The sequence below is a fragment of the Desulfomonile tiedjei DSM 6799 genome (genome assembly GCF_000266945.1).
Classification (GTDB): Bacteria; Desulfobacterota; Desulfomonilia; order Desulfomonilales; family Desulfomonilaceae; genus Desulfomonile; species Desulfomonile tiedjei.
Map to the genome: position 1 here is coordinate 1,153,430 of NC_018025.1, position 115,343 is coordinate 1,268,772.

The 115,343-nt window shown below is 50.5% G+C and carries 77 protein-coding genes, 1 tRNA gene and 1 riboswitch (1 of these 79 cut by a window edge); of the genes, 42 read left to right on the forward strand and 36 right to left on the reverse strand.

Annotated elements, in window-relative coordinates; all coding sequences use genetic code 11:
• Window positions 1-236: 236 nt before the first annotated feature.
• Window positions 237-1,532: an IS110 family RNA-guided transposase gene (locus DESTI_RS04895; protein ID WP_014808525.1), complete on the forward strand. Its 1,296-nt coding sequence runs from the start codon at window positions 237-239 to the stop codon at window positions 1,530-1,532.
• Between the two features lie 343 nt (window positions 1,533-1,875).
• On the opposite strand, the gene DESTI_RS04900 is transcribed toward DESTI_RS04895, so the two are convergent.
• The 9 genes from DESTI_RS04900 to DESTI_RS04945 all read right to left on the reverse strand — a co-directional run bounded on the left by DESTI_RS04900 (window position 1,876) and on the right by DESTI_RS04945 (window position 14,427).
• Window positions 1,876-2,586, reverse strand: a complete 711-nt coding sequence (locus tag DESTI_RS04900) for a PilZ domain-containing protein (protein WP_014808852.1) — start codon at window positions 2,584-2,586, stop codon at window positions 1,876-1,878.
• A 283-nt stretch (window positions 2,587-2,869) separates the two neighbouring features.
• Window positions 2,870-3,670: a methyltetrahydrofolate--corrinoid methyltransferase gene (locus DESTI_RS04905; protein WP_014808853.1), complete on the reverse strand. Its 801-nt coding sequence runs from the start codon at window positions 3,668-3,670 to the stop codon at window positions 2,870-2,872.
• 26 nt (window positions 3,671-3,696) lie between these two features.
• Window positions 3,697-4,323, reverse strand: a complete 627-nt coding sequence (locus tag DESTI_RS04910) for a cobalamin B12-binding domain-containing protein (protein ID WP_014808854.1) — start codon at window positions 4,321-4,323, stop codon at window positions 3,697-3,699.
• A gap of 17 nt (window positions 4,324-4,340) precedes the next feature.
• Window positions 4,341-5,708 (reverse strand): uroporphyrinogen decarboxylase family protein, encoded by a 1,368-nt coding sequence (locus tag DESTI_RS04915; RefSeq protein WP_014808855.1) that lies wholly within the window; start codon window positions 5,706-5,708, stop codon window positions 4,341-4,343.
• An 88-nt stretch (window positions 5,709-5,796) separates the two neighbouring features.
• Complete coding sequence (locus DESTI_RS04920) at window positions 5,797-7,017, reverse strand: MFS transporter (protein WP_014808856.1); 1,221 nt, start codon at window positions 7,015-7,017, stop codon at window positions 5,797-5,799.
• Window positions 7,018-7,023: 6 nt separating this feature from the next.
• On the reverse strand, window positions 7,024-8,220 hold the full coding sequence (locus DESTI_RS04925; RefSeq protein WP_014808857.1) for an MFS transporter: 1,197 nt from the start codon (window positions 8,218-8,220) through the stop codon (window positions 7,024-7,026).
• A 661-nt stretch (window positions 8,221-8,881) separates the two neighbouring features.
• Complete coding sequence (locus tag DESTI_RS28455) at window positions 8,882-11,458, reverse strand: PAS domain S-box protein (RefSeq protein WP_014808859.1); 2,577 nt, start codon at window positions 11,456-11,458, stop codon at window positions 8,882-8,884.
• A 756-nt stretch (window positions 11,459-12,214) separates the two neighbouring features.
• Window positions 12,215-13,282, reverse strand: a complete 1,068-nt coding sequence (gene trpD, locus DESTI_RS04940; protein ID WP_014808860.1) for an anthranilate phosphoribosyltransferase — start codon at window positions 13,280-13,282, stop codon at window positions 12,215-12,217.
• Between the two features lie 176 nt (window positions 13,283-13,458).
• Complete coding sequence (locus DESTI_RS04945) at window positions 13,459-14,427, reverse strand: alcohol dehydrogenase catalytic domain-containing protein (protein ID WP_014808861.1); 969 nt, start codon at window positions 14,425-14,427, stop codon at window positions 13,459-13,461.
• A 223-nt stretch (window positions 14,428-14,650) separates the two neighbouring features.
• Window positions 14,651-14,842: riboswitch (cobalamin riboswitch) on the reverse strand.
• Window positions 14,843-15,266: 424 nt separating this feature from the next.
• Here DESTI_RS04945 and DESTI_RS04955 point away from each other — a divergent pair.
• The 6 genes from DESTI_RS04955 to DESTI_RS04990 all read left to right on the forward strand — a co-directional run bounded on the left by DESTI_RS04955 (window position 15,267) and on the right by DESTI_RS04990 (window position 23,680).
• Window positions 15,267-16,418: a tyrosine-type recombinase/integrase gene (locus tag DESTI_RS04955; protein WP_014808863.1), complete on the forward strand. Its 1,152-nt coding sequence runs from the start codon at window positions 15,267-15,269 to the stop codon at window positions 16,416-16,418.
• Window positions 16,408-17,496: a hypothetical protein gene (locus DESTI_RS04960; protein WP_014808864.1), complete on the forward strand. Its 1,089-nt coding sequence runs from the start codon at window positions 16,408-16,410 to the stop codon at window positions 17,494-17,496. Before DESTI_RS04955 ends, DESTI_RS04960 begins: the two co-directional genes overlap by 11 nt.
• A gap of 776 nt (window positions 17,497-18,272) precedes the next feature.
• The gene (locus DESTI_RS04970) at window positions 18,273-20,726 is read left to right on the forward strand and encodes a phage/plasmid primase, P4 family (protein ID WP_014808867.1); all 2,454 of its coding nucleotides are present in this window, start codon (window positions 18,273-18,275) and stop codon (window positions 20,724-20,726) included.
• A gap of 1,825 nt (window positions 20,727-22,551) precedes the next feature.
• Window positions 22,552-23,025, forward strand: a complete 474-nt coding sequence (locus DESTI_RS04980; RefSeq protein WP_014808870.1) for a hypothetical protein — start codon at window positions 22,552-22,554, stop codon at window positions 23,023-23,025.
• Window positions 23,022-23,276, forward strand: a complete 255-nt coding sequence (locus tag DESTI_RS04985; protein ID WP_014808871.1) for a hypothetical protein — start codon at window positions 23,022-23,024, stop codon at window positions 23,274-23,276. Before DESTI_RS04980 ends, DESTI_RS04985 begins: the two co-directional genes overlap by 4 nt.
• A gap of 155 nt (window positions 23,277-23,431) precedes the next feature.
• Window positions 23,432-23,680, forward strand: coding sequence for a hypothetical protein (locus tag DESTI_RS04990; RefSeq protein ID WP_014808872.1), 249 nt, complete (start codon window positions 23,432-23,434; stop codon window positions 23,678-23,680).
• Between the two features lie 384 nt (window positions 23,681-24,064).
• On the opposite strand, the gene DESTI_RS04995 is transcribed toward DESTI_RS04990, so the two are convergent.
• A complete protein-coding gene (locus DESTI_RS04995) occupies window positions 24,065-24,646 on the reverse strand; it encodes a hypothetical protein (protein ID WP_014808873.1) in 582 nt (193 codons plus the stop codon).
• A gap of 306 nt (window positions 24,647-24,952) precedes the next feature.
• Here DESTI_RS04995 and DESTI_RS05000 point away from each other — a divergent pair, with 306 nt between their 5' ends.
• The 4 genes from DESTI_RS05000 (at window position 24,953) to DESTI_RS05010 (ending at window position 26,995) form a co-directional block, all read left to right on the forward strand.
• Complete coding sequence (locus DESTI_RS05000) at window positions 24,953-25,639, forward strand: recombinase family protein (RefSeq protein WP_014808874.1); 687 nt, start codon at window positions 24,953-24,955, stop codon at window positions 25,637-25,639.
• Between the two features lie 118 nt (window positions 25,640-25,757).
• Window positions 25,758-26,315, forward strand: a complete 558-nt coding sequence (locus DESTI_RS05005; RefSeq protein WP_014808876.1) for a hypothetical protein — start codon at window positions 25,758-25,760, stop codon at window positions 26,313-26,315.
• Window positions 26,308-26,472, forward strand: coding sequence for a hypothetical protein (locus DESTI_RS30615; RefSeq protein ID WP_157212099.1), 165 nt, complete (start codon window positions 26,308-26,310; stop codon window positions 26,470-26,472). The genes DESTI_RS05005 and DESTI_RS30615 overlap by 8 nt, the downstream gene beginning before the upstream one ends.
• Window positions 26,459-26,995, forward strand: a complete 537-nt coding sequence (locus tag DESTI_RS05010; protein ID WP_014808877.1) for an ERCC4 domain-containing protein — start codon at window positions 26,459-26,461, stop codon at window positions 26,993-26,995. Before DESTI_RS30615 ends, DESTI_RS05010 begins: the two co-directional genes overlap by 14 nt.
• A gap of 60 nt (window positions 26,996-27,055) precedes the next feature.
• Here the strand turns inward: DESTI_RS05010 and DESTI_RS05015 are convergent.
• Window positions 27,056-27,131: transfer RNA gene (locus DESTI_RS05015), tRNA-Arg, on the reverse strand.
• A 107-nt stretch (window positions 27,132-27,238) separates the two neighbouring features.
• Here DESTI_RS05015 and DESTI_RS05020 point away from each other — a divergent pair.
• On the forward strand, window positions 27,239-27,580 hold the full coding sequence (locus DESTI_RS05020; protein ID WP_014808878.1) for a P-II family nitrogen regulator: 342 nt from the start codon (window positions 27,239-27,241) through the stop codon (window positions 27,578-27,580).
• Between the two features lie 10 nt (window positions 27,581-27,590).
• Here DESTI_RS05020 and DESTI_RS05025 read toward each other — a convergent pair whose 3' ends face one another.
• The 4 genes from DESTI_RS05025 to DESTI_RS05040 all read right to left on the reverse strand — a co-directional run bounded on the left by DESTI_RS05025 (window position 27,591) and on the right by DESTI_RS05040 (window position 31,550).
• Window positions 27,591-27,929, reverse strand: a complete 339-nt coding sequence (locus DESTI_RS05025; protein ID WP_014808879.1) for a hypothetical protein — start codon at window positions 27,927-27,929, stop codon at window positions 27,591-27,593.
• Window positions 27,930-28,169: 240 nt separating this feature from the next.
• Window positions 28,170-28,847, reverse strand: a complete 678-nt coding sequence (locus DESTI_RS05030) for a response regulator transcription factor (protein WP_014808880.1) — start codon at window positions 28,845-28,847, stop codon at window positions 28,170-28,172.
• 183 nt (window positions 28,848-29,030) lie between these two features.
• Window positions 29,031-30,791, reverse strand: coding sequence for a hypothetical protein (locus DESTI_RS05035; RefSeq protein ID WP_014808881.1), 1,761 nt, complete (start codon window positions 30,789-30,791; stop codon window positions 29,031-29,033).
• Window positions 30,792-31,178: 387 nt separating this feature from the next.
• Window positions 31,179-31,550 (reverse strand): HMA2 domain-containing protein, encoded by a 372-nt coding sequence (locus tag DESTI_RS05040; protein ID WP_014808882.1) that lies wholly within the window; start codon window positions 31,548-31,550, stop codon window positions 31,179-31,181.
• Between the two features lie 326 nt (window positions 31,551-31,876).
• On the opposite strand from DESTI_RS05040, the gene DESTI_RS05045 reads away from it, so the two are divergent.
• From DESTI_RS05045 to metK, 3 genes are all read left to right on the forward strand, one after another.
• Window positions 31,877-32,134 carry a DUF5132 domain-containing protein gene (locus tag DESTI_RS05045; protein WP_014808883.1) on the forward strand — a complete coding sequence of 86 codons (258 nt, stop codon included), beginning with the start codon at window positions 31,877-31,879 and terminating at the stop codon, window positions 32,132-32,134.
• A gap of 715 nt (window positions 32,135-32,849) precedes the next feature.
• Entirely contained in the window at window positions 32,850-35,837 is a 2,988-nt protein-coding gene (locus DESTI_RS05055; RefSeq protein WP_014808884.1) for a cation-translocating P-type ATPase, read from the forward strand.
• Window positions 35,834-37,003 (forward strand): methionine adenosyltransferase, encoded by a 1,170-nt coding sequence (gene metK, locus DESTI_RS05060; protein ID WP_014808885.1) that lies wholly within the window; start codon window positions 35,834-35,836, stop codon window positions 37,001-37,003. The genes DESTI_RS05055 and metK overlap by 4 nt, the downstream gene beginning before the upstream one ends.
• A 698-nt stretch (window positions 37,004-37,701) precedes the next feature.
• On the opposite strand, the gene DESTI_RS05065 is transcribed toward metK, so the two are convergent.
• The 3 genes from DESTI_RS05065 to DESTI_RS05075 form a co-directional block, all read right to left on the reverse strand.
• Complete coding sequence (locus DESTI_RS05065; protein ID WP_014808886.1) at window positions 37,702-42,762, reverse strand: tetratricopeptide repeat protein; 5,061 nt, start codon at window positions 42,760-42,762, stop codon at window positions 37,702-37,704.
• Window positions 42,759-43,577: a prolipoprotein diacylglyceryl transferase gene (gene lgt, locus DESTI_RS05070; RefSeq protein WP_169316404.1), complete on the reverse strand. Its 819-nt coding sequence runs from the start codon at window positions 43,575-43,577 to the stop codon at window positions 42,759-42,761. Before lgt ends, DESTI_RS05065 begins: the two co-directional genes overlap by 4 nt.
• A 119-nt stretch (window positions 43,578-43,696) precedes the next feature.
• Window positions 43,697-44,518: an RNA methyltransferase gene (locus tag DESTI_RS05075; RefSeq protein WP_014808888.1), complete on the reverse strand. Its 822-nt coding sequence runs from the start codon at window positions 44,516-44,518 to the stop codon at window positions 43,697-43,699.
• Between the two features lie 688 nt (window positions 44,519-45,206).
• On the opposite strand from DESTI_RS05075, the gene DESTI_RS05080 reads away from it, so the two are divergent.
• The 6 genes from DESTI_RS05080 to hgcB all read left to right on the forward strand — a co-directional run bounded on the left by DESTI_RS05080 (window position 45,207) and on the right by hgcB (window position 49,709).
• A complete protein-coding gene (locus DESTI_RS05080; RefSeq protein ID WP_014808889.1) occupies window positions 45,207-45,446 on the forward strand; it encodes a type II toxin-antitoxin system HicB family antitoxin in 240 nt (79 codons plus the stop codon).
• Window positions 45,447-45,451: 5 nt separating this feature from the next.
• Window positions 45,452-45,670: a type II toxin-antitoxin system HicA family toxin gene (locus tag DESTI_RS31705; protein ID WP_353743187.1), complete on the forward strand. Its 219-nt coding sequence runs from the start codon at window positions 45,452-45,454 to the stop codon at window positions 45,668-45,670.
• A gap of 222 nt (window positions 45,671-45,892) precedes the next feature.
• Entirely contained in the window at window positions 45,893-46,894 is a 1,002-nt protein-coding gene (locus DESTI_RS05090) for a methyltransferase (protein WP_014808891.1), read from the forward strand.
• Window positions 46,895-46,899: 5 nt separating this feature from the next.
• A complete protein-coding gene (locus DESTI_RS05095) occupies window positions 46,900-47,985 on the forward strand; it encodes a hypothetical protein (protein WP_041286788.1) in 1,086 nt (361 codons plus the stop codon).
• Window positions 47,986-48,209: 224 nt separating this feature from the next.
• On the forward strand, window positions 48,210-49,361 hold the full coding sequence (gene hgcA, locus DESTI_RS05100; protein ID WP_252989023.1) for a mercury methylation corrinoid protein HgcA: 1,152 nt from the start codon (window positions 48,210-48,212) through the stop codon (window positions 49,359-49,361).
• Window positions 49,362-49,373: 12 nt separating this feature from the next.
• Window positions 49,374-49,709: a mercury methylation ferredoxin HgcB gene (gene hgcB, locus DESTI_RS05105; protein WP_014808894.1), complete on the forward strand. Its 336-nt coding sequence runs from the start codon at window positions 49,374-49,376 to the stop codon at window positions 49,707-49,709.
• 60 nt (window positions 49,710-49,769) lie between these two features.
• On the opposite strand, the gene DESTI_RS05110 is transcribed toward hgcB, so the two are convergent.
• The 4 genes from DESTI_RS05110 to DESTI_RS05125 are packed head-to-tail and all read right to left on the reverse strand — an operon-like array spanning window position 49,770 to window position 54,017.
• Complete coding sequence (locus DESTI_RS05110) at window positions 49,770-50,318, reverse strand: DsbA family oxidoreductase (protein WP_083846624.1); 549 nt, start codon at window positions 50,316-50,318, stop codon at window positions 49,770-49,772.
• A gap of 41 nt (window positions 50,319-50,359) precedes the next feature.
• Complete coding sequence (locus DESTI_RS05115) at window positions 50,360-51,343, reverse strand: glycosyltransferase family 2 protein (protein WP_014808896.1); 984 nt, start codon at window positions 51,341-51,343, stop codon at window positions 50,360-50,362.
• A complete protein-coding gene (locus DESTI_RS05120) occupies window positions 51,340-52,779 on the reverse strand; it encodes a B12-binding domain-containing radical SAM protein (RefSeq protein ID WP_014808897.1) in 1,440 nt (479 codons plus the stop codon). The genes DESTI_RS05115 and DESTI_RS05120 overlap by 4 nt, the downstream gene beginning before the upstream one ends.
• The gene (locus DESTI_RS05125; RefSeq protein ID WP_014808898.1) at window positions 52,776-54,017 is read right to left on the reverse strand and encodes a glycosyltransferase family 2 protein; all 1,242 of its coding nucleotides are present in this window, start codon (window positions 54,015-54,017) and stop codon (window positions 52,776-52,778) included. Before DESTI_RS05125 ends, DESTI_RS05120 begins: the two co-directional genes overlap by 4 nt.
• Window positions 54,018-54,771: 754 nt before the next feature.
• On the opposite strand from DESTI_RS05125, the gene DESTI_RS05130 reads away from it, so the two are divergent.
• The 13 genes from DESTI_RS05130 (at window position 54,772) to DESTI_RS05185 (ending at window position 72,073) form a co-directional block, all read left to right on the forward strand.
• Complete coding sequence (locus DESTI_RS05130) at window positions 54,772-59,421, forward strand: ankyrin repeat domain-containing protein (protein WP_014808899.1); 4,650 nt, start codon at window positions 54,772-54,774, stop codon at window positions 59,419-59,421.
• Between the two features lie 738 nt (window positions 59,422-60,159).
• Window positions 60,160-60,825: a TetR/AcrR family transcriptional regulator gene (locus tag DESTI_RS28460; protein WP_014808900.1), complete on the forward strand. Its 666-nt coding sequence runs from the start codon at window positions 60,160-60,162 to the stop codon at window positions 60,823-60,825.
• Between the two features lie 123 nt (window positions 60,826-60,948).
• Window positions 60,949-62,094, forward strand: coding sequence for an efflux RND transporter periplasmic adaptor subunit (locus DESTI_RS05140; protein WP_014808901.1), 1,146 nt, complete (start codon window positions 60,949-60,951; stop codon window positions 62,092-62,094).
• A complete protein-coding gene (locus tag DESTI_RS05145) occupies window positions 62,091-65,261 on the forward strand; it encodes an efflux RND transporter permease subunit (protein WP_014808902.1) in 3,171 nt (1,056 codons plus the stop codon). Before DESTI_RS05140 ends, DESTI_RS05145 begins: the two co-directional genes overlap by 4 nt.
• A 356-nt stretch (window positions 65,262-65,617) precedes the next feature.
• Window positions 65,618-66,163, forward strand: a complete 546-nt coding sequence (locus DESTI_RS28465) for a YceD family protein (RefSeq protein ID WP_014808903.1) — start codon at window positions 65,618-65,620, stop codon at window positions 66,161-66,163.
• Between the two features lie 166 nt (window positions 66,164-66,329).
• On the forward strand, window positions 66,330-66,506 hold the full coding sequence (rpmF, locus tag DESTI_RS29730) for a 50S ribosomal protein L32 (RefSeq protein WP_014808904.1): 177 nt from the start codon (window positions 66,330-66,332) through the stop codon (window positions 66,504-66,506).
• Between the two features lie 15 nt (window positions 66,507-66,521).
• Window positions 66,522-67,484, forward strand: coding sequence for an ACP S-malonyltransferase (fabD, locus tag DESTI_RS05155; protein ID WP_014808905.1), 963 nt, complete (start codon window positions 66,522-66,524; stop codon window positions 67,482-67,484).
• Window positions 67,481-68,239 (forward strand): 3-oxoacyl-[acyl-carrier-protein] reductase, encoded by a 759-nt coding sequence (fabG, locus tag DESTI_RS05160; protein ID WP_014808906.1) that lies wholly within the window; start codon window positions 67,481-67,483, stop codon window positions 68,237-68,239. Before fabD ends, fabG begins: the two co-directional genes overlap by 4 nt.
• 96 nt (window positions 68,240-68,335) lie before the next feature.
• On the forward strand, window positions 68,336-68,578 hold the full coding sequence (acpP, locus tag DESTI_RS05165) for an acyl carrier protein (protein WP_014808907.1): 243 nt from the start codon (window positions 68,336-68,338) through the stop codon (window positions 68,576-68,578).
• A 38-nt stretch (window positions 68,579-68,616) separates the two neighbouring features.
• A complete protein-coding gene (gene fabF / locus DESTI_RS05170; protein WP_014808908.1) occupies window positions 68,617-69,858 on the forward strand; it encodes a beta-ketoacyl-ACP synthase II in 1,242 nt (413 codons plus the stop codon).
• Window positions 69,855-70,292: a ribose 5-phosphate isomerase B gene (gene rpiB / locus DESTI_RS05175; protein ID WP_014808909.1), complete on the forward strand. Its 438-nt coding sequence runs from the start codon at window positions 69,855-69,857 to the stop codon at window positions 70,290-70,292. Before fabF ends, rpiB begins: the two co-directional genes overlap by 4 nt.
• Before the next feature lie 67 nt (window positions 70,293-70,359).
• Entirely contained in the window at window positions 70,360-71,622 is a 1,263-nt protein-coding gene (gene glyA, locus DESTI_RS05180) for a serine hydroxymethyltransferase (protein ID WP_014808910.1), read from the forward strand.
• Window positions 71,615-72,073, forward strand: coding sequence for a hypothetical protein (locus DESTI_RS05185; RefSeq protein WP_014808911.1), 459 nt, complete (start codon window positions 71,615-71,617; stop codon window positions 72,071-72,073). Before glyA ends, DESTI_RS05185 begins: the two co-directional genes overlap by 8 nt.
• Before the next feature lie 1,155 nt (window positions 72,074-73,228).
• On the opposite strand, the gene DESTI_RS05190 is transcribed toward DESTI_RS05185, so the two are convergent.
• Complete coding sequence (locus DESTI_RS05190; RefSeq protein WP_014808914.1) at window positions 73,229-73,489, reverse strand: hypothetical protein; 261 nt, start codon at window positions 73,487-73,489, stop codon at window positions 73,229-73,231.
• Between the two features lie 384 nt (window positions 73,490-73,873).
• Between DESTI_RS05190 and DESTI_RS05195 the strand changes: the two genes are divergently transcribed.
• Window positions 73,874-75,313, forward strand: coding sequence for an IS1182 family transposase (locus tag DESTI_RS05195; protein WP_014808019.1), 1,440 nt, complete (start codon window positions 73,874-73,876; stop codon window positions 75,311-75,313).
• A gap of 313 nt (window positions 75,314-75,626) precedes the next feature.
• Here DESTI_RS05195 and DESTI_RS05200 read toward each other — a convergent pair whose 3' ends face one another.
• The 5 genes from DESTI_RS05200 to DESTI_RS05220 form a co-directional block, all read right to left on the reverse strand.
• A complete protein-coding gene (locus DESTI_RS05200) occupies window positions 75,627-77,051 on the reverse strand; it encodes a DUF1615 family protein (RefSeq protein WP_014808915.1) in 1,425 nt (474 codons plus the stop codon).
• Between the two features lie 83 nt (window positions 77,052-77,134).
• Window positions 77,135-79,174 (reverse strand): DUF2314 domain-containing protein, encoded by a 2,040-nt coding sequence (locus tag DESTI_RS05205; protein ID WP_014808916.1) that lies wholly within the window; start codon window positions 79,172-79,174, stop codon window positions 77,135-77,137.
• 738 nt (window positions 79,175-79,912) lie between these two features.
• A complete protein-coding gene (locus tag DESTI_RS05210) occupies window positions 79,913-80,746 on the reverse strand; it encodes a TerC family protein (protein WP_014808917.1) in 834 nt (277 codons plus the stop codon).
• A 13-nt stretch (window positions 80,747-80,759) separates the two neighbouring features.
• A complete protein-coding gene (locus DESTI_RS05215; RefSeq protein WP_014808918.1) occupies window positions 80,760-81,131 on the reverse strand; it encodes a hypothetical protein in 372 nt (123 codons plus the stop codon).
• A 264-nt stretch (window positions 81,132-81,395) separates the two neighbouring features.
• Window positions 81,396-83,291, reverse strand: a complete 1,896-nt coding sequence (locus DESTI_RS05220; RefSeq protein ID WP_014808919.1) for a SulP family inorganic anion transporter — start codon at window positions 83,289-83,291, stop codon at window positions 81,396-81,398.
• Window positions 83,292-83,859: 568 nt separating this feature from the next.
• Here DESTI_RS05220 and DESTI_RS05225 point away from each other — a divergent pair.
• A complete protein-coding gene (locus tag DESTI_RS05225) occupies window positions 83,860-84,336 on the forward strand; it encodes a response regulator (RefSeq protein ID WP_014808920.1) in 477 nt (158 codons plus the stop codon).
• A gap of 11 nt (window positions 84,337-84,347) precedes the next feature.
• On the opposite strand, the gene DESTI_RS28470 is transcribed toward DESTI_RS05225, so the two are convergent.
• On the reverse strand, window positions 84,348-86,144 hold the full coding sequence (locus DESTI_RS28470; RefSeq protein ID WP_014808921.1) for a transporter substrate-binding domain-containing protein: 1,797 nt from the start codon (window positions 86,142-86,144) through the stop codon (window positions 84,348-84,350).
• 736 nt (window positions 86,145-86,880) lie between these two features.
• Between DESTI_RS28470 and DESTI_RS05235 the strand changes: the two genes are divergently transcribed.
• The 4 genes from DESTI_RS05235 (at window position 86,881) to DESTI_RS05250 (ending at window position 104,839) form a co-directional block, all read left to right on the forward strand.
• The gene (locus tag DESTI_RS05235; protein WP_041285978.1) at window positions 86,881-87,123 is read left to right on the forward strand and encodes a hypothetical protein; all 243 of its coding nucleotides are present in this window, start codon (window positions 86,881-86,883) and stop codon (window positions 87,121-87,123) included.
• 210 nt (window positions 87,124-87,333) lie between these two features.
• Entirely contained in the window at window positions 87,334-101,895 is a 14,562-nt protein-coding gene (locus tag DESTI_RS05240) for a putative Ig domain-containing protein (protein ID WP_014808923.1), read from the forward strand.
• A 314-nt stretch (window positions 101,896-102,209) separates the two neighbouring features.
• Window positions 102,210-103,127, forward strand: a complete 918-nt coding sequence (locus DESTI_RS05245) for an efflux RND transporter periplasmic adaptor subunit (RefSeq protein WP_014808924.1) — start codon at window positions 102,210-102,212, stop codon at window positions 103,125-103,127.
• Window positions 103,128-103,489: 362 nt separating this feature from the next.
• Window positions 103,490-104,839: a pyridoxal phosphate-dependent decarboxylase family protein gene (locus DESTI_RS05250; RefSeq protein ID WP_014808925.1), complete on the forward strand. Its 1,350-nt coding sequence runs from the start codon at window positions 103,490-103,492 to the stop codon at window positions 104,837-104,839.
• Between the two features lie 280 nt (window positions 104,840-105,119).
• On the opposite strand, the gene DESTI_RS05255 is transcribed toward DESTI_RS05250, so the two are convergent.
• From DESTI_RS05255 to DESTI_RS05275, 5 genes are all read right to left on the reverse strand, one after another.
• A complete protein-coding gene (locus DESTI_RS05255; RefSeq protein WP_014808926.1) occupies window positions 105,120-106,031 on the reverse strand; it encodes a selenium metabolism-associated LysR family transcriptional regulator in 912 nt (303 codons plus the stop codon).
• Window positions 106,032-106,183: 152 nt separating this feature from the next.
• A complete protein-coding gene (locus tag DESTI_RS28475; protein ID WP_014808927.1) occupies window positions 106,184-107,938 on the reverse strand; it encodes a sigma-54-dependent transcriptional regulator in 1,755 nt (584 codons plus the stop codon).
• A 9-nt stretch (window positions 107,939-107,947) separates the two neighbouring features.
• Window positions 107,948-108,397, reverse strand: a complete 450-nt coding sequence (locus tag DESTI_RS05265) for a response regulator (protein WP_014808928.1) — start codon at window positions 108,395-108,397, stop codon at window positions 107,948-107,950.
• Window position 108,398: 1 nt separating this feature from the next.
• Window positions 108,399-109,880 carry a sensor histidine kinase gene (locus DESTI_RS28480; RefSeq protein ID WP_014808929.1) on the reverse strand — a complete coding sequence of 494 codons (1,482 nt, stop codon included), beginning with the start codon at window positions 109,878-109,880 and terminating at the stop codon, window positions 108,399-108,401.
• Window positions 109,881-109,889: 9 nt separating this feature from the next.
• Window positions 109,890-110,933, reverse strand: coding sequence for an ABC transporter substrate-binding protein (locus tag DESTI_RS05275; protein ID WP_014808930.1), 1,044 nt, complete (start codon window positions 110,931-110,933; stop codon window positions 109,890-109,892).
• Window positions 110,934-111,298: 365 nt separating this feature from the next.
• Between DESTI_RS05275 and DESTI_RS05280 the strand changes: the two genes are divergently transcribed.
• Both DESTI_RS05280 and DESTI_RS30620 read left to right on the forward strand, forming a co-directional pair.
• Window positions 111,299-112,234, forward strand: a complete 936-nt coding sequence (locus tag DESTI_RS05280; protein WP_014808931.1) for a carbohydrate kinase family protein — start codon at window positions 111,299-111,301, stop codon at window positions 112,232-112,234.
• A gap of 280 nt (window positions 112,235-112,514) precedes the next feature.
• On the forward strand, window positions 112,515-112,853 hold the full coding sequence (locus tag DESTI_RS30620) for a hypothetical protein (RefSeq protein WP_014808932.1): 339 nt from the start codon (window positions 112,515-112,517) through the stop codon (window positions 112,851-112,853).
• A 61-nt stretch (window positions 112,854-112,914) separates the two neighbouring features.
• Here the strand turns inward: DESTI_RS30620 and DESTI_RS05290 are convergent, their stop codons facing one another.
• Window positions 112,915-113,550 carry an acyloxyacyl hydrolase gene (locus tag DESTI_RS05290; RefSeq protein ID WP_041285981.1) on the reverse strand — a complete coding sequence of 212 codons (636 nt, stop codon included), beginning with the start codon at window positions 113,548-113,550 and terminating at the stop codon, window positions 112,915-112,917.
• Window positions 113,551-114,256: 706 nt separating this feature from the next.
• Window positions 114,257-115,343, reverse strand: partial view of a translation elongation factor 4 gene (gene lepA, locus DESTI_RS05295; protein WP_014808934.1) — the 3' portion only. It continues 713 nt past the right edge of the window; only the last 1,087 of its 1,800 coding nucleotides appear in the window; its start codon lies off the right edge, out of view; its stop codon occupies window positions 114,257-114,259.

A 115,343-nucleotide genomic window follows, 5' to 3' on the forward strand; every position in this document is an offset into this window, starting at 1 on the left:
TCCCTGCCGGTCCATTTTATGGATATCATTGATCATATTGAAGACGTGCCGGCACGGAGGCACGGCACCTACCAGTACCCCTGTCCTCAATCGGACATTAGTTTTGGCATTTCCTATAATACCAACTCCCATGGCGAAGAGCGCCACAACGAAGGATGAAAGTCCCTTGAACTGAGATGAGAGCATGGCTACCTGCCTAGTATGAGATGAAATCAAACAACACTAGGAGGCGTGTCATGCCCTCAAGAAACCAGAATAACACTACCATATCAGTCGTGCACGAGATATCGTGCGGATTGGACGTCCACAAAAATTCCGTGTCAGCGTGTCTGTTGTATTCAGACAGTTCCGGTACAGAGCAATCCGAAATGCGTGAGTTCCAAACATTCACAGATGACCTTATCAAACTCAAGGAATGGCTCCTGGAACGAGAGTGTCCTGTAATTGCGATGGAGAGTACAGGACCATATTGGACTCCTGTTCATAACGTCCTTGAAGATTCCGTCAAGGTTATCTTGGTGAATGCCCGACACATGAGAAATGTTCCAGGCCATAAGACCGACATCAGCGACAGCAGATGGCTAGCCGGACTCTTGCGTCACGGCCTGCTCAAGGCCGCCTTTATTCCTCCGAAACATCAAAGACAGTGGCGTGATTTGACCCGAATGAGAAGAAACTACAAAGAAGACCTCGGGGATTTCCAACGCCGCGTTCACAAGCTCTTTCAACAGTCAAACATTAAAATCGATTCCGTGGTATCCGACCTGTTCGGCGCAACGGGCCGCAACCTCATGAAACTCTTAATCTCAGGCGACAATTCCCCTACGATTTCCGAGGTTGAAAATTGTCTGAGAGGATCGCTGCAAGACAAGGCAGCGGAGCTCCATCGCTCTGTCCAAGGCTTCTTCGAGGCCCATCACCGGTTCCTGTTGTCTCTTTTGCTCAACACGATCGAAAACCTAGAGACCCAAATCTCTATCCTTGAATCCCGTATCAAGGAAGTAATGAGAGACGCTCAGGAAGCGATCCGGCGGCTCGAAGAGATTCCCGGTGTAGGCGCGGTTTCCTCCCATGCCATATTGGCCGAGATAGGCCCAACCCTGACTGAGTTCCCCACCGCCCATGCCCTCGCTTCCTGGTGTGGCCTCTCTCCCGGAAACAACCAAAGCGGTGGCAAGCGATTCAGTGGCAAGAGCCCTGTCAAAAAGAACCACCTAAAAACCATCATGGTTGAAGTAGCCTGGCCGGCAATCAAGGCACGAGGATCCTACTACCGGGCCAAATATTACGCCCTGAAAGCGCGCTTGGGGGCCAAAAAGGCCATAATCGCAGTAGCCCACAAAATCCTTAAAACCATTTACCATGTACTCAAATACGGAGTACATTTCAAAGATCTCGGAGAGACTTACCTGCTCGAAAGAAACCGAGAGGCCAAGATAAAATACCTTACCTGGCAAGCGTCTCTCATTGGGTACGAACTCGTACCCCTGGATCAACCGGCAGCAACAGCCCAAGCACCTATATTCACTTAGAAGCGCATCAAAGTCGAAACGCAAACTGAAGCCGTGAGCTCGAATACCAACATGACCAATCGCCGGCTGGCACAACAAACTGTCGGCTCCTTTCGGAGACCACGCATGGGAATCTTCTTAAACTTGCCGGCTTTCTCGAATGGAGATCAACCATGAACATAAGAAAACCTCAAACCCTTGCTGTGTAGCTCGGGACTTTCATGGGAATTGCTTTCAAAGCCGTAAAAGTTCTTGGGAAGGGTCTGCCCAGCCAGACCCTGGGTCACAAGAAGGGTTTCCCAGATTTTATCTCTTTGAATGCAAATCAGCATAGAAGTTGCCGTTATGCTTGCCATCCTATCTGTCAGTAATCAGTTTCGTTCAATAGCGAGTTCTTAATTAATGTTCTCAAGTTGGCGAGATCGTCCTCGGAAATTTCTTCTATGGAAAAACCCGAAACGCAGTCACCTTCTACTTGAATGTCGCTCCAACGACACTCGGCCCTGAGCAGGAACGGATCAACACCGAGGGATTGTTCAGGCGTGATCACGAAGGTCTTCAACTCCCCGGGTGAGCAGCTAATGCCCAAAATGCCGATGCCTTTTTCGGTAATATCCCGTATAGTTCCCTTATTTCCCGGACGTGAGGCATCGAATACGTCCACCTGAAAATCCAGATAATACCGCTCGAGCTCACGCACATTCAGCGGAGAAACACTGCCCGATTTGATGTCCAGGTCACCGAATAATTCGTCGGGTCTCAGGGCTCGCATGTTCATAAGTTTTTGGAGAAGAATGTAAAGTGCGTCATGGGAAAGGTCGTACTTTCTTGTCAGTTCAGCATCCGATAGACCGGCTCTAAAATCCTTGATAAACTCTTTCACCTTGACGCGTTTCCTGGGGCTTGCAGCCTTTCCCCCTGTGGGATCGGCAATCAGACCGAGTTCGGCAAGCTCTTGCATGAGATGCTTGAGTCCTTGTGGTGAAAGCCTATACTTCTTCATCAACTCCGATTCGTTCATCCCCGACTTGATGTCCCGGACGGCATCACGCGCGCTTATGTCTCTACCAGACAAGGTCACCTCACGTCATCATGTACTCTCTGTCCTAAAAATACTTTAATTCCAAGGATACCACAAATATATCGATAAACAAGAATAATCATCCGTCCTAAGTAACCATTCAGTTCTTGGTGGGTAAAATCCCCCCCGCCCCCCTTTACAAAAGGGGGGTAAAGAAGCAACGTACAATTCCCTCCTTAATAAAGGGGGGTTAGGAGGGTTTATAAAGTCGGAGGGTGCGTGATCGCAGGAGAAGATCTTCTCTATCCCGCATAACAGTGGATCGATTTGATTGAGTTTACACTTTCAACTTGCCGCTATTGTATGCACCTATATAGTTCATACAAAAACGATCCTTGTTTACCAGAGCCTCCGAAGCGTAAATAAGGGCTATCAGTTGGGCATCCAGAGGATCGGTAATCACTGCATCGAGCCCGTTCGCAACGCTCATTACCACAAAAGCCCGGTTGAGATGACGCCGCTCGGGAAGTCCGTAAGACACGTTGCTCAATCCGCTCACGAAGTGTAACCCGGGAAATCTGCGTGATAATTCCCGCATGACCTCCAACGTGTCGACAACCGTCTCGGGGCTCGTTGCAAGAGTGCGCACGAGGGGGTCCAGATAAATGTCCTCAACAGGAACACCGTCCTTTATGAGGCGGTTGATGAGCGAATCGCCGACTTCCAAAGCCATTTCCTTGGTAGACGGTAATCCGCGGTCATCATTGCACAGAGCAACAATTCCGGCATTATACTGTTTTATCAGCGGCAACACACTCCTATAACGATTCGTTTCGCCGCTGATGGAATTGATCAAAGGTTTTCCTTTGTGTTCCGCAAGTCCTGCCGCCAGTGCCTCTGAATTGGCGCTGTCGATGCACAACGGAAGCTCGGTCGCCTCCTGGACGATCTTCACCATCCATCTCATGGTCTCCGGCTCTTCAGATGCCGGAACGGTGCCGCAGTTGACGTCCAGAGCATGGGCACCCGCCTGCTCTTGTGCCCTCGCGACCTCCTGAATGTGGGAAACATCTTTCCCTTTTATTGCCGCGTCTATGCTTTTGCGAGTGGCGTTTATTTTTTCACCTATGATGAACATTTTTTCCTCACTGGACCAGGAGACCGTTAACTGTAGATTTCCTTGCAGATGCGAACACCTGCCACCGCATCCAGGGCGTAGTAGTCTGCACCTGCATATTCCCGGACCTGCTCGTTAACGGGTGTTCCGCCGACGATTATCTTCACCTTGTCCCTCAGTCCGGCAGCGCTCACAGCATCCACTACTTCTTTCATGACAGGATACGTGAAATTCAGAAGCGCACTTAATCCTAAGGCTTTCGCGCCGGAATTCTTTACTGCTTCCACAAATTTCTCCGTCGGAACATCCACACCGAGATCGATAACGTCAAAACCGGAACCCTTCAACAGGGTAATAACAATATTCTTCCCTATATCGTGAATGTCTCCTTTGACGGTTCCAATGATGACTTTTTCGCCGGACCCCCCTGAGGTTTGAATTCCGGCAAGGAGAGGATCAAGCTTCTTCATCACCTGCTTGAGGATCTCTGCCGAATAAATAAGCTGACTTATGAAGTACTTTTGTTCTGAAAAGAGTTCTCCGACTTTGATCATTCCGTCATTGCATTCCTGTATGATCTCCAGAGGGTTGACTCCTTCGGCTATTTGCTTGTCAATAAGCTCATATACCTTCTTTTCTTCCAGATTGGCCAATGCCTGAGCAAGATCTCCCATTGTTGTTGTCTCCTATCTTAAAGAGTCCACTGCCACATGAAGGTGTGGGCCATGGATTCGAGTTGTTCCCAGTTTTTCTTGATGAGGTTTTCATCTCCCTGGATTGTTCCCAATTCCGCTTTCTTGGTTTCCCAGGGAGTGAGAACTCTGCGGGGCTTCAGCGCTTCAAGCTTACCGGCAGGTGGAGCAGTTTTGGGTTTCGCCTTGACAGTCTTGTCGTGCCATCCATATTCCATGACTGCTTCGACCATTGCTCGGAAATTCTCCGGCTTTGCATCGTAAGGGAACGAACATCCTCCGCTTATGATGTATCCTCCTCCCTGTCCTACAGTCTGGCACAGCTCTCGCACATGTTCCCGCACTTGATCGGGTGTCCCCAGGATCAACATGGAATCCTGAACACCTCCGGCAATGCACTGATAACCTCCCAGATCCTTCTTTGCCTGATATATGTCTCCCTGATTGTCAATATCGCAGAGAACTCTGCCTTTCGGCATTTCGCGCATGTGGTGCCAAAACTTTCCCCAGTCCCCTTCAAGGTAGGCTCGAATGTTGTATCCGGCGTCGATAATGATCTCCATCACCTTCTTAAAGGAAGGCCAATAGAAGGTGTCAAACTGATCGGGAGACATGAAGATCGCTTTGTGAAGTGGTACGAAAATGGGATATCGCTTCAGCGGATCTGCCATAGAAAGCGCCAGATGAGCCATTTCCTGAACGAGCACATCACATGCGGCCAGTACTTTGTCAGGCTGCCGGAACATATCCATAAACGTGCCTGTCATGCCTCTCATTGCATCCGCAAGGGCATCAAAAGGTGTAAGGAAGAATCCCGACATAGGTTGTGGCATTCCGCATTGCTGTTCCAGGACCATGCCGCGAGTGCGCATGACACCGCCAAACATGACCTGAGCCATTCCTGCCTTCAGCATTGCCACGTACGAACGGCCGGTGCCCTTGTTTCCGAGCTCTCCGAGGATCCTGGGTAAGAGTATGTCTATCATGAACCCCGGGGGGTCATTGATGAGATCGTCATACTCGTCTTCCTTCATGTAGTCTGTTTCTACGAACTGAAACTGAGTATCTGGCGCAAGATCTCTTCCGGGAAGCCGGTACGTCTTGACGTCGAGAGCATCAAACAACGGTCCGTACACCCGATTGTCTCTGAGCACATCCACTTCCGGAAAATCCTGGCAGAATTTTACTTCCGCTTGCAGCCATTTTTCAGGGTCGTAAATGGTTTCTTGCTTCGTGTTTCCGGAATAGACTTCTGCAAAGTAGTTGCTCCCGGAAGCAATGGGGATGCGATCGTGGGGTTCCAGGGCAATTGCAGCGTGGTATCGCCCCAATCTTTCTTCAAAAAGCTTCTTCATCTCTTCGGACATCTGTGTCCTCCTCAAAGATATTCTTAGTTTTATGTGAGCAGCATGTTCTCGCCTGGTGTTAATGCCGTCCCTCCTTGAGAAGGGTTGTCTATGCAATCCTCATCGCTTCATCCTGTCGTACGGGCAGCATTAGCAGAATCCCCACAAGAGGACCGGCGGCCATCATCCACCAAACGATCGAAAAACTCTGAGTAACGTCAATGGACCATCCCAAAATGAACGGCCCGATCATGGAGGCAAATTGGAACACAAAATTCGATGTTCCATTGGCAGTTGCAGCCCATTCTCTTCCCGCGAATTGGGAAATGAGAACTGTGAGCTGAGGGTTTGCAATATAGGATGTGAATCCCAGAATAAAGCCTGTCACGGATAAGAGACCAAGGGTGTCCTGATATCCGAAAACTACGCAGAGAGGTGCGGACACCAAGTACGCACCTACCACCAGCCACTTTCTCTGCCCCGTCCAGTCGGAAACAAACCCGGACAAAAGCGGAGCGATAATTCCACCCACTCCATACGACATCATCACGTAGCCTGCTTCAGCAACTGAAAAGCCCAGCTTCTTAATATGTGCATTGGCCCATGTTGCAGTCCCGAGTTCCAACCACATGAGACAGAAACCCGATAATGCAGTGAGAATGAGTCCTCTGCTCCTTGCTATGACTTTGAACCCGCCCAGAAGAGTCTTTTCCTGGGATTTTATGAGACCGCTCGATCGCATAAGCAGCAGAACCAAGATGCCTGCGGTAAGTGTGAGAAATCCCACAGACTTGAAAGCACCTTGCCAACCCACGAGAGCATTCAATGAGGGAACGAACAGGTTTGTCATTAAGATGCCACCCGATGGAGCGGCCAGGAATACCCCGAAAGCTCTTCCTCGTTCATTGGGAGGGAACCATTCCATGAGCGCGAGTGAACAAGAGGCGTACACTGCACCAGCTCCGAGACCTGCAATCACCCTGAGAATGAAACCTGTTTCATACGAATTCATGAACCCCATCGAACTGGTGGAAATGCCTTCGAGGATAAGACTGACCCCCAGGATAACCCTTACTCCGAAGCGGTCAGAAAGCACTCCGGCAGGTATCTGGGTGACTATGTATCCCATGTAAAAAGCACTCATGTATGCACCGGCCTGACTCATGCTGATGCCCAGTACAGGAACTACAACGGGAATGAGTGGAGGCCAGGTAAATCGCGTGATGAATGTGAAGAGAAAACAGCAAACGCACAATCCGAGAATTACCCACCTGTACGGCATTGCAGGTGAAAGCTCGGCACTATCAATATGTTGCACTACGTTTGTCATGTGCTGCTAGTCTCTTCTGTTTTCGGGGTTTACGGGAAGCATGCAGAGTATACCTACCACCGGGCCTGCAGCCATGATCCACCACACGGTAGAGAAGACTCCAGTCACGTCGATAGCCCATCCCATAATGATAGGGCCGATTGTGGGAGCCAGTTGGAACAGGACGTTCGAGCTTCCATTGGCAAGCGCAGCAAATTGCTTACCCGCAAATTCCGAAACAAAAATAGTGAGATGGGGATTGGCGAAGTAGGAACAGAATCCGAACAAAAATCCCGTAACGCACAGCATCGTCAGGTCGGTTTGATAGCCGAATATGACTGTCATCGGTGCAATCACGGCAAGAGAACCCAGGTAGATCCACTTCCTGTGGCCGATCTTATCCGAGAGCCAACCCGATATGGCTGGAGAAATCAAACCTCCTATACCGTAAAACATCATCACCGATCCTGATGCGGCAAGGGTGTGACCGAGTTTCTTGATGTGAGCAATGGCCCATGTAGCGGTGCCGAGTTCCACCCACATAAGGCAAAAGCCTGAGAGTGCCGTCAAGAGGATGTCTCTGTTTCCGAAGACGACTTTAAAACCTGCAAACATGTTCGCTGAAGTCGTTGTGGTCTCGGAGGATCGAACGAGAAAGAAAATGACAACACCAATGAGGATTGTGGCCACACCGACTGTTTGAAAAGCACCTTGCCAGCCAATCCAGGAGTTTAATGGAGGGACAATGACGCTTGATAGAAGAATCCCGCCGGAGGGGCCGGCTAACATGATCCCGAAAGCAATTCCTCTTTCCTTCGGCTGAAACCATTCCATCAACGAACGGGCGCATGCTCCATATACTGCTCCAGCTCCGAGGCCGGTGATGAAGCGGAGTGCGAAACCAGCATCATAGGTGGTGATGTAGCCCATCCCGAAAGTGGTAAGACCTTCGATGATGAGGCTGGCAGCGAGTATGAAGCGGACTCCAAAACGGTCCGCCAGGAGTCCGGCAGGAATCTGGGTAATAATGTACCCGAAATAAAAGGCCCCCATGAAAGCTCCAGCCTGAGCCATTTTCATGTTCAGAACCGGAACGACTACAGGGATCAACGGAGGCCAGGTGAATCGCACGATAAACGTGAACAAGAAACATGCAAACATCATGGCGAGAATAACCCACCGATAGGGAACCGACTCAACAGATTGTGTAGCTGAACTTTGCACGGCATCCTCCATTGCGTTTGCAGGTACCTGAACCCATGAACCGATTCAGATCCTGCGTTTTGGACAAACGTGTACGGCTAACCGGTTACCGAAATGTACAGGAGACCGGCTATGTTAATGGCAGCAAGTCTTTTTCAGTTCGTGCACGGAACTATGCTGCATTCAATCTGTGGGGATCTCATGAATGTCGATCGAAGCACCTGCAATCACGGAAAGCAAAAGGAGTGCCATCGAAAACCTGGAAGGCTAGAATAACTATTGCACCATTAAACCGGGAAGTTAGGACGGGAGGTTAGACAAGGAACCGCAAGCCGTTGATGGGGTTTCCTGGAGAGCCAATGTGCTGTACCCGCACATTCCGGCAAGCTCGAAGCTGACAAGTTGAAATCAGATGTGATTACCGCGTGCCGAAGTAGCCCATGTACAATTTTGAATGGGCTACTTCGGCACATTCTGTTTTCTGCACTCTCGAAATAGGAGATCTTTGGACAAGAAAGGGCTCTGTCCGATTCAAATCCCCCCAGCCCCCCTTTACGAAAGGGGGGTAAGAGGCAATATCTTAATTCCCCCTTTATTAAAGGGGGTTAGGGGGATTTTTCGACTAACATCTGGCCTGAGGTCCGGTCATTTGTTTTGGCAATGACTATATTTCCGATAGCTATCAGAGCTGCAGAGTTTTCATCTGTCGTCGTAAGGTGTACCGCGATACTCCCAGCAAACGCGACGCTTCCTGCTTGTTCCCGCCGGATCTTGACAGGGCTTCCAGGACAAGGTTTCGGCGAATGTCGGTCACCACTTCTACAAGGGACGGCATCGGAGGAAAATGGATCGTCCAGGACCGCAGCGATTTTTCGGGAGCTTCGCAATTGAGGAAATCGAATTTCAGCTCTCGTCCCTCTGAGACTATGACAGCTCGCTCGAGAACATTTCGGAGTTCTCGAACATTCCCCGGCCACTTGTATGCACAAAGCTTGACCATATCGTCATGGGTAATTGCAGGCGTTCCCGGCAACTGAAGCTCCTGGGCCAAATGAGAGATGATGCGACTGACCAGGTTGGGAATATCGTCTATACGTTCCTTCAGAGAAGGCACTCGTATGGAAAGCACATTGAGTCGATAATAGAGATCGTGGCGAAAGCGGCCCTTTGCCACTTCTTCTTCCAGGTGGCGATTCGTGGCTGCAATGAGTCGCGCACTGACGATTACGGATTTTTCGCCGCCCACACGGGTGAATGAACGGGTGTCGAGAAACGTGAGCAGTTTTGCCTGAAGATGCAGGGGCAGCTCTCCTATTTCATTCAAGAGCAGGGTTCCGCCTTCCGCAAGTTCAAGGAGACCTCGTTTTCTCCGTTTTGCTCCGGTGAATGCACCTGCCTCGTGACCGAAGAGTTCCGATTCAGCCAGTTCCGGCGGAATTGCAGCACAGTTTATGGCATAGAACGGGCCGCTTGCGCGGCGGGAATTATCGTGGATAAAGCGAGCCAGATGGTCTTTGCCTGCTCCACTTTCACCGGTAAGCAGGATGATGATGTCAGTTTTTGCAGCCATACGAGCTTCGGCAAGAGTCCACCGCATAGCTGACGAAGGTCCTTCTTCCACGGTGACGGTTTTCACGGGACCCGTCTTCGTTCTCTCGGTAATATTTCGCGAAATGCCGCAAATTCCCACGATGCTGCCGTGCTCATTGCGCATGGGAGCCCTGATATCGAGGAATGTCATGGGGATTCCTCTGACAGGTCTGGTATGCTCCGCCTCGATTATCTCTCCCGCCAAGACACGGAGATCCAATTGGTTCAGATGATCCGCGGGTTCAGGGCCGAACAAGTTCTCGTCTGTACTCTTCATAATCACGGAGGCCGGTAATTCCAGGAGGTTCTCCATGGATGGATTGACCAGAGTGTACCTGAGATTTCTATCTTTGATGAAGACACAGTCCTTGGCAGTCTCGAAAATGGCTCGGAAGCGCTCTTCACTTTCCTTCAGAGCTTCTTGCGTGCGTGCCCGTTCGGCAATTTCGCTTTTCAGCCTTTCATTGGCTTCGGCAAGTTCCGCTGTACGATCCAGAACCCGCTGCTCCAGCTCGTCGTTCGCCTTCTGCAATGCCTCCTCAGCTTTTTTCCGATCGGAAATGTCAACGATAATTGCTACCGACTGCACTCGATTATCAGGGTGTGGGATGCCGGCAATGGAAACGTCTCCCCAGAACATGGAACCATCCTTACGGAAATAACGTTTCTCGAGTCGGTATGAGTCCAATTCCCTACGAAAAAGCGACGCTGCCTTATCTCTGGAAACGTCGAAAAATTCAGGGACCGTTATATCCAGATGGGTCAATTCCAGAGCTTCACTCCTGCTGTATCCGAACATCCGTTCGAATGCGGGATTGACTTCAACGAATTTTCCCTGGTGATCGGTGGATGCAATGGCTTGTGCTGCTTTGTTATACAAAGCGCTGATGAGTGCATCCCTCTCTTTGAGAGCTTCCTGGGCTTTCTTTGCTTCCGTTATATCCGATATGATGCCTACGGCGGCTCCAATCTGGCGATCCAGACCTCGCACAGGGCTGACGCTCAGGTCGCCCCAGAAGGAAGTGCCGTCCTTGCGAACGTACAGTTTTTCCATGCGGTAAAAATCGAGATCTCCTCTGATCAGTGCAGTAAGTTTCTCTTCCGATATGGTGAGAAAATCGGGGTGAGTTACATCCAGGTGCGACATTCCAAGCGCTTCTTCGGCTGTGTACCCGAACATTCTCTCCCACGCCGGATTCACCTGGGCATAGTGACCCTTATCATCGGTAAGCACAATTGCCTGAGCAGCATTATCAAGAGTAGCTCGAAAGCGGGCTTCCAGCTCATGCAAAGCCTCTTCCAATCGGCTGGTGTGCGTGACATCCCGAGCAATGGTTACCTGAGCTTTTCTCCCATCCAGCCAATCTATATCAAGCTCTTGGACTGCAAATTTCCGGCCGGCTTTCGTGATCCGATATTCGGAATCACCTTCCAATGGGGGAACAAGTGACTCAGGTTTCTTCCACAGACTACCCGGCGCAGAAGACGAGTATTCGTGTGCGATGCTTTCCGATTCTGCCAAAATCTTTTCTGCCCGAGAATTTGCGAACAGAAGCTGCTTGTTTTCCGCATCAACTACCCACACGGCAGCGTCGAGATTTTCCAGGAGAAGTATGAAGGACGGGGAGACCGGATCGGAAAATTCTGATTTTGAGGCGAGTACTTTCATTTTCTTTCTTTTCAGTTGCGACAACGTATTGCAAAAGGGTGCGACTTTCGGAACCAATCAGCCGCTTTTTCAGTATATCGAAAAGTGCTATGGCTTCAAAGTGTCCATGATTTCATTTGAGATGAAGTTGAAGTGAAGTATAAACGGGGGAGGCACATCTTGTGCGCTGACTTAGAGTGTTTTCGCTTTGTTATTCAGGGGAATCCGCGAGAAGCGGGAAAAATAGGCCGACGATTTATCGCCGATTAAGGAAAAAACTCATGATTTTAGAGCTATGTAGGGACGGCTGACACACAAATTCGGCAATGAATTACCGGGCTATTGTCTTTAGTCCCTGAGGGACAAAGAACTGCAGCAAAATTAGCACCTATGATTGGGTGGGCGAACTGAAGCTTAAACGGCAAGAAGGGTGACGCAAATCGCTTCGTTTGAGCAAACGGATATGAGCCCAAGAGGTCTCCTCGTTATAGTACTTTACGCAGGACTACTTTATCCGGTCAATTTGAGGAGCGGCTCGGCATCCCGCCATGGCATTTTCTCATACGGATTTGCTTTCAAAGCAGTAAAATCCGGGGACCTTTTTATAAGAAAGGTCTCCAAATCCTTCAAAAAACTTTTAGCACTCACCCAATTCCGTAGTTTTTCTATGAAAAACCACGGAATTGGGTGAATATTAAAAGTTCTTGGGAAGGGACTGGGAAACACTTCTTACAAGAAGGGTTTCCCAGATCTTCTCTCTTTGAAAGCATATTGGTCTCAGGCCGTTCCCTGGAATTCCCTGAGTTGCTGGAGTTTCTCAAGTGCCTTTCCCGAAGCCAGAGCTTGCCTCGCCATATCCGTGCCTTGCCGATAGCTTTCTGCGTAGCCTGAGATGTACAGGGCAGCTCCGGCATTCATGCAGAAGAACAGGGCTTCGGGTTCGTCGTACGCCTGAGACAGCACATGAAGAATGGCTTTTGCATTGGCCTCGGCGGTCTTGCGACTGGCAATCTTCTCAAAGGGAATTGTTTTGATGCCGAAATCCTCAGGGGTGACTTCATAGGTCTCCACGCGACCGTCCTTCAGTTCGACCACCCTTGTGGGGCCACAGGGGGAGTATTCATCCATGCCGAGACCGACGTCCATGCCTTCGGCAGTGCCGAAGGGCGATACCGCTGCGGGCATACCGATTTCCTTAAGTACCGCGATGAGCTGGTCGCAGACGTGGGGTGCATACGCTCCGATGACTATGGCGTTGTTCTGCTCACACGGACGGGTGATCGGGCCGATAATGTTGAACGCGGACGTAAATCGCATGGACCTGATCAATCGTGCCCAACCTGACTTCAGAAATGCTTCTCCGGGCAGGTAGCAGATGCCGTACTTGTCGAGACAGTCCTGTGCCTGGGACAATGGAGCATTCAGATCGATGCCCAGGATTTCGAGAATGTCCGATGCTCCGGCAACTCCGGTGACCAGACGGGCTCCTTTCTTAGCTATGGGCAACCCGCAGGCTGAAGCAATGAAAGTGGCCGGAGTAGACCCGTTGACCGTCTTCAATGAATCAGAGCCGGTGCCCACGATATCGCAGATGACGCCGCTCCGGGTAGTGTAGACCTTGGCTGTGTCGTGGCGATCGAGCGCATCCCAGGCACCTCCCAGTTCCTCGATGGTGGGGCCGCGGGAAATGTGGGCCATGAGGAATGCCCCCTGTTGAAGTTCCGGTTGTTCATTAAGAATGATCTGTCGGTACGCTTCACGGGCTTCGTCTCGGCTGAGTGTACGTCCCAGAGCAACGGCCGACGTCAGCCGTCCGAATTCCCGCAATTGCAGTTCGGTCGCCATGGTGTCTCCTTTCACAGTAGTAAAACCGGCATGACGGCAAGGAATGGCAGGACTCTCGAAAGCCCCCACATCCCAGGTCATACGGACTTTCAGTCCAGATAGTTCTCGTTAAAGCCGAAGCACTGACCTGCGGAGCCAGGTCAGTGCAGTAAGCACATCTTGAATGCAAAATGGCATCATTCGATTCGAACCAAAATCTTGAGCGCCTGACCGTCAGCGATTCGAGGGAGATGGCCGGTCACTTCTTCAAGGGTGATCTCCCCTTCTACTAAAAGCTCGATGTCCCGATCATGCTGCCTGATAATGTCGAGTGCTTCATGAAACTGTGCTCGCGTGCAACCGTACGCTCCAGTGACACGAAGTTGTCGATAGTGGATTTCGTTGACAACGTCGGAAGTGATGGTGTCCTCATGAGGCAATCCGCTGAACAGGCAGAAGCTTCCTCCCGCGCGGGTCGAACGAAGTCCCGAGAAAAGGGTGTCCGTGGCAGCACAGACATTGATCGCAGCATCAAAACCCTTGGCGGAAGGTTGGGTGCCGGCTGGGATGCCGAGGCGATCCAAATAGACCTGGCTCTGTTCAAGCCTCGCCGGTTCTTTTTCCACGACGAAAGCCCGCGCGGAAAAAGACCGAGCTGCGAGTCCCATCAAAAGACCCACAGGCCCGGCCCCGAAGACCAGTATCCGATCACCGGGCCGGGTCTGGATTTGATGCAGCGCATTGAGACAACACGCCAACGGTTCGGCCAAGCAGGCGAGCCGCAATGAGACGCCGGCAGGTACGGGAATCAGCGATTCCTTCGGCACAACCATGGCCTGCGCGAGTCCGCCGTCCCGGTTGAACCCCATAATGTGGATGTCGGGACAGAGGTTTTCCGATCCCTGGATGCAGAAACTGCAACTACCGCAGGTCGCACCGGGCCAGACGACCACTTCACGCCCGGAGGTCAGATCGATTCCAGAGACCTCATGACCCAACACCCGCGGCAAGACGAGGTCTCGTTGGCCCTTCTGCCACATCTTGGCGTCCGTGCGGCATAGTGCGCAGTAACGCACGCGGACCACGGTTTCTTCAGGAGAGGGCTCGGGCAGTGTCACCTCATCGAGCCTCAGTTCACCCACCTGGTGAAGTCGAAGTGCTTTCACATCAGAACCTTTCTAAGCAGGCGCTTTGGTCTGTAAGGCGATTCGAGACGATAGGTTTCTCCTATAGCAGATGTCAGAATTATTGCCGATTGCGAAAAGAGCTCGAAAATCGGTAGGTGCCGTGCCTCCGTGCCGGCACATATCTCTGCATTTGTCGCTGTGAACCATCACAGAAAATAAAAAGCCCTGCCGCGTTTCAGCAGCAGGGCGTTCCTTTACCATCGGTTACCCTCGTCGGAGCGCTCGTCTTCCGGCTTCCGGGTCTCTCTCCACGTGCCCTTCCCATTCGGCTGAAGCCGGACAGTGGTTTTGCACGTTTCGTCTCCGGTTACGGCGGCGGGACCGCCACGGTTTTTACCGTGTTCCGTTGGCGCCTCGACGTATGTTCTTAAAGATTCTCAGAAGAAGGGTAAGGTGTCAAGAAAAAGGTGAGACCGGACTCGCGCTGACATCATTGATCAGCCATAAATAAGGCCTGTTCTCAGGACAAGTACATATAATGGGCACAGTAGTGATTCTGAGAAAGAAAAAGGATGTAGGACAAACGGCCAATAGCTTGGTTACGATTCATCTGTGGTGCCCCCGGCAAGGATCGAACTTGCGACCTGCGGATTAGGAATCCCTTTTTACTTACCTAGACACGAAAAGACACCTATCGACTAAACATCACAATAATGGCTTGACAAGAGGACTTTAAGGGATTAGATATGTGTCCCACATAGACACAAATGCACCGCAGATTCCGCATTCATGTTGACTCTCAGTTGACTAAAATTTGAAACACGAGAATGAGGACTGAAATATTGAAAACGACAAAAGACAATTCTCGGAGAAGAGCCGTGAAGAAATTCGCGGGAGTCTACGTTACTGAAAGCGCAATGCGTCAATGGCGGGAACGGCCGGATCGATGCTATTCCGTGATGTTTCGGGACTTGGAAACAGGAAAACTAAGATTCGAGCGCTGCGGATGGGCAAGTGAAGGATGGACGCCCGAGGCCGCTCAACGCCGTCGTACGGAATTACTAGAGCAAGACCGGGTAGGAGAATACAAGTCAAAGGCGCAACGAAAGCAGGACGAGCTAACCTTTGGGAGATTCATGGAAGATCGTTTCCTTCCGTGGTCAGACGACAATACCCGGCATCCCCGTGATTATCGCGGTCTGTATAAGAATTGGCTGAAGCCTGAATTTGAGACCAAAACGCTGGGCGGAATCGATCCTCTCTCCATCGAAAGATTGCGAAAGAAGATGCGTGATGCCGGCCGGTCTGATGCACGAATCATCCATGCTCTCGGACTCCTCCGGAATGCCCTCAACAAAGCAATACAATGGCGTTTGTGGTCCGGAGAAAATCCGATCAAAGCTGTGAGGCTCCCCAAGTTGAACAATGCCCGGCAACGATTTCTCAGCACAGACGAGGCTGAACGCTTATTGACGGCTTTACGAAAGAAGAGCAAGCAAATTGAACGCATGGCAAGAATGAGCTTATACGGTGGCTTCCGACTTGGAGAACTGTTCAAGCTGACATGGGGTAACGTGGATCTGAAAAACGGAATCATCATGATCCAGGATACTAAGAATTCCGAAAGCAGGCCGATTTTTACTACCTCCAAAATTCGGGCCGTCTTGGACGAACTCACACCGGGTGAACCTGATGAATTGGTGTTCACGACAAAGCAGGGGCGCTCGATTCAATGGCTCTCCAAAACCTTCGGCGTCGTTTTACAGGAGCTTGGATTAAACCGGAACGTGACTGATCGCAGAGAAAAAGTTTGCTTTCACACGCTTCGGCACACGTTCGCAAGTTGGGCAGTTATGGCCGGAATCCCTATTTACACTCTTGCAAAGACATTAGGGCATCGAACCACGACCATGACGGTCCGGTACAGCCACCTTTCCCCGGACAGTCAAAAAACGGCTTTCGAGGCTGTGAGTCGATTTGCTGAAGAATCAAAAGGCACGGAAGCGGAGGCAGCAAACAATGACGGATGATTCACTACCCCCCGAGTGGACAAGGATAATAGAAGAGGACAAAATCAAGACCGAAATGGATTTTCGTGAAGCGAGTAAACAATATCAGCTTGGCAAATGTCCAGGTAGTTCGCGCTATTGGATAAACGGCGAGACTCTGAGAGGGCACTTTCAAGAAAACTTTCCTGACTTCAAGAACTTGAACTCTGATTTTAAGTGCTGGATTCCGCTTCAATTACCGATCTTCATGGTTGCTAACGACGGGAGCGTAAGACAGATCAATGACTATTTGAATAATGCGGCCAGCGATCATACTATTCCGAAAATGGGTAAAGCGAGCGATCCCACTCTTGACAGTGTTTTTGGTGCGGCGAATCGTGCTCTCACATGGCCTAATTTCTGGTGGTTTAAGAAGCTCGACGTAATAATTTTTGAAAAGCTGCATAGTGTTCCGAAGCCTATGTTTCCCCTTCTTTCCTTACTCTGGCTCACTGAAGACGAATTGGAAGCGCGCTGGAAAAACAAGAAAATCTCCCAAATGGTCAAAGATGGTTTAACAGCGTATACACTTTCACTAACCGGAGTTACATCCAGAAGCGAAACCACGGATGAAAACGATGAAAGAGACGAATCTCCGCTTGGGCCTAGATACAATATATGTCCTGAATTTGTTCCTCATGTCCGCAAGTATTCACCCTACATATTCAGATTGCGAGATGTGAGGAAATTCGAGCGAGAAAATTATGACCTCCTTGAGATGAAAACCAAGGACGTCTGGTCTCTGCGTGTTGCCGATTCTGTAAAATCTTGGATTCGTTTTCGACCGGATCTGCTGAACGATTGCCTAAAAGAACGACTTTACTCTCGTTGTTCAGCGCAAATCCGAGAGCCACTCTGGGGGTATTATAGCGGAGGCCCCAAGAGTAAATCGGCTAATCTTATGAAAGCACTTGCTGCAGCTGATGCATTAAGAGAACGGGACCGTCACTCCGGCGGAAGCCCAGGAAGCAAGTTCAGATGTCCATGGAGATCTTGTAAGAATATCAACTGTGCCCACATTGAAACCTCGCTGAAGCGATCATTGATGTCTCAGTCGTAACGTATCGATTTCACTATATCCATAATTTATTTTTTGATCTACTCAAAATATTTCCCCCATAATGCCAGTCCATTAAAAACCTCGCGCCTCAAAAGCGCTTGTTTTCGATCCTGCGGTGGATAGTTAACCAACTGTAATAATTGTAGATTGTCTCCAATGTCCATGAACGAAAAGGAGACAACGTGATGGAACTTGAACGATATTCGAGAGTTAAACTGGCGGAACGGTGGGGGGTGTCCCCCCGAACTATCGACCGTATGCGCATAGATGGGCGCTTGCCTTGGCTCGATCTAAGCGGGGGGAAAGGGGCAAGGCCGATTGTGCGATTTAAGCTGAGTGACATTCTGGCCTATGAGGAAAAATTCCGTCAAGCCCCCTGTGATTTGACCCCTGATCGGGGGCCGAGATGAAACTTGCCAGAAATGAAGAACCCGAGAAAGTTGGAGCTTGCCTCGGGTCCAAATCAAAACAAACATCTGATCTAACTGAGATAATAGAGCCTTACGCTACTACAGTCAATTCATTTTCTGCTTCAGGAACCTGTAACGACTCAACAGGCTGTGACTTTGTTTGTATCTGCGAAATCATCCAACAGCTTCATGTTCCTGCTAAAATTATGTGGGATACGGTCAGATACGATAAGTTTATTGCCTATTCCCTTCGCAAAACTCGCCCATGCCCGGAACATATGCGCGATTGCCCCGATTACTGGAATTTATATGGTTGCCGATATTGGCGGTGGCCGGACGTGATTGAGTGGTGGGAGGGACAGCGGAATGCTTGATCTCGCACTATATAGGACCGCATTCGACATGCCGACGGTTTTAACTCGCTTCGGAATCTCTCTCAATGGATCAAGGCACACTCCTTGCTTTCTTCACGGAGACAGGAACCCAAGCCTTAAAGTCTATCCCGATCATGTCTTTTGTTACGGATGTGGAAAACACCTGGACGTTATTGGCGCTGTCCAATACTTTCAGAATTGCGACTTCTGGGGCGCTTTGGAATGGATTGCAGCCGAGACAGGCTTACCGCAACCCCGCCGAGATCCCGAGGCGCAGAAGCGGTATGAGATCGCGAAAGGGATTTCTGATGCTTATGCGTGCGTCTTTGCGGATGCCTTGAAGAATCCGGAACGCGCCTTACTTTACCTGGAAGGCAGGGGAATCAACCGCAACATCATTGAAGGACTGGCGGGATATCTCCCGAACAATTACGAACCGCCCGACCGGGCCGCCGCGGAAAGAGCCGGGCTATACTCCCGAAACGGAAACTTCCTGTTTTCGGACCGAGTAGTCATACCGATCTATAGGCAAGGCCGCATCATAAATCTCTATGGCCGGGCCTTGGATCCGAAGCGAGAGCCAAGACACATCTATTGCGCTTCGACCGATCCCCCTCAAGAGCAAACCTTGTTCGGTCTGGACCGCTACAGGAAAGAGCAAAGATTGTTCGTAACGGAAGCGATCATTGATTGCCTCACGCTATGGACGAATGGCTATCCAGCGATATCGACTTACGGAACACAAGGGCTCACAGATCAAAGAATAGCGGCTCTCAAGAAAACCGACATACAGAAAGTGGTTCTCGTTTTCGACTCTGACGAAAACGAGAGCGGACAGAAGGGCGCATTAAAAGCCGGTGAAAAGCTTTTCCGGGCCGGGATGGACGTGGAGATTATCCCTCTACCCATCGGGTCTGGTGAAGAGAAGGTGGACGTCAACAGCTATTTCCAAAACCATACACCTGAAGACTTCGACAGACTTCCGCGCCAAGAATTCTTTGATGTCTGCTTAGCCGGGATACCCGATCAGGGAACCCCGCGAGAGAAATACCGAGCCCTTGAACCTGTTATCAAGCTTGTTGCAGATCAACCGGACTTGTTGTGGCGTGAATATGTTGACGAGATCAGCAAGCGCTTTCCAGGATACGATAAACGAAAGCTTGAGAAGGCTATCGCCGGTCTGGTCAAAGACACCTCTCTCGGAGCTTCAAAAAGAGAGAAATTCCTGCCACTGGATTACGTGGAAAAGATCCGTTCAGAAGCCCCTGTGATCTTCTTTGATGGGAGATTCTATCGGTATGAGCATGGGGTATACCGGCCTTGGTTTGAGCAGGAAATCGATCAGCAGACTATTTCTCTGTTTGGGCCTGAAGTGGAGCCAAAGCACCTCAACGCTGTCCGTGATGTCCTGGAAAGTGTTTGCTTTGTTCGGCCTGAGAAGGTCAATCCAAAAGGCTTCTTGAACCTGAAGAACGGTATCCTGAATCTCTCATCCGGCGAGTTTATGGACCATTCGCCTAAGATAATAAGCACTGTTCAGTCGGAAGCTGCTTGCGATCCTAAAGCCGAATGTCCTTTATGGCTCGAGACTATCGGGCAAATACACCCTGACCCTCAAATGCGGCATATTCACGCACAAATGTTCGGGTATTGTCTCACCCCTGACAATTCTCAGCAGAAAGGATTCATCCTCACCGGTGAAGGGGCAAACGGTAAGAGCGTTATCACGGATATTCTGGAAGCTCTCGCCGGCCGGGAAAATTGCAGCGCTCTTCACCTGTCCGACTTCAAAGAGCGGTTCCGGCTTGCTGAGCTGCAAAACAAATTGATCAACTTCACGACTGAAGTCGAAGCTAAGGGCCTTGTCAGTGATGCGCGGCTGAAGGGGGTTATTACCGGCGATCCCATTACCGCTGAGAGAAAGCAGCAAGACCCCTTCGTTTTCAGGCCCTTTGTGAAATTGGTCATCTCGTGCAATTCCCTTCCGGTCACAGCGGACAAGACGCATGGATACTTTCGCCGCTGGATCATTCTCCCTTTCAGGCAAACATTCAGTGAGAAGCTGGGGAATCTTGACCGTTCCAGAGCAAAAAGAATTATCGAGAAAGAGCTGCCGGGAGTGCTGAATTGGGCAATAGGTGGCTATAAGTCTCTTATGGACTCCGGGAATTTCAGCGAACCGACAATAAGCAAGGCAGCCCTGGAGCAATACAAGCGTGATACGGATTCGGCCATTATGTTTGTAGAGGAACGCATCCAAAAAATGTCCGGAGCGGCCACTCCGTACAAAGACATCTATGCCGCATATACATCGTGGATTAAAGCTTGTGGGCTTGAGGCGATGGGAATCATTAACTTCCGAAAGTCTCTGGAGAGGGCAGTTGAGAAAGAGGCGAGGAAGACAGACAAAGGGCTCGTCTTTGACGACCTGACAATTCGACCATAATTCCTGACGACTTGGCTGACGACTTTTAAGAGGCATGTTCCGAATATCACAAGGAAACTGATGAGATGATGACTTTGAGAGCAGCATACTCTTATCCGTTTTTATATCTCTCTTCTCTTTATTATTTCTTTTTATTTTTCTTCTTCATAAAAAAGTAAAAAAGAAAGAAAGTCATCAGTTATTTAATGATAACAGCGAAGTAGCTTTACGAACTCGTCAGAAAGTCGTCAGAAACTCAGCAGAACTCGTCAGGATGGAGCGACCATGAACCTTTATGAAGTCCTAGCCGATAATTCATCTTTCGTCCAGGCAGCAACAGCGGAATCTGCTAAGTATGAAGACTCATTCGATACAGACTCTTCACCGGATTCCGAACCCGCCTGGATACCGCCCTCATTCGAGGAAGTCGCCGCCGACCTGGGGTGTCATGACTGTGAAGCTTGCTATCGAGGATGGTGTCGGGCTGTTTCGTCCAGGGGCTTTTACAACATCAGGCTATTACGAGATTGCCCGAAATCTTAGTGTTCGAGAAAGACTTTTCCGAGACAATCGTTTTTTTGTTTTACAGGACTGCAATGAACCGGGTAATTTCCCTCTATGTATCAGTGCAAGAGCCAACCTATAACGGCGAGAAAAAACAAGCGCGTCATCGAAGAGGCAAGACGATTCATCGCGGAATGGCGAGCCGAATCGAGAGCATCAAGACCATGCGTTCGGGTAAGATTATTTGGCAGGAAGGAACGAGTTTTCATAGACGATTTTCATTATCACATCGAAAAGAAATCTCCGGCCGACATGATTGGTCGATATCGTCTCGTCCCCTGTGTGAAAGAACTTCTGAAACATTCTGAAGAAAAGCCCGTCATAAACGAGAAAGGCAATTGGGAACTCGAAGGAGTCACGCCGGACGGAAAGGTTTTTCGGGTTATAATCCGGCCGGAAAAACGGGGAGGATGTTTGCAGAGCTTTTATCCAGTTCGAAAATAAGAAAAGCCCATGTGCCCTTATGCCGTGGCTTTTGGCTCTTGGGTTGGCCGCGTCAGGCTTTTGCCCTTCGACTTACGTTACCCCTATGACGGCAAATTGTGAGGCTCGAGACCTCTACACACGGACCCTTCCCGAACAGTCGACACCCGCTGTCACTTTCAAGAAGTTGAGGGGTTCGCTGCTCACGATCTATTTTAATGAGACAACAATGCCTGTGTCAAGTTCATTCTCTTCACACCTGCCCACCCCCAGCCCTCCGGTGGCTTATGGATAAGTTGTCAAAATTATAACTACCCGCAAACGAGATACATCAGCAAAGTGGCTGCAATAGATACTTTTCGCAACATTGCCACTTTTAAAGAAAAACCCCAAAAGTGAGCAACACTTACCTAATTGAGAGAAAAGACCGGCTATTCCACCATAATGACTTATGTGATCTTTGAAGAATTGGCATGTTATCCACATAGGTTAGTTTCATTCGAGGTAAGTGGCGCTTTGCAAGATTACACGGATCTTTCCTGATGTCCTGAATAAAAAGTGGCAATGTGATTCATATGGCATGATTTTGTATTCTGATACAGTGGCAAAAATCGACCTATGAACGACATCCAAACTTAATCTTAGAAGTTCCATCTAATCGCGCGATATCTCTCCATCATCTGAAAATGATTATTATTTTCTTGACAACGATGTACCTGTAACTTTACCCTTGGGGGAATCCAGGCAAAATCTCCTTGCATCAGCCCTTCTTTCTCAGGTTAGAAAATGGATAACCCTGCCCGAGTTTCCACGCCCAGAGCAGGGTTACGCCACAAAACCAGAAATGGAGGTCTGTGACATGAGCAAAGTCTATCCGTTGGAAAAATCAGAGTCAATCGTGCTGACGGTTTGTGAGGGGAGAGTCCCCAAGCCTGCCGCCCCTTTCGGAATCCCCGCTGATATCCATGATCATTTGATGAAGATCAGCAGTCAAAACAATGCCCCCGCATGGGAGCGCTACGCGAATCCTGAAAAATACGGCGATTGGCCGGATACTGTCGAAGTGTTCAATCAGTGGTGTAAACGGCATTCAGGAATCTTTAAACTGATCGAGGCTGCGGGCCCGAGGCTGCGCTTCGCAGAATGCGATTACAGCGAAGAAAGCATGGAACTACTGGTCGGAACCCTCAACGCCATTGTCAATCAGCTCGGGCCTGCCTTTGATGATCTGAAGGATTTGATTCAATGGGCAACGGTCGCGTGGGAGCATGACCCAGCGATAACTGATTCAGTAGATCACGAGAACAACGAGAATCCAGGGGGTGAGTCATGAAGAATTCAACGGCAGATTACGATAATACTCACAAAAAATTCGCAGGGCGGCTGTTGTTGCTCCAGAGACCGGGGGAAACTCGCTCAGCTTTTTGCACACGGGCCGGAATCAAACCCGCGAGACTTCGGACATGGTTAAAGGGCGAAGGAGTTCTTTACATCCACGAAGGTGCAGAGATCGCAATGCGCCTGAATGTCTCTCCTGGTTGGCTGGTGTGCGGTGAAGGTACGGGAGGCGCATATCAGAATTGATGTGCTTCCCTCTGAAATCGGAGCGCCCGGGGTTTATCGCAGATTCCGGGTGCTCCTAAGGGGTGTAAAGAAAGTTGACACACTGTACAATATCCGACATATCGAACTGGCGGACAACAGATCACAATAACAAGCGAAAACTACGAGAGAATGCAATGCGTAATCATGTCTTCTGTTGGCTTGCCGCAATTCTCGCCGCAATGACCCTGATGAATGGATGCAGTGAAGGGGAACAATCCCCGGCCACCATTCATGAGCGACCAGTGGAACGATACAAAAGCCTGATGGAAGAATGGGACACGAAAAAGGAAAGATGGGGCGGATACCGCCTATTAGAAGAAGAGGCTGAAATGTATGAAGGGGAAGGACAGGATCTACAAGAATACGAGCCATGGCCAAAGTAATGCTTCCCCTTATGGAATAGCGTAAGCCCTCGAGCCATCAACCATAAAGTCTCAAGAAAAATGGAAAAAATTTCTGAGGGCACCCGGAGTCCCAAACATAATATATATAAGACGAAGCCGTGGGACCCTCCCCCCGGCCTGCCTCCGAAAGAGCAGAGTTAACCGCCAAGGTTAATCATATGTTCAGCATCCCCAACGGCGCGTCAGCTTTCTTCGGCACCGTGTTAATATCGCAAGGAACCGGGCAAATTTGGACGATCTCTGTCCAGACAAGGTAAGGTAGAGCGGAGCAGGAAAGCCGCTCGAATGCGCGATGATGTCTGAATATGATGGAGCCTGAATATCACTGTTTTTTGGGAAGCAGCTATTTTTGTGTACCCTTGATCATCGTCCTCTCATCCACCGCCATTGTTCAAGTTGTCTAATCCGCCGCAGGTCCTCTTCAACCTGGTTACGATGTCGATCTGCTGCAACCCCCTCAGTAAATCTGTTGAGAGCATCCTGATGAGCTTTTTGAGCGTCAACTTGATTCTTGAAAGCTTGCTGACTATTCATTTGGCGCAATTGATCGAGCATTTCCTCCCGCTGCATGAATTCCTGCATACGAGCTTTGATCTCCGCAATTTTGGCACGTGCCGCAGCTTCTGCTTGCTCGCGTTTCATTTGTTCTTCTAATTCGACTTTGGCTCTTCGTTCCTCCTCAAGCTGAATTGCTGCCTGCTTCAATCTTTCCTGCAACTTCTTCTCTTCAGCCTCTTTTCGTATCTGAGCAGCTTGCAGGGCTCTTTGTGCTTCGATCTCCTGATCTTTCTCTCGTTGAGCAGCTTCCTCTGTCTGCAACTTTGTCTTATGAGAGTCTATTGCCCGGAGAGCTTCTTGCTCAAGTTGTCTCGCTATATCATCGTCACTTGCGCAGGCAAGCCCCACACACAACACGACAAAGAGCGCAATCATAACCGTTCTCATAATCCGCCCCCGTAAGTTAATCAGGTCATTAGGTTAATATGTAAGCCGATGGAAAGGCCAGCGTCAAGAAAAAAACTGCTTGAAAGGACCCTATTTGGTGTCTGTTGCCTCCGAATCCTGGACACACTTCTAAGTGAGTCCGGTTCCCAAAATATTCCCCATATCTTCGCATAATAAAAATGGCGGTAATAGGGCGGTTAAGCACTGGTGACAGATGCGGGGAAGCCTTTGGGAAGATATTCGCAAAAAAGACTGACAGGCAAGTACTCCTATTGGTAATCTGTTCCCAAGGAAAGGGGAATTACCATGAAAGCCGTAGGATATGCCAGAGTGAGCAGTCAAGAGCAGATCGAGGGAACAAGCCTCAAAGCACAGGAAGATCAGATCCGGGCCTATGCCATGATGAAAGGACTTGATCTGATAACTGTCATGATTGACGCGGGGATCTCGGGTGGAAAGCCTCTTGCGAGCCGTCCAGAAGGTTCCCGTCTGGCTGACATGGTTAATCAGGGGGAAGTTCAGGCCGTGGTAATTACGAAGCTGGACAGGGGATTTAGGAGCGCTTCCGATTGCCTGAACAATGTCGAAGCATGGGAACAGAGGGGCGTGTCTCTGCATATCCTGAACCTCGGGGGGAGCACAATCGATACGAGCACTCCAAGCGGAAAGTTCTTTATCACGGTCATGGCGGGAGCAGCGGAGCTTGAACGCAACTTGATCCGTGAACGCTGCAATGAAGGCCGCAAGATCCGCAAAGCACAGGGCTGCCGTATTGGTGAAATCCCGTTTGGCTTTTCTCTGGCCGAAGATGGGAAGACCTTAGTAAAATGTGGGGAAGAGCAGGAAGCCATAGCTTTGGCGCTCGACTTGAAATCGCAGGGATACTCTGCTTCCGGCATAGCTGGCGAATTGAACCGGAGAGAAATCACCACAAAGAAAGGCTCACAATGGACTCACAAGCAAGTGATCCGACTGCTCCAAAGAGCGGCTTAACTCCACTATCAGAGCACCCGAAAATGGACCGGCTCGCTGACATTCTGAAAGGAATACCAGCGGATCGGAAAGAAGCTTTCGAGGAATGGCTCCAAGATGCTCATGAGGATGGTGAATCATGAACCGGGAAGAACTCACTACCAAGATCAACGAATTGAAAAGCGAACATGGCCGTGAATGGAAAACCATTGCTCAGAAGTTGAATGAGCTTGGGATTTCTACATTGAAGGGCAAGCAATGGAATGATCAAAGTGTGCGTAGTTTTTACAATAGGGCTCACAAAAGCGATCAGGTTGTATCTGAAGCAGAGACCCTTGATGATGATAGCAGTATTCAACCAACATCTTCCCAAGAGCTTCCCCAAGCGCTCCCAGAGTGGCTTGACTCTGAGGCATTTCGGGCCTTGCGTGCTGTCCTAGATTGGTGGCGTGAGCGCCAAGACGAGACCATGATCCTTCCCCCGTCCAGGCCGGTCTTTAAGGGGCCGCGCCGTAATTCGGGTTTTCACATCAATGCAGAGATTCTCAAACGGGCAACCGAGAAGCTCAAGAAGGATAAAGTCCGCACTGGCGGGAGCATGAGCCTGCTCATGGAGCTTCTACTTTGGGAATACATTGGCCGCCCAGAGGACTTGCTTGAAGACGCGGGAGAGGAGCCCACGACAGCCTATGTTTGACCATGCCTCGGATTGCCCATGCCGTCCTTGCCAGCTTGCCCGGCAATGCGATCTTGATTCTGACGCCCTGCTTCCTTCATTGGACGATCTGGATTCGTTGGCCGATGACCTGGGAGCCGTCGAGGAACTCGAGGAGCCGCACATTGAAACAGATTGATCCCCCGCCGATCCTCGTGGATACGAGAGAGCCCGTCCCGCATCCCTGGGAATCGTTTTTCAATGGGCCGGTGATCCTGGGAACTCTCCAGACAGGGGACTTCTCCCTTCCCGGATGTGGCGAGATGATATCGATTGAACGAAAGACCACGGCCGATCTGATTTCCTGCCTCTGCTCGAGCCGTGAGAGGTTCACGCGAGAATTGCAGAGAGCTTCCCGGATTCCTGATTTCATGGTGATCGTGGAAGGGACCTATGGCGAGATACTGAAAGGTGAGTATCGGAGTGGCATGAATCCCAAGAGCGCTTGGGAATCCATCATAGCATTGCAACAGCGATACCGAATCCCGTTTCTCTTCGCCGGTTCGACTGAAATAGCAGCTCGTTTGTGTGAATCGATCTTGATCCGCTGGTGGAAAGAACACGTCAAGATCCTGGAAGAGATCCGGATTGCTACAAAGAAAGCCGGTCTCATTCCTTCCGGCCGGGTCTTTGCTGAGACTAATTTTCCGCACTCATGTTGACGCTCAGTTGACTCTGACTAAAAAAGGACTCAGGGTCTGTCCTGAATCCTCAATGATGTCTGGTGCCCCCGGCAAGGATCGAACTTGCGACCTGCGGATTAGGAATCCGTCGCTCTATCCACTGAGCTACGGGGGCATCCTGCAAAAGGCAAAGCGTTTGCCGATCAGGGAAGTTTAGGGTAGAATCCCGAGAAAAGTCAACCCCCTTTTGGGAAAATAGGGGACTTGCCAAAAGAGGTCCTCATGTTTTTGATCGAGGCAATTATAAAACCTTTCAAGCTGGATGACGTCAAAGACGCTCTGGAAGAGCTGGGCGTCGGCGGTATGACATTCACGGAGATTCTTCATGCAGCTCCCCCGAAGCCGAAAGGCCGTTCTTTCGGGGAAACGTCGAAAGATGTGGATCTCCTCCCGAAGATCAAAGTAGAAGTGGTGGTGCCTGCAGAGCTTGCCGAGCGTATAATAGAGGCTCTGTGCGTTCATGGTTCGGCAGGCAGAAATGAAGACGGCAGAATAATGGTCGAGCGAGTCAACGGTGCTGTCCGAATCCGTACCGGAGAAATCGATTCGGACGCCCTCGAATGAAAATTGTCGTCTAGAGTGCTTCTACATGGCATTGATCCCCGAAGCGTTCGGCGAGTTCCCGCTGAAGTGCCTCCAGGTCTTGACGGTCTTCCACTTCTACAACGAGTTCACCATCGTCAAAGCATTTGAGACGCCCATGTGACTCGAAAACCTCCACCGCCTTGCCGGGATCGATAGTGATCCAACCTTTCATTCGCTTGACCAATTCAGCTCCAGTCAAGTCTCGTTCGATAACAAGGTCTATTTCCCTGGCTTTTCCTTTCCACCCTATTACGGCCGGTTTCACCAGCACAGGCATGACGGGATCGTGCATGGCCGAACACCGAAACCAGACTGTGGCTCTGATCATAACCGAATCTCCTGATTTTACGTTGCAATAAACGCAAGACTCACAGCCGTACAGCGCTTATACAGCTCAAAGCACTTTCATTAATGGGCCCCTTGGAAAGGCGTTTTGCGCGTACACGATTCAATGTTGTATCAGAAAATTGAATGAAAAGTCATGCGGGGAGTTTTATGCGGGAGTTAAATCCCGAGAGCGTCCATTCCATTTACATCGGCAGGGAAGGGGCACTGAGACGAATGAGTCTCAGGTCTGGAGCCTATAACCAAAACCCCGCACGGTCTCGATGCGTTTTCCTTCGGAACCGAGCTTCCTTCTCAGGCCGACTATCTGAACATCCACAGAGCGCTCGGTGACACAAATATCGCTGCCCTTAACTTCATTGAGAATCTGCTCGCGTGTTATAACCCACCCTGGATGGCGTGCTAGATAGCATAAAATTCTGAATTCGGTTCTGGTCAGTTCGACGATGCTGTTTCGAACAAAGACACGGTGACGATTGAGGTCGATAGTCAGATCGTCAAATGATAGCACTGACGCGTCATTCGTAGGGATGCTTCTCAAACGATTGATTGCCGCCAGTTTCGCACTGAATAACTCGGTACTGACCGGTTTCATCATGTAGTCGTCAACGCCTGCATCGAGACTATCTGAAACATATGCCTGATCGGACTGAGATATAAGCACCACAACGGATATGTCTCGGGTTGCCGCGTTGCTTTTCAGCCGTCGACAAAGACCCACCCCTTCGTTACTCGTAATATTTATGATTACAAAATCAGGTGATTCGACACTGGCCCGTCCGAATGCATCATCTCCATTTGTCACCGTGCTTATGTAATAGCCGTCCCCTAACAATTTCGGTAACAACGTTTCGAGAACGTCGCCTTTGCTGTCAATTATGAGAATTCGATTTCGTGACATCGATGTATGCGTCTCAATGCAATTTGTCTGCCAGCCGCGATCTTCTCAGACCACTTTGAGGAGCGAGACTAACATTGAAAATCATGATGCCGACGATGGATTGGGAGGACCACATCGCCGGCATCCGATCAGAAAGGCATCAAAATATCAGCACATTCTGAGATCAAAAAGTTCCCCACACCTTTAGAAAGTGACTAACAGGTTGGTCTCCACCGCGATCAGAGGATCGATGCAGCGACCAGGATTGAATGTTGCAATTGCTTCGCTTGTGTTGGTATTTGGCACCAAGCCTAACCGGTATATGTGCGCTGTATTCGGAAATGCGTTCTGCCACCAGTTGCCGGGCTGCCACCAGGCGAAAGTGGAATTCCAGGTGAGATTCTCCAGGAGCTTCCAGTTCATGCCAAGATCGACTTCCCACCCGATTTCCCTGGCACTGTCGGGAACGGGACGTCTTGTAGATGCACCAGTTTGAAAAGCCAAGAGATCGGCATTGGTGTATGGTCGCAATCCCTTCTGATAATCTCCACCGAAGGTGTACGCTGTGGGCTGATCACGCCACGCATACGCTCCTGTTGCTGAAATGTTCAAGTTCGAGGCAACTGCATAGTCCCATCGGGCACCCACATGATGGAAATTCGTGGGCTGGCCCCATCCGGCTGCATCCCACCCATCGCCGGTTCCATACATGTAGTACATCAAGTAGCCCCATTGCTTCATGTAGCAGGCTGAGGCACCCTGCTCGGAAGTCGCCGCGTCTTCACTCGTGAACCTGGTGCTAATGTCATCTCCGGTAGCCCTCACATAATTGAGGGTAACTTTCAGAGGACCTGCCAAAGCTCCAGTCTCGATTCCATAAAGCCAGCCGCTGTCATCCTCGTTTTGGTTTACCAGACCGCCCGGGGTTCCGGTTCCACGACCGGCACGCCACCTGTTGAACCAGTCTGCTTCAGCATTGAAGAAAAAACGGCCGTTAAAATATTTGACTGCCGAAGCTATCCTGTATCTCATGATATCGTCAGAAGGATTTGCCACGGTAAGAGCCGCACCCCTCACACTATTCGGACTGGGTGCGCTGGGCTGCCGATAAGAGTCAGAGACGAGCTGGAAGACCAAGGGACCGTTTGCATACTGGATCTCACCAAAGAAGGCAGTGAAATAGTTTCTTCTGTCTTCCTGCCTCTGAGGTGCTCCTGCTCCTTCATTTCGTGAACGTCCCGTGGCAGGCGTCCATCCCCACGCTGAGAGCTCTCTATTGAAATACGGGCTGAATCCGATTTTGAAAGGTCCGTAATGGGCCGTGACTCCAAAGGAAGCCGATGCACGATTGCATTTATGCTTCCACAAGCCCATGCCTATAGAGCTGTCTTTGTACCCGATGCTGAAGTCGACCATAGGCGTCTTGATCCCCAGTTTGAGCCACTGGAGGGTAACAAACGTGTTCGGCACATTCACGTTCACTGCCCTGTCCTGAATAGGAACATACAATGAGTTCACGTACCCCACATTGGGAAGTGAGTCGGGCGGATTTGTTCGGCCTGCCTCATAGGGCTGTCCGGCAGACCAAATACCAAGAGACGTAAGATTGACCGACGCACTGATGTCTATTGCCTTGTTGACCTTAATATGAGGATACAAAGTAGTCCTGTAATCCGTTAAGGACATGTCGGCGCCGAAACGGTTTTCACCCGCCAGCACACCGAAAAGACCACCGTCACTCCCACCTCTGTTGGTGGTGGCGTAGGTAGGGAAAGTCGAAAGATGGTTGATTCCGAGATTGACGAAATTGGCATCCATGGTGCCGAAGATGTCGTCATCTCCAGTTCTGCTCCAGTACCGATAGCGCCATTCGGATTCGCCCTTCATGGAGAACTCCCAGGCGAAGGCCGAACCGGCCGCGGCAAGGAATGCGAACAAACTCAGTAAAATGACTAACCGCTTCATGATTCCTCCTTAGAATAAAAGCAGCACACCAGAACCCATGATCTAACTATCGATCACGAGGGCATAAAAGAAATGTGACGTGTCGCATGGAATTTTGTGGATGATAATGACTTGGAATTGTGAAAATACGGTTAATGCGCGATTAAATTTCCGCTAACCGCGCACATTGTAACATGCGCAACGCGTTTATTTAAAAGGTTTGGATTGTGTTCAGGGTCGGTTTGTTCAACGAGAGGAAGGAAAGATTTTCGTAGAGGTTATTTTTGGTCAAAGTTCATCCGGGCAGTGCACTCAGAAAACTGGTGACAATATTCTGACGACCTTATCCAATGAATGCACTACAAAAAATGACGATTCAATGTGTTGTCTCTTGCTTTATCGAGAAAATTATATGAAGGCGGCGAGAAGAACCAATGGAGTGCCTTCAAAGGCTTTATCCAAGGCCAAACCCAGCAATGCTTTCGAAGCGGCATACCCTATATTGGAGACTGCTTCTTCCATATATTGCGGGCTCGATATTGCTCTCGTTAAATCAATGTATCCCTCTTGCGAAAGGAGAGTAAGGATACTGTGTGAACAAATGCTCTCAGGGCAAAACTGAATGAGAACGCTTCCAGTAAGCACATTGGCAGTAACTGAACCGATGCCGTGCAGACTTTCCAGAAGGCATTCCAATTCAGTGCATTTGAACTTGTTTCTCTTTAAACCCGGCATCTTGATTCGTAATCTCCCGGGCACTTCATGAACATAATAGCGCATTCTCAGACTCCTCTGACTTTTGTTAGCATATTACAGGTACACTAAAAATTGACTCCTCGATGTTAGAAAAGTACTAAGTCCAGGCTAGTTGTTGATTAATGGAGCCGTAAAAAAGACCTTTTTGAGAGAGTGACTTGGCTGCGGGTAATGAGGATGGTGTTTGACGTGTTGCTCACCAAACGTATACTTGTCGACGTAGCAGTAAAAGCGGTTATCTATGAAAGAAGATTATTTCTGTGACATCAGATTTAATGGAAAACTAATCAAGAATTAATGGAACAATAGTAAAATAATCATTTAACTTTATAAGAAGGGAGAAATGTATCATGGCATTGTGGAGGCCTCAAGGAGGTATATGGACTGGAGTGGCAATCGGGGTAGGGTTGCTGATCGCCCCTGTTGTAATTCCCATAGTTGCAACGGCTGCTCGCCCCGTTTTGAAGGCTGCTTTGAAGGGTGGGTTCATGGTTTTCGAAAAGGGTCGCGAAATGTTGGCTGATGCTATCGAAGTGGCAGAGGATGTGATTGAGGAAGCGAAGGCTGAGGTTCGTACGGAACTGGCAGAGACCAAAGAGCAAATGTGACCGAAAAGCAACGTATGTTGACGCACTTGTTTCCGGCGTTTGCCTGTGGCGCCTTTAGCCTCTCGACGTCAATTCATATATTCCTTTGTGAGCGTCGGAAAGTTCTGTCCCGAGCGCACGGAGTAGTAGGCGTGTGGAGTGTTCCGCATTTTTCACTTGTCCAGGGAATCTTTTTGCCCTGCTTCTCCATGTTCGATTCCAGCAGCCTCGATTCTTCAGGCTGCGTATAGCGACTTATACCTATTTGCTTTCAAAGTTGGAAGAAAATCCCTTCTACTCCCTTTTATAAAGGGGGGAATGGAGCATAGGCGTTAAAATAGGAACACGGCGTAAGATGTGATGACCAAAGCGAACCGCGTCTTTTTGAGAGTTGCTGAATGACTGTCATTGCGAGCGAAGCGAAGCAATCGCCTGAAATTAAGCGCCTGAGTGCCAGGCGATTGCCACGTCGCTACGCTCCTCGCAATGACAACGATTAAGTTAATTGCTAAATGGCGGATTCCTAGCTGTTCGCGGGCGTTTTCCGTCAACATGGGTCGGCAGAGACGCCGACCTCCACCAGGAAAGTTGAAGGTGGATGCTCTTATTTTAACGCTTATGGGGGAATGGGGGATTTTGAATGTAAATTGGTATTAGTCGCAGTGAATAACGTCCTGGTTTGCTTCCGATGTGCGGTCACGATATAAGCAAGCCGGATAGTAGATAGGCACCGAAAATGATTGCGGAAATCCATAATGCGGTAAAAGGCAGGCGTAGATACAAATTGACGGCTCTGTACAGGTGTGAAGCGCTCAAGAACTTCCTCGAAACAACACTCGTGCGAAACGGCAAAATCAAAGCGGTTTCTGCAAGCGTTCTCACCGGGAATGTCCTCATAGTTTATGATGAAAGCTATGATTCCCGAACAATTTTTCATTCACTCGAAAAAATCGTACAAGAATTTCTACTGGATCCGAATCGAGCGCTAATAGCACTTCAACCCGAAAACGATCGTTGCAAGAAAGCGTTCGCTGGGCCTGTAATGTCAGATTTGGCCGGTGAACCCTTGCAGCAGTGGCACGTCATGGAGCAGGAGCAGGTTCTATCATTCCTGGGGAGTTCACTGGAGTCGGGTCTTTCGAGAGAGTCTGTAGAGGCGAGTGCTCACAAATATGGAATAAATGCGGTGCCCGAAGCAGAAGTGCGATCCAAGTTGGAGATCTTTCTCGATCAATTCAAGTCTTTGCCGGTTGCTTTGCTTGGAGTTGCGGCAGGTATATCCGTCCTTACGGCAGGAGTAATAGATGCCGTAGTGATTGCGGCAGTAGTTGGAATCAATGGAATCGTGGGGTATTACACGGAAAGCCGTGCAGAGGAAACGATTAGGGCATTACGGCATTTTGTTCAACCGTCTGCAAAAGTGCTGCGTGAAGGGATTGTCACCGAATTATCGGCTGCAGAGGTGGTGGTTGGTGACATTCTGGTCCTCAAGCCGGGCACGTATGTGGTGGCAGACGCCCGCGTGGTTCATTCGAATAACTTGAGCCTTGACGAATCAATTCTTACGGGCGAGAGCATGCCCGTTATGAAGACTGCCGAAGCATTGCAGCAAAAGGATACTGCATTGGGCGACAGGATCAACATGATTTACGGTGGAACCCTTGTCACAGGAGGGCTGGGCCTGGCTGTAGTAGTTGCGGTAGGGCCCATGACCGAGATCGGAAGAATTCAGTCGCTGGTTGCTACTTCAGCGCCTCCCGAAACTCCTATCGAACGTCAATTGGAACAGATTGGTAATCAGCTCGTCTTGTTATCGGCTGTTGTCTGCGGTGTAGTCTTCTTGATGGGGTTGCTCAGGGGCAACAGCTTCATTCAGATGCTCAAGAGTTCGATCTCACTGGCAGTAGCAGCAGTACCGGAGGGATTACCTACGGTTGCCACGACTACATTGGCTCTCGGTGTCGGAAGCATGCGCCAACATCAAGTCCTGGTGCGCAATCTTGAAGCAGTGTGTACACTTGGTTCCGTTGAGACCCTTTGTTTTGATAAGACAGGCACCGTGACGGTTAATGAAATGTCGGTCGTCCGGGTGTACTCCGGAAGCCAACAGGTGTCAGTGAGCGACGGAACCCTCTTTGTAGGTGATAAACCTGTTGATGACAACATTCCCGAGGAAGTGCTCAAACTCGTTCACATATGCGCGTTGTGTAATGAAAGCGAAGTAATCAGAAAGAATGGGACATTTATAGTCAATGGTACGAGCACGGAAAACGCTCTCATTCATCTTGCCATAGCATGCGGAGTCGATGTTCAGGAATTGAGAGGCCGGCATCCGATTCTCAACACAAGGCATCGGGCGGAAGATCGTCAGTTTATGACCACATTGCACGAGAATCACGGCGAGCAGCATCTTCTGGCGCTCAAGGGAAGTCCTTTGGAAGTGTTGCATAAGTGCAAGTACATTTTCAAAGACGGATACATGTCGGAACTGACCGACGAAGACCAGGAGCTCATCGAGGCTGAAAACGACAGCATGGCAGGAGATGCACTTCGTGTGCTCGGAGCTGGCTTCACTTTGCAGGCTTCTGACGAAGGTTCTGATGAGGACCAGACGTTTACCTGGCTGGGGCTGGTGGGAATGGCCGATCCTGTTCGCCGTGGAGTGAAGGAGTGCGTGCAAGTATTCCACCAGGCTGGTTTGGAAACGGTTATGATAACAGGAGATCAGAGCCAGACTGCGTACGCTGTGGGAAGGCAACTGGGACTTGCCAACGGGAATCCGCTGGAGATTCTCGATTCCAGTCATCTGAACACGGCAGATCCCCAGGTGATTAACGCTCTTGTGAAAAAGGCGCACGTTTTTGCCCGTGTCAGTCCTTCAAACAAGCTTCAAATAGTTCAGGCTCTTCAGAATGCGGGCAAAATTGTGGCAATGACCGGCGATGGCATAAATGATGGACCGGCCCTGAAAGCCGCGGATGTCGGAATAGCCATGGGACGGGGAGGAACGGATGTTGCCCGCGAGGTGGCTGATGTCATTCTTGAGCAAGACGATCTCGAGACGCTCATTATTGCCATTCGTGATGGCCGAACGATTTATCTGAACATCAGAAAGTCTCTCCATTATTTGCTCGCTACCAATTTTAGCGAAATTCAGCTTATGTTTACGGCAACTGCGCTTGGACTTTCTCATCCGTTGAATGCCATGCAGTTGCTGTGGATCAATCTTATTTCCGATGTGTTTCCCGGGCTTGCCCTGGCAATGGATCCCTCCGAACCCGACATTATGGACCAGCCGCCTCGGGACCCTGACGAATCAATCGCAAAGATACAGGATTTCAAACGCATTACGGCCGAATCTGCAGTAATGACCGCGTCGTCTCTTGCTGCCTATGCATACGGTTTCATGCGTTATGGAGCCGGGATGCAAGCCGGAACATTGGCTTTCCAGAGCTTGACCGGCGCCCAAATCTTGCACGCCCTGAACTGTCGTTCGGAAACTCGGAGCATCTTCGATGACGAAAACCAACCGAACCGATATCTGAGTACCGCGGTTACTGTTTCTCTCGGGTTGCAGGCAGCAACTCAGCTTATTCCGGGACTGAGAAGTCTACTCGGACTTGCTCCTTTGACGTTAATAGACGGCCTCGTTGCCACGGCTGCTGCAACTGCTCCTCTGTTCATCAACAATGCTATGAAGAAAAGGCAGGTAGATCAGGCATGAAGAAAGATTTTATCCATACCTCGGAATCAGTAACAGAAGGGCATCCGGACAAATTATGCGATCAGATCAGTGACGCCATCGTAGACCGTTTTCTCGAGCGTGACCCCTGTGCTCGCGTCACGGCAGAATGCGCGGTCTCACTCTCAGTCGTTTTCATTTCTGCGCGGTTCGCTTCCCATGTCAAAGTGGATTTTCCTAATGTGGCCCGTAAAGTAATCAGGAAAATCGGGTATGTGGACCAGGAGTTCGATTATAAGACGTGCAGCATATTGACCAGTCTCAAAGATATGGCTCCTCGAGATCAGGCAAGAGATCCGGAAACCGATGGTTACCAGGTAAGCAATCAAGTGACGATTTTCGGTTTTGCGTGCGATCATACGCCTGCGCTCATGCCTCTGCCTATCTGGCTTGCTCACAAGCTTTCATCAAAGCTTTCCCGGGTGAGACAACACGGAGTGTTGCCATATCTGGCGCCGGATGGAACAACACAGGTAGCAGTGGAATTCAAGGATACTCGACCTCACAGGATTCACACCATTGCAGTGAACGCAAGTCAAATAGATAGGAATATACCCAATCAGAAGCGGTTGTATGACGACATAATAGAGAACGTTATCGAAGGCGTTTTCGAGGATGAACCCGTTACACCCGATGCAAACACCAGAATATTTGTGAATCCCGGTGGACCTCTCATCCTGGGTGGACCTTCCGTGCATTCCGGTCTCACAGGCAGAAAGAATGCCATCGACACTTACGGGGGATTCTCCAGGAATAGCGGCTCCGCTTTAAGCGGAAAAGATCCGCTGAGAATCGACCGTGTGGGAGCTTACGCTGCACGATATGCCGCAAAGAATGTTGTTGCGGCCGGACTCGCGAAACGATGCGAGATTCAACTCAGTTATACGATCGGTTTGTCGGAACCGGCGAGTGTCCAGGTGGAAACCATGGGAACAGGCACTATCCCGGATGAGGAAATTGTGGAGCGAGTAAGGAAGGCGTTTCCCTTCACCTTGGAAGGTATTATTCGTGAATTCGACCTGATGAAACTCCCTGCTTCATCCAAAGGCGGCTTTTACCGGAAGTTGGCAGCGTACGGTCATTTTGGAAGACCAGATCTGGACTTGCCCTGGGAGCGTACTGACAAGGTCGATGTGCTTCGTGCATAGAATTGATATGGAGGGAAAGACCTTGTTATGCGATTGCCAAAAATTCTTACGTTTATTCTAAGCTCGAGTACAAGATTAGGGACAGCCGTCCCGAAACTGTCTCAAAATTCAAAATTTATCCCAGATCGTAGCACGAAGTTCTCATGGTCCTGCTGGCCTGATTGTAGGGGCGGGCCTCGTGTCCGCCCAAATAGGGGAAGGCACTAGGCCTACCCCTACGAAGATGGGGAATCGTGGCACGATTTCTTGTCCATTTGTAAATTTTGAGACACTTTCTCTCTGTCGCTCCATCCTGTCGATATCATTGATTATATTGAAGACGTGCCGGCACGGAGGCACGGCACCTACCAATATCCATATCTTCAATCGGACATTAATCTTGGCATTCGTATAGATAAAATTCGTTGGAAGAGATCGGGGAAAGCCTCCTACTGGAAGGGGGTTCCCCGGTTTCTCTTCAATGACAAATCGTTAATAGATGAATGCACAAACAAAGGTGCTCACGCCTCATTCTTCCGGTAGAGGTCAGCGTTCCTGCCGACCCCATGTACAACGGAATACGTGCTCGAACAGCAATGGCACCCAAGATCCAGAAACGATGAAATCGTGGGGTGTCACTGACCTGGGAACCAGGTCAGTGCGGAAAAGAAATTTTAGTCCTGTATTACGTAAAAGATTTTCTGGACACTTCCCCGATATCACATATTAAGCAGTTTTCGCCAGGTCGATGTGCCGCGAGCCTTCACTTGAATCGGGTCCTGTTGGTCTGAGGGACGGAATTTCACTGTCCAATTTCCCATAAGAATGAATGGAGCCCAGTAGTAGGGATGGCTTGTCGACTGACTTCCCAGCAGCGTAAGCTTGGCCTGTCTCAGCGCTTCGGCTTTTGATCCTTCCTTCAGATTTCGGTATGTTTCAATGAAGAGCCGCGCGGTGCTCTCATCATTGACCTGCCACATGCTCAAGACCACCGAGTCTGCACCTGCGAAGAGAAAGGCTCTCGACAGTCCGAGAATTCCGCTGTTCTCACTTGGGCCTATTTTCCCCGGCGAAAGACACGAGGACAGGACCACCATGTCTGCATTAAGTTTCAACCCGAAAACTTCCCCAAGTTGCAGGAAGCCGTCATTTTCACGATCCCCGAAAAGAGAGAAGATGATTGCCGGTTGCTGCTGAGAGTTTGCTGTTGTACCGACAAGCACTCCATGAGTCGCAAGATGAATATACGCATACCGGCCCAGATCAACTCTTTTGAATAAGGTTTCCGTCGCCTGAGCCCCAAGATACGTTTGGATCGGACCGCCCATGATGCGGGAAATCTCCGAAATTTCCTTTCTCGCTCCGGGCAGGGGCCGAAGATCCTGTATCCGAGAATCCTTCATATTGCGATTGAGACTGTTCAGGAGTCGATCGGCGCCAGGATTCGGTTCTTGCTTCTTCTCCTGATCCTGGTACACCGCGTCCCCGAAGGCTGCAAGAGTCCATCCGGGCTTCCGGTCGGCAGTCCTGCTTCGCACCTGAGAGAGTACTGAAATAGACGGTGAGTAACAGAAGGCGTACTTTTCCACGAGATACGACGGTTTATCCGTTGCCGACCAAAAACGCTTCTTTGCATGCGCCTGAGAATTGATGAGTATTTCAAACGGCAAGAATGCCAGCGGTCCGTGAGGCACGATCACTACCGTCTTTTTTGCCAGCAGGAAGTACTCTATCGGCTTAACGATCTGAGAATAGAGTTTGTACGCAACGGACGGGTCCCAACTTGCCTGAGTATCCGCTCTGTAGAGAGGTCGAGTTAAAACATCCACATCTCTTTCCAGGTCTTTTATGGGGTAGTCGATGGAGTAAGAGTGGAACCGGTGTTTATCTATTGCGAAAACGTACGTCCTGCTCCTGGTTACCATGAATTCGAGAATAGCTTCGTCCTGATCGATGATTTCTTTCTGAATCTGGTGGAGAGACACGGGGCGCGGATACCTCAGATCGGCATAGGACGGATACTCTCTCATGAGGCGCTCTTTAAGTTCCCTGAATAGTCTTTCTTTTGCTCGTCGTTCTTCAAGCAGCTTTTTTATCTGAGGCTGGTTCGGGTTGCTCTTCGAGAGTTCTTCAACGAGCCGGGTGTTCAGTTTTCTCAAGGTTAGCTTGAGACTCTTTTCTTTGATAAGGAGTTCCCTGGGAAGATCCGAAAAGCTATCCACATTGATCCTGGAGAGAGTATTCTCGAATTCGGCCGCTTTGAGTTTTTCCACTATCCGAAGCGCTTGGCTGTCGTATGCTCCTTGGGGATCTTTCTTGGCCAGATTCATCATCACGCGGAGTGTCGTCTCGAAGAGACCCGTCCTGCCCCCAAAAATAAAGTTATCTTCATCCGACTCTTCGATGATGTCAGCCTCCATTGCTTCAAGAATCGTAATAGCCTTGCGGTACGATTCCATTGCTTCGCCGAGGCTCTTTTTCCCTTCCAGGGTCCGGCCCATGACAAAGTAAGCTTTCCAAAGCATCCCCCGGTCTTCCGAGCACTGAGAAATCTCAAAAGCTTTTTTGAGGTGCGTTAATGCAGAATCGTAGTCGCCGAGAATCGAGCTTACAAGAGCCATCTGGAGGAGGTTTTCGTTGACTCCCCGGCGATCGCCCATCCTGTTGCGAATATCCATTGCCTCTTGATAATGTTCCAATGCAACCCGCGGGCGGCCGAGCATCTGATCGAGCGTTCCTATTCTGGTGAGTATGCGGGCCTCGGCACGCTCGTCTTGTGTCTCGCGGGCAAGCGTGAGCGCTCGTTGCTGGTATTTGACAGCAGTTTCAGGGTCCCCGAGCTTGCTCAGGAGATCTCCCAATCGAATAAGCTCGCTTTTCTGTAATGTATTGTTGTGGAGTTCACCATGGATCCGCAGAGCATCTTCAAGAAAATTCCGTGCCTTGGTGTAATCCTCCATATTGTAATAAATATTGCCGATTCGATCGTAGATCTTTCCCAGAATGGGATCGCTCGCTTCAGCCTGAGATGCAGACATGGCTTTTTGGTAGTGCTCGAGAGCCTGTTCCAGGTCTCTGAAGCCCTCATAGATTTCTCCAAGATGGAATTCCAGATCTCTTGATTGAGAAGGAGGAAGCCCCATTTCCGAGCACAGCTTAATTGCTTCGTGAAGGTTGGTAAGCGCATTCTCGTAGTCTTCGGTTTTCGACTGAATAATCCCTATGCTCCCGAGAGCCCAGAGTTCACCGGACTTGTCGCCCATCTTTCTCATGGAATCAAGAGCATCGCGCAAATAAGAAAGCGCCTTCGAATAATCTCCGGAATCTTCTAGAATGGAAGCCATCTTCAAATGGATGGACGAAACAGCTCGTGAGTCGTTCATCTGCTTCGCAATTTCCAGTGCCTGATTCAGCAGAGTGAGGGCCTGTTGAGGATTGCGTTTGGCTCGATGCAGCATGGCCAATTCTGAGAGGATGGCTACGTCTCCCTGCGGATTCCGAATCTTTTTGTTGAATTTTTCGGCTTCGTCCAGGCTTTGCAAAGCGCTTTGCAGATCGCCTCGCGCAAGGTAGATCCTTCCCATCCCGGCGAGATCGGCTGCCGAACCCCTGTGATCGTAGGTTTCTCTATGGATCTTCAACGCTTCGGAAAATTTTTCCAGTGCCTGCGTCTGAGCCCCTTTCGATGCATCTATCATGCCCAGGCCGGTCAGAACGTCTGCTTCACCCTTTTTGTCCAAGATCTGTCGATACACTGACAACGCTTGCTGCAACTTTTGGGTCGCGTCGGAAACATTATTCCTGTGACGGAGAAGATTTCCGATATTGGCCAGATTCGCAGCATAGCCCCGGCGGTCTCCGATTCCACGCCTCAGTTCGAGCGCTTTGGAGAAATACTCCATTGCCTTCTCGGGATTCCCGATGTTCTTGAAATGAACACCAAGAGCGGTCAAATCTCTGCCTTCACCAAAACGGTCCCACATGGCTTCGTGCTCGGTGAGGGCCCGTTGCAGGTGAGCGAGAGTCTTTTCTCGATCTCCCTGGAGCTCGTACGATACGCCGATAAGACTGTCACAATCCGCGACTCCTCGGCGATCGTTTAGCTCGACAAATTCTTTCCGCGCCTCGGAAGCATCCTGGAAAGCACGTTCACCTGATTCCCGGGAAAGTCTGAAACGAGCGAGGGCCAAACGCAATGCTGCCCTGGATCGTCGGCTTATGTCTTTCTTGGCCTCTTCGAGCGCTTCTTTGAGCACCTTGGAAGCGGATTCCACCTCCCCGAGACCGATGTGAATGTCAGCAAGGAGAACGCGAACCTGCACTGCCTGATTCTTATCCTGAATCCTTTTTGCCAGATTGAGAGCTTCGAGGGCATATTCTTGAGCCTTCTGCACGAACCCTTGACGGAAATACACGTCTCCGATGACGAGCAGAGCACCGGCTTCTCCTCCTGCTGAAGAAACGGCACGAAATTGCTCGAGTGACATGCCGGCCAACTCAAGAGCCGATTTGAGCCTGGAACGTTCCAGCTCCAATTGTGCCAGGAGCAGTCTTGAACGAGCTGCCATTATCTTGTCGCCTGCACGTTCATACTGGTTCAATGCCGCGGTAAAGCTGTTCGCTGCCTGAATAATCTTGCCTTCACCGGACTCCGTCATGCCTCTCACGAGCAGAGGAAGAGCAGACGTCGGACCTTCGGTCCCGCAACCGGGAAGCGACTGACCTTCGCGAATCGATGCGTTGGCGGCTGCGACATCTCCAAGTGCATGATCCAGATACGCTATTCGGAACAGGGTTTCCCCAAGCTCCTTTGGACGATTGAGGTCACGGTACGTTTTCTCCGCTCTCTTGAAATGAACCCGTGCAGATTTGTAATCGCCCCGGGACACCTGAATTTCACCTATACTGGATAGAATCCGGGCAGCTTCGAGTTCGTTTCCGGCTTTAGAATGGATGGAAGCGATGCGACTATATGCAGCTATTGCTTCGGGGTATTTATATAATCTCAGGTTACAATTTGCGGTCTCTTCCAGAATTGACGGAATTTCCTTAGCCTCTGAAGCAGGCAGAATTTTCAGTGCTTCTTCATAAGCCTTGAGCGCCTGAACGTAGTTTTCCTGAGCGCTTAAGATGCGACCTGCCATTACGTAATCGAGGCTTCTTGCATGGGCATTTTTGAGTGACTGATTGGTTTGAACAGATCTTCCAATATAAACGAGCGCTTCGGAGTAGTCTCCAAGACTGTAAAGCATGCGGGCTGCTCCTCCCAGTGATTGGGCGAGCATTTTCTCATCCTTTTTCTCAGAAGCTATCCTGATGACATCTCGATATTTCTCCAGCGCAGACGAGTATTCACCCTTACCGGCCAGATCCGAAGCAGCTCTGAGCAGCGTTGAACCTTCGTCATGAGTGGAGACGGTTTTATCCGCGGAACCAGGCTGCTTTCCTTTTCCTTTTTCTTCTTCCACAGGAGCAGCCCCAGTGACCGGCGATTCCGGGGTGGAAGCTTCTCCATCCTTGCCGTTCGATTGTGCAGCAGGGGCTTTCGCGGGAGGCGCGGGATCGGGGACGGGTGCTGTTTCTTCAGGCTGTGGCTGAGGCTTTTCCCCTGATGGTTCCCCGGTATCTGGAGGCGGAGTGCCTGCCATGAGTGCCTCAATAGAGGAAAACTTCACAGGATGATCTTCATGCGCAAAACAAAGGCTCGGTTGAAAGTGCCCGAGCACAATCGCTGCTGAACATGCAGCAAAACTAAAAAGCACTACGCCCTTTTTTGTCATGGTTTGACTCTCGATGTTCGATCGGATCGTTTTTCGGTCGGAACTCCGTAATACCGAAGATATGTAAAGAGCGCAGCTCCTGCGATCATCATACCGATGCACAAAAGCTGGCCCATAGTGAGTCCGAAAAAGAGATATCCCAACTGAGGGTCGGGTTCTCTGAGGAACTCGATTGAGAAACGAGCAAGCCCATAACCCACGAGAAACGCTGCAAGCACCTGTCCGTGCACTGCTGTCCTGACTCGTAGTATCCACAAAATGAGAAAAAGAACAGGGCCCTCAAAAAATGCCTCGTAAAGCTGGGATGGATGACGAGGCAGATTTCCGCCATCCGGAAATACTATGCCCCAGGGTAAGTCGGTTACCCGTCCGAACAATTCGCAATTGATGAAATTACCTATTCTTCCCAGCATCAACCCTATGGGAGAAGCCAGAGCGCCAATATCCGCAAGGCTCCAGAAATTCGCATTACGGGTGCGAGAGAAGACCACTCCCGCGAGGATCATCCCGAGCAAGCCCCCATGAAAACTCATTCCGCCGTGCCACACGTAAAGAATTTCCCAGGGTGCAGCAATGTATGCAGGAAGATTGTAGAACAATACATACCCGATTCTTCCGCCCAGCAGGAGACCGACAACGAGGTAGAAAAGGAGATCGTCTGCATTTTCAGCGGGAATGGGTCCTTGCTTACGCCGTAGCTCGGATTTGATAACGTAATATCCAGCTATAAACCCAAGGAGATACATCACGCCGTACCATCGGATCTCCAGGGGTCCTAAACGGACGAGAACCGGATCGATGAACGGGCAGGTCAATGCAGCCATAGATAATCCTTCTGAGACGTCAGCGAGTGAACTGATTTTCGACGGAGAAGAAGGCACGTACTCTGGCGACTAAATTAGTTTCATGAACCGGAAGATCATTGACGGTCATATCAATCCTTCTCACCGGATTCCGGGGTACGTACCTTTTTCTCCTTGTGTATGCGTATGGCATTTCCCATTTTCCGGAAAATGCCTCGCATGATTTTGACATCCCTGTCGTCCATGCTGGCGCTATTGAGTATCCGGCGAATGTCTCGCATCATGATGAGGGGATTGACCCCTTTGATGAAGCCTGCCGAAATCAATACCTGCTCGATGTGCTGGTACATTGCCTCTCGTGTTTCGACGGCAGCGGGACGAAACGTTTTTGCCTGGAATCCTACAGGACGTGAAGCGACGCTGAAAATCTCATAAGCTGTCACTGCAACTGCCTGAGCCACATTCATGGACGCAAATTCCGCATCAGTGGGAATGATCATATGATGCGTGCAAAGCTTCAGTTCCTCGTTGGTCAGGCCTCTCGATTCCCGGCCGAACACGATTGCGACGGGCCCGGTTGCAGCCTTTTCCATCAATTCCGGGACGATTGTCTCCGGAGTTCGTGCGGTAATCCGTTTTCCGCCGAGTCGCGCAGATGTGCCCACTGCCATGACCATGTGTTCCAGCGCTTCAGCAGGCTCACTGAAAAAAGCGGCCTGCTCGATCACGTCATAAGCGCCTGAAGCCATTGCAAATGCATCGGTTTCCGGACCGCACGAGGTTGAAGAAACCAGCCTAAGTTTCTTCAGACCCATATTCTTCATGACACGCGCGACTGCACCTATGTTCCCGGCATGAGTGATGCCGATCATCACGATATGGACATTTTCAAGTATCTCTGCCCAATCCGGATGAACTCTGAAGCCTCTCTGGATTTTCCTCGTCGGCCTCATTTGGACGCAATAACCCACAGGTGCAGCGGCATTCGTCCGTGTTTCTTCACGAACACGGACCACCGGTTTTCAGGACAGCCTCCGGAGAAGGTTGTCATCCGGCGCATCAGAAGATATTATCGCATGGGTTGATTGTCAAGGAATATCAAAGTAAAATGAGGATTTCCTAAACATAGAACAGAAAGGTACGTTGTAACTCTCAACGACGTGTCTGTAATTTTATTCAAGATATTTGTCGCCTCATCCTGAGGCAATGGCGGTTCCGATGGCAGCGCCTATGAGCACTGCGACAATCGGATTGCACCAGATGGCTCACCCGCTCCCCGAGTATGTGCTGAACAGGTTTATTATCAGTCCTACTGCAGCGCCGATGCCGGCTCCGATAAGAAATTTCATGAAGTGCCTCTTCAGACAGTGCGTTTGATTTCTAAAATAAAAGAGATAGCGCATTTGTCAAGCGGCAGACATAGATTCGGCGGAGAGAGCAGTCGTGAATTTCGCGCTAAATCGTCAGACTGAGGGCACAAAGTTTTGACTTGAGTGTGACATGGGCTATATTGGTGTCTAGGCAGGGATCCAGACTTTGCCATATGGAGGAACGGTAACTCTTGGAAAGGATGTAATATAGGCTATAGTCATCTGGAATGTCGTTTTCATAATAGTCTGAGAAGAGGTAAACAGAACAGAGATGAAATATCTTTCTTTTGAAATCGTCATAGAGAAAGAACCCGAAGATGAGGGATACTTCGCCTATAGTCCTACTCTGCCGGGATGTTTCAGTAATGGCAAGAGCATCGAGGAGACTAAACGAAATATTCGAGAAGCAATTAAGCAGCACATTGAATCATTACGAGCGCATGGAGAAAATATTCCCCAAAACAACCGGATCGTGCATGTCGAAGAGCTGACGTTTGGGATACCAGAATGAGCCGGATGCCACAGGTTTCTGCTCAAGAACTCTTGAGATTTCTCAAAGCACACGGATTTGCAGAGGATCGTCAAACAGGAAGCCATCTCATCGTAAAAAATGAACAGAAAGGTATCACGTTGACAATCCCAGTACACACTGGCTGTGACATAGGGCGAGGTTTGGCACTTCGTATTCTTAAAGATGCCGGCTTTACTCCGGACGACTTCACGGCTTGGAAATAATCTGACAGAGTCTTTATTCAGCTTTTGACCATTGATATGGAGCAATAGATTTCCTGTCTCGTTTGTCTCCTGGTTTCGACTTCTTAGATTTGCTGATATTGGAAGCAAATTAGCTCTTTTTCCTGCCATGATTTCACTACTTTCTGAGAAATGCTGATCAAGGCTTTTCCTTAACCTATTTCCATACTAAATTGTATGTGAGATTTCCGGGGAGGTACAACCATGTCCGAGAAATGGGATAAAGAGAGCATTCTATCGCTGAGCGGAGCTTTTCAAACCTGCAGGATTCTCCTCACTGCAGCAGAGCTGGATCTGTTTACCATTCTGTCCGACGGTCCCAAGAGCGTCGAAGATATAGCACGAGACAAATCATGGGACGAGAGAGGGCTCCGGATCGTCATGGATGCGCTTGCCGCAACCGGGTTTCTGCAAAAGTCTGCTGAAGGAAGCTACAGTGCAGATGAGACGATGCTCAAGCTCATGGCCAAGAACGGATCGCAATCGATCCTTCCTCTGGTGCTGCACAGAAATCGTATGTGGGAAAGCTGGTCAAAACTCACTGAAATCGTAAAGACCGGCTCAAATCCCAATCCGTTAGGGATGGCTTCCCGGACCTCTGAAGAAGTGCAGGATTTCATTGATGCAATGCATGTCGTAGGCTCCGTCATGGCCAACAGGATCGTCGAATCTTTGGACCTGGCTCCCTTTAAACGTATGCTCGACGTGGGAGGAGCATCCGGAACATACATAATGGCGTTTCTCAGGAAAGCTCCCCATATGAAAGCTACACTCTTCGACTTTCCCCGGGTCGTTGAAATGGGCCGAAACAGGTTGACACAACACGGCTTCATAGATCGGGTGGAAATCGTGGCTGGAGATTACACAAAAGATGAACTGCCCAGCGGACACGATCTGGTGCTCTTGTCTGCCATAATTCACAGCAACAGTCGTGACGTGAACCGCATGTTGTACGGGAAAATTTTCAGAAGCCTCGATCCCGGCGGAACCGTGCTGATCCGTGATTACGTCCTGGATGAAAGTCGTACGAACCCTCCGGACGGAGCCATATTCGCAGTGAACATGTTGTGCGCCACATCAGCGGGGGATTCTTACACTCTTAAAGAAATTCGTGAAGATCTGGAGACCTCCGGGTTTGTCAGCGTGAATCTGATTCGCAACGGAGCCAACATGGACCAACTGATCAGCGCGGAAAAGCCCCGGTGAAACGTATGTCGCGTATCGCCGGGAATGCCTCTTCTGGAATGAAAGGCAAAAGACCAGGGAAGAAATGGCTGATTGTTCCAAGCATCCTGATTCTGGCAGGAACTGCAAGTCTTGCATGGTCTTTGTATGTTCCCGGGAGCGCTCTTTCTGGTGAAAAACTCTATTCAAAGCTGATCGTCCCGCTCCTCAAACTGCTTGTGTTGTTATCAGTGGGATTACTGGCCGGTCAGGCACTTGAAAGCCTCGGATGGACCCGTAAACTCGCTCGGCTTGTGCGTCCGTTGACTCGATGGGGCCATCTCAATGATGAAAGCGGTGCAGCATTCGTCTCCAGCTTCGTATCCGGAGTGGTGGCAAATTCCATGCTCGTGGATTTTTATCAGGCCAAGAGAATATCCCGGAAAGAACTCGTACTTACGTATCTCGTGAATAACGGCCTGCCGGTTTACCTTGTTCATTTACCCACAACCTTCTTCGTTGTGGCATCCCTTGCGGGTACTGCAGGGCTCTTGTATCTTGCTCTTACCTTTATTGCCGCATGTCTCAGGAGCATTGGTGTGCTTGCATACACTAGATGGACTCTGCCGGCCCCTTCTCCCGCCTGGAGCGCTCTGGTGGATCACCTGGATGCAAACAACACCTCGGTCATGAGAAAAATCTGGGAAAAATTTCGGGGCCGATTCGTTCGATTGGTACTGTACACAATCCCGATTTACATCCTGGTCTTTCTCGCCGGAGAACGGGGAGTGTTCCAATGGTTGAGGAGCGGAGCCGTCGGTTTCGTTTCCTCCGACGTTTTTCCGATCGAAGCTGCGGGAGTGGTTATCTTTGCGCTTGCAGCCGAGTTCACTTCGGGAATGGCTGCAGCCGGTGCGTTACAGAACACGGGATCGCTTGATGTAAAACAAACCGTCCTGGCGCTCGTTCTCGGAACCATTATTGCGACTCCCTTGCGTGCGGTGCGCCATCAGTTACCTACCTATGCCGGATTGTTTTCCCTCGGGCTGGGGAGTCAACTCCTGTTCATGAGCCAGGCACTCCGCATCCTGAGCCTCGCCGCGGTCGTACTGCCCTATGCAATCTGGGGATGAGGAATATGCAGCTTATACCTATTGCTTTTATAGACCCAATTTTGGCCGGCACGGAGGCACGGCCACTACTGGCTGATGGTAGGGTCCGGCGTCTCTGCAGAACCTTTCGGTTTTTGTCAAATTTATTGGCGAAATGGTGTTACGTGAAGACCGTCGGCCTGAACTTGTGCACTTATAAGCAATACTCTATAGTATAAGTGTCTATTATTCCCCAGGAGGGACTCATGACCACCTCTTTACCGGCAGAAAATCCATCGGGTCGACCGATTCCTCCACCTGCCCGCAGTTGTTGACCGCCCCGTCCCAAGACTCGGACGAGTCTTCCCGGGCTGGATCAACCGTTTGTTACCGGTGCTGTGGACACTTTTGCCGGAAAAATCCCGAAAGTATCTTCCGATCTGACTTTTACCGATAGATTCGGCACGTACAAGGCTCGATGGAAGATCGGTCGCATGAAGTTCGTCGTGGACCCCGGTTTGTATGCGCTCAACGATCCCGACGCTGCTTCTCCGGTGCTGGTGACCGCGAATTACAAGATGAGTTTCGATTCGTTGAGGTCGGCTCTTCCCGGCAGTTCAGCGTGGCTGCTCGTGCTGGATACCCAGGGAATAAATGTCTGGTGTGCAGCGGGGAAGGGGACCTTCGGGACGGACGAACTCGTGAATCGCATTGAGACAAGCGGGTTGACCAAAGTCGTATCACACAAACAATTGATTCTGCCGCAATTGGGTGCTCCTGGAATAGCAGCTCACAGAGTCAAGAAACTTTCAGGATTCAAAGTTGTTTACGGACCTGTGGACTCGTCGGATCTGCCTGAATTCATCGCTTCCGGGTTGGAAGCCACTCCGGAAATGCGCACCAAGACGTTTACTCTGCGGGAAAGGGCTGCGGTCATTCCCGTTGAACTGGTAAGCGCTTCGACAACAGCTCTGTATATAATTCCCGTGTTGCTGATCCTGAGCGCTTTTGGCGGGCCGTACGGCTACTGGACGAACATCACTCATTACGGGCTGGCTGCATCTGCGGGTCTCGTGGCTGCAATCATTGCAGGCACGGTTCTGTTTCCGCTTCTGCTTCCTTGGCTTCCGGGACGTGCCTTTTCCCTCAAGGGATTCGCTATCGGGATAGCGACCTCGTTGGTTTTCATCGCACTCAAAGCTACAATAACCGGAGAGTGGCCGAATACGCTTGAAGCAGGCGCTTGGATCTTGCTCATTACTGTTGTTGTGTCCTATTTGGGCATGAATTTTACCGGTTGTTCCACGTACACGTCGCTTTCTGGGGTCAAGAAAGAGATGAAATGGGCAGTGCCCTTCCAGATTGCAGGAATCGTAGCAGGGATAGCGCTGTGGGTCTCATCCGGATTTCTGGCCTGAAAGGAGATGCCGATGCGGAAACTCGTTTATTTGCATGATGTGGTGACTCTTAATCTCGATGAGACCCGCTGTTCCGGGTGCGGCATGTGCCTGCAGGTATGTCCTCATGGCGTCTTGGCAAAACACAACGGCAGCGTGGAAATCGTCAATCGGGATGCATGCATGGAATGCGGAGCATGTGCGAAGAATTGCCCTACTGCAGCACTTTCCGTTAAAACAGGAGTCGGATGCGCCACCGCAGTAATCAACTACGCGCTCGGGAGGAACTCTTCTTCCTGCTGCTGCGTCATCGAACCGGATGCCGAGAATTCAAACCAAGCGCCGACACAATCCTCCGGGTGTTGCTGAACCTGTGAGAAATTCCTCCGCACCTTCTTTCCAACTGCGAATGTGAATCGTCGATTCGGTCTATTTCTCCAATGACAGCAGCTTCTGCTTGAACACACTTATCGGCTGTGCACCGACCAGCTTTATTGAATCTTCAATGATAAACGTAGGCACTGCAGTGATCGTGTTCGCGACAGCGCTCCGGTGAGCTTCTTCCAGTCTGTCTTTATACATGCCGGTTTTCAGCGCATCCAGAAGCGAGCCGGCATCCATTCCGATCTCCTGCGCCCACGCAGCTAACAGGTCCACGTTTCCGATATCCTGCAGCTCTGTGAAATATGCATGAAAGACTCGTTCGTGAAACTCGTGGAATTTGCCGACGTCTTTCGCATATTCCGCGGCTTCCAGAGCGGACTGAGAATTACGCACCCTTTCGAGATGGGCAAAATGAATGCCGTAAGGCTCGCCTGCACGATTGAGGCTTTCGTATCGTTGGGTGAGATCTGCTCCCGGGAAGAGTGTCGTCAGAAGAATGCCTTCTTTCGGTGTTTCGGGTCGTAGTTGATACGCCAGCCATTCGTCTTCCAGGGAAAACTCTTTCTTCAACTCGTCGACAATACCCTTGCCGATATAACAGTACGGTCAAACGAAATCGGAATATATTCTGATTTTCATTCAGTAACTCCTGCCCGCTGTTCGGGTTGCGCTGCTTTTTTATTGATCCACCCTGAAAAGAAGCCCCAATTCCAGCATAGTATGGTGCCCAGAATGAGGCCTGTAAAGGTGAGACTTTTTGAAACCGATTCAGTTTTCCACAAAAACCATGCAAAGAATAGGGCTGGAAAGACAATCACAAGAAAGGCCGCTGCTGCTTCTCTGCAAAGTGCCGCAAGAAACCCCAAAAAACATACAATCAGCAACGGCGGAATATAGTGGAGCTTACGGAACAATCCGTACTTCATGACCAACGGCCATTGAGAGGCTCCGTATCTTAACATCATGCGACAAAAACCCCTGTACGTGGAGGGTCTGTAATGGAACACCACTGCTGACGGGTTGTACATGAGTTTGTGGCCCTTTCGGACTATCTTCAAATCCAGTTCGACATCTTCCCCGGGCCAGAGCGATTCGTCAAATCCGCCAACGTCCAAGAGGACTTGTTTTCGATACATTGAGTTACAGGAAGGGTTGTGCTCGGTTTCTCTGAGTTGTGCATCGGTCTTTATATATCCAGTGATAAAACCTATGGATTTAAGAAACTCCTGGACAATTCTGCCCGTCTCCGTTTCATCATCGGGACTTTTTTGATCTCCGCCCGTGCCGGCAATGCGAGGGTCCGCAAACGGAACTTCGAGTTCCTTGAGCCACCGAGCGTCCACCAGGCAATCACCATCCGTGAAAGCCACAAATTCGCCCCTTGCTGCGGTGATGCCGATATTCCGCGCGCGGGAAGGGCCTCCTCTTGATAGACGAATTAGCCGTACCTCGGAATATCGATCGCACAGTTCAGGAGTTCCGTCTGTGGAACCATCATCCACGATGATGATTTCAAGACTGTCGTGATCGAGAAGCAAGAGCGATTCAATGCATTTTTCGATCGTCTTTCGGCTGTTGTACACCGGAATAACGATGGAAACTCTGGGTTCTCCTGTCATGTGGCCCGTCTCTCGTTCCAGAGATAAGAGAGAAAATTCCTGGCGCCCCGCAGTTTTCGATAAAGATCGGACATGCTCCGTGTCTGGAACAGAAACTTCAGCATGTAAGACGGGCGAAAATAGAACTTCTTGAGCCCCTCATCCACCGCTTGTTTCACTCTATCTCTGCTGAGGCCCGGATAATCCACCACTGCTGCTTGTTCACCGTCTTCGAGCCACAAATCCCATTGCTCTGTCTTTAAGAGACCGTTTTCTTTGCAGTAGTCGAAATATCGCGTTCCCGGAAACGGAACCGCCCCGGAAAACTGCACAGTGTGCAGACCCAATCCAAGGGCCATATCGATAGTCTTCCCGATCGAATCTTCCGTCTCACCAGGTAAGCCGATGACAAAACACCCATGCACATCCAGTTTGGTTTTGTGAGCGAGCTCCATGAATCGGCGGGCATCATCGACACTCTCTCTTTTTTGCATGTGCGTGAGCACGTTCGAGTCACCGGATTCGAACCCTACCAGCAGCTCCCTGCATCCCGCAGCTTTCAGAATGCGAAACAGCTCCTCATCAGCAGTGTCGGTCCTGGCATTTACGGAAAATTTTACTTTGAGCCCCCGTTTCACAATTTCTTCGCATATGGCAACGGCATTTGATTTGATCAGTGTGAAGGTGTCGTCTTCGAAGAAGAATTCTCCTCCCTGCACGACTTTCGGACACAGTGCAATATCTCGCTCCATCTCGTCCACAACGTTTTCAGGAGATCTCAGCCGGACCTTACGGCCGTGCATTACCTGGGGCCAGAGACAAAACGTGCAGGAATGCGGACATCCTCGACCGGAAAAGATATCCACGTACGGGTAGAGCTTTGAGCCGTCGAAGTATCGCAGGAGGTCCAAATGATGCCATGCAGGAAACGGCAAGGAGTCCAAATCTTCTATGAGAGGTCTGAATACGGTGCGTTTGGGCTTGCCTCGATCCAGGAAACAAATGCCATTGACGGTTTCTAGGTGAGGGTAGTTCTTTACCACGTCCAGGACGGTGTAGTCGTATTCTCCTATGCAAATAGCATCCACAGCACCGTCTGCAAGCTCGATCGTTTCTTCCGGGCGAGCCGACGCATGGGGACCCACCATGAGAACCGTAGCACCTGCCTCTTTGCACATGCGGGCGCATTCGATATCGGAATATATGGAAGGCGTGGTTGAATCCAGAACCACAAAATCAGGGCGTTGTTCGTTCACCAGCCGCCGGAGTCGATCCTTGTCCCAATCCCGGGCAGGGAAGTCGAAGAGTTTGACCGGTATTCCTTCGCGTTCCAGCACTGCGGTTGCGTAGGCGAGCCAGTCCGGAGCACGCAACACTCTCCCTCGGGTTCGAGCAGCCCACCTCTGGGTTCTGTTAAAATCCTTTACGTATGGCTCATTTATGATGAAGACGCTCACGGAGTATCCTGACCGTCCGCCTTGGTTTCAACCGATCTGACCAGAGATAAATGTCTTTGGGGCGGTTTCTCTGCAGCCTCTTTCTTGGACATGCTGATTCTGAACATCCCCAGAAAAAAGGAAGAGAACACGACCTGGAACCCAAGCGCAATTACGGTTGTGGCGACGAAAACCGCATGGGTCGAGCCGAGATTGCCTCTGTCACGTGCGAGCCAGGTTGCCAGAATGGCAGAATCCGCGAGCAATCCTATCCAAATCATGGCAGCGCCAATGACGATTCCAGCCTCAAGGGTGAACCAGTTCATGAGATTGCTGAATATTCTTCCGCTCATCTCGAAGGATTCGTTCATTGCGAAGGCCTTCGCGAAAGCCCCGAGGGAGAGAACCTGAAATCCTAGCAGAGAGAAAAGACATCCCAGTGCCAACCAGTGAACCCCAAAATATTGACCCCACAGCGTGACCGGACCGAAGAGCAGTAACGCCTGAAAAAGGACTCCTAACAGAAACAGGGCGCTTCCGGGAATTACGTACAGATAATCCGGGGCATAAAACAAGAGCAATCGGAGCGTGCGCCACCCGTCTCTGAACGATCTCAGATGAGGGGGTCTCGACCGGCCGTCCGGGTGGAGAGTAATGGGAATTTCCGTGATGCGCATCTGCTTGTTGGAAGCTTTGATGATCATCTCGATGGCGAATTCCATCCCATCCGCCTGCAAGTGCATCCGGTCGAACGCAGCTCGTGAGAATCCCCGCATTCCGCAGTATGCATCCGATGCGCCGGTCCGAAAAAACAGGTTCATGGTTCCGGAAAGAAATGGATTTCCGAAGTACTGATGCAGAGGAGGCATCGCGGAAGGAAGAATGGTACCCTTCAGTCGGGTTCCCATGACGAGATCGTAGCCTTCTCGCAGTTTTTCTATGAACGGGCCCAACCCGCTCCAATCGTACGAATCGTCGGAATCCGCCATGATGCAGTACTTGCCATGAGATGCATAAATGGCCGCTTTCAATGCCGAACCGTAGCCTTTGCGGTTTTCGGGAATCACCCGGGCACCGAGCGACTTGGCTATGAGCACAGACCTGTCGGTCGACCCATTGTCACCTATGACCACCTCGCCTTTGACTCCCAAGGCGGCAAAGCACGCCAAGGCCTTTTCTATACAACGCCCGATGGTCTCCTCTTCATTGAGGCACGGCATGACCGCGGAAACTTCGATTTCCGTATCGGGAAAGAGCATGAGAAAGCTCCGAATTCGTAGACAACGTCATTTGATTTCGCATCTTAGTCAGTTCCGAGCAGAGTCCCTGTGGTTCCGGCTGTTTTGATAGGCCTGGAGCGGAGTATCACAAGACATGCCGCACGGAAACGCTTTATGCGAAATCACTTGCAAGACTGCATCTTTATACCTGTTTTGGGCCCTGGAATCAATAATGAAGAACTAGACGGGTATTGAGCAATAAATGAGAGCCCTTTCACCGAGTCCTCGGATTCTACCTGGAATTCTCATACCATTCTTTTCGAATGTTTTCATATGATGAGCCGGATATTCACCTGTTGACACGCAGTATACTCTTGATACAAATAAATACATATTTTAGATGAAGGGTGCATTAAGGTAAGGACCACACTGAATGTTGACGACAATCTGCTTAAATAGGCATGCGAATTAACAGGGATTAGAGAAAAAACCACATTGGTGAAACTTGGACCTGAAGCTCTGATAGCCAGAGAAAGTGTAAGAGGCTGGTACAATCTGGCGGGACAGGAAAGCAATTGAAAGCCATCCCAAGATGACGAATCACGGAGCAGTGGAGGTGGTCCTTGTGGACACATCAGTGTGGCGAACCTGTGCCATGCGGAGCCCAGGGTGACACGATGGGCTGCGGACTTGATCCCGACTGAATGGTGGGACGGTGAGAGGAGCATTTTGGATTCAGACAAGCTATGTGGCCTATTCAGACCACCGGTCTTGTTCTTTTGGGGAGGTTACCGTGAAAATAAGATTTCAGCCGAAGATAGCCCTTATGGTAGTGTGCGCCTTCTTTTTCTGTTTAACTGCCGCCAATTGCGTCGCGAGTGAATCGGCCACAAAAGCAAAGGCTGCTAAAAACCCTTATCCGTACATCATAAATACACTGCCTGTAGATGGGTACGTCAAAAAACTGATAATCCCGAAAAGTTCTCCCAATTTCCTCTATGCACTGGTTCGGAATGACGGGGGCCCTAAACCTACTGACAAAACTGGTCTGTATATTTTTGACATTTCTGATGTGACCAAAATCGGCCAAATCACATTTTTTCCCGTAACCAGTCCGATAGGAATGGACATGAGTCCCGACGAGAAAACCCTGTTTTTGTACAGTACGTATTTTCAAGGGCAGGATCCGAAAGGTTGGTACGGTGTTATTGCATTGGATATTAACAACCCAAAAGCATTGCGAGAGGTTGGAAGAGTTGAGCTGGATATTCTAAAGGCTCGTCTTTCTGCTGATGGTAAATATCTCTTCGTTTCAGAACGATACCTCACGAAGAAGAATGCAGAACGGTCTATTTTTCACATCTTTCAGGTATTTCATGATAGTGGTCCTAAACTGCTCGCAAGCGTCAAGGACCCGAAAAGGTACTCTACACCCGCATATGAATTTTACCCACTTCCCGACGGCAAACACTTGCTGGTTCAAAATGTGCATAAGAATTTAACGGTCTTTGATATTTCCAATCCGTTGAGTCCAAAAGTGGAGTTAGAGAGAGAAAGTCACATAGGGGACCCCAAGGCTATTCTGCCCAACGGAATTCTTCTCTTGACTGATGAACGGGCCGAAATCTTAGGAAAATTCTTCCCGAAAACTGAGAGATTGGGTGCATTGCAAGGCAACTATTCTGGTGCAGAAGTGACTTTTGTCAGCGACGAGACAATCTATCTTTCTACAGTGGACAATGCACTCCATATTATCGATGTAAGTGACCCGAAATCTCCGAAGGCCATATCCGAATACGTTATGCCCCAGTATATAAGTTCAGCCGCACCGGCACGAAACAGCAACATTGTTTTTGTAGGACTGAATGGATCAATTATGGTGATCGATCCCGACAAAGCGGTCGTCACCTCCGCGCGACTTCGCGCCGCGCATGCTGATGCTTTGAGGCAGTATCACCACAAGGACGTCAAGCAAGACTATGAAAAAACTAGAATCGCAATCAATCTTCTTGAAGCTGCCGGTATCAGAACAGCCGTCAAAGAGCGGCCCCGGGGACTTTCCGATAAGGCATTCGCGAGTATCCTGAACGACTATGGATTCTTCCTGGAAAAAGTATTTCGAATGGCGGAAGCGATTGAGATCTACAAGAAGGCGATCACATTGGACCCGACACGCTCAGTGGCGTACCTGAATCTTGGCGGATGTTTACAGAACCAGTTGCCAGTGGTTGAATCGTTTCAGGAAAAAATTGAACTAACGAAGGAAATAAAGCACGCTTACCTGCAATACAAAAGACTTAAAGGAAAGTCCACACCCGCAATCGATTCCTTTCTCAGCCTTAATATCGTCGATCATCCCATTGATAATTTCTGCGAATACGTGGCGGCCTACGCCAATCAAGGGCGGCTCGGTGAGATATTTGGCTCGGGTAATTCAGTTTTGAAGTCCGATGAAAGTGGAACTATGCACGTAGAGATCGAGTACGGAGGCACCGCACATATTCCTTGGGTCAGCTTGACGGACAACAGCACAAATAAGGGGATTTCAGAGGCTGACGATGGGAATGAAATGGCCGAAGAAGATGGAAATGATGACAATTCATGGACACAGAGAATTGAATTAGTCCCGTTCTCCGATGGGCATCATTTGCTGTATCATAACTATAAGGAATATTTAGTCCGTTCGTCACCTGTTGGTGCGGCACGAAACAAAGGAAATGCCTGCCGCTTTTCTGTGCATGTCACAGAATCGTTCGATAAGAAATCAGTCGACACTGAATTATGTAAACGTATACAGGCTTCGTCGCCTGAATATATCCGTTTCGATCAGCCTCATTCGATCACAAATGAGATGATTGGTAAGAGCGGCTTTTCAGAAACGGGCGTGGGTAAAGCAGGAAAAATAGACTTCGACAACGATGGAAAAGAAGAGACTCTCGTCGAACTCCTATATGCAAGTGGCGCCGGACCGGGTTGTGGATATGATTTCTTTGATTTGTTGAACGCTGAAGAAGACGGATTCTCCAATTCAAAGAAAAGGCAACTATTGCACGAATTACAGGGAATCCGACTCAATGAACGACACCCTGTTCCTCACTGTCAGGGCAATGTCACCGGATGGTTCCGATATAACGGCATTACGTATTACGAAACCAAGTATCCGGGAGAACAGCCGGAATATGAAGGACAAGAATTCCATACTGTCTCGTACATAAAGAATGGGAAGATACATAGGGTCTGCGAAGCATCTTTCAGAGTCCGAATCGAAGGTGAGTATCGGCAAGAAGCGATACAGAATCGGTCGAGAGAATCCCAGGCTGACCTCTCATTGAATGAACGATTGATGCGTGCCGCCGGACAGCATCGTTTGGAAGCGGTGAAGAACCTGCTGGCACAAGGTGCGGACGTGAATGCAAAGTGGGAGGACGGCCGAACAGTCCTCATGCAGGCCGTGCTGTCGACAAATCTCGAACTTGTGAGATTTCTCCTCGATAAGGGAGCTGACGTCAATGCAACAGACCAATCCGGAACGGCCCTGATGTATGCTGCCGAGCGAGGACAATTTGAAATCATGAAAGTCCTCCTCGATAAGGGAGCTGACGTCAATGCCAGAGGTAACAGCGGCATTACGGCTCTCATATACGCTGCAAGGTCGCGAAATGTCGAAGCGGTAAAACTCCTTATTGACAAGGGCGCTGACGTGAAGGCCAAGACCGAATCGGATGAAACGGCCTTTCTTAGCGCTGCCGCCTTAGGAAATCTCGAACTTGTGAAACTCCTCGTTGATAAGGGGGCGAATATACATGACGAGGGCGCATACGGTGGCACGGCCCTCATGTCCGCTGCGTTCCAGGGAAACCTGGAGCTCATGAAATTCCTCGTCGATAAGGGCGTGGACGTGAGAACCAAGAACCAAAAGGGCGACACTGCGCTCATGAGTGCTGTCGTGAGGACCAACTTCGAAGTCCTCCAGTTCCTCATCGATAGAGGTGTAGATGTCAATGCAATGAACAAATACGGAGACACGGCCCTCATGGTGGCTGCCGCGCGGGGACGTATCGAAGTCGTCAAACTCCTGATCTACAAGGGAGCCGATGTCAATGCGATGGGCAGACTCGGGCAAACGCCACTTCTGAAAGCTACCGAAGGGAATCGTCTCGATATCATGAAGCTCCTGATCGACAAAGGAGCTCAGGTCAAAGGCAATATCGGCGCTCCGGTCCTGATAGAGGCTGTCAGAAAGAACAATCTGGATCTCATTAAATTCCTTCTGAATCATGGAGCCGACGTTAATGCCAAAGATCGAAGAGACCAGGGAGTCATCCTGAACGCAACCGTCGAGATCCGCATTGGTGGCGGAGCCGATCCAGATGACGCGACCGACGGAGGCAAGACTGCTCTGATGACCGCTGCTTCGGCGGGAAACCTTGAACTCATCACATTCCTCATCGATCAGGGGGCTGACGTGTATGCCAAAGACCTTTACGGTGGGACGGTCCTCATGTACGCCGCGTCCCAATCAAACATCGAAGTCTTGAAGTTCTTCATCGACAAGGGCCTCGACGTCAAAAGCAAGAACAACAAGGGCGATACCACGCTCATGTCTGCCGCGTCCGGGGGAAACCTGGAAGTCATGAAGTTCCTCGTCGATAATGGCGTGGATGTCAATGCAGCAAACAAGAACGGCGACACAGCGCTCACGGCCCACGCATCGCAGCAAAACCTCGACGTCTTTCAATTCCTGATCGATAGAGGGGCCGATGTGAATGCAAAAAGTAAAGACGGCACAACGGTCCTCATGCGCGTTTCCACGGGTGGAAATCTCCGAGCCGTGAAGTTCCTCATTAGTAAGGGAGCCGATGTAAATGCAGTGGGCAGGCACGGCGAAACGGCACTTCTGTTCGCCACCATGACAGATCGTCTCGAGATTATGAAATTCCTCGTCGACAAGGGAGCTGACGTCAATATCAAAGGAAATAACAGCTACACGCCTTTAATGGAGGCTGCCAGAAATGGACATCTCGAAGCCGTGAAGTTCCTCATCGACAAGGGAGCAGACGTCAATGCGAGAGACGAGCGAGGGCGAATGGTCATCCGGAAGTCTGGTATGTCGATGGAAATTCCTTTCGACGGAGGAACCGATCTCGATGCCAGGACAATGGTAGGAAGCACAGCCCTCATGGCCGCAGTGGAATCAGGAAATCTCGAAGTGGTGAAGGTCCTTATCGCCAATGGGGCCGATCTCAACGTCAGGTGCAGGCACGGCGAAACGGCTCTGGGCCTTGCCTCCGCCCGTAACAAGCCCGAAATTGTCCAATACTTGGAGGCTCATGGCGCAAAACCGTCAGATGAATCTCCTCGCTCGAATCCTCATGGCGCGAAGCCATCAGGCGCACCTCCGCCGCTCCCCCCGATAGAGGGGACGAAGCTCCTCTCAAGATGAAAGCGACTATTTCAGATGTTCTTGAACAGTTGCCGTGGGAATTCTGGGGACATCATGCTTAATTCTGGAACTCCTATCCAATCCTTCCGGGCTAGGATTCCGGAATCGGACGGGGATCTACAGGGGTCGAGCTTGCGTCTCGAGAGAAAGTCATCATTTCCCAGAGACCTGCCGGTGAGCGAAGCGAACCGCGAACGTTTTGCCAGAGTGTCTGAATGACTGTCATTGCGAGCGAAGCGAAGCAATCGCCTGAAATTAAGCGCCTGAGTGCCAGGCGATTGCCACGTCGCTGCGCTCCTCGCAATGACAACGATTAAGTTAGTGCTGAATCGTGGATTCCTAGCTGTTCGCGGACGTTTTCCGTCAACATGGGTCGGCAGAGACGCCGACCTCCACCAGGAAAGTTGAAAGTGGATGCTCTTATTTTAACGCCTATCCCCCTACCCCCCCCTTTATTAAAGGGGGAATTGCAGGTGCCTTCTTCACCCCCCTTTCATAAAGGGGGGAAGGGGGGATTTTTCCCACGAATAACTGAATCGATACTTACCAGGTAACCTCTCAGTTTTGCGCGAGGATATAGATGGCCACGTGGCAAAGATCCTCTGCCGGGGACTCTCGTCGCAGATAGCGTTACAAAAATTTCGTTAGTGCTCCAAAATTTCCACCGGGCACCCTTGACCTTCCCCCATACATGACTTATGGTCATAAAAGACTTGAAGTCATGAGTAGGGGAAGCCTATGGACAATGCTCTTCATCATGCAAATTCGGAGAATTCGCCGTCATGCGGAAAACCGCCCAACAGACGCGAGAAGCGACGAACCGAAACACGCGAACGGATCGTACAGCAGGCTTTAAGGCTTTTCTCCGAACGCGGGGTCATGGCGACTACCGTAGAAGATATTACCAATGCGGCTGATGTCGGCAAAGGGACGTTCTTTAACTATTTTCCCAGTAAAGAAGACATCCTCACCTATCTGTGCCAGTCACAGATGGGAAAGATCAAGGAATTTGTTTCGAAAGCAATTCATTCTACGGAATCAATGGATCAAGTGCTGTATAGACTTGCCTCGATAATTACCGAGGAATTTGCCGACTGTCCAGCGCTGGCACGGAGCCTTCTTGTGCCGTTCTTTGCGAGTGACTCCGCGCGTCAGCGAATGGCAGCCGATTTGAAAAAAGACAGGAAGATGCTTGCAGGTGTCATGGCCGCGAGACAAAAACGCGGCGAGATCCGAGACGATTTGACACCGACTGAATTAGCGCTTCAGTTCCAGCGGGCGCTTTTTGGCACGACTGTCCTGTGGTCGCTGGACCCGTCAAAACCTTTACCCGATTGTCTGAAGGAAATGTCGGATGTCTTATGGTCGGGTATAAGATCTCAGACGAGCAGACAAAATCAATGATACGAGGCACCATCGTCTGAGACGAGACAATTTGGTGTTGGTCCCCATTGTCAGAGAATTCAGAACCAACAATGAAATTCCCTCTCGCGAAGGGTTCATAACGTATGAGCGGAGTATCATCGCATGAAAACACGTTCTGTTAAGGCACTGGTTGTCGTCTGCCTCTTGGCCATTGTGCTGGTGGGCTGTGACAAGAAGCCTCAGTCAGGGTTCGACCGGCCGCCCGCGCCCGTGTCGGTTGTCTCGGCAGTCACGCAGGACGTGCCCGTCTACCTCGACGGGATCGGCAAAACTGTCGCCAGAGAGGTGGTCTCCATCCAACCGCAGGTTTCCGGCCGCATCACCAAAATCCACTTCACCGACGGCGCGGACCTCAAGACCGGCGACCTGCTTTTTACTATCGATCCTCGGCCGTACGAAGCTCAACTCGCCTCGGCCGAAGGCACTCTTGCGGAGAAAAAAGCGCAGTTGGAACTCGCCAAAATCCAGTTCAACCGCTACGCCGACCTGCTCAAGACGAACTCCGTGTCGCAGCAGGAATACGACCAGAGGAAAAACACGCTCGATGTGGCACAGGCCCAGGTGCGACAGAGCGAGGCTGCCGTTGAGACAGCGCGGCTCAATCTGGATTACTGCTCCATCCGCTCACCGATTGACGGTCGAGCAGGACAGAGGCTCGTGGATATCGGGAACGTCGTGGCAGCGAACACAGGCTCGCTCCTGGTCATTGAGCGGTTGGACCCCATCTACGCGGATTTCACAATTGCAGAGACAGACCTTACGGCTGTGCAACGGAACATGCGGCAAGGAACGCTCAAGGTGGAAGTGCGCTTGCCTGACGAGCCCACCAGACCGAGAGACGGGAAGCTTACGTTTCTGGACAATGCCGTTCAGGAAGGTACGGGGACGGTTAAGCTGCGGTCAACGATTGCCAACAGCGATCACTACTTCTGGCCTGGTCGATTCGTCAAGGTTCGGCTTGTGTTGAGCACCTTGAAAGAGGCTGTGCTCGTGCCGGCAGACGCACCTCAAATGTCCGCAAAAGGCGAATTTGTGTACGTAATTAAACAGGATTCCACTGCCGAGCTGCGGCCGGTGAAATTGGGCCAACGTCAAGACGAGTTGGTTGTGGTCGAGCAAGGTCTCAAACCCGATGAGCGAGTAGTAGTCAGCGGCCAGATCGCGGTAACGCCCGGGGCCCAGGTACACGTTCAGGAGTCTCGCTCCGTGCAGACCCGGCCGGCAGGCAACAAGGAGAACGAGTCATGAACCTCTCGGAGCCTTTCATTCGCCGACCGGTTATGACTGCAGTCTTGACGGTCTCAGTGATTTTTTTCGGCGTGCTTAGCTATCTACGACTCCCGGTGAACGACCTTCCGGCCGTTGATTACCCGGTTATTCAGGTTGAGGTGAATTATCCGGGAGCTAGTCCGGACACAATGGCTAACAACATTGCCACGCCTCTGGAACGGGCGTTCATGCAGATTCCAGGACTGGAACTCGTGACATCCAAGAGTTCCCAGGGACACACGAGCCTCACCCTTCAGTTTGTGCTGGAAAAGAGCATAGATGCCGCGGCTACGGACGTGCAGACTGCTATCACTCAGGCTACGGGCAACCTGCCCGTGGACCTGCCTTCGCCACCGACTTTCTCCAAAACCAACCCAAACGACCAGCCGATCCTGTACATCGCGCTCACCAGTGACTCGGTGACTCGAGGCCAGCTCTACGACTACGCGAGTACCCAGGTCGGTCAGCGGATTAGCATTTTGCCGGGTGTGAGCCGAGCGATCGTGTACGGCACGAAGAGCGCGGTCCGTGTCAAGGCGGATCCATCCAAAATGTGGGCACGAAGCATATCCGTGGATGATGTGACTGCCGCGGTCAGAAATGGCACATCGTACGTCGGCGCCGGGCAGTTCGACGATGCAGCGGGCACGGCGTTGTTGCGCCCGCGAGGCCAACTGGAACACGCCCAAGAGTACGGTGATCTTATCGTTGCCACCAGGAACGGCGCTCCGGTGTACCTCCGCGATGTGGCCCAAGTGAAGGACTCCGTCCAGGACGAGCGGATAAACATGCGGTTCTGGCTGCGAGGCTACCCTCTTCCGTCAGCCACCGTGGTCGTCGCTGTCTTCCGTCAAGCCGGGTCCAATGCAGTAGAGGTAGCGAAGAGCATCCGCGATTTGCTTCCGGTGATCAGCCAAGAACTCCCGGGCTCGGTGCGTGTCACGACGATTTACGACCGTTCGCAGACGATTGTCAACAGCGTCCGGGACGTGCAAGAGACGCTCGTGATCGCGTTTGTTCTGGTGGTGATCGTAATCTTCCTGTTTCTTGGGCGAGCCACAGATACTCTGATTCCCGTCGTGGCGCTACCATTGTCGCTTCTGCTTACTTTTGTTGTGATGCACGCGCTCGGGTACAGCCTCGACAACTTGTCGCTCATGGCCCTTACCCTGGCAATCGGGTTTCTCGTTGACGATGCGATCGTGTTCCTGGAGAACACGGTACGTCGTATGGAGCACGGGGAGAAGGCGCTGGAGGCGGCCATCAACGGCGCCCGGGAAATCAGCTTCACAATTCTCTCGATGACCATCTCGTTGGCGGCAGTATTCATCCCTTTGGTCTTCATGTCCGGACTGATGGGTCGCGTATTTCGTGAGTTCGCCATCACGATCGTGGTTGCCATCTTTGCTTCCGGTCTTGTGTCGCTGACGCTCACACCGCTCATGTCCGCAAGGCTGCTTAAAGACCGGGGGCCCGGCGCCAAGAGAACATGGATGGAACGGGTCATCGGTGGCGCGGAGAAAAAGGTTCTCGCCGCTTATGGCAGGTCGCTTTGGTGGTTCTTGCGGCGGCGGTGGATCTCTGCATTGATCTGGGGCGTCTGCCTCGTCGGTACGATATGGCTTTTCATGCTCATCCCAAAGACGTTCCTACCAACCGGTGATAGCAGCTTCATCTGGGGCGTGATGATCGCCCGGGAGGGCTCATCGCCCGAGCAGATGTATCGCCTTCAGGATCAAGCCGACGAGATCCTCAGCGAGGACCCTGCTGTCAACGCCACTTTCACCATGACGGGCAACAATCAGTTTCTGTCATCCAACCAAGGATTGCTGCTCGCGTTCCTCAATCCACCCAATGAGCGTGCGCCCATCCAGGCTGTCGCGGGGCAATTGATGGGAAAATTAGGCGCTATTCCCGGCGTATTCCCCTTCTTGCGTCCCTTCCCTGTGTTGGAGATCAGCACAGGCGCCACAAACCGGAATCAGGGGCAGTATGCATTCTCCCTGTCCGGGGTGAACGCCGGTCAAGTGTACGAGGTGGCCGGAAAGCTTATGGGGAAGCTGAGAGAGTATCAGGGGTTTCAGACCATCTCGTGGGACTACTTCAACAACACGCCCAACGTGGACATCGACATCCGTCGCGATCAGGCCAGAACGTACGGAGTCTCGGAGGCGCGGATTCTTGGTCTTCTGCGGAATGCGTACTCCCAAAACTATCTGTACCTGATCAAGAAGCCCGAAGACCAGTACCAAGTCATTCTAGAGGTCAAAGACGCCGAACGGTCGAAACCCGAAGACCTTTCGCTCTTGTATATCAAGTCCGATGACGGTCGGAATATGGTGCCGCTCAATGCCCTGGTCACGTGGAAGACTACGCTTGGCCCCCAGGCTGTGAACCACCTGAATCAATTTCCGAGTGTTACGTTTTACTTCAACCTCAAGCCGGGGGTTGCAATGGGTGAGGCCACCGATTTCGTCGCCAAGACAGCGGCAGAGATCGTGCCGCCGACCATGCGTGCCAACTTACAGGGCGAGGCCCTGACTTTCAGAGACACGGTCAAGGATTTGACAGTCCTCATGGGTTTGGCTGTGTTTGTGATGTACGTGATACTTGCCATCCTCTACGAGAGCTACGTCCACCCGCTCACGGTGCTTTCGACCCTTCCCACTGCCCTGGTAGGCGGGTTAGTGACCTTGCTCCTGTTTGGAGAGCAGGCGTCCCTCTATGCATTCGTGGGTATGTTCATGCTGATGGGGATCGTCAAAAAAAACGGGATCATGATCGTCGACTTCGCGCGCCAGCGGGTAGAGGCCGGTGAACCGGCCGAAAAAGCTATCCACGACGCGAGCATGGACCGATTCCGTCCTATCATCATGACGACCCTCGCTGCGGTCATTGGCGCCATCCCCATCGCGGTGGGCTTCGGCGCTGATGCGGCATCTCGCCGGCCGCTCGGGCTGGTGATCGTAGGCGGCCTCGTCGTGTCTCAGTTCATCACTCTGTACATTACACCAGTGATCTACCTGTACCTGGAAGAGTTCCAGGAGAAGGTGCTGGATCGCACGTCCTTCTTCCGGTCGGGGCATTCACGGGTCCTTCCGGAACCGTTGCACCAATCACAGCTCGGAGTGCGGAGCACAGACTGAGCGATATACTGTAGAGCAAATTTCTACCGAAACGGTCAATGCTCGGAAAGAAGATTCATGTGTTGTAGGAAATGGCTCTTTTCAGATGCACCGTGCCAAATTTGTCTTCGTCATCATAGGCGCAGACAAGGAGAGTGGAGCCGTCTTTCAACTTTTTGTAAACCTCTTCGGCTGTAATGCGTTCCGGTTCTGACTAATTGTCTTAGTCGCCACATCCCCAGAGATAGCACTCCTACAAGCACATTATCTTTGTCAACGACCAAAATACGATGGATCGTTAAACCGTTAAGCGAACTTTCGCCTTGACTGAATTTCCAAGATGGTATATTTTAATTGTTTCTCTTGAGGTTGGAGCTATGAAGATCAAAATTGAAGAACTTAACGATAAAGATTTAGAATTAAGCTTCTCAGGCCAGGAGAACGTTCTCTCACTCGCCCTGCAAAAATTGCCTCAAAAGGAGGCCCTCAGCCTGGATCCCCGAATTGCGGGTAACGTGAAGCTGACCAGGAGCGGAAAAGAAATATTCCTCACGGGCTCGGTTCGAGGCATATTGCATCTCCAGTGCTCACGCTGTATCAAGGATTTCGATTTGGACAAGGAGATCGACCTGAGCCTCGTCCTGACAACGGAATCCGGATCTTATGCGGAGGAGCATGAGATTCTGGAAGCAGAAGGTGACGAACTCATCATCCAGGGATCTGAAATAGATCTCGGGGAGATTATCGTTAACGAATTCATGCTGAGCATCCCCATGAAACCTTTGTGCACGCCGGATTGCCCGGGTTTGTGCCCGACGTGCGGCGAAATACAAGGATCGGAAAAATGCAAGTGTTCCAAGGAACAGCGCGTTGACCCGAGATGGGAAGCGCTCGCAAAACTGAAAGATAAAACTGCGGATTAAAGGAATCCCGATAGGGAATCCTGACCCCGCAAACCGCACCAGCCAAGCCAAAAAAAGCTCGAGACAGATCTAAAGATATTGAGTTCGAGTCAAGGCCGGTGTATATCTAGAAGATTGTGAATAGAGACGGTCTTCACTCGACTATGTATTCTGCAAAGGATTTGTCATGCCAGTACCAAAGAAGCGGGTCTCGCGGACGAGGCGAGACAAACGGCGCACTCACAAAAAACTGACTCCTGTCAATCTGGTTCAGTGTCCGGAGTGTTCTCAGGCGATGATGCCGCACAGAATCTGCCCGGGCTGCGGTTTCTACAAGGGCAGAACCGTCATAGAAATGGAATAGTAAGCGACTGGTGCTATGCAATCTGTAGCCGTACAGGAATTCAGATCGGTCGCACTTCTGTTTCCGGGGCAAGGATCGCAATTTGCCGGAATGGCACAGGATCTCATTCGAGAGAGTCCGGAAGCGCGTGAACTCCTGGAACGTGCAGACGATATTCTTGGTTATTCCCTGAGCCGTGTCATGGCGGGCGATCTCGGAGACGAGCTGAACAGAACCGTTCACACGCAGCCTGCCGTATTTGTGCATTCCATGGCCCTCCTGGCCGCTTTGCGAAGTCGATACACCTTTGCGCCTATTGTGGCGGCGGGGCATTCTCTTGGAGAATATTCCGCTCTCTGCGCAGCGGGTGTTCTGGAATTCGGTGAGGCGCTCGACATCATTCGCGTCCGCGCAGAGGGAATGGATAACGCGCAACCACTCGGAACCTGTGCCATGGCCGCGCTTATAGGTCCCTCTCGGGATGATGCCAAGAAGATCGTCGACGCGCACAGAGGAGGGCAGGTGCTTGAGGCGGCCAATTTCAATGCGCCCGACCAAACTGTCATTTCCGGTCATGTGGAAGCGGTGAACCGAGTTCTCGAAGCAGTGAAAGAGGAAAGAAGAACCCGAGCGGTTATGCTCCCTGTCTCTTCGGCATTCCATACCAGTCTGATGGAGCCCGCGAGAGAAGCATTGAAAGAGCGCCTTCAAAAGGTGTCTCCTGCCAATGCCGCTTTTCCTGTGGTTGCGAACGTGAACGCCGATTTCTATCCTGATTCCGGCAACAGCATTAAAGATCTTCTCACGGAACAGGTTATTCGCCCGGTTCTTTGGGAAGATTGTGTTCGCACGATGCAGCGATCCGGCGCGAGTCTTTTCATCGAGATAGGGCCGGGAAAGGTTCTGACCGGACTGATGAAACGAATCGACAGGAAAGCTCCTGCAATGAGCATCTCGGATCTTGAAACCCTTCGAGCATTGGAGGCCCCTCCGCAATGATCCCGGAGTTGATTTCCCTCCATGGACAAACTGCACTCGTAACAGGAGGCTCACGCGGAATCGGCAGCGCTATAGCGCTTGAGTTGGCTCGAGCCGGGGCTTATGTCATTATCAACTACCGGACTGATGAGGCTTCCGCAAATCTGGTGGCTGAGAAAATACGGCATTCCGGAGGTCAGGCGACTGTTAAAGGATTTGACGTAAGCGATCCTCAGGCAGTTGACCGGGCAATAGCGGAAACAGTGCAGGAGCGAAACGGAATCGACATACTCGTGAGCAACGCGGGGATCACCCGGGACGGGCTCATAGGGCGCATGAAGGATACCGATTGGAATGAGGTCGTGTCTACGAATCTCAGCGGTGTATTTTACCTGTGCCGCAGTGTGAGCAAGAACATGATCCGCAGGAGAAAAGGCCGGATTATAACTATTTCGTCCACCGCGGGAGAGGCGGGAAATCCCGGTCAGGCAAACTATTCGGCGGCAAAAGCGGGACTTATCGGATTCACTAAAGCACTGGCACGGGAACTGGCTCCGCGGAATATTCTTGTGAACTCCGTTTCACCGGGTATAATCGCCGGCGGCATGACCGATCAGCTCACTGAAGATCAAATGGAGGCAATCCGCTCGCATGTCCCACTGCGCCGGACTGGGAAGCCGGAAGACGTAGCTGCAGCGGTTCTGTTCCTATGCTCGGGAATGTCTGAATACATAACCGGTCAAGTGATTCGGGTAAATGGCGGGCTGTATATGTGACATGGGGAAGCGGGGAGGGCATTCCGGGAATTCAGACCCTTCCACCTCTCTAGGAGCAGCCTGGAAAAAGACTGTGATTTGTCTGGAGGAATACACATGGACGATATCGAAAGCAGAGTAGTAGAACTCGTTGCTGAAGTTCTCGTGGACGTCAATAAAGAAAATATTCAGCTCAGCTCGAAAATCGTGGAAGATCTGGGAGCCGAGTCGCTGGACATCTACGATATGATAGCGCTTCTGGAAGATGAATTCGGGATGGAAATAACCGATGAACAGGTAGAGAAGATTCAAACCGTTCAGGACGTCGCTGATTTCATCAGACAGCAAAAGGCTTCGTAGGCCGACATATTTTACCTATTTTCTCCTGCGGAGGAACCGTGCCGCACAAAGTCGTCGTAACCGGGATGGGAATGGTCACCTGCCTTGGAACGGGAGTTCAGGCAAACTGGGAGGCTGTGCTCAACAGCCGATCCGGAATAGGGCCGATTACACTTTTTGACGCCGGCCTCTTCGCTACTCGCATAGCCGGAGAGGTTCGGGGGGATTTTGACGTTCGCGGACATGTTCCTGCCAAAGAACTGCGGAGAATGGACAGATACCAGCAGTTCTGTCTGGTGGCCGCAGGCGAAGCGATGGAGCAATCCGGGCTTCCTATGCCACCGGAAGACCCGTTTCGATGCGCAATCGTGGTCGGGTCGGGAATGGGTGGACTGTTTACCATTGAAAGCGGCGTATTGGCCTATCATGCCAAAGGTCCGAAAGGCGTACATCCCTTGCTTATTCCCAAGGCGGTTATCAATCTTGCTCCGGGAATGTTGTCCATGAGATATGGCTTCAGGGGGGCGAATTTCGGCCTGGTAAATGCCTGTACTTCCGGCACTTCGGCTATTGGCGAGGGTTTCAGAATCGTTCGGGAAGGACGTGCCGACGTAGTAATTGCAGGAGGCACCGAGGCTGTGGTCACTCCCTTGTCCATTGCGGCTTTCAATGCTCTCAGGGCGTTATCCACGCGCAATGACAATCCTGAGGCAGCATCGAGACCCTTCGATCGAGACAGGGATGGGTTCGTGATATCTGAAGGTGCCGGCATTCTCGTTTTAGAATCCGAAGAACACGCCCGACGTCGCGGAGCAGAGATTCACGGGGAAATAATGGGATATGGAGCTACAGGGGATGCTTATCATTTCGTAATGCCGGACCCGGAAGGCGAGGGCGCTTACAGGGCCATGAAGATGGCCTTGGAAGATGCGGAAATCGATCCCGGTGAAATCGGGTATATTAATGCTCACGGAACATCAACCGATCTCAACGACAAAATGGAAACTCTGGCAATCAAGAAACTTTTCCGTGAGGCAGCATACACGGTGAGTATAAGTTCTACCAAGTCCATGACAGGTCACTTGATCGGAGCGGCAGGTGCTGTTGAAGCAATCTACTCTCTGATGGCTTTAAAGACCGGGAATATACCTCCGACTATCAATCTTGAAAATCCCGATCCGGAATGCGACCTTGACTATACTCCGCATAAATCCATAACCAGGCAGTTGGAATATACTCTTTCCAACAGTTTCGCATTTGGAGGACAAAATGCGAGCCTGGTGTTCAGGCGTGTATCATGACAGAGATGATTCTCATAGGATCGGACCATGCAGGATTCGCTTTGAAGACCTTGGTCCGGCAGTATCTTTCTGACCGGGGAATTCAGGTTAAAGACGTGGGGTGTGAAGGCGAGCAGTCCTGCGATTATCCCGTATTCGCTAAAAACCTCTGCGAGCGAATTCTCGCGGGGGAGGCCGGGCGTGGTATACTGATCTGCGGCACAGGTCTCGGCATGTCCGTTGCTGCAAACCGCTTTGAAGGCATTCGAGCGGCACTGTGCACAACGGAATTCCATGCTCGCATGAGTCGTGCTCATAACGATTCCAACGTATTGGTCCTGGGTGGGCGAGTTACCGGTTCGGAACTGGCCCTGGCCATTTTGAAGGAGTGGCTGGACACGCCTTTCGAAGGCGGGCGCCACAACAGAAGAATAAATCTTATCGATAATTGCTGACTTATTGTCTTTGGATAAGGGTTAAGGAAAAGGAGAATGCATCTTTGCTCTCCAGAATAGGGACAACATGACCGCGCTGCAGCAAACAGATCCGGAAATCTACAAGCTATTGGCCTGCGAGAGGGAAAGGCAAGAGAACCGCCTTGAGTTAATCGCTTCCGAAAATTTCACTTCCCCTGCCGTTATGGAAGCACAGGGTAGTATTTTTACAAACAAGTATGCAGAAGGCTATCCCGGAAAGCGCTATTACGGGGGCTGTGTCCATGCCGATGTGGTTGAAGAACTGGCGAGAACCCGCGGACGGGCTCTTTTCGGTTGCGATCACATAAACGTTCAGCCTCATTCGGGAACGCAAGCGAACATGGCGGTGTACTTTACCGCGATGAAGCCGGGCGACGCGTATCTCGGGATGAATCTCGCTCATGGCGGCCATCTTTCCATGGGACATCCGAAGAATTTCTCCGGGATCATCTATCACGTCATTCCTTACGCGGTTCGTGCCGATGACCACAGGATAGATTACGATCAGGTCCGAGACCTGGCACGCAAACATAAGCCGCGCATGATTATCGCAGGCGCCAGCGCATACCCGCGAATAATACGGTACGATCTCTTTGCCGAGATTGCAGCCGAGGTCGGTGCAATTCTCATGGCCGACATAGCTCATGTGGCCGGACTGGTTGCCGCGGGACAGCATCCTTCACCGTTTCCCCATGCGGATTTCGTCACCACCACCACGCACAAGACACTTCGTGGACCCCGCGGCGGACTCGTGATGTGCAAGCAGCAATATGCTGCGGCTCTTGATTCCTGTATTTTCCCGGGAATGCAAGGCGGGCCGCTTATGCATGTGATTGCGGCAAAAGCGGTTGCCCTGGGTGAAGCCATGACGCAGCAGTTCAAGGAATATCAGGCGCGGGTGGTTCAAAACGCAAAGGCACTGGCTTCCGGTCTTCTGGAAGAGGGCTTTCGATTAATCTCCGGCGGCACTGACAATCACCTCGTTTTAATCGACCTGACCGACAAGGGTATTAATGGAGCCCAGGCACAGGAATATCTGGAGAGCGCCGGGATCACAGTCAACAAGAACTCTATTCCATTCGATCCACTGCCTCCGGGAAAAGCTTCCGGAATCAGGATAGGGACTCCTGCAGTGACCACCCGAAATATGGGCGTAGAGGAAATGCGTCTCATTGCCGGCATGATCTCCAAGGTGTTGACCCAATACGCGAATGAGGACGTTGTTACCCGCACCCGCAACGAAGTCCTTGAATTGTGCCGCCAATTCCCTTTGTATCCTCAAAACGGAAATGGAATTCTTCATGGGTGATAGCAAATTTTTAGCCCGATGTTTTCCCCTCAGACGGTTCGATCCGGATTTTCCGCTTGCCTTATGGTTCGCGGGACTCTGGTTTTACCTGAAGAGCTTCTTGTACGTATGTTACGTTTACATGCTCGGCACGGAACCAGCCCCCTACGATCGCTGGACCTGGATTGAGATCGGCTATTTTGCAGGAGCATTTATTCCGGCACTCTTGCTGGGATACGCGATGTGGAATGAGAAGAAAAATCTCGTCTGGGTCGCAGTGCTTTTCCTGCTTATCGATACGCCTCTTCTCGTGTTTCACGTAATGAAACTCGGTGAGGCAGGATTCCTGGAATCGGGACTGACCAAGTTTCTCGAGTTGGGCAGTCTTGGCCTGAATTTTATGGCCCTGGGCTGGCTCATCGGATATCTCACCACGAAAAATACTAAAGCCTCCCGGAGAGGCTCTGTCTGATACCTATTCACTTTCAAAGAAGTAATTCTCGAGGAACCTTTTTTGTAATTGTAAAAAAGGTTCCTCAAACTCCTCCAAAAAACTTTTAACACTTGTTTAAATCACGGTTTTTCCATCGAAAAACCGTGACTTAAACCAAATGCTAAAAGTTCTTGGGAAGGGGCTTGGGGAAACACTTCTTACCAAGAAGGGTTTCCCCGGTATTTACTGCTTGAAAGTGAATAGGTATCAGAGATGTCGGGAAACACAGTTTTCTCGACATGTTCTTTGTCGAAAATCACATCGTTAACGAGAGCCACCCGAACGAATCTCATCGAATAGTCTCCTCTCTCTGAGAGAAACCGGATTTTTCTGTCTTCTTGCCGCGTAGGTACAATTTTCTCCCGACGAAGCGATGTTTCGTAATTTTATGTTGACAAATTAGTCATATGTTGATATGTTATCTCCAGAACTTAAAGAAACACATTAACAACGAGAACTTCAACACTCCTTTATTTACCTCCTAACGCCGGGTCTGATGCGAACCCGGCTATTTTTTTGGGAGGAGGCTGGAGATTAGAGTCAGTGCCAAAACTTCTGTCGTTCATCCCTCGTGTGAATTACAGGATTGGTAGGAACCGGCGTCCCGAAAGTGTCTCAAAAGTCCAAATTTATCTCAGATCGTGGCACAAATTTCTCATTATCTTTTCTGCCTGAGTGTAGGGGCGGACCTGTAAGCCCGCCCAAATGAGGGCAGACACACAGGTCTGCCCCTACTCGGATGGATAATCGTGGCACGATTTGTTCTGCATTCGAGAATTTTGAGACAGTTTCTCTCTGCCGGTCCATTCTATCGATATCATTGATCATATTGAAGATGTGCCGGCATGGAGGCACGGCACCCACCAATACTCCTAATCTTCAACTGGTCACTAATTTTGGGAACTGCTATAGCGCGGAAAAAGTGAGTGTCATTCGAGTTGCTGAGGAATAGTTGCGGGTGCCGGAAGAATGTGGAAGAAAAAGCCAGGGAACTGCTGAAAAACTGGAAAGGGCTTCAGGCAAACCTGTACAAAACGAATTGATGGAGGGTTCGCAGACAAGTTGAAACGGGTACATTGAACGCGATAAACGCGTTTACATCATTTCTCTGATCCTGCTGGACCGGGTAAAAGACTACGGGTGTGCCCTGTGAGGTGGGGGCGGCATGGTTCCCAGAGTGGCGGGTTTGGGATTCACTATGCCATCGATGATGCGGACCGGGATCATGAGAACCATATAAGGCAGATACAGTACGCTGGCCCGCAGAGAATTCTCTTCGTGAACAAGCGCCGACCAGTACGAACTGTCGGAGACTTCCGGATTAGCTGCATAAGAGCTGACCGGAGAAACACTCATCATGAAGCAGACAATCAAGACAATTCCTAAACGAGCCATTTCCGTCCACCTGAAATTTTGAATAAAATTCTCATACTGAGCGGCTGATGTCAACCAAAATCGGACGCGTGGAGGAAGACTCTCCGTCACCGGAGTCTATGATGAATTGCCCCGAAGGGGCAATCCTATGGTAGCCGTGGGTGTCAACCCACGGAGAGGATGCGCAAAACCGATGCTCTTACAGGACCCTGAAAGGGTCTTCCAGAAGATCGCAATACTTGCTTCTTCGGGTTTCTTCGGGCGACCCCGTCAGGGTCGTTTCATTCGGTGCTGAGACGTAATGCTCCACGGGTTTGCGAAACTGTCTCAAAACTCCATTTTGGGCTCGCGATTTGCCAAGAGATGTACTAGAAAGGAGAGGAATTCAACAACCACGAGGCTGTCATGGGCAAACAGATCCGGGCCGATTACGAACAGATCTTGATGTTTCCGCCGTCAGTGGAAGACTGGGTGGCTAAGGATCACCCGGCGCGCTTTATCCGAGATTTCGTGGATTCCTTGGATCTGTCCGAGTTGGGAATCGAGGTTCCCGACAGCGATACAGGACGTCCTCCGTATGCGCCAGATCTTCTGTTGAAGGTGTGGCTTTTCGGATACTTCAATCGGATCAGGAGTACCCGTAAGCTTGAAAAGGGTTGCCTTGAGAATATGGGGCTGATTTGGCTGACGGGGATGAATGCTCCGGATCATAATTCCTTATGGCGATTCTTCAAGGCGAACAAGAAATCATTGAGGCATCTGTTCAGACAGTCGATTCGTGTTGCTCTGAAGGCCGATCTGATCGGTCTAGCTCTTCATGCCGTGGACGGGACCAAGATCCAAGCCGTCTCATCCAACGACAAGGCTCGGGGTCGTGAGCACCTGGAGAGGTTTCTGGAAAGTGTTTCGGAGAGATTGGACCGCACGATTGCCGATGCGATGACTGAGATAGAGAGAGCCGAGCGGGAAGAGACCGGTGAGTATCGCCTTCCGCAGTCCATGCAAGACGGATTGAAACGGAAACAGCGGATACAAGAGGCTCTGAAGGAGTTGGATGAATCGGACAAGAAGTCAGTTCACCCTTCGGAACCGGAAGCTCGCTTTATGAAGAATCGCCGGACCAAAGACTTGTCGTACAACGCTCAGGCGGTTGCCGACCAAAAGAGCGGCCTTATCGTGGCCGCAGATGTGGTCACGGATGGGGCCGACAACGGGCAATTGGTCCCCATGCTCGACAAGGTGAAAGAGAATCTGGGCGCTGTGGCAGAGGAAAATGTGGCGGACGGGGGATATTTTTCCTCAGGGCAGATAGGTCTGGCCCATGAGCGAGAATACGGCATTCTTATCGGGAAATCGTCAGGGGAAATTGTTTCCGAGAGAGGTGCGGATGAGGATCTCTATCACCGATCCCGGTTCGTCTTTGATCAGGAGCGTGATTGCTTCATATGCCCTGAAGGGCGCTTGTTGCCTTTTCATCAGCGGAAAATTAACGGCAAGAACCACAATGAGGTTCGCAGGTATCACTGCAAGGATTTTCTAACGTGTCCCAATCGCTGGAAATGCTCCAAGAGCAAGAACGGACGCCTCATAGACCTCAGCGTTTACGAGGCGGCCCTAGAACGACACCGCAGCAAGAGGGAAAAACCAGAGAACAAAGAGCGCCTGAAGACTCGAAAGAAGATTATCGAGCCACCGTTTGCCTGGATCAAGAGCGCATTAAGCTTTCGGCGATGGACCGTGGCCGGAATCGACAACGTAAAGGCCCAGTGGGACCTTATTTGCACGACCATAAATCTCAGGAAGCTCTACCACCATTGGGTATCCGGCGAGGTGGCATTCACGTAAGCAGCCGGAGGGAGACCATGACCTTATAACGGACAGTACACTCGGATCGAACCTCGCCTGATCTTCACTTGACGGGACTGCTTTTTTCCCAGAAGCAGGTCCTCCCGTCCGGCTTGCGTGATTCGCCGCAGTGCGCAGGTTTTGAGACGCTTTCTTGCACCCGTGGCTACCTTGGGGTCACCCCTGACGGGGTTCGAATTTTTCTTCTCCCCGGATGCTTGAAATCTAGCGTGATATTCCCGAACAAGAGCCGTCAGCAACTATTTGCAGGCGCGGGGCTTTAGGGTCTTGGAGCAGTTTTCCAATTGGACTATTAATTATCCCAGGGAATGGAATTGAGATATTTGTCGAGCTTATTCAAATACGAACGTGTTTTCCAGTTTCCGCCATGTTTCACCTGAGCAGATTCCCCCATCCAAAGCTCACCGATAACGGCAAAGGGTGTTTCTCCGAAATTCTCCCGGTGAGTGTCACGGATGGCCCTGTGCACGTTCGTATAGATGTACTGCTGATCTTTTTCGAGGAGAAGCGATTTCAGCACTTCACCTCGCATTGATGGAGGAACAATGGAAAGCACGGCTGCCATTGTCTCGGAGTCTTTTCCGACAGGGTTCCCTGAATCGTCATATCGTAGAAAATCGCCGTCAACAGCGATCTTGCGTCCTGAAAGGTCCCTGATCCTGACTTGCTCCATCATGTTTCTGCTGGAAAAAGGACCGTAATGATAGTCCATTCCCACGAAGAACATCCATGAAAGATTCCCAGGAGATCCGTACCTTCCCGAGTACTGTACGAACATAGGCCTCAATGCTGCCACACCAACGTCGATGCCGCCTTTCATGGTGTACATATACTTTGTGAGTTCCGCATCCGTGAACTGTTCACCCCGTTCCCGCATGACCGTTCGGGCTCTGTTGAAATTCAGTTGCATGGAGCCTTTGGTGCGTACCACATTAGCGAGTTTGTCCAACTCCTTGTAGATCGCGTTGCGAATCACTCCGGGCAACCGCTCGGCATCTTTTTTGAGCTCCTCGGCAATTTCTTTTGCCAGGACTTCCACGTCTCCTTCTGTGCGGCATGCACAAAGCCTGGGGTAATACTTCTCCTTGTACAACGCGTAGAGCTGAGGCACCGGAGGTATGGATAGAAGAGGCCCGAATTTCTGAAAGAATTCTGCTTCCGCTCTTTCCAGGACGCTTGCCATGTCTTCACCTTTGGACGAATCGATGGCAACGGGATCCACCTGAAAGCTGCTTTCAATCGAGATCAGGGTTGCAGTGAGCGCAAGAATTTCTTTGCACAGGGGCAGTCGGTTTCTCTCTACGGCATCCAGTATTGCCTCAACCCATTTCTGTTGCGAGTGTACAGGGCAGTTGAGCGGCCTGGCAGACACAAAGGATGACAGCCAACGCACCGCAGAATCCCGATCCAGAAGCTGGACTGTCGATTCCATAAGCCGCTCTTCTTCTTCGATCGCCGGATCGTAGAGCAAGAGTTGCTCCTGCCGCGTGCGAAGCAGCGCCGCAGTCTTCTCATCGGGAATTGCAGTGTTTTTTTGATCTACCGTATTGTCCGGGCCGGATTTTGCCGTGTTTTCTTCCTGATCCGGAAGGACCGAGATTTCGCTGGCTTCGGGAACATTGCACAGGACAAACAAGCTGAAGAGCAGAATGATAAAGCCAATTCTGCTCCAGCCGTGCGCATAAGATGAGTTATCGAGGGGTGTGTGCGGAATCATCTTCCTGAGGGTGATAACGTCTCAGGAAGCGATTGTCAATGGGCTCGCAGGTCATGCTTGACAGTAATTCGCTCTGCGCCTCCTCATGCGGTTAGCTTTTCTGTGTATGCCCCTTCCAGGACGTCCCCGCTCTGCACTATGACCCAGTCGAAGATTTCCGCTTCCGTAATCTGCACTCGGCTGCCTTTGCTGAGATCTTTGCGCAACACGGGAGAGCTCTCCAGATGTCCGACGAGAGACTGACCGCGCCAGGCGTCCAGCGTCACCCACATCCACTCATACTTTCCGCCTTGAGCCGGAAAACCCACCTTCACGGCATGAATGTGCTCGTCTGAATCGATAGACTGCTGAAAGCTTGTTTTGAAAAGCGGTAATCCCTGTCGCGCCCGTTTGTGAGCTTCCACCATGTCCCTTCGCAAAGTGACCGGCACTTTTTCGGGTTCGGCAGCGTCTGCACCTGGTTCGCTTCTCCTGCCGAGCGAGGCATGAGACATTCTGGAGGACACTGACGAAAGAATTCCCCTCGCGTCATCCAAAGTACCTTCAGCATCGGGCACGAGTCGTATTTTGAGACTCCCATTGGGAAAGTGTCCTTCCTGATCGGGGGCTTGAGGTTCCAAATTCAGTATCGCCGGGACACCGGGAATTTCAATTTCAGTCTCAATGCTGCACTCGCCTCGTTTTTTTATGAGTAATTCCGCGACGGCAAGCACCACCATCCTGCCGCGATTCGCCAGATCCTCGGGTATGCCTTCCATCTCGATATCGGGAAGCCCGAATTTCTGCATTCCGTGAGAATGAATCCATACATTCCCGTCATCTGCAAGAATTTCAAAATGGAGATTCGTTTCGACAAGTCTCGATGGCTGTTGAACCTGTTTCTTCCACTGTTCGGTTCCCCATAACACATGGGATGCTGCATCCTGGACTACTCCGTTCACCAGGCTGCGCACAGTCTCAACGAATTTGGCAGCAAAAACGAGGTATTCGATCCCCGCTTCAGTCTCCGCGTGAGTAAGCCTCAACCGCACAATCATCTCAGCTTGAGCTAAGGTTGTCCGATCCTCATCGCTCAATTCTCTGGAATTACAGGGAATCAACTCATCCGGATAGAGAAACAAAGCTTCCGATTCGTGACGAAGAATATACTCGATTGACAGGCTGTTCTTCTCAATGGCATTCTCGAGGAAGCGGAACATCTGCTGCCTCTCGGAGCGTCCTGAACAACAGTCAACGAGTTGCGTCCTCAGATCATCCCACGTGGGGATTACTTTTCCGGGAGTATAGATCCAATATTCAAGAACTGCCGGGCTTGTACCGGAAACTGAAGTCGATACCGTCTCAGCTCGTCGCTGTTTGGTCGGGCTGCTCCCCTGAGGATTGCGCCCTGCGCCTGCGACAAAGTTTCGTGCTCTGTCGCTCAAGGTTTTGAGACTTCCTTTGCCCGCTTCCAGCAGGAGACGCTGGAGAGGTCCCTGTTTACCCAACAAGGACCGAATGCCGGATGCTTCCGATTTGTTCAATGCTTTTCTGGCCTTCTTGACGAGCGGATCTCTGGAATCGATATGAGGATAACTGTCCAAAACTGTTTTCGCCTTCTCCGGATTGTTCATTCCGGCATATGCGAGGGCCAATCTGGCCACGTCTCCACTTCCTATGGCGGACGGGTCCAATGAGGCGAGCGCTTCGCCGAACTGAGCCACCTCATCGAACTTATTGCGCTGAAAAAGCAAGTCCAAAAGACAATGCAAGATCTCTCTGTCGTCCGGGAATTCCTGAGCAGCAGTCCTAAGAAACTCCTCAGCTTTGTTCTTCTCTCCCATGGCCGCATATCCCAGCCCAAGAGCCTTGTTGCTATCTTCGACCGCACCGTAGTGACGGACCAGCGACTCCAGGGCAAAGACGACTTCCCGGGATACTCCGCCACCATTCAGAATTCTGCGAGAAAAGGCGATCATTTTATGATGTGCCTCTTCCGGTACAGAATCTTCCTGCGGTTCCCATTTTTTCGGTACTTGCGCATTGCAATGCGGGCAACCGATGAATTCATCGGAAATAGAAAGAAATCTTTCCTCGGACATGACCTGAAGAAATCCGCATTCGGGACATCGCACATGAACCATTGAACTGCTCCTCGCCATTACCTATGTCAAAGCTGCGTCAAGGCAGCAAGTTACCTTTCGTGGCGAGAGATAGCTTTCATAAATAGATTCAAATGTCAAGAAAAACTAATATATTTCGTAGCAATTCAATTGTTGGAGGGAAGGTTTCCTCTGCCTTGATGAAAGGACATAGGTATCACAGGGGTTGCCAAAAAATTACGACATTTATCCGATGGCCGAATTCAAAGGACTTGGTAGGGGGTCGGCGTCTCGAAAGTGTCTCAAAACCGTATTGACGCTCAGAATCGTGCCACGCTGGCCACCCGGCGCTGAAGCCCCGGGCTATTTTTTGTCGCCCCTTCGAGGCCCAGGAAGCTGACGTCCCAGAGGGACGTAAGATAATAGCCCGGTAATTCATTGGCGGGAAGAAGGATGTCGTGCCACGATTTAGGATAGATTTCGACTTTGAGACAGTCTCTCTCTCCTCAGAGGCCGACATCCACCAACATTCTTAATCTTCAATCGGTCACTAATCTCGGGAATTGTATATCCGGCTCATAGTATACCGATTCTCGAAAGTAATCACGGATTGTGAAGAGCAGTTCCCAGCAATTGGTAGCGCCGGCCTCCGTGCCGGCGAACAATTCACCAAACAAATCAATAAGTTCTCGCCGGCAGGGACGCCGGCGCTACTGATTCTTCTCATTGCAGGCATTGGATTCCGTCAAGACTTTCGATAACCGCTATAGTCCCGGCTTCTCACCCGGGCGCTCGATTTTCATTCTTCTTTTCGCTCAATGTATCATTTGATTCCGAAGGTGCGGTCGGCTGCGGCTTTTCTGCGGTATCCTGTTCAGTCGTTGGCGTAAGAGCCTCAGGTGCAGGAATCAACCGTCTTCGTAAGCGCATATTGAGCATCTCTACACACACGGAGAAAGCCATTGCAAAGTAGATATACCCTTTCGGTACATGATGGCCAAAGCCGTCTGCAATCAAAACGACGCCGACCACGACCAGGAACGACAGCGCCAGCATCTTGATCGTTGGATGACCACTGACAAACTGTCCTATCGGTGTGGCAAAAGCCATCATCAGTCCAACGGAAGCGACCACAGCCGCAATCATTACAGGAAGCTTGTCCACCATTCCCACAGCCGTAATTATGGAATCCAGCGAAAATACGAGATCGACTAACATGATTTGCATGATTACTGCTGAAAAACCGGACTGCAATTGCTTCGTGACTCCTTCTCTTTCTCCCTCCAAGAGATGATGGATTTCCTTGGTGCTTTTCCAGAGCAGGAAGAGACCGCCTCCAATGAGGATAAGGTCTCGGCCGGAAATCTCTTGCTGTAAAATCGTAAATAATGGTGCGGTCAGCCCAATCAGCCATGAGAGCACTGAGAGCAAAGCGATTCGCATGAACATGGCCAGAAACAGACCAAGGCGTCTGCCGAACTCACGCCGCTTTTCGGGCAACCTGTCTACAAGAATCGAGATGAAAATTATATTATCGATTCCCAGGACAAGTTCCAGTGCAGTCAAAGTGATAAACGCAATCCAAGCGTCTGTGCTCGTCAGTAGTTCCAGCATAAATCAAGCCTCGCTATTTGGGGTATTCATCATCCCATCGTCGTTTGCCGGTATTCAGGAGGGGCAGCAGGAGAAACGCAAGGAAGAGAATCGACCAGGAGAAGTTCCCCGGTTCCTGAAGGCCTCCCGAAACCAGCACAAAAACCACTGCGGACACGACAAACAGAGTAAGCAGTGGGAGCATGAGTTTCCAGTAAGCCATAGTAGGGTGCTTCCAAGGGGCAAGAAGAAATATGAGCGCCAGAGCCATTAAGAATGATCCACCCCCCAGTGCGGCGAAAAGGTACTTTCCCTGCCAAAGCCAGACTATACTCGAGATAAGTATCCAGATGAACGATCCCAGCCAACCGCCTATCCAGCCCCATTTTTCCCCTGTGCGTGACATCGTTTCACCTCAGCCGCATTACGTCGGACTTTGATGGTTCGGCCGATTGTGAAACGAAGCAGCGCCTGTGTCAACCGTTAGCGGGAAGCGTCTCCGGATATTTCCGCAAAAAACGTTTTCATTGCTTCCCAGGAACGTTGGCCACACGCCCCTTCTACGCAGCAACGAAGAAACGAACAGCAGAATAATATTTCGTGAATTTGGAAATAAGATAAACGAAGCTACGCAAAAGAACGCGGCGAAATACCCATGTTTTCATGATTTTCAGTGCTTTTGTATTTTCGATGAATTGCCGTGCCCGTTCATCTGCTCGATCATCTCAAGAATCGATTCGAGCCGACCGGAAATGTTCTCAAGAAGTTCGCGATCTGAAGCTTCCATGCTTCCGACCCGCGCGACTACCAGATCCTGCACGCACCTGATCATATCGGGAAGAATATCGCATGAAATCGAGCTGCCGACACCTTCTTCGCTCAAGTACGCTGCAACGGCAAAGAGAGTACGAGGATGAATCTTCTCCGGGCCTATTTCCTGCGATATGCCCGAACGTGCAAGCAGCATTCTTGCTTGTCTCTGCACTCGGCTCAATCTCAGGTGAATACCGTTTTCCCGAAGCTTGGTATGCAATTCTCCCAGCATTTCCGCTCCGGGCAGATCCAAGTCGCTGGTCATCTCGAGATCCAATATTACGGTTTTGATTGGATGGTCAGCACTACGGACATGGTTCAAAATCTCACCTCGAATGGAATCGGCGTTCGCATAAAAGATCCCTTCATCGGCTCGCATAATGGAAAGTCCCGGAATAGTAGCGTTTTCCGGATTATCCTTGAGATTCGTGAACTGGGGGAGACCGGGCACTTTGCCCAGCAGACTCATACGAGATTCTGACGCCCTGCTTATGACGAGAAGCAGGGAAAGGAGCGCACCAATCACCACTCCATCGAGAATGCCCAGCACGAGCACGCCTACAAGCGCTCCCATAGCAGTCCAGAACTCAGTTCTGCGAAGCCGGTATAATCGGATTAACGCTCCAATCTTGAAAAGTCCTCTGACAGCTACGATTACAACCGCGGCAAGGATCGGTTCAGGGAGGTTGGTGAATACTCCGGCAAAGAACAGGACGACTGAGGCAATTAATAACCCGCCGATACCATTGGCAAGTTGACTTCTTCCTCCAATGGCATCATTCAGGGCGCTACGGGAAAAACTGCCCGCCACAGGATATGATTGCGTCAAACCAGCTCCCAAACTTGCACACCCGAGCGCCAGCAATTCCTGATTTGCATCGACCCGGTACTTATTCTTTGCCGCAAATGTTCTCGCCATGCTCATGCCTTCGAGATAGGCAAGCACGAACGCTCCAACTGCAGTGCGCAAAAGATCGGGTATTTCGGCTAAAGTTATCTCGGGGAAAACGAATGCAGGAAGTCCCCTGGGAATTTCTCCAATAATATTAACACCGCGACTCGCCAGACCGGTTACGCTCATGAGAGCCGTTGCGCCGAGCACCACGAGAAGCGCCCAAGGTATTCTACGAAAGAAGTGTTCACCGATAACGAGTATTACTATGCCTCCGACCCCAAGCGCCAATGAGTACACGTTTATGTTCCCGAGATGCTGCACGATGTACAAAACACGTTCCAAGAATTGGCCGTGCGATGCAGGCATTCCAAAAAGCTTACTCAATTGGGTGGACGCTATGTACAGTCCTGCCCCGGTAGCAAATCCGATGAGAACCGATTCTGAGATAAAATTGACCAGAAAACCGAGCCTCAGAAGATATGAGACAATGGCGATGAATCCCACGAGAATAGCCGTTGCAGCGGCAACCGCAGCATATTGCTCCGGTGAGCTTATGGCCAGTCCGGAGAGTCCTGAAGCAATAAGGATAGATACGGCCGATGTGGGGCCCAGTACGAGCTGACGCGAGCTTCCGAACACCGTGTAGAGCAGAGCAGGCAGAATTGAAGCATACAGTCCTGCGGACGGAGGCAAACCGGCCAATTCGGCGTAGGCTATAGCTTCCGGGATCGTGAAGGCCGCGAGAGTAAGACCCGCCATGAGATCCGGCCTCAACCAGGCAGAATCGTACGCGGGCAGCCACTCCAGAATGGGCAAATAGCGCTTTAATCCATGTTTTCTGGGAATTGCGTACGGCATCGACACCTCTGGAATCTTTTCAAAAGCCTGTGTTCAACATCATCTCAACGCTCCTCGGTCACTATATATGATAATTGATATATATGCAAGCCCTAATCTAGTTCGGGTTCCATGAAGTCGGTTACTCTCCATTCCGGGTACGGATTAGCATCTCACAATTCTTTGTGCTTGTGCAGTCGTCGGCGCAAAACCGGACAAGCAGCCGGGATCAGGTCATCGTAGTCGGCATTTTAAATCCGTTAGCATGTCAGGATTGGTGTTTTGCTGGCTTATACAGGAGTTCGGCGTAATATTTTGATTGACCTCTTTACCAAAGTTAATATAGTAGTAGGGTTCAGAACGAACTTCGGTTCTTAAGGCGGGGAACAAATTTACTCGCCGTCGTCTGTACACATCAACAAATATGCAGTGCGACCGCGCCTCCTCAAAGCTAGTTGTCACAGCCTGACATGGCAGTGCTCATTCATGTGCGTCTTTTCCCTGGGCATCAGTAGCGCTTTGAGAGTCGAATGAAAACACCACAACGGATGCCTATTGGGGCCAATGTGAAGTTTGATGGAGATCGAAAATGCCATACAAATGTAACGTATTGCTCATTGAGGATAATCCGGTCGATGCTGATTTTATAAGAGAAGCGTTGAACGAAATTGAATCCAATATTCAGTTGGATTGGGTAGAGGACGGAGAAGCAGGCATCAATTTTCTGTTTCAACACTGTTATTCACGAGATGCGGATCTGCTTTGTCCGGATCTGATTTTGCTGGACTTGAATTTACCAAAGTTGAGCGGACGAGAAGTCCTTGAGGCAATCAAAGAGAATCCTAATACCAAACACATTCCGGTTATTATTCTGACTACCTCTTCAGACCCCAGAGATATAATCGATACGTATTCTCTGCATGCTAATTGCTTCGTCACGAAACCCACTGACTTGGATGAATTCACGGCCGCAGTAAAGTCAATTCGAGAATTCTGGACACGATGTGCTTCACTGCCGAGCCCGGATGATTGCAGCTTCGGAAGGACTCCGGCTCTAGAACATTGATCTGTGCAATATTATCCAAGAATCGCCTTTTTTTCGCAGATACGATTTGGAATGGCAAAATAAAAGGTGGATCCCACACCGACCTCAGATTCCACCCAGACTCTTCCGTGGTGACGCTCGACAATTTTCTTAACGATTGCCAGTCCTATTCCTGTTCCATGAAAAGGACCCTTTTTGCTTAGCTGCTGAAATATTACAAATATCCGATCGAAATATTTTTCTTTTATGCCTGTGCCATTATCCTTGACGGAAAACACCCATTCATTTCCGTTTTGTTGTGCGGACACATGCACCTTCGACGACACGGCAGGACCGAATTTTACGGCATTTCCAATGAGATTTTGTAGAAGTTGCACCAACTGAAGGGGATCGCCCGTGATTGTCGGCATCCGGTCGTACGTTATCTCCGTGCCTTTCTCCTTTATCAGACTTCCGCAATTCTCTATTGACCGGTCCAGTACTTCCGTCATGTCAACTGCTGTAAACGATTGACCCTGGGTGTCCAGGCGGGAATACGTCAGCAGGTCCCGTATGAGGGACCTCATCCTTTTTGCGCCATTAACGGCGAAGTCGATCAGTTGATCGGAATCTTTGTCAAATTTCCCTTTATGCTTCTTCTCGAACATTTGCAGGGCACTCGCCACAGTGCGTAAAGGCTCTTGGAGATCATGCGATGCCACGTAAGCAAAATGCTCAAGGTCAGCATTCGCTCTGATCAGGTCGGTAAGTGTGTGCTCCAACTCTTCGTTCTTTGCTGCTAATTCTGAAGTGCGCTTACTCACCAATTTCTTGAGCATTGCCGACCACAGCATAGCTCCAAAGGCAATTACTATCGCAACTGGCAATCCGAGTAGGAGGTATTTTCGATACCTTAGCCAAGGGTCATCAAACGCAAGCCATTTTTCGTAAATCCTGTCGTACTGGCCGCCGGTCTTTACAATTAACAGCCCTTGGTTGAGCTTTTCCTTAAGCTCATCCTCGCCTTTTCTTATGCCGAACGAAAAAACTCGCTTATAATCGGGGATAGGAGGGCCGGCAGTCAGGCCTCTTATTCCATGGGTTTTGATTGCCAAGATACCGATGAGTTTCGAGCAGAGGAATGCGTCACACTTACCGGCTGCAACCATCGATAACCCTTCCGGTATCGTATCGGCTAGCATCAACTCCCCTTGGAAATTCAGTTCCAGGAGCTCGTGGTGGGCAGCATCCGACCGCATGGCGACTATCGTCTTTCCCTGGGCAGCTTCAATGGTTCCCAAAATAGGGCTCCCGTCACGTACGAAAAACGCATCGAACGTCTCGGTGTGGGCAAGGCTGAAATCTACCAATCTAGCCCGCTCAGTTGACTTCGCCACAATTGGCAAGACGTCCAATTTGCCGGAAACCAAATCGTTCCACATCTTGTTCCAATCGCCCGATTCAAAAACAACCGACAATCCCATGGCTTCGGCTACCGCTTTGATAAGATCTACCGAGAATCCTGAAGGCTGCCCGCTCTCATCAACAAGAGCAAATGGGGGGAATTCAATCTCGCTGCCTACCCGGATCACGGGTCTGTCAGTTTCCGCACTGCAGTTGCCGGGGAAGAAAAATCCGAAGACAAAAAAGGAGACAATCAGGAATAGGCTCAGAAAGCAGCGCAACTCCGATGCTTCAGAGCGGACTGCTTCAAAACAACCCTCGACATTTGCCATAATACTTCGATCAACCGCAGTACGACGTTTCGCTCCGAGATGTTGACATATTCGCGTCAGTACGAAAGCTGAACGAACTACGAACAGCAAAGTAAGGAGAGTTCGAGTCTTCACTTGATATTTTCCTTCAAAGTGGCTCCTCAAAGCCGGTAAACGGTGTATCCACTCGTCGGAAGATATTACGGTTCAAACCCCTATTACGTAATGTTCAGAAATCCCAGTGGTCACACGCAGCCCTGCCATTGACGGACCAAACAAATGCCCTTCAAACATCGTTCGAAAAGTGTCTGACAGGTTGACAGACTAAATTTGTGGAGCAGTCTACCAGAAAAATTCGTATTTTCAACTGATTATTTGACCGGCATTCGTCAGAAGAAAATGCAGAAGCGCTCCGTGCAGTGCTTCTCATTTACAAAGAGCTTATACTACTTCGCTTTCAGGCGTGTAACATTGAAAATGAAGGAGCACTGACCTGCGAAACGCAGGCCAGTGGCACCCAGGACACAGAAACGTCAAAATCAAACGGGTGCCATTGACCTGGGAACCAGGTCAATACGGAAAAAGAAATTTCAATCCGGGATCTTATTTTTTGAAAGCGAATTCGTATTAGAAAACACGGAGAAACGTTTATAATCTTCATAGTTGGGCTCATAATCGCGAACCTTGACCTTATTTTCTGTCTACGCTACCAGTAATTCAACACTAAACTGAAAAAATAACAATTTATTGGAAATATCTCAATTTAGGAAATCAGTTTGTTTTTTGTCCAGTCCAAGATGTTACCAATATGTATTATTATGGCATAGAATACGAAATGCATACATTTTTGTAAGATCAGGTTTAGCAGTTTATGTACAAAAGCATAGTTCAGGTACGAATTATGGAGATCATCAGCACACGCGAAAAACAGTACAGCCCACCGATGAATGTTGACATGAGGTTCGACAATGTTATTATGCATTTGGTGGGCAGCAAACAGCTCTCGAAAAAGAAGCGAATCCTGCCGAATCGTATATGGCTTTATGTTCTCCGCTCAGGGGAACGGTTGTTGATGCGAATGGACTATGTGGGGCAATATTCGGGAATTGAGTAATTTCCCGACCTGCCTTTATGAATCCGACTCTGTGAAAATGAACTACTGAATACGGCACCTTAGTATCTGTGCTCGTGAGGTTCTGCTGCGTATGACCGAGGTGGGCCAAAGGTTCGCAGCCAGTATCTCCGTGTCGCTTTTCCTGGCTAACCCGGATGGAGCGACAGTAAACCATGGACGTCCCCTTCTTGGCGAAAGCTGAGGTAAGTGATGAAAAAATTTATCGATTCCCTGTTTGTCAAATTCATCGAGCCCCTCGAAGTGTTCGAACAGTTGGAGGAGCGCATTGTTCTGGATGCGAGTATTGGGGCCATTACCGATCAAAACGTGCCTGAAGCTTCTACCATGAACGTGGATGTTCAGGCGACTGATGAGGGCGAGACGGGATTCACGTACAGCCTTGAAATTGACTCAGGCAGCGGCCCCCAATCGGTTGCGGATTTCAATGCCGGAGTCGGAGCGGATGTAAGCTTCAACCAGTCTACCGGACTCATCAGTTGGACACCGAACAACCATGATGTCGGCTCTTACACTTTCATTGTTTCTTCAAACGACGGCGGAAATGGATCGGCTCCTCATACCGATCAGCAGTCGTTTCAAGTTACCGTAGATAATATTGCACCGGTAATCACTTCCGTGGCAAACGGCACGTTCACGGAAGACGCCGGGCCTCAAGTCATTAATATTTCCGCTGACTTCAACTTGGGAGGCGCATTCAGTCTTTCCGGTGCTCCTGGATGGCTTTCTCTTACCACTGTGAATGACGGACAGAATGCCATTTTGTCAGCCGATCCGGGAAACGCGGAAACGGGTGTTCATGTCTTCTCGGTTCTCGCTGATGACGGTCACGGCGGTGTTACTTCGCAGATTTTCACTCTTACGGTAAATAATACGCTGGATTTTACCACCGCGGATAACGCTTCCGTTGTTGAGGACACGCAACTGCTGTTCGATGTACATACGGATTCCGAGCAATCCGGTAAACCGGTAACGTACTCTCTGACCGGCGCTCCCGGATGGGTGTCCATCGATCCGTCCACGGGAGTTATCTCCGGCAATCCTGACAACACGCTGGTCGGAAGCTACAATTTCGTGGTAAATGCCCAGAGTGCTGAAGGCAACCAGAGCCAGCCTTTTACTCTCACTGTTCAGAACGATGCTCCAGGCTTTCTCAATTTCGAGACTACAATTCATATGACGGAGAACAGCGGGAATCAGACCTTCGATGTCCAAAATGAGGATGAAGGTATTTCTCTGTCTGCAGTCCCGTACACAATTGTCTCGTTGGACGGAGGAACAGTTCCCTCCTGGTTATCGATTAATCAGTCAACAGGACTTATTACGGCAAACCCGCCACTCGGAACAGTGGGGTCTCACACTCTGGTCGTTCAATTCAATGACGGCAATGCTCCAGATGGAGTTCAACAGCAGACCTTTACGTTGGATATCGGAAATATCCCCAACGAGTTCACTTCTTCGGACGCCACAACCTGGACGGAAGACGTGCAGAATCAAAGTTTCAACGTCCAAACCGTAGAAGAAGGGCTACCGGGTGCGGGAGTTACCTACTCATTCGATTTGAGCGATCCGAAAGTTACCGGTGGAGGTCTGATCTGGGATAATTGGCTCCAGATCGATCCCACTACGGGAGTGATTCGACCGATCGACGACCTGTCTCAGCCTGACAACTCAAGAGTAGGCGATCATCACTTCACCATCGTTTCTACTGAATATACGGGAGCCTCCCCGGTTCTCCAGGATTTCACCCTCACGGTAACGAATACACCGCCGGAGATCGGTCTGCCGAATACGGTGAATGTTCAGGAAGACTCTACCGGCACTACATTCCAGGTGCAACTTACCGATCCTGAACCTGGTGCAGTGTTTTCTCTCATTAATCCTCCTACAATCGCTGGAGTTCAGGTTTCCATAGATCCCAATACCGGACTGATGACGATTCCAACCGGCGGCAACGTCGATGTCGGCGGAATCTACGTATTCAACGTCAGGGTGGACGATCAGCATGGCGGAGTGGCGACTCAGTTCTTTACCATTAATCTTGTGAACAAAGTTCCGGTTTTTACCGAACTTCCGTCTACAGGCGGTTCGGGATATCCCGAACTGAACGTGACCGAAGACTCTCCATTCTCCTTTGATCTGAATGTTGCCAGTCCGTTGAATGACGAAGCCGATGGGCCGACAACGTATTCGCTCCTTGGTGCACCCGGTTTCCTTTCCATAAATTCGGCCACCGGAGTGTTGAGCGGGACTCCTGACAATGGGGATGTCGGTTCATACACTTTTACCGTTCGTCTGAACGACGGTAAGGGTGGTGTTACGGACCAGGTGATGGTAATCAATGTGGCCAATGTTGCGCCGAGTTTCCCGGCCATTCCAAATGTGACCTGGATTGAAGACGGGGGTTATCAGTCATTCAGTGGTATCAATAACACCGACGAAGGCCAGGGCCCGGCAACCTATTCTTTCAGCGATGCGCCTTCCTGGCTGAATATCGATACGAACACCGGGTACATCTGGGCAGTTCCGGAGAATGCTCAGGTAGGAGCCTACTTCATAACGGTTACAGCGAATGACGGGCATGGCGGCGTGGTGTCGCAGAGCTTCACGCTCACCGTTCAGAACGTGGCGCCGTCCTGGGATCCCCTACGAGACCCGAGCAACGGATCTCCGCACTATGATTCCGTCATTGATATCAACGGTTCGACCCAGATTATCGATCTCCATACGACTGACGAGCGCTCGGACAATAATAACGAGTACATCCTGGATCTTCCTGCTCTCCCGAGCTGGCTGAGCATAGCCTGGGACGATAAGACCGGCCAGATCGTCGTCGATCCAACCGGTCCCGGAGTAAAACCTGCTACCTTCGATCTTGACATACCGATCCACTTCTTCGATGGTACGGTCACCATAGATCAAACCTTACAGCTCCATTTCACGGATATACCGCCCATCGACCCGATACAGTACGATCCGGGATTCTATTCACCAAATACCGTCACATGGCTGGAAGATGAACCCGATCAGGTGTTCAATGTACAGTGGCAAAATGAGAACGATGCCGGAGTGAGCTATCAGTTGCTTGCAGGCGCTCCCGATTGGATTTCCATAGACCCTATCACAGGCGTCATCAGTGCAAATTCAGGCTCGCCAACAAACGATCAGGTGACGTACGATCCGGTAAGTGGTTCACACACGCCGTACACCTTTACCGTAAGGGTGTTCGATCCTTCAGCATCCGGCGGATACGTGGACACGGTTATCAGACTCTATGTAGATAATGTCGATCCGATCTGGACCACTCCGCCTATGTCAGTCGTCTTTACCGAAGACGGAACTACTCATCCGGGATACAGTCCGAATAATACGGATGAAAACCACGGAACAGAGACGGAATACACACTTGCTGCAGGAGCCGATGCTGTACCTGACTGGCTGGCCGTCGATCGGTACACAGGGGAAATCTATGCTACCCGGACCCTCACGAACGCCGAAACCATGGGTACATGGAACATTCGAATTGTTTTTGACGACGGTCATGGAGGTGTTATAGATCAGACGCTCACGGTAACTCTGGACAATGTCCTGAATTTCACCACTCCAGGGAGTGCCTACTGGCAGGAGGACAGCTCCACACAATTCTCATTCGACGTCAATACCGATGACGATCCTGCAGTCACATACTCGCTTGTGGCAGGAAGTATTCCTACCTGGTTACAGGGACATCTTACTATCGATCCCTCAACGGGAGTTCTCAGCACAGACGCTGGATTTTCCGCTGATAACACGCTACCTGGAACGCATACGTTTGTGATCCATGCTGAAGACGGTCACGGCGGAGGCAATCAGACGTTTACGCTGATCGTCCCCAATAGAGATCCGGTGTTTACCCAAACGACATTCATTGGCGTTGACGGTATGCACGAAGATTCCGGCACGGATATTATAGACTTGCATACAGACGACGAAGGGCAGGGCACTACCTATTACACCTGGTCGGGAGCGCCGCAGTGGATGCAATTGGACCCGTTGACGGGCATTATAACTGCAGATCCCACGAACAGACACGTAGGCACCTACACCTTCACGGTCACTGCTCATGACCTGAATGGAAGCAGGTCCTTCGGGTATGTCGATCCGAGCGATCCGGACGGAATCACCGGAAGCACCACAGAGACGATCACCATTGAGGTAGTGAACCGCGATCCGGTGTTCTCTTCATCCGACAACACTACTGTCCAAGAAGATACCGCTCTGAGTTTCAACGTCCAGACAGATGATGAATTCGATGACAAAAGCGCACCGGGCACAACTTACAGCCTGGTAGGTTCCGGAGTCCCCTCCTGGATTAGCATCAACTCCAAGACAGGACTCATTACCGGGAATCCCACCAATGCCGAAGTGGGCGACTATACTTTCCTGGTGAGGGTTGATGACGGGAATGGCAGCGTTGTCGATCAGAACTTTACTCTCCACGTTACGAACAAGGCAGTAAGCTTCCTTAATCCACCGGGAACCAGTTACACCTTTACTCTGACAGAGGACGCTACTCCCGTACGATTCAATCTGTTGTCTGATGACGAAGGCCAACACAATCTCAGCGCTGGAACTCAGGTCTACTATTCTCTCGATCCTGCGACTACTCCGCCTGGCGTGCGGTTCGCCGACGACGGGTTCGGCTTCAATGCGGATGCGTATGGGTTCCTGTGCAGCACGAGTGGAGTCGTCGTGGTAAGTCCCACGAATTCCGAAGTGGTGAACGACCCGAACGGGCTGATTGTTCCTATTAAAGTGTTCGATGGCAATGGTGGAGAGGATACCATCAATTTCGTACTCAAGGTGCAGAATACCGATCCTGTGTATACGACGCCCAACGCCGTCATCTGGACTGAAGAGCAGCTTACCAATTTACCTTTTAACGTAAGCACCACGGACGAACCATTCGAACGTTTTTTTGGCGATAAGATCGATTATACGTTGATCGGAGCGCCGTCCTGGTTACAGATCGACGCCAAAACAGGGGAACTCTCGATCGATCCGTTGAGCACTCAGAATGCCGACGGGTCACCAGACAATCATCTGGTAGGAGTGTACACCTTCACCATTGATTTCTTCGATGGAACCGTTCACGCCTACCAACCGTTCACACTTACGGTCAACAACAGTCCGACGGACATTACGACTCACGTATCGGATCAGGTCATTACCGAAGACACGCTCCTCCAGATAACAAACGACATGGTGCATGCCATCGACGAATACTCGATGTACACCGAGGATTATTACACTCTGGAGATATCGCTCAATAACAACGGAACCTGGATCCGCATAGATGATGGAACCTATAATACGACGAACAACGCGTGGAATGGCGCTGATATCATATTCGATACCAAGACCGGAGCCATATCCTGGACTCCCAACAATGCGGATGTGCCCAAGATTCTCGATGCAGGCGTATATCATCATGCATTCAGGATCACGCATCATGACGGCCATGGTAGCTCCGATGTGGACACTTTTTTCATAACGATCGACAACGTCGAACCTACGCTTCCACAGGACCCGATTCCTCCGTTGATCCCGGACTGGGTGCTTACGGAAGATACTCTTTACAGCTACTTGCAAAACTACCTTCAGTCGGATGAAGAAGGTGTCGGGGTCACCTACAGACTACAGATCAGCGTAAAGGGAGATGGTTCCGACTGGACCGATTGGAATGCTTTTGTCGGAAATAAACCCAATGGGACCTACGGCGGAGCGATAAGCTTCAATACCCAAACCGGCGAGATCATCTGGACTCCAACCAATGCTGACGTCACTTTTGATGCGGCAGGCAACCCGACAGTGCCTTACAAGTTTCGTGTTCAGGCCGACGACGGGAATCCCACGAACAATCTTTCACCCTGGCGTGAATTTAGCGTAACGGTCCTCAATGCAGATACTCAAGTCGGTCGGAACACGTCATTTCAACCTCTCCAAGACCGAACCGTGAACGAAGATTCGCCCATGACCCTGGCAAACAATAACGTTGTGGCTCGAGATGAGCAGATTGAGGCTCCGTCAGGTTCTATAAGATTTTCGGATACGTATTTCGAATTGTGGATAGATGTTGACAATACCGGCCCGCTGGCTCCGGTCCTTTACACTGACTACAATGCAAGCAATGACGCTTTGGCAGCGGACATCACCTTCAACAGAGAAAACGGCGCAATCGGGTGGACTCCCAATGACCGCAACCTTGCGCTGAACGAAAACTCTCACCAGTTTCTGTTCATTGTAAAACACTTTGACGGTCGAGGGGATGAGGCTCAGGACGACTTCGTAGTGACGGTGAATAATCAGCCCCCGAGAATTACAAATATCGGTACATGGAATCTTGTTGAAGACGATACTGCGGCCAATTCAACCTACAATATCCAATCCGACGAAGAAAACCTCGGAATTGGCGTCACCTACAAACTGGAATTCTGGGACGGGGTGTCTTGGATTAACGTGACCTCCGGATATCAGCCTAACGGACCCACCGGTGGAATTATCAATTTCGATCCGGTCACCGGAGTAGTCGTATGGCAGACCACCAATGCAGACGTTACAGTTAATTCCCTGGGCGGACAAGATCGTCCTGCGTATCAGTTTCGGGTCTCAGCAGATGATGCTCACCCTGCAACCAGCTATACCAATCCTCCCCTCACATTTAATGTGAACGTGTGGAATACAGCCACGGATATTACTGATACAGGTCCCCAGGCACTCACGGAAGACTCTCCCTGGACGCTTGACGGTGCCTCGGTTTACGCTCGGGACGAGCAGATCGGTACGGGCACCTACTATTCGCTGCAGATCGATGACGGAACCGGGCCTGTTTCTCTTGCCACGTGGAATGCAAACAACGGTACAGGCAACGACATCGTGCTGAACACTTTGACCGGTCAAATCGACTGGACCCCGAACAACGCGGACGTGGGCAATTATACATTCACCTTGACCCATAATGACGGTCACCAGAGCACCGCATCCGACAACTTCACCGTAACGGTGACGAACGATCCGCCAACATTGACAGTCCCCGCCACCTGGGACGTGCATGAAGACACTCTTTTCACCCTGGATCAGTCGCTGGTGGATTCCAGCGATGAAGGTATCGGACCGTCGCAGTACATTTTGTATATAGACGGTGTACTCTGGACTCCGGGGTACAGCCCGAATGCCGGTGGCGGAGCGATCGTCTTCAACACCACGACAGGACAGATTGACTGGCAAAGCACAAACGCAGATGTGACAATCGATACGGGTGGAAACGTGTTCAGAGCGCCATACGAGTTCGTTATCACCATCGACGACGGACACGGAGGAGTACTCACAGCATCTCCTATGTTGGTGACAGTCACCAACGAGCCTACTGTCGTGGGTGATATTCCGAATCAGCCGATTTTGGAAGACGATCATCTGTACATCAATACGACTGCCACCGACGAGCAGGTGGGGCTCGGCACATACTACACTCTTGAAGTGGATGACGGATCGGGCTCGGTCGATGTGGTCACGTACAATCTGAATGCCGGGCTTGGAGACGACATCGATTTCAACGTGCTTACCGGCGAAATCAACTGGGATCCTAATAACGAGGATGTGGGCACGTACACTTTCGTGGTAACGCACTACGACAACCATAACACTTCAAGTTTCGACACGTTCCAGATTACGGTGAACAATAGACCGCCGACCATAACCAATCCCGGTCCTTGGACCTTGATTGAAGACGATACTGCGGCAAACTCAACTCTGGATATCTTCTCCGATGACGAGGCTCTCAGCGGAGGAGTGACATACCTCCTGGAAATCAGCCTGGACAATGGCCTTACCTGGTCAACGGTGACTTCCGGGGACCGGCCGAACGGCCCCACTGGTGGGGAAATTCTCTTTGATGAAAACACCGGCGTAATCGTCTGGCAGACGACCAATGCAGATGTCACCATAAATTCTTTGGGCTTGCAGGACAGAACTCCGTATCTGTTCCGGATATCGGGTGACGACAATCATCCCGGAGTGGATTACACGAATCCGCCGGTTCAATTTTCTGTCAATGTCCGAAACGATCCCACTAACATAACCGATATCGGGCCTCAATCCTTGACCGAACATGTGCCGTTTACACTTGATGGCGCTTCTGTGAACGCCCGTGACGAACAAATAGGGACCGGCACTTCTTACTCGCTCCTGATCGACAATGGTTCTGGATTCGTCACTCTGGCGACATGGAATGCAAATAATGGAACCGGCAGCGACATCTCTCTGAACACTTTGACCGGTCAAATCGATTGGACTCCCAACAATGCAGACGTGGGCAATTACACGTTTCGCATGATCCACAATGACGGCCATCAATCGACAGCTCCGGACGATTTCACCGTTTCCGTAACGAATGTTCCCCCTACACTGGATATTCCAATAAGCTGGGAAGTGCATGAGGATACGCTGTTCACGCTGGATCAGTCGGACGTGGACTCCAGTGATGAGGGGCAGGGGCCGACTCATTACACCTTGTATGTTGATGGCGTTGCATGGTACTCCGGATTCCGTGCGAATGCGGATGGCGGCGAGATAATCTTCAACACACTAACTGGCGAGATCGACTGGCAGAGCACGAATGCTGACGTGACCGTAGACTCGGGTGGTGCACCGTTCAGAGCGCCGTACGTGTTCACCATTGAAGTGGATGACGGTCATGGCGGAGTGACCTCAAAGACCATGGACGTCACGGTGACCAACGAAGCGACCGTAATCAGCGATATCACCAATCAATCGGTAACTGAAGACAATCACCTGACAGTATCCGAGCTGATCGTAACCGCAACGGATGAACAGGTCGGCCCGGGAACCTACTACACTCTTGAAGTAGACGATGGTTCAGGTTTTGTTTCTCTTACCACATGGAATGCGAATAACGGGGTAGGTGACGACATCTCATTCAACGCGACGAACGGTCAAATTGACTGGGATCCTAATAATGAAGATGTGGGAACGTACACGTTTCGCGTAACCCATTATGACAATCACAATACATCCAGCAGTGACACGTTCCAGGTTTCGGTAAACAATAGACCTCCTGCGATCACCAATCCGGGCCCGTGGACATTGATCGAAGACGATACTGCGGCAAACTCCACCCTGGACATTTATTCCGATGACGAGGCGCTCAGCGGAGGGGTGACGTATCTTCTGGAAATTAGTCTGGACAATGGTCTTACCTGGACAACAGTGACTTCCGGAGACCGGCCGAACGGCCCGACTGGTGGGGAGATTCTTTTTGATGAAAACACTGGGGTAATCGTCTGGCAGACCACGAATGCAGATGTTACCATCAATTCTCTGAGTGGCCAGGATAGGATTCCTTATCTATTCCGGATATCCGGTGATGATAGCAATCCCGGAGTCGAATATACGAATCCTCCGGTTCAGTTCTCTGTCAATGTGCTGAACGATCCCACAGATATAACCGACGTGGGGCCTCAATCTTTGACTGAAGATACGCCGTTTACTCTTAACGACTCTCTTGTGCAAGCCCGCGATGAAGAAGTAGGAACGGGAACTTCTTACTCTTTACAGATCGATAATGGATCCGGATTCACTTCCTTGGCCGCGTGGAACGCGAGCAACGGTATGGGAGCTGACATTTCTTTCAACACTTTGACCGGCCAAATCGACTGGACTCCGAACAACGCGGATGTGGGGAATTATACGTTTCGTATAACCCACAATGATGGGCATCAGTCAACAGCTTCGGATGACTTTAGCGTTTCCGTTGCAAATAACGATCCGACACTGGATGTCCCGATTAGCTGGGAAGTGCACGAGGATACGCTGTTCACACTAGATCAGTCGGACGTGAATTCCAGCGATGAAGGCGTAGGCCCCACCCAGTACACGTTATACGTTGACGGCATTGCATGGTACTCCGGATTCCGTGCGAATGCGGATGGCGGCGTAATCGTCTTCAATACCGCGACCGGCGAGATCGACTGGCAGAGCACCAATGCTGACGTGACTATAGATACGGGCGGTGGGGTGTTTAGAGCACCGTACGTGTTCACCATCGAAGTGAACGACGGTCATGGCGGTGTGGTCAGTAAGACCATGAATGTGGACGTGACCAACGAACCCACGATAATCAGCGATATTACGAATCAGACGATAACGGAAGACAGTCACCTGACGGTATCGGATCTGATCGTAACCGCTACTGACGAACAGGTCGGTCCGGGAACCTACTACACGCTGGAAGTAGATGACGGCTCGGGCTTTGTTTCTCTTGTCACCTGGAATGCGAATAACGGGACGGGCAACGACATACTCTTCAACACGATCTCAGGTCAGATCGATTGGGACCCCAACAATGCTGATGTGGGCACGTACACGTTTCGTGTAACCCATTATGACAATCACAATGCATCCAGCAGTGACACGTTCCAGGTTGATGTTGCGAACAACGATCCGACCCTGGATATTCCGATTAGCTGGGAAGTGCACGAGGATACGCTGTTCACTTTGGACGAGTCGGACGTGAATTCCAGCGATGAAGGCGTAGGACCGACCCAGTACACGTTGTACGTTGACGGCATTGCATGGTACTCGGGATTCCGTGCGAATGCGGATGGCGGCGTAATCGACTTCAATACTGCGACCGGTGAGATCGACTGGCAAAGCACCAATGCTGACGTGACTATAGATACGGGCGGTGGGGTGTTTAGAGCACCGTACGTGTTCACCATCGAAGTGAACGACGGTCATGGCGGTGTGGTCAGTAAGACCATGAATGTGGACGTGACCAACGAACCCACGGTAATCAGCGATATTACAAATCAATCGGTAACGGAAGACAGTCACCTGACGGTATCGGATCTGATCGTAACCGCTACTGACGAACAGGTCGGTCCGGGAACCTACTACACGCTGGAAGTAGATGACGGCTCGGGCTTTGTTTCTCTTGTCACCTGGAATGCGAATAACGGGACGGGCAACGACATACTCTTCAACACGATCTCAGGTCAGATCGATTGGGACCCCAACAATGCTGATGTGGGCACGTACACGTTTCGTGTAACCCATTATGACAATCACAATGCATCCAGCAGTGACACGTTCCAGGTTGATGTTGCGAACAACGATCCGACACTTGATGTCCCGATAAGCTGGGAAGTGCACGAAGATACGCTGTTCACTTTGGACGAGTCGGACGTGAATTCCAGCGATGAAGGCGTAGGCCCGACCCAGTACACGTTGTACGTTGACGGCGTTGCGTGGTATTCGGGATTCCGTACTAATGCGGATGGCGGCGAAATCGTCTTCAATACCGCGACCGGCGAGATCGACTGGCAGAGCACCAACGCTGACGTAACCATAGATACGGGCGGTGGAGTATTCCGGGCTCCGTACGTGTTCACCATCGAAGTGAACGACGGTCATGGCGGTGTGGTCAGTAAGACCATGAATGTGGACGTGACCAACGAACCCACCATAATCAGCGATGTTCCCAATCAGACGGTAACTGAAGACACTCATTTGACAGTATCCGATCTGGTGGTCAATGCAACGGATGAACAGGTGGGGCCGGGAACCTATTACACGCTGGAAGTAGACGACGGCTCGGGCTTTGTATCTCTCGGCACCTGGAATGCAAATAACGGAACAGGTAACGACATACTCTTCAACACGATCACAGGTCAGATCGATTGGTACCCCAATAATGCTGATGTGGGCACGTATACATTCCGCGTGACCCATTATGACAATCACAATGCATCCAGCAGTGACACGTTCCAGGTTGATGTTGCGAACAACGATCCAACACTGGATATTCCGATAAGCTGGGAAGTGCACGAAGATACGCTGTTCACGCTTGACCAGTCGGACGTGAATTCCAGCGATGAAGGCGTAGGCCCGACCCAGTACACGTTGTACGTTGACGGCATTGCGTGGTACTCCGGATTCCGTGCGAATGCGGATGGCGGCGTAATCGACTTCAATACTGCGACCGGTGAGATCGACTGGCAAAGCACCAATGCTGACGTAACCATAGATACGGGCGGTGGAGTATTCCGGGCTCCGTACGTGTTCACCATCGAAGTGAACGACGGTCATGGCGGTGTGGTCAGTAAGACCATGAATGTGGACGTGACCAACGAACCCACGATAATCAGCGATATTACGAATCAGACGATAACGGAAGACAGTCACCTGACCGTGTCCGATCTGGTGGTCAATGCAACGGACGAACAGGTCGGTCCGGGAACCTACTACACGCTGGAAGTAGATGACGGCTCCGGCTTCGTATCTCTCGACACCTGGAATGCGAATAACGGAACAGGTAACGACATACTCTTCAATACAACATCAGGGCAGATAGACTGGGACCCCAATAATGCTGATGTGGGCACGTACACGTTCCGCGTGACCCATTACGACAATCACAATACCTCCAACAGCGATACGTTCCAGGTTGACGTTGCGAACAACGATCCAACACTGGATATTCCGATTAGTTGGGAAGTGCACGAAGATACGCTGTTCACTTTGGACGAGTCGGACGTGAATTCCAGCGATGAAGGCGTAGGCCCGACCCAGTACATGTTGTACGTTGACGGCGTTGCGTGGTATTCGGGATTCCGTACTAATGCGGATGGCGGCGAAATCGTCTTCAATACCGCGACCGGCGAGATCGACTGGCAGAGCACCAATGCCGACGTGACTATAGATACGGGCGGTGGGGTATTCCGGGCTCCGTACGTGTTCACCATCGAAGTGAACGACGGTCATGGCGGTGTGGTCAGTAAGACCATGAATGTGGACGTGACCAACGAACCCACCATCATCGGCGATGTTCCCAATCAGACGGTAACTGAAGACACTCATTTGACAGTATCCGATCTGGTGGTCAATGCAACGGATGAACAGGTGGGGCCGGGAACCTATTACACGCTGGAAGTAGACGACGGCTCGGGCTTTGTATCTCTCGGCACCTGGAATGCGAATAACGGGGCAGGAGGAGACATTCTCTTCGACGGGACGTCGGGACAGATCGATTGGGATCCCAATAATGCTGATGTAGGCACGTATACATTCCGCGTGACCCATTATGACAATCACAATACATCCAGCAGTGACACGTTCCAGGTAAGGGTGAACAACGATCCGTCCTCTTTCACTGTACCGAGCCAGTGGACGCTGCACGAGGATGATGGCACAAACAATCCCGGCATTCCGTCATTATGGACTCTGGATGAGACATTGGTCAACTCCAGTGACGAAGGTGTCGGACCGACTCAATATACCTTGTACATAGACGGAGTGCTTTGGACGCCGGGATACAGACCCAATGGGCCCGATGGCGGAGAAGTCGTTTTCAACTCTTTGACCGGCGAAATACAGTGGCAGACCACGAATACGGATGTCACTATTGACACGGGAGGCGATCAGTTCAGGGCTCCGTATCAGTTCACCATCCACCTGGATGACGGTCATGGCGGTACTGCAGATAGAACTATGGACGTGAATGTAACCAACGAGGTCACCGTGATCGGCGCCATTCCGGATCAGGTAATTCAGGAGGACGGCATATCTCTCGATCTGAGTGATGCTGTTGTTCATGCCAATGACGAAAGAGTGGGCCCCGGCACTTTCTACACATTGGAGATTGAGCGTGATGGTGACCCCGGATTTGTCGATGTCAGCACCTATAACGCGACGAACAATCAAGGGTCGGATATCGCTTTCGATGCGACAACAGGCTCCATGAAATGGGATACCACCAATCGGGATGTGGGGCAGTATACGTTTCGGGTAACGCATCACGACGGGCATCAGAGCACGTCAGCCGAAGAATTTAACGTGTCGGTCCTGAATACCGATCCGGTGTTCACAACTCCCCCTCCTGACGGGGAAGTGATACGCGCCACACTGTGGTTCCAATATGACCCGAATACAACCGATGAAGGACAGCATGACTGGCGCGGCGACGACAATGTGACATACTCGCTGTTTCAGGCACCTTCGGGAATGACAATAGATTCGCACACAGGCTTCGTGCAATGGCGAACCGATCCTGCCTTTGCCGGGGACGTGCCCGTCACGATACTTGTTCTGGACGGAAACGGCGGTTCTGCGCTGCAGAGTTTCACGATCACCGTGGATCTGCCTGCCGGAGATATGCCGTACGAACCTCGAAACCCCGAGGTTTTCCCGATCGACAAAGGTCCTGACGAGTATCGCGAATCTCTGGAACGGTTCGATATAGGATCTCCCGATTATAAACAGTTGTTAGACAAGATTGTGTTCCCGGAGGATTTTCTGCGTCTGCCCGGTGGCAGCGTGGTCGGGGACATTTTGCATCCGAGTGATGACAGTCTGGAAGCCGTGTTGAAGAATTTGAGCAACGGTAATCTTCAGCAGCCGATTCCTGAATATCACGGGAGCGTTCCTCCTGTGACAAAGCTGGAAGGCTACACTCGTGAGGTGTTCTTAGGAAAACGGCTTTACTTCGATGCGGAAGAGATCGATTTGTGGGAACGAATGGAAGATTTGGCTCAGCCCAACCTTGGTGCGGCCGGGAGTACTTCACCCGAAACACCTCTGGAAGGTTACTCTGAAGCGGTTGAAGAAGGAAAAAGACTCAATTTCGGGTTCTTCCCCATTCAAGAGGCGGTATCTCTGAAACTGGAAGATCTTAAGATTGCCGATATTCTGGGATTATAAGCGTCGGGTCTCTGGCATTTTCATGAGATGAAGTAGGAAAACCGGATAACACACGAGATCCGGGGGACCGCAAAGAAGTTCGGTTGTCCCCAAGAATCCTCTGACATCTCAGAAATGTTTCATGGTAGAATTCCCGAACCGTATGTCATACCATTTCGCAGTTATGCACATAACATAGCGAAGGATACCTCCAGCCTCTCGGATTACGGAAAGAGAAGCGAATCGGTATCAGACTGATCGGATTGCGGGATTCCGAAATAGGGCGGCTGGTTCGTGCAGCGAATCTTCGGCCGATCGCATAGTTTGGAGGAATAATGAGACTGTTTTTTAGACTTGCGCTTTGTGTAGGAGTGATTGCGTCGTATATGCTGGTTAATTCGGTTGCACCGGCTGATGTTACCGAAAAGCAGGATAATACCGTTGTTGCCGCTTCTCAGACCGAGGCCAAAGATGCGCCGGATTTCGGCGGACTGGGTAAAGAAGATCTGGGAATTTCATCTCCCGAAAGGATCAGTGCTGTCATTTATCCTTACCAGTCCTGCACGGTGTCCACTGAAGTCCGGGGAATCATAGATTTCATGAAGTTCAAAGAAGGCGATACTGTGGACCAGGGTGTCGTCATCGCCGAAATCTCGCGTGCTCGGTACGAAGCTCTTGTTGGAGAGTTCCGGGGCAACTATGAGGCTGTCGAGCGTACTCTGGAACGAGCAAAGGAAAACGTCGCTATTCAGGAAGAGCTTTACAGCAAGAGAGCTTGCACGTACGACGATGTGGTAAAAGCCCGGTCAGAGGTAAGCATTCTCTCGGCGAGAAAAGAAGAAGCCGATTTCAAGCTCAAACAAGCCAAGTTAAATCTTGAAGCCTGCATCATACGAGCACCCTTTTCGGGCAATATTTCCGTTCTGTACCACGAGCCGTACGAAGCAGTGGAAAATCTGGAAAAGCTTTTTGGAGTGATCGACACGAGCAAGGTGTATGCTCGCGTCAATTGGCCCGAAGCGAGGCTCGGTGAACTCGAAATAGGCAAGAAAGCCGCTTTCCATTATGGCAGCCGCACATTTGAAGGAAGAGTGGAAAAAGTGTCGAGTCTGATCGATCCTGCATCCAGGAGCAAACGCGTGCACATCTTGCTGGATAACTCGGACCGCAAGCTTCAAGTGGGTATGTCAGGCGTGGTGAGCTTGCCGGATAAGGCAAAAGCTTCTCTTGAAGGAGAAACACTCAACAATTAAATAGTTCCACAATAATCAACTTGGGCAGGTTTGTACATTTCCTCCACCAGGAAAATTGGGGAAGTTAAAATAGAAAATGTTCCCCATGCTCCAGTAGGGGCCGGTGAATCTGCCAGTCAAAGAACTCCCGTGCATGGTCCCCGTGTAACCGTTCAGTCACGCGGGAAGTATCCCGTGATCAATGCGCTGACTTAGGCTTCATTTGGCTGTTGGTTTCGAAGGAACAGCAGACAATAGGCCGGAGATTCATCGCCGGTAAAAATGAATAGATACCACAAATTCTCTCTGACGGTTGTCCTGCCAAATACAGCGTGTTACAAATAGTACCCTGGAAAAATGACTCGATATGTCGGAGCAAAGCAATGACTCTGGAAGTAAAGAGCCTTTCCCTTCTCGGAAAGGCACTCGAAAAACTTGAGCAGGGGTTCGACGGATTACCTCACTTTGGCCGCTCTGTTGACACAACCGCCCTTGAATCCATTCTCACCGAGGTGGCAGAGCGGATGAAGGACAACTACCCCTATGAGCACCCTCTGTACGTCGGCCAAATGCTGAAACCTCCCCATCCTATCGCTCGACTGGCCTATGCGCTTTCTCTGTGGATTAATCCCAACAATCATGCTCTTGATGGCGGTCGCTGCAGTTCTCACATGGAAAAAGAAGCAGTCGCCGAAATAGCGCGGATTTTCGGATGGGATATTCACCTCGGACATCTCTGCAGCGGCGGAACCATGGCCAACCTTGAAGCCCTATGGATTGCGGGTTCAGTAAATCCGGGCAAAAAAATCGTGGCTTCCGTGCAGGCTCATTACACTCACAGCCGGATCTGCGGAGTACTGAATATCCCCTTCGAGGCCGTGCCGTGTGACAATCTTGCTCGCATGAAAACCGACGATCTTGAAACACTGCTGAAACGAGGCGATGTGGGAACCGTTGTGGCTACTCTGGGGACCACTGCGACAGGCTCCATAGACCCGCTTCCGGAAATTATCGAGCTTCGGAAAAAGTACGGATTCAGACTGCATGTCGATTCTGCGTACGGCGGCTATTTCATCCTGGCACAAAACCTTCGTGATTCTTCCAGAACGGCATACGATAGACTGCACGAAGTCGATTCCATTGTTGTGGATCCGCACAAGCACGGACTTCAACCGTACGGATGCGGATGTGTATTGTTCAAAGATCCGTCCGTAGGAAGATTTTACAAACATGATTCTCCGTACACATATTTCACGTCCTCAGAGCTTCACCTGGGGGAGATAAGTCTGGAGTGTTCGAGACCGGGTGCCTCAGCAGTAGCGCTGTGGGCTACGCAGAAGATGTTTCCCCTCGTTCGTGGAGGACAATTTGCTGACGATCTCGAAAGATGCCGGACCGCTGCTCTCAAGTTCTTTACATTCCTGACAGAAGACTCCCGTTTCATGACGGCAATGGAACCCGAACTGGATATCGTCATATGGGCAGTAGCTGCTCGATCCGCTTCAGAGGCTTCCAGATTGGCTTCGGAACTGTTTGACGGCGCAGCGGCTGAGAATCTCCACCTCGCAAAAGCGAACCTTCCTGCCTACCTGCTCGCAGACCACTGGCCTTCTCTAGAATGGGATCAGGATTATATCACCTGCTTACGGGCATGTATGATGAAACCGGAACACCTGGACTGGATTCCCCAGATTACTTCCGCGCTGAAACGAGCGGCAGAAAAGATCCTGTAATACCAATGTGCTTTCAAAGCAGTAAGATTCGGGGAACCTTTTTGTAAAAGGTTTCCCAAGACCCCTCCCAAAAAGCTCTTATAGCAGATGACATAATTTCAGACTTTTTGAACACATTGTGCTTTAGGTGAACGGTAGGGGTCGGCGTCCCTGCCGACCCGAAACCGGTTGATTTGTATTTGAAAAATGTGCCGGCACGGAGGCACGGCACCTACCAATTGCCGAGAAGTGCTTTTCGCAATTGGACACTGTCTTGTACACTTGCTATAACATTTCGGAATTAAACTTGATTTGCAGAGGGCTCTTTTTTGTCTCGGATAAAATTGAGGAATTCCGAACAGACAGGGGACAGTTGTCGGTTTTTGCGATGGATCAGAAACAACGGTCTCGGGAAGCGGATTCCATCCACCGGAACCGGAGCGAGTGTGCCGTAGCGAAAATCCTCGGCAACAGCTTCACGGGAGAGTATGGATACTCCGATCCGAGCTTTGATTCCCTGCCGTACCGCTTCGGTGCTCCCCATCTCCGCCACAATGTTCAGCCGAGAAGCATCGAAACCCGCCTGTTCGAGAATGCGAGTCATGGCCGTCCGGGTGCCGCTACCGTCTTCCCGCATAATGAACGGTTCCCCAGACAGTTCTTCCAGCTCGATACTGCCTCTTCTCGTCCAGGGATGTTCCGGGGATACTACCAGCACAAGCTCGTCCAGAAAGAATTCTTCCGATGAAAGTCTCCGATCCCCTGGTTTCGAGCCGACGAAGCCTGCCTCCAGATCGTTTTCGACCACGCTGCCTGCGATCTCTGCAGTGTCGGAAATACGAAGTGTGATCTGAATTGCAGGATGAAGAGTCTTGAACAGACCTACGAGCCTTGGAAGCACGTATGTGCCGGGGATAGTGCTTGCTCCCAGCACAAGGGTTCCCGCCAATTTTCCCTTGAAATGCTCCAAAGCCTGGATTGCATCATCACTGAGCTGAATGATATTCCGCGCGTACTGATAGAGGATTCTCCCTGCAGGAGTTGGAAGGACGCCTCTGCTAAGACGATCTATGAGCTTTTCCCCAAGCGATTCCTCGAGGCCTCGAATGTGCTCGCTTATGGTAGGTTGAGCGAGTTTAAGGCTTTCTCCAGCTTTTGTAAAACTTCTCAGTTCAACCACTTTGCAGAAAACTTTCAGCCGATGGATTTCCATGAACAGACCTTATTTTCAATATCGAAGCATATTCCTTCGCAACAGGGTTCTTGGCCAATACCAGAGGTTTCTCGGAGCGCTGACCTCACTCTCCGGTCTCTTCGTCCGGTTGGAACAGAAGGAACGACGGGTGATGCACATGCCAAATGGCATTAATCCTCATCGAAATCGAGATCCAGTGAATTCATATAATGCTTGAGTGAGTAACGGGAAATCCCGAGCAGTCGAGCAGCTCCCTGGCGACTCCCATTGGATCTGCGAAGAGCCTCGTTCACGAGAGCACTCTTCACCTCCCGAGTAATATCATTCAAAGTTCGATCGTGCGGGAAGTTGACAGACATGGACCACTCTTTACTGATGCTTCCATCCAGCCCCAGGTGGCTGAGCGAGATATTCCTATTGTCGGAAAGCATGAGGGCCCGTTCCAGAACATTGCGCAGTTCCCGAACGTTTCCGGGCCAATGATAATTCACGAGCGCATCCATCGCGGCCGGGGAAATATGCGGCATGCCCGGAAGCTGAATTTCGCTCCGCAATTTCGCAATCATCTCTCTCACGAGAATGGGAATGTCCTCGCGTCGTTCACGCAATGGCGGAATACTGATGGAAATCACATTGAGTCTGTAATAAAGGTCCTTTCTGAAACGGCCGCTTTCAACTTCTTTTTCGAGATCCCTGTTGGTGGCGGCAATTAGTCGAGCATTAACGGAAATACTCTTTTCGCCCCCAACACGGTTAAATTGGCGTGTATCCAGAAATGTGAGAAGCTTTGCCTGGAGCGTCAATGATAACTCGCCGATTTCATTTAGAAGAAGAGTCCCGCCTTCTGCTAACTCCAACAGGCCTCGTTTTCTTCCGTGTGCACCCGTGAATGCTCCGCGTTCGTGCCCGAAAAGCTCCGATTCCGCCAATTCAGGCGCAACTGCCGCACAGTTTATGGCGAAAAAAGGTCCGTCGGCTCTCTTCGAATGCACGTGGATGAAACGGGCGAGATAGTCTTTTCCGCAGCCGCTTTCTCCCAGCAGAAGGATAGTCGCTTCGCGTTCGGCAGCCATGATGAGTCTGGCCATGGTTTGCTTCATTACCGGTGAGGAATACTTGTCGATTTGATTGGGAGGTACAAAATCCGTCTTCTTGCGTTCGGTAATATCCCTCGCAATTCCGCAGAGCCCGATTATCTGATTATCAGCATTGCGATTGGGAACTCGGACCTCAATAAAAGTGACCGGAACACCATGTATTCTTCGGGTGTGCTCTTCTTCAATCATCTCGCCTTTCAGCACGCGGGCTTCAATGTCTTTCGTGTAAGCGGATACATCTTCCCCCAAGATTTCCTGTTCCGTTTTGCCGATAAAAGCATTGGCCGGTAAATCGAAAAGCCTTTCCATTGCAGGATTCACTTGAGTATATCTGAGCGAACGATCCTTGAGGTATATGCAGTCCATAGCGCCTTCGAATATGGTCCTGAAGCGCTCCTCACTTTGTCTGAGAGCGTACTCCGCTGTTCGTCTGTCATTGACAAGTCTCTGGCGTTGAATGGCATAATGAATTGCTCTGGCAAGAACGTATCCGTCCGTCTTTCCTTTGACCAGATAATCCTGTGCCCCAAGTTTCACCGCCTCAACGCCCAGTGCTTCGTCATCGAGTCCGGACAGGACAACAATGGGGAGATCGGGTGCGAAGGTGTGCGCCTTGATAAAGGTACCTATTCCGTTGCTGTCCGGAAGGCCAAGATCCAGCAACATAACATCAAAGTTCTGCTCTTCTATCCGTTTAACTGCATCTTTGAGATACTGAACGCGATGACAGGAAAACTGACTGCGTTCCTCTCTCAAAGCTTGTTCCAGGACCAGCGCATCAATCGGATTATCTTCAACTACCAAAATGTTCAGATTTTCGTTTTGCATGTTCGGACCTCAATCGTCAGGTAATTTTACCACGGTAAACCAAAAGTCTTCGATTGATTTCACCACTTCTGTAAACCGATCGAGATCCACGGGTTTTGAGATGAAACAATTTGCATGTAACTCATAGCTTTTTACAATATCTTCCTCTGCTTTTGAAGTCGTTAACACCACAACCGGGATGGTTTTAAGATCTCCATCACTCTTTATCTCTTGAAGCACCTCTCGGCCGCTCTTTTTGGGCAGATTAAGATCCAGGAGAATCAAATCCGGGCGCGGGGTTTTTTCGTACATGCCTGATCTCTTCAAGAACTTTATGGCTTCCACCCCGTCAGTCACCACATTCAAATTGACCTTGATCTTTCCTTCGCGAAGAGCCTGTTTGGTCATCGTCGCGTCAACAGGATTATCTTCAATGAGCAGGATTTCCACTGGCTTGAGATTCAGAGTGACTATAGGCATATCATCTCCTATCGGGTATGGTAAAGAAGAAAGTTGAACCTTTTCCATACTCGGATTCTACCCAAATTTTACCCCCGTGATGGTCCAATATCCTCTTTGTCAAGGCAAGTCCAATGCCGGTGCCGGGATACTCCGCTCGTGTGTGAAGGCGCTGGAAAATAGAAAAAATTCGTTCAAAAAACTCGGGTTCGATTCCTATGCCATTGTCTTGTACGGAAAACACCCATTCACTGTCCCGTTGTTTTGCGGAAACATGGATCTGTAGATCGTCTCTCCCTCTGAATTTAAGAGCATTGGAAAGGAGGTTTTGAAACACCTGGATGAGCAGGATATCATCTGCGAGAATGCGAGGCAAATCATCGCGTGTGATCATCGCTCCACTTTCAATGATTGCAAGCCGAAGATTTGCTGCTGCGGAATCGAATACTCGTGCAGTATCTGTCAATCGGAATTCCTTTACGCGTGCTCCCACTCTCGAATAGACCAGAAGATCGTTAATGAGGTCCTTCATCCGGTTTGCCGAATCCACCGCATAGCAAATGAGCTGTTTCCCCTCAGCTCCAAGACTGTCTCTGTACCATCGTTCGAGCATTTGCATACAGCTCGAAATATTCCGGAGAGGCTCCTGGAGATCGTGAGAAGCGGCATACGCGAATTGCTCCAGGTCGGCGTTCGAACGGGCCAATTCCGCGGCCTGTTCCTGCAACGCCACTTGAGCTTGCCTGCGTTCTTTAATTTCCTGTTCGACCTGAGAAATGGTCTTCTTGAGGTTCGCTGCCATCTGATTGAACGAAGAAGCCACTTTGCCCACTTCATCCTTGCTTTCGATATCGACCGTATGGTCCAAGTTTCCGCTGCCGATAATTTCCGCTCCATGTGCAAGGATGCCCAAGGGATATATTATTGCTCGATGTACCTGTATCCAATTCCCGATTATGAGCAACAGCATGAGGATGAGCAGTACCAGCAATGCGTCCACTGATCTTCTTATTGTGATCAAGACCGCAGATTCTGAAGCTCTGTACGTATTTGATGCCTTACTTGCCATAGACTGGAGCTTCACATTGAGCATCTGCTTGAGATCTTGCTCGACCCGACTCATTTTGGGATTTGAGAGCTCTTCATTTTCCTGTCTTATCTGGACAATATCGCCGAAAATCGTTCTGATTCTGCTGTGGTCCTGGTGCAGCTCATCTATCGATCGACTGTCCGTTCGGCCGGACTCACTGATTCGGCGCAGAAGCTTTGCAAGGGTCGCATTCTTCGCGTTCCATTGCAGCAGAGAGCCTTCTTGTGGATCCGATAGCCATTGATCGGCAAGAACCTGCAAATCGAAAGCACTTCTTACGATCTCCGCATCCAACCTCAGCTCGTTCAATGCCTGTTCGGTATAACGAGCGTCCAGACAAACTTTTCCCACAATGAGCAAACAAAAGACTGCGAAGAGAAGCGAACCTACTTGGAGTCGTCTCCTGATTGTCATGGCGATTCCCTAATGGATAATGGAGACAGTACCGGGTTTCACGTGATTCAAAGCTTCTAATTCCATGAAGTGGAGTAAATTAGGCAATTTCCCGGTAGCTGGTTGCCGTCCGGACGTGAGCCATTGATCCTGACCTTCCATTGTGAGTACCAGGGCTTGATTCACGTTCACTTCGGCAGTGGAACCGGTCGAACGCTTCTCGAGTCCGTATAAGGAGACTCTTGGGCTCAACCGCTTCGGGGCTATTTCTCGACCATCGTCCGGATTGCGCCGGACATAAGTTTTCACCTTCACCATACTTGTCAGGACATTTTTTACAGGATTCGGTTTTGTCCTCGTCAGTTTTTCGGTGCCGATCGGGACACCAAGCATCAATTCTTCACGTTCCGTAGAAACGATACGAGCACGCGAGCCGAGCTTCTCCATTATCTCATGATCGAATAGTTCAAAGATTACCGTTGCATCGACTTCGCCGTGTTCAAGGGCACTGATTTGGTCCTTCGGGTCCGGATCCGGAGTGAGTACATCTTCAGGTTCCATATGGGCCGACGAGTGTGGGCTCAGTATCCGCTCGGCCTCTAGATCCCGCTCCAGTCCGATGCGCTTTCCCTTTAGATCGTAAACAGAATTAACTGCGCGGTCCTTCATCGATATTCTTTTCACATTTCCAAACTCGCGTAATGTCGCCAGGATCTGAATATCGTTGCCATCTACGGCCAATCTCGAAGCGACGAAATCACCGATAACAACCTTATCGAGCTTTCCCCTCAGCATGTCCGATGCTGCATCCGTCTTGGATTTGTACGCGGTAATTGTTGCTTCAACGCGGTTACGCTTAAAAAAAGTCTTTTCTTGAGCCACCGACAAAGGCGTTGATATCTCAGATTCTACACTTCCCAACGATACCGGCTCTGATATTTGGAAACCGGAGAAAAAGGCCGCTGTTATTCCCATGTCGAAAAGAACGAAGAAGAACCCCCAAAGCCCCAGTAAATAATTCCGGATAGCCCCCCTTAGATTCGCGTGCCCCACTCTGTGTCTGAGGGTCAACACGTGTCCGCACCCTTCAGAATGGTCCGACCTCGGCCCATTCTGTCATAACCAACGATTTGCAACGAACGAAAATTTCAATTGATATCAGACTACGCTCTCATTTTTGTAGTGTCAAGTAAAAAACCCCCATTGAGCTGATGGCTCCAAGATGGACTATTGAGGTGACCTTGCTGTTTTCTCAGCATTTCATGCGGGTTCAGATCGTTCACGTTTATACGGTCCTCAGTCTCACATTACACAGTCGTTCGCTTTCTAACAGGAAAACAACAGAAGCAATAACGTGGAGAGACACTTGACAGAAGATTGTCTCATCCCATATGCTTTTTTTGGGTTAGTATTGGATTTATCTGCAAAAGGAGCTTTAGATGCGCATTCTGGTGTCGGGATCACTCGCATACGACAGAATCATGGATTTCCCCGAAAAATTCTCCAGCTATATCCTTCCTGATAAGATTCACGTGCTGAACGTATGTTTCATGGTGAATGGGCTGAAAGAGCAGTTCGGCGGAACTGCGGGCAATATTGCCTACAACTTGGCTCTGTTGGGCGAGAATCCGCTCATTCTTGCGACCGCGGGAAAGGACTTTGACAGTTACAAAGTGTGGTTACAATCTCTCGGTTTGTCCCTGGAAGGAATACGAGCCATTCCCGAAGAGTTCACGGCAGGTGCTTATATCACTACGGACATAGCAGATAATCAGATCACCGGATTCAATCCCGGCGCCATGAAGTATGCGTGCAATTATACAATAGACGGAACAGAACCGTCCGACACCATAGCGATAATCGCCCCCGGCAATCTGGATGACATGTATCTCTACTGCAAAGATTGCAGAGAAAAACAGATTCCTTATATTTTCGATCCGGGCCAATCGATACCCGCACTGAAACCGGACCGTATAGCTGATATGATCAATGGTTCGAAGCTGCTGATCTCCAACGATTACGAACTGGAGATGATTCTGCGAACAACAGGGTTGTCCCAGGAGGACATTCTCGAAAGAACCGAAGCCATTATCACTACCCTGGGAGAAGATGGCGCACTCATCAAGACGCGACAGGGACAGGTTCCCATTCCGGCTGCCAAGGCAGACAAGGTCTCCGATCCTACCGGAGCAGGCGATGCATTCAGAGCGGGTCTGCTGAAAGGACTCGTCACGGGAAATAGCCTCGAGGAATCAGCCAGAATGGGGGCCGTGTGCGCAAGCTTCGGAGTGGAATGCCAAGGCACCCAGTGCCACCGCTTCACTATAGACGAATACTGGCAGCGATACCGGGCAAATTTCGGCGAGCGGTCCTAGAGGGGTGACACCAATGCTATCGCAGTCTTATAGTCAGTGCCAAAAATTTTGTCGTTTGTCCCGCGTGTGGAATTACAGGATATTGGTAGGGACCGGCGTCCCTGCCGGTCCATCTTATCGCTATCATTGATCATATTTAAGACGTGCCGGCACGGAGGCACGGCACCTACCAGTACCCCTGTCCTCAATCGGACATTGGTTCTGGCAATTCCTATAAAGATTGCGGAAGACAGTACCAGCGGATAGAATAATTTATAATCTGGATAACAGTGAGGTGCGAGTGGACGAGCGTTCAGAAATATGTCCTGCGGGAACCTTCAACAGAATTCACGGGATGTTCCATGGCTGGGGATTGCTTGGTAAAGAGTTTCTGATTTCCCATGAAGGAGCGTCTTACAAAGTTTTCTGTGATGAAAAAAGCTTCCTCGTTTATCGCATTAATGGTGACAGCGGCTCCAGGCACCACGTTCCCGGATGGCCCGTGTGCATGGTCAGCCAAAATACGATATTCGAGGAACATGCCCATCCGCATATCGGTGAAGACCACTGTGCTTGCGAACTAAAGCTGGAACACTGGTTGGAGATTATCCGCTCCCACTCCCTACAGGAGTTCGTTTAATTTCCGATAGATGATTTGGCGATTCAGGAAGAGGAAACAATTCCACCCACATCGCATGTCATTAGAATCGCTGTATAAACGTGGCCATTCCCTGAACCATGTCCGTGCCGGAATTGGAGTTGTGCAGTTCGTCTCCGGTTCCCCACATGTTCCCGTTCGAGAGATGTCTCCATTGCACGCCGAGGGAAAATACACCAGAATCACATACATTTTTCTCGAGTCCGAAGCCTCCCAATAGCGACCAGTTCCACCTGGAGCCTGAGTTCCGGTAGGTCTCTGACACGTAGCTGAGGCCTGCTCCACTCTCCAGGTACGGGTTGAGCCCGAACCATACCGGAAACGTGAAGCGCCCTTTCGGCACCCACGCAAGCTCGTATCCGTCATGGAAGTCCAACTTTTTCAACTTTTCAATATTGCCTTCATAGTAAAACACGTACGAAGCCATGAGCGCCACTTGCACCTCGCCGATAGCCGGTCCGAAGTACGTGAGTGCAGGGAAGCTGGAAACTCGTTTGCTCAGTTCAAATGTAGCGTAATCAAGCTGAGTGGAAGTGCCGAAGGTCCGGCCGTACGCGAGCTTCACCAGGTAATCGTTCAACATCTCGGGGGGAACAAAAAGAAAATCGGGGTTATTCTGAGCACATTCGCCAAAAGCGTGCGGCTGTAACGAGAGTCCCGGATTCAAATTTGCCTGCAAGCCCGTGCCCCATCCCTCTGATTGACACCACGCTGATGTGCAGAAAAATACAGTGCAAAAAAGTACAGCAATACATAAGCGACATAGGAAACCCACAAATCCCTCCTTGCACGAAAACACAAAACCAAACGAAACACACAATGAATCGCTCGCTAACACGCCGCGCGCCCGCTGTCAAGCAAGAAATAGGGGAGGGAAGGGGGAAGGAGAGTCAGGGAGGAACTTCTTGTAAGAAGTTCCTCCCCGAACCCCACCTCAAGAACTTTTAATAGCTCGTCGAATCCCGATTTCCTGACGGAAATTCGGGATTCGACGAGCTATTATAGTCAGTGCCAAAAATTCTGTCGTTTATCCCGCGCGTGAATTACAGGATATTGGTAGGGACCGGCGTCTCTGCCGGTCCATTCTATCGATATCATTGATCATATTGAAGATGTGCCGGCACGGAGGCACGGCACCCACCAATATTCCTAATCTTCAATCGGACACTAATTTTGGCACTTACTATAAAATCCTTGAATTGAACTTTGTTTCAATAACTTATCAAAAAACATTCGAGAACGTGAAAAGCTTCTGGTAAGAAAAGGCCTTTCTCGAACTACTGGCAAAAACCTTCAATACGTTTGCTGGATCTGAATTTCCGACAGGAAATGCAGATCCAGCAAACGTATTGAAAGTTCTTGGGAAGGGTTTCCCCGTTCTTCCATCATTCGTCTTCGTCGGTTTTGAGGACTGCGAGGAAGGCTGATTGTGGGATGACGACGTTTCCGACTTGTTTCATACGTTTTTTGCCTTCTTTTTGTTTTTCCAGGAGTTTTTTCTTGCGGGTAATATCTCCACCGTAGCATTTGGCGGTAACGTCTTTTCGGAGAGCGGATACTGTCTCCCGTGCGATGATTTTGCCTCCGATTGCGCCTTGGACTGCAACCTTAAACAATTGGCGAGGTATCTCGTTCTTGAGCCGTTCGCAGGCTCGGCGGGCACGTTGGTACGCTCTGTCTTTGTGTACCAGCATGGAAAGCGCATCCACTTTTTCGCCGGACACGAGAATGTCCACTTTTGCGAGTTCGGTTTCCCTGTACTCGAGGAAATCGTAGTCAAAAGATGCGTATCCTCGGGAGACTGATTTCAAGCGATCGTAAAAGTCGAAAAGCACTTCGGAAAGCGGCAGATCGAAAGTGAGCTCAACTCTGCTGGAATCAAGATAGTGCATGTCTTTTTGAACGCCGCGACGATCGATGGAAAGGCTGATTACAGGCCCGAGGAATTGGTCCGGCAGGATGATGGATGCTCGAATGAACGGTTCTTTGGCTGATTGGATGTACACGGGATCCGGGTACTTGGCAGGATTGTCTATGATTGTTTCCGTTCCATCTTTCAGAACGAGGACGTATTGCACGGATGGAGCGGTTAGAATGAGCGAAAGATTGAATTCCCGTTCAAGCCGTTCCTGAACGATTTCCAGATGTAACAGTCCAAGGAAGCCGCATCTGAATCCGTGGCCGAGAGCTGTCGAATGGTCTTTCTCAAAGGTGAGGGAAGCATCGTTGAGCTTCAGCTTTTCCAATGCAACGGCCAATTCCTCGTAATCGTCAGATGAGATCGGATAAAATGACGAAAATACGACCGGTTTCACAAGCTTGAAGCCTTTGAGGGCTTCCTTGCACGGTCTGTCTTCCAGGGTAACCGTATCTCCGATTCTTGTATCGCTCACCGTTTTGATACCGGCAATCATGTACCCTACCTGACCGGCGTTCAGCTCTTTGCGGGGTTTTCTTTCAATGAGGAAACTC

Bases quoted from the DNA above. Each gene is read 5' to 3' on its own strand.
- DESTI_RS04895 (WP_014808525.1), top strand. From the start codon at position 237: ATGCCCTCAAGAAACCAGAATAACACTACCATATCAGTCGTGCACGAG.
- DESTI_RS04905 (WP_014808853.1), bottom strand. From the start codon at position 3,670: ATGTTCATCATAGGTGAAAAAATAAACGCCACTCGCAAAAGCATAGAC.
- DESTI_RS04910 (WP_014808854.1), bottom strand. From the start codon at position 4,323: ATGGGAGATCTTGCTCAGGCATTGGCCAATCTGGAAGAAAAGAAGGTA.
- DESTI_RS04915 (WP_014808855.1), bottom strand. From the start codon at position 5,708: ATGTCCGAAGAGATGAAGAAGCTTTTTGAAGAAAGATTGGGGCGATAC.
- DESTI_RS04920 (WP_014808856.1), bottom strand. From the start codon at position 7,017: ATGACAAACGTAGTGCAACATATTGATAGTGCCGAGCTTTCACCTGCA.
- DESTI_RS28455 (WP_014808859.1), bottom strand. From the start codon at position 11,458: ATGAAAGTACTCGCCTCAAAATCAGAATTTTCCGATCCGGTCTCCCCG.
- trpD (WP_014808860.1), bottom strand. From the start codon at position 13,282: ATGGCGACCGAACTGCAATTGCGGGAATTCGGACGGCTGACGTCGGCC.
- DESTI_RS04960 (WP_014808864.1), top strand. From the start codon at position 16,408: ATGACGGATGATTCACTACCCCCCGAGTGGACAAGGATAATAGAAGAG.
- DESTI_RS04970 (WP_014808867.1), top strand. From the start codon at position 18,273: ATGCTTGATCTCGCACTATATAGGACCGCATTCGACATGCCGACGGTT.
- DESTI_RS04980 (WP_014808870.1), top strand. From the start codon at position 22,552: ATGAGCAAAGTCTATCCGTTGGAAAAATCAGAGTCAATCGTGCTGACG.
- DESTI_RS04985 (WP_014808871.1), top strand. From the start codon at position 23,022: ATGAAGAATTCAACGGCAGATTACGATAATACTCACAAAAAATTCGCA.
- DESTI_RS04990 (WP_014808872.1), top strand. From the start codon at position 23,432: ATGCGTAATCATGTCTTCTGTTGGCTTGCCGCAATTCTCGCCGCAATG.
- DESTI_RS04995 (WP_014808873.1), bottom strand. From the start codon at position 24,646: ATGAGAACGGTTATGATTGCGCTCTTTGTCGTGTTGTGTGTGGGGCTT.
- DESTI_RS05000 (WP_014808874.1), top strand. From the start codon at position 24,953: ATGAAAGCCGTAGGATATGCCAGAGTGAGCAGTCAAGAGCAGATCGAG.
- DESTI_RS05005 (WP_014808876.1), top strand. From the start codon at position 25,758: ATGAACCGGGAAGAACTCACTACCAAGATCAACGAATTGAAAAGCGAA.
- DESTI_RS30615 (WP_157212099.1), top strand. From the start codon at position 26,308: ATGTTTGACCATGCCTCGGATTGCCCATGCCGTCCTTGCCAGCTTGCC.
- DESTI_RS05020 (WP_014808878.1), top strand. From the start codon at position 27,239: ATGTTTTTGATCGAGGCAATTATAAAACCTTTCAAGCTGGATGACGTC.
- DESTI_RS05025 (WP_014808879.1), bottom strand. From the start codon at position 27,929: ATGATCAGAGCCACAGTCTGGTTTCGGTGTTCGGCCATGCACGATCCC.
- DESTI_RS05030 (WP_014808880.1), bottom strand. From the start codon at position 28,847: ATGTCACGAAATCGAATTCTCATAATTGACAGCAAAGGCGACGTTCTC.
- DESTI_RS05035 (WP_014808881.1), bottom strand. From the start codon at position 30,791: ATGAAGCGGTTAGTCATTTTACTGAGTTTGTTCGCATTCCTTGCCGCG.
- DESTI_RS05040 (WP_014808882.1), bottom strand. From the start codon at position 31,550: ATGCGCTATTATGTTCATGAAGTGCCCGGGAGATTACGAATCAAGATG.
- DESTI_RS05045 (WP_014808883.1), top strand. From the start codon at position 31,877: ATGGCATTGTGGAGGCCTCAAGGAGGTATATGGACTGGAGTGGCAATC.
- DESTI_RS05055 (WP_014808884.1), top strand. From the start codon at position 32,850: ATGATTGCGGAAATCCATAATGCGGTAAAAGGCAGGCGTAGATACAAA.
- metK (WP_014808885.1), top strand. From the start codon at position 35,834: ATGAAGAAAGATTTTATCCATACCTCGGAATCAGTAACAGAAGGGCAT.
- DESTI_RS05065 (WP_014808886.1), bottom strand. From the start codon at position 42,762: ATGACAAAAAAGGGCGTAGTGCTTTTTAGTTTTGCTGCATGTTCAGCA.
- DESTI_RS05075 (WP_014808888.1), bottom strand. From the start codon at position 44,518: ATGAGGCCGACGAGGAAAATCCAGAGAGGCTTCAGAGTTCATCCGGAT.
- DESTI_RS05080 (WP_014808889.1), top strand. From the start codon at position 45,207: ATGAAATATCTTTCTTTTGAAATCGTCATAGAGAAAGAACCCGAAGAT.
- DESTI_RS31705 (WP_353743187.1), top strand. From the start codon at position 45,452: ATGCCACAGGTTTCTGCTCAAGAACTCTTGAGATTTCTCAAAGCACAC.
- DESTI_RS05090 (WP_014808891.1), top strand. From the start codon at position 45,893: ATGTCCGAGAAATGGGATAAAGAGAGCATTCTATCGCTGAGCGGAGCT.
- DESTI_RS05095 (WP_041286788.1), top strand. From the start codon at position 46,900: ATGTCGCGTATCGCCGGGAATGCCTCTTCTGGAATGAAAGGCAAAAGA.
- hgcB (WP_014808894.1), top strand. From the start codon at position 49,374: ATGCGGAAACTCGTTTATTTGCATGATGTGGTGACTCTTAATCTCGAT.
- DESTI_RS05115 (WP_014808896.1), bottom strand. From the start codon at position 51,343: ATGACAGGAGAACCCAGAGTTTCCATCGTTATTCCGGTGTACAACAGC.
- DESTI_RS05125 (WP_014808898.1), bottom strand. From the start codon at position 54,017: ATGCTCTTTCCCGATACGGAAATCGAAGTTTCCGCGGTCATGCCGTGC.
- DESTI_RS28460 (WP_014808900.1), top strand. From the start codon at position 60,160: ATGGACAATGCTCTTCATCATGCAAATTCGGAGAATTCGCCGTCATGC.
- DESTI_RS05140 (WP_014808901.1), top strand. From the start codon at position 60,949: ATGAAAACACGTTCTGTTAAGGCACTGGTTGTCGTCTGCCTCTTGGCC.
- DESTI_RS05145 (WP_014808902.1), top strand. From the start codon at position 62,091: ATGAACCTCTCGGAGCCTTTCATTCGCCGACCGGTTATGACTGCAGTC.
- DESTI_RS28465 (WP_014808903.1), top strand. From the start codon at position 65,618: ATGAAGATCAAAATTGAAGAACTTAACGATAAAGATTTAGAATTAAGC.
- rpmF (WP_014808904.1), top strand. From the start codon at position 66,330: ATGCCAGTACCAAAGAAGCGGGTCTCGCGGACGAGGCGAGACAAACGG.
- fabD (WP_014808905.1), top strand. From the start codon at position 66,522: ATGCAATCTGTAGCCGTACAGGAATTCAGATCGGTCGCACTTCTGTTT.
- fabG (WP_014808906.1), top strand. From the start codon at position 67,481: ATGATCCCGGAGTTGATTTCCCTCCATGGACAAACTGCACTCGTAACA.
- acpP (WP_014808907.1), top strand. From the start codon at position 68,336: ATGGACGATATCGAAAGCAGAGTAGTAGAACTCGTTGCTGAAGTTCTC.
- rpiB (WP_014808909.1), top strand. From the start codon at position 69,855: ATGACAGAGATGATTCTCATAGGATCGGACCATGCAGGATTCGCTTTG.
- glyA (WP_014808910.1), top strand. From the start codon at position 70,360: ATGACCGCGCTGCAGCAAACAGATCCGGAAATCTACAAGCTATTGGCC.
- DESTI_RS05185 (WP_014808911.1), top strand. From the start codon at position 71,615: ATGGGTGATAGCAAATTTTTAGCCCGATGTTTTCCCCTCAGACGGTTC.
- DESTI_RS05190 (WP_014808914.1), bottom strand. From the start codon at position 73,489: ATGGCTCGTTTAGGAATTGTCTTGATTGTCTGCTTCATGATGAGTGTT.
- DESTI_RS05195 (WP_014808019.1), top strand. From the start codon at position 73,874: ATGGGCAAACAGATCCGGGCCGATTACGAACAGATCTTGATGTTTCCG.
- DESTI_RS05200 (WP_014808915.1), bottom strand. From the start codon at position 77,051: ATGATTCCGCACACACCCCTCGATAACTCATCTTATGCGCACGGCTGG.
- DESTI_RS05205 (WP_014808916.1), bottom strand. From the start codon at position 79,174: ATGGTTCATGTGCGATGTCCCGAATGCGGATTTCTTCAGGTCATGTCC.
- DESTI_RS05210 (WP_014808917.1), bottom strand. From the start codon at position 80,746: ATGCTGGAACTACTGACGAGCACAGACGCTTGGATTGCGTTTATCACT.
- DESTI_RS05215 (WP_014808918.1), bottom strand. From the start codon at position 81,131: ATGTCACGCACAGGGGAAAAATGGGGCTGGATAGGCGGTTGGCTGGGA.
- DESTI_RS05220 (WP_014808919.1), bottom strand. From the start codon at position 83,291: ATGCCGTACGCAATTCCCAGAAAACATGGATTAAAGCGCTATTTGCCC.
- DESTI_RS05225 (WP_014808920.1), top strand. From the start codon at position 83,860: ATGCCATACAAATGTAACGTATTGCTCATTGAGGATAATCCGGTCGAT.
- DESTI_RS05235 (WP_041285978.1), top strand. From the start codon at position 86,881: ATGTACAAAAGCATAGTTCAGGTACGAATTATGGAGATCATCAGCACA.
- DESTI_RS05240 (WP_014808923.1), top strand. From the start codon at position 87,334: ATGAAAAAATTTATCGATTCCCTGTTTGTCAAATTCATCGAGCCCCTC.
- DESTI_RS05245 (WP_014808924.1), top strand. From the start codon at position 102,210: ATGAGACTGTTTTTTAGACTTGCGCTTTGTGTAGGAGTGATTGCGTCG.
- DESTI_RS05250 (WP_014808925.1), top strand. From the start codon at position 103,490: ATGACTCTGGAAGTAAAGAGCCTTTCCCTTCTCGGAAAGGCACTCGAA.
- DESTI_RS05255 (WP_014808926.1), bottom strand. From the start codon at position 106,031: ATGGAAATCCATCGGCTGAAAGTTTTCTGCAAAGTGGTTGAACTGAGA.
- DESTI_RS28475 (WP_014808927.1), bottom strand. From the start codon at position 107,938: ATGCAAAACGAAAATCTGAACATTTTGGTAGTTGAAGATAATCCGATT.
- DESTI_RS05265 (WP_014808928.1), bottom strand. From the start codon at position 108,397: ATGCCTATAGTCACTCTGAATCTCAAGCCAGTGGAAATCCTGCTCATT.
- DESTI_RS28480 (WP_014808929.1), bottom strand. From the start codon at position 109,880: ATGACAATCAGGAGACGACTCCAAGTAGGTTCGCTTCTCTTCGCAGTC.
- DESTI_RS05280 (WP_014808931.1), top strand. From the start codon at position 111,299: ATGCGCATTCTGGTGTCGGGATCACTCGCATACGACAGAATCATGGAT.